This window comes from Alphaproteobacteria bacterium (assembly GCA_017302575.1).
Taxonomy (GTDB): Bacteria; Pseudomonadota; Alphaproteobacteria; order Rickettsiales; family UBA3002; genus JAFLDD01.
Genome location: JAFLDD010000001.1, coordinates 345,392 through 460,734, shown reverse-complemented (window position 1 = coordinate 460,734; position 115,343 = coordinate 345,392). Strand labels below are relative to the sequence as shown.

General features: G+C 49.6%; 115 protein-coding genes, 4 tRNA genes and 1 rRNA gene (2 of these 120 running past the window's edge). 37 read left to right on the top strand and 83 right to left on the bottom strand.

Annotated features, from left to right (window positions below; translation table 11 throughout):
* The 5 genes in view from J0M34_02355 to J0M34_02335 are tightly spaced (at most 10 nt apart) and all read right to left on the bottom strand, a layout consistent with a single transcriptional unit that may run on beyond the window.
* Positions 1-813: the 5' portion of a DNA polymerase III subunit delta' gene (locus J0M34_02355; GenBank protein ID MBN8543086.1), read on the bottom strand. It extends 291 nt beyond the left edge of the window; 813 of the gene's 1,104 nt are visible here — the first part of the coding sequence; the start codon lies at positions 811-813; the stop codon falls past the left edge of the window.
* Positions 810-1,460, bottom strand: coding sequence for a dTMP kinase (locus tag J0M34_02350; GenBank protein ID MBN8543085.1), 651 nt, complete (start codon positions 1,458-1,460; stop codon positions 810-812). Before J0M34_02350 ends, J0M34_02355 begins: the two co-directional genes overlap by 4 nt.
* Entirely contained in the window at positions 1,460-2,632 is a 1,173-nt protein-coding gene (locus J0M34_02345; protein ID MBN8543084.1) for a D-alanyl-D-alanine carboxypeptidase, read from the bottom strand. The genes J0M34_02350 and J0M34_02345 overlap by 1 nt, the downstream gene beginning before the upstream one ends.
* Before the next feature lie 10 nt (positions 2,633-2,642).
* Positions 2,643-3,734 (bottom strand): septal ring lytic transglycosylase RlpA family protein, encoded by a 1,092-nt coding sequence (locus J0M34_02340; GenBank protein MBN8543083.1) that lies wholly within the window; start codon positions 3,732-3,734, stop codon positions 2,643-2,645.
* A gap of 6 nt (positions 3,735-3,740) precedes the next feature.
* The gene (locus tag J0M34_02335; protein ID MBN8543082.1) at positions 3,741-4,715 is read right to left on the bottom strand and encodes a lytic murein transglycosylase; all 975 of its coding nucleotides are present in this window, start codon (positions 4,713-4,715) and stop codon (positions 3,741-3,743) included.
* 111 nt (positions 4,716-4,826) lie between these two features.
* Between J0M34_02335 and J0M34_02330 the strand changes: the two genes are divergently transcribed.
* On the top strand, positions 4,827-5,984 hold the full coding sequence (locus J0M34_02330) for an iron-containing alcohol dehydrogenase (GenBank protein ID MBN8543081.1): 1,158 nt from the start codon (positions 4,827-4,829) through the stop codon (positions 5,982-5,984).
* Here J0M34_02330 and J0M34_02325 read toward each other — a convergent pair.
* The 5 genes from J0M34_02325 to J0M34_02305 form a co-directional block, all read right to left on the bottom strand.
* Positions 5,964-7,199: a hypothetical protein gene (locus J0M34_02325; GenBank protein ID MBN8543080.1), complete on the bottom strand. Its 1,236-nt coding sequence runs from the start codon at positions 7,197-7,199 to the stop codon at positions 5,964-5,966. The two genes, J0M34_02330 and J0M34_02325, sit on opposite strands and share 21 nt — an antisense overlap.
* Before the next feature lie 126 nt (positions 7,200-7,325).
* Complete coding sequence (gene queF, locus J0M34_02320; protein MBN8543079.1) at positions 7,326-7,778, bottom strand: NADPH-dependent 7-cyano-7-deazaguanine reductase QueF; 453 nt, start codon at positions 7,776-7,778, stop codon at positions 7,326-7,328.
* Between the two features lie 16 nt (positions 7,779-7,794).
* On the bottom strand, positions 7,795-9,270 hold the full coding sequence (locus J0M34_02315; protein ID MBN8543078.1) for a hypothetical protein: 1,476 nt from the start codon (positions 9,268-9,270) through the stop codon (positions 7,795-7,797).
* On the bottom strand, positions 9,251-9,943 hold the full coding sequence (gene queC / locus J0M34_02310; GenBank protein MBN8543077.1) for a 7-cyano-7-deazaguanine synthase QueC: 693 nt from the start codon (positions 9,941-9,943) through the stop codon (positions 9,251-9,253). The genes J0M34_02315 and queC overlap by 20 nt, the downstream gene beginning before the upstream one ends.
* A complete protein-coding gene (locus tag J0M34_02305) occupies positions 9,940-10,602 on the bottom strand; it encodes a 7-carboxy-7-deazaguanine synthase QueE (GenBank protein MBN8543076.1) in 663 nt (220 codons plus the stop codon). Before J0M34_02305 ends, queC begins: the two co-directional genes overlap by 4 nt.
* 36 nt (positions 10,603-10,638) lie before the next feature.
* Between J0M34_02305 and metZ the strand changes: the two genes are divergently transcribed.
* The 5 genes from metZ (at position 10,639) to J0M34_02280 (ending at position 13,527) form a co-directional block, all read left to right on the top strand.
* Positions 10,639-11,832, top strand: a complete 1,194-nt coding sequence (gene metZ, locus J0M34_02300) for an O-succinylhomoserine sulfhydrylase (protein ID MBN8543075.1) — start codon at positions 10,639-10,641, stop codon at positions 11,830-11,832.
* Entirely contained in the window at positions 11,829-12,284 is a 456-nt protein-coding gene (locus tag J0M34_02295; protein MBN8543074.1) for a DUF192 domain-containing protein, read from the top strand. Before metZ ends, J0M34_02295 begins: the two co-directional genes overlap by 4 nt.
* 73 nt (positions 12,285-12,357) lie before the next feature.
* Complete coding sequence (locus J0M34_02290) at positions 12,358-12,789, top strand: DUF192 domain-containing protein (protein MBN8543073.1); 432 nt, start codon at positions 12,358-12,360, stop codon at positions 12,787-12,789.
* A gap of 3 nt (positions 12,790-12,792) precedes the next feature.
* Positions 12,793-13,146 (top strand): Hpt domain-containing protein, encoded by a 354-nt coding sequence (locus tag J0M34_02285; GenBank protein MBN8543072.1) that lies wholly within the window; start codon positions 12,793-12,795, stop codon positions 13,144-13,146.
* A 57-nt stretch (positions 13,147-13,203) separates the two neighbouring features.
* Entirely contained in the window at positions 13,204-13,527 is a 324-nt protein-coding gene (locus J0M34_02280; protein MBN8543071.1) for a hypothetical protein, read from the top strand.
* Here J0M34_02280 and J0M34_02275 read toward each other — a convergent pair.
* The 9 genes from J0M34_02275 to J0M34_02235 form a co-directional block, all read right to left on the bottom strand.
* Positions 13,517-13,933, bottom strand: coding sequence for a holo-ACP synthase (locus J0M34_02275; GenBank protein ID MBN8543070.1), 417 nt, complete (start codon positions 13,931-13,933; stop codon positions 13,517-13,519). The genes J0M34_02280 and J0M34_02275 overlap by 11 nt on opposite strands.
* The gene (locus J0M34_02270; protein ID MBN8543069.1) at positions 13,930-14,649 is read right to left on the bottom strand and encodes a pyridoxine 5'-phosphate synthase; all 720 of its coding nucleotides are present in this window, start codon (positions 14,647-14,649) and stop codon (positions 13,930-13,932) included. The genes J0M34_02275 and J0M34_02270 overlap by 4 nt, the downstream gene beginning before the upstream one ends.
* 48 nt (positions 14,650-14,697) lie before the next feature.
* Positions 14,698-16,710, bottom strand: a complete 2,013-nt coding sequence (locus J0M34_02265) for a hypothetical protein (GenBank protein ID MBN8543068.1) — start codon at positions 16,708-16,710, stop codon at positions 14,698-14,700.
* A 422-nt stretch (positions 16,711-17,132) separates the two neighbouring features.
* Positions 17,133-18,609, bottom strand: a 16S ribosomal RNA gene (locus J0M34_02260).
* 369 nt (positions 18,610-18,978) lie between these two features.
* Positions 18,979-19,179: a hypothetical protein gene (locus J0M34_02255; protein ID MBN8543067.1), complete on the bottom strand. Its 201-nt coding sequence runs from the start codon at positions 19,177-19,179 to the stop codon at positions 18,979-18,981.
* On the bottom strand, positions 19,176-20,027 hold the full coding sequence (locus J0M34_02250) for a hypothetical protein (GenBank protein ID MBN8543066.1): 852 nt from the start codon (positions 20,025-20,027) through the stop codon (positions 19,176-19,178). Before J0M34_02250 ends, J0M34_02255 begins: the two co-directional genes overlap by 4 nt.
* 64 nt (positions 20,028-20,091) lie before the next feature.
* On the bottom strand, positions 20,092-21,069 hold the full coding sequence (locus J0M34_02245) for a methyltransferase domain-containing protein (protein MBN8543065.1): 978 nt from the start codon (positions 21,067-21,069) through the stop codon (positions 20,092-20,094).
* Between the two features lie 19 nt (positions 21,070-21,088).
* Positions 21,089-21,637, bottom strand: a complete 549-nt coding sequence (locus tag J0M34_02240; GenBank protein ID MBN8543064.1) for a TIGR00730 family Rossman fold protein — start codon at positions 21,635-21,637, stop codon at positions 21,089-21,091.
* A 63-nt stretch (positions 21,638-21,700) separates the two neighbouring features.
* Positions 21,701-22,774: a pentapeptide repeat-containing protein gene (locus tag J0M34_02235; GenBank protein ID MBN8543063.1), complete on the bottom strand. Its 1,074-nt coding sequence runs from the start codon at positions 22,772-22,774 to the stop codon at positions 21,701-21,703.
* 50 nt (positions 22,775-22,824) lie between these two features.
* On the opposite strand from J0M34_02235, the gene radC reads away from it, so the two are divergent.
* The gene (gene radC / locus J0M34_02230) at positions 22,825-23,505 is read left to right on the top strand and encodes a DNA repair protein RadC (protein ID MBN8543062.1); all 681 of its coding nucleotides are present in this window, start codon (positions 22,825-22,827) and stop codon (positions 23,503-23,505) included.
* On the opposite strand, the gene J0M34_02225 is transcribed toward radC, so the two are convergent.
* The 4 genes from J0M34_02225 to J0M34_02210 form a co-directional block, all read right to left on the bottom strand.
* The gene (locus J0M34_02225) at positions 23,483-24,571 is read right to left on the bottom strand and encodes a patatin-like phospholipase family protein (protein MBN8543061.1); all 1,089 of its coding nucleotides are present in this window, start codon (positions 24,569-24,571) and stop codon (positions 23,483-23,485) included. The genes radC and J0M34_02225 overlap by 23 nt on opposite strands.
* Positions 24,571-25,350, bottom strand: coding sequence for a 3-hydroxybutyrate dehydrogenase (locus tag J0M34_02220; protein MBN8543060.1), 780 nt, complete (start codon positions 25,348-25,350; stop codon positions 24,571-24,573). Before J0M34_02220 ends, J0M34_02225 begins: the two co-directional genes overlap by 1 nt.
* Positions 25,351-25,404: 54 nt before the next feature.
* Positions 25,405-25,479 (bottom strand) — tRNA-Met (locus J0M34_02215).
* Positions 25,480-25,522: 43 nt separating this feature from the next.
* Positions 25,523-25,939 carry an HIT domain-containing protein gene (locus J0M34_02210; GenBank protein ID MBN8543059.1) on the bottom strand — a complete coding sequence of 139 codons (417 nt, stop codon included), beginning with the start codon at positions 25,937-25,939 and terminating at the stop codon, positions 25,523-25,525.
* Between J0M34_02210 and J0M34_02205 the strand changes: the two genes are divergently transcribed.
* Complete coding sequence (locus tag J0M34_02205; protein ID MBN8543058.1) at positions 25,929-26,516, top strand: VUT family protein; 588 nt, start codon at positions 25,929-25,931, stop codon at positions 26,514-26,516. The two genes, J0M34_02210 and J0M34_02205, sit on opposite strands and share 11 nt — an antisense overlap.
* Here J0M34_02205 and J0M34_02200 read toward each other — a convergent pair.
* The 3 genes from J0M34_02200 to J0M34_02190 form a co-directional block, all read right to left on the bottom strand.
* The gene (locus J0M34_02200) at positions 26,464-27,783 is read right to left on the bottom strand and encodes an adenylosuccinate lyase (protein ID MBN8543057.1); all 1,320 of its coding nucleotides are present in this window, start codon (positions 27,781-27,783) and stop codon (positions 26,464-26,466) included. The genes J0M34_02205 and J0M34_02200 overlap by 53 nt on opposite strands.
* A 59-nt stretch (positions 27,784-27,842) precedes the next feature.
* Positions 27,843-29,012, bottom strand: coding sequence for a hypothetical protein (locus J0M34_02195; protein ID MBN8543056.1), 1,170 nt, complete (start codon positions 29,010-29,012; stop codon positions 27,843-27,845).
* Positions 29,013-29,082: 70 nt separating this feature from the next.
* Complete coding sequence (locus J0M34_02190) at positions 29,083-29,700, bottom strand: DNA-3-methyladenine glycosylase 2 family protein (GenBank protein ID MBN8543055.1); 618 nt, start codon at positions 29,698-29,700, stop codon at positions 29,083-29,085.
* A 39-nt stretch (positions 29,701-29,739) separates the two neighbouring features.
* Between J0M34_02190 and fumC the strand changes: the two genes are divergently transcribed.
* Positions 29,740-31,152, top strand: coding sequence for a class II fumarate hydratase (fumC, locus tag J0M34_02185; GenBank protein MBN8543054.1), 1,413 nt, complete (start codon positions 29,740-29,742; stop codon positions 31,150-31,152).
* Position 31,153: 1 nt separating this feature from the next.
* Here fumC and J0M34_02180 read toward each other — a convergent pair whose 3' ends face one another.
* From J0M34_02180 to J0M34_02165, 4 genes are all read right to left on the bottom strand, one after another.
* Entirely contained in the window at positions 31,154-31,789 is a 636-nt protein-coding gene (locus tag J0M34_02180) for a hypothetical protein (protein MBN8543053.1), read from the bottom strand.
* Positions 31,786-32,463, bottom strand: coding sequence for an isoprenoid biosynthesis glyoxalase ElbB (elbB, locus tag J0M34_02175; GenBank protein MBN8543052.1), 678 nt, complete (start codon positions 32,461-32,463; stop codon positions 31,786-31,788). The genes J0M34_02180 and elbB overlap by 4 nt, the downstream gene beginning before the upstream one ends.
* A 52-nt stretch (positions 32,464-32,515) precedes the next feature.
* The gene (locus J0M34_02170; GenBank protein ID MBN8543051.1) at positions 32,516-34,540 is read right to left on the bottom strand and encodes a hypothetical protein; all 2,025 of its coding nucleotides are present in this window, start codon (positions 34,538-34,540) and stop codon (positions 32,516-32,518) included.
* A 79-nt stretch (positions 34,541-34,619) separates the two neighbouring features.
* Positions 34,620-36,092: a hypothetical protein gene (locus J0M34_02165; GenBank protein ID MBN8543050.1), complete on the bottom strand. Its 1,473-nt coding sequence runs from the start codon at positions 36,090-36,092 to the stop codon at positions 34,620-34,622.
* 288 nt (positions 36,093-36,380) lie between these two features.
* Between J0M34_02165 and rpsB the strand changes: the two genes are divergently transcribed.
* Positions 36,381-37,334: a 30S ribosomal protein S2 gene (rpsB, locus tag J0M34_02160; protein ID MBN8543049.1), complete on the top strand. Its 954-nt coding sequence runs from the start codon at positions 36,381-36,383 to the stop codon at positions 37,332-37,334.
* 78 nt (positions 37,335-37,412) lie between these two features.
* Positions 37,413-38,333, top strand: a complete 921-nt coding sequence (locus tag J0M34_02155; GenBank protein ID MBN8543048.1) for an elongation factor Ts — start codon at positions 37,413-37,415, stop codon at positions 38,331-38,333.
* A gap of 66 nt (positions 38,334-38,399) precedes the next feature.
* On the opposite strand, the gene J0M34_02150 is transcribed toward J0M34_02155, so the two are convergent.
* Entirely contained in the window at positions 38,400-38,891 is a 492-nt protein-coding gene (locus J0M34_02150; GenBank protein MBN8543047.1) for a hypothetical protein, read from the bottom strand.
* Between the two features lie 145 nt (positions 38,892-39,036).
* On the opposite strand from J0M34_02150, the gene J0M34_02145 reads away from it, so the two are divergent.
* The 13 genes from J0M34_02145 (at position 39,037) to lpxB (ending at position 51,387) form a co-directional block, all read left to right on the top strand.
* Positions 39,037-39,786, top strand: a complete 750-nt coding sequence (locus J0M34_02145) for a UMP kinase (GenBank protein ID MBN8543046.1) — start codon at positions 39,037-39,039, stop codon at positions 39,784-39,786.
* A gap of 9 nt (positions 39,787-39,795) precedes the next feature.
* Positions 39,796-40,344: a ribosome recycling factor gene (frr, locus tag J0M34_02140; protein MBN8543045.1), complete on the top strand. Its 549-nt coding sequence runs from the start codon at positions 39,796-39,798 to the stop codon at positions 40,342-40,344.
* Between the two features lies 1 nt (position 40,345).
* Positions 40,346-41,089 carry an isoprenyl transferase gene (locus J0M34_02135; protein MBN8543044.1) on the top strand — a complete coding sequence of 248 codons (744 nt, stop codon included), beginning with the start codon at positions 40,346-40,348 and terminating at the stop codon, positions 41,087-41,089.
* The gene (locus J0M34_02130) at positions 41,082-41,795 is read left to right on the top strand and encodes a phosphatidate cytidylyltransferase (protein MBN8543043.1); all 714 of its coding nucleotides are present in this window, start codon (positions 41,082-41,084) and stop codon (positions 41,793-41,795) included. The genes J0M34_02135 and J0M34_02130 overlap by 8 nt, the downstream gene beginning before the upstream one ends.
* 11 nt (positions 41,796-41,806) lie before the next feature.
* Positions 41,807-42,970, top strand: a complete 1,164-nt coding sequence (locus tag J0M34_02125) for a 1-deoxy-D-xylulose-5-phosphate reductoisomerase (GenBank protein MBN8543042.1) — start codon at positions 41,807-41,809, stop codon at positions 42,968-42,970.
* A gap of 6 nt (positions 42,971-42,976) precedes the next feature.
* Complete coding sequence (gene rseP, locus J0M34_02120) at positions 42,977-44,107, top strand: RIP metalloprotease RseP (GenBank protein MBN8543041.1); 1,131 nt, start codon at positions 42,977-42,979, stop codon at positions 44,105-44,107.
* A 33-nt stretch (positions 44,108-44,140) separates the two neighbouring features.
* Positions 44,141-46,390: an outer membrane protein assembly factor BamA gene (gene bamA, locus J0M34_02115; GenBank protein MBN8543040.1), complete on the top strand. Its 2,250-nt coding sequence runs from the start codon at positions 44,141-44,143 to the stop codon at positions 46,388-46,390.
* Positions 46,391-46,482: 92 nt separating this feature from the next.
* The gene (locus J0M34_02110; GenBank protein MBN8543039.1) at positions 46,483-47,013 is read left to right on the top strand and encodes an OmpH family outer membrane protein; all 531 of its coding nucleotides are present in this window, start codon (positions 46,483-46,485) and stop codon (positions 47,011-47,013) included.
* 34 nt (positions 47,014-47,047) lie between these two features.
* Complete coding sequence (gene lpxD / locus J0M34_02105) at positions 47,048-48,085, top strand: UDP-3-O-(3-hydroxymyristoyl)glucosamine N-acyltransferase (GenBank protein ID MBN8543038.1); 1,038 nt, start codon at positions 47,048-47,050, stop codon at positions 48,083-48,085.
* Positions 48,075-48,554, top strand: coding sequence for a 3-hydroxyacyl-ACP dehydratase FabZ (gene fabZ, locus J0M34_02100; protein MBN8543037.1), 480 nt, complete (start codon positions 48,075-48,077; stop codon positions 48,552-48,554). Before lpxD ends, fabZ begins: the two co-directional genes overlap by 11 nt.
* Positions 48,554-49,369: an acyl-ACP--UDP-N-acetylglucosamine O-acyltransferase gene (lpxA, locus tag J0M34_02095; protein ID MBN8543036.1), complete on the top strand. Its 816-nt coding sequence runs from the start codon at positions 48,554-48,556 to the stop codon at positions 49,367-49,369. The genes fabZ and lpxA overlap by 1 nt, the downstream gene beginning before the upstream one ends.
* 1 nt (position 49,370) lies before the next feature.
* A complete protein-coding gene (gene lpxI / locus J0M34_02090; protein ID MBN8543035.1) occupies positions 49,371-50,228 on the top strand; it encodes a UDP-2,3-diacylglucosamine diphosphatase LpxI in 858 nt (285 codons plus the stop codon).
* A gap of 1 nt (position 50,229) precedes the next feature.
* Entirely contained in the window at positions 50,230-51,387 is a 1,158-nt protein-coding gene (lpxB, locus tag J0M34_02085) for a lipid-A-disaccharide synthase (protein ID MBN8543034.1), read from the top strand.
* On the opposite strand, the gene recG is transcribed toward lpxB, so the two are convergent.
* Both recG and J0M34_02075 read right to left on the bottom strand, forming a co-directional pair.
* The gene (gene recG, locus J0M34_02080; protein MBN8543033.1) at positions 51,374-53,503 is read right to left on the bottom strand and encodes an ATP-dependent DNA helicase RecG; all 2,130 of its coding nucleotides are present in this window, start codon (positions 53,501-53,503) and stop codon (positions 51,374-51,376) included. The genes lpxB and recG overlap by 14 nt on opposite strands.
* A gap of 1 nt (position 53,504) precedes the next feature.
* Positions 53,505-54,416, bottom strand: coding sequence for a GGDEF domain-containing protein (locus tag J0M34_02075; GenBank protein MBN8543032.1), 912 nt, complete (start codon positions 54,414-54,416; stop codon positions 53,505-53,507).
* Positions 54,417-54,476: 60 nt separating this feature from the next.
* On the opposite strand from J0M34_02075, the gene J0M34_02070 reads away from it, so the two are divergent.
* From J0M34_02070 to parE, 3 genes are read left to right on the top strand one after another with little or no spacing between them, the layout of a single operon-like run.
* The gene (locus J0M34_02070) at positions 54,477-54,770 is read left to right on the top strand and encodes a succinate dehydrogenase assembly factor 2 (GenBank protein ID MBN8543031.1); all 294 of its coding nucleotides are present in this window, start codon (positions 54,477-54,479) and stop codon (positions 54,768-54,770) included.
* Positions 54,770-58,213, top strand: a complete 3,444-nt coding sequence (gene mfd, locus J0M34_02065) for a transcription-repair coupling factor (protein MBN8543030.1) — start codon at positions 54,770-54,772, stop codon at positions 58,211-58,213. Before J0M34_02070 ends, mfd begins: the two co-directional genes overlap by 1 nt.
* 51 nt (positions 58,214-58,264) lie before the next feature.
* Positions 58,265-60,259, top strand: coding sequence for a DNA topoisomerase IV subunit B (gene parE / locus J0M34_02060; GenBank protein MBN8543029.1), 1,995 nt, complete (start codon positions 58,265-58,267; stop codon positions 60,257-60,259).
* Here parE and J0M34_02055 read toward each other — a convergent pair whose 3' ends face one another.
* The 5 genes from J0M34_02055 to J0M34_02035 are packed head-to-tail and all read right to left on the bottom strand — an operon-like array spanning position 60,260 to position 64,113.
* Positions 60,260-60,823, bottom strand: coding sequence for a hypothetical protein (locus tag J0M34_02055; GenBank protein ID MBN8543028.1), 564 nt, complete (start codon positions 60,821-60,823; stop codon positions 60,260-60,262).
* Positions 60,823-61,269, bottom strand: coding sequence for a PAS domain-containing protein (locus J0M34_02050; protein ID MBN8543027.1), 447 nt, complete (start codon positions 61,267-61,269; stop codon positions 60,823-60,825). The genes J0M34_02055 and J0M34_02050 overlap by 1 nt, the downstream gene beginning before the upstream one ends.
* 27 nt (positions 61,270-61,296) lie before the next feature.
* Entirely contained in the window at positions 61,297-62,499 is a 1,203-nt protein-coding gene (locus tag J0M34_02045; protein MBN8543026.1) for a bifunctional folylpolyglutamate synthase/dihydrofolate synthase, read from the bottom strand.
* The gene (gene folP, locus J0M34_02040) at positions 62,496-63,701 is read right to left on the bottom strand and encodes a dihydropteroate synthase (protein ID MBN8543025.1); all 1,206 of its coding nucleotides are present in this window, start codon (positions 63,699-63,701) and stop codon (positions 62,496-62,498) included. Before folP ends, J0M34_02045 begins: the two co-directional genes overlap by 4 nt.
* A 1-nt stretch (position 63,702) precedes the next feature.
* Positions 63,703-64,113: a dihydroneopterin aldolase gene (locus J0M34_02035; GenBank protein MBN8543024.1), complete on the bottom strand. Its 411-nt coding sequence runs from the start codon at positions 64,111-64,113 to the stop codon at positions 63,703-63,705.
* A gap of 42 nt (positions 64,114-64,155) precedes the next feature.
* On the opposite strand from J0M34_02035, the gene J0M34_02030 reads away from it, so the two are divergent.
* Positions 64,156-65,013: an aminotransferase class IV gene (locus tag J0M34_02030; protein MBN8543023.1), complete on the top strand. Its 858-nt coding sequence runs from the start codon at positions 64,156-64,158 to the stop codon at positions 65,011-65,013.
* On the top strand, positions 65,010-66,251 hold the full coding sequence (locus tag J0M34_02025; protein ID MBN8543022.1) for an anthranilate synthase component I family protein: 1,242 nt from the start codon (positions 65,010-65,012) through the stop codon (positions 66,249-66,251). The genes J0M34_02030 and J0M34_02025 overlap by 4 nt, the downstream gene beginning before the upstream one ends.
* Here the strand turns inward: J0M34_02025 and dnaE are convergent.
* The 7 genes from dnaE to J0M34_01990 all read right to left on the bottom strand — a co-directional run bounded on the left by dnaE (position 66,232) and on the right by J0M34_01990 (position 74,089).
* Positions 66,232-69,699, bottom strand: a complete 3,468-nt coding sequence (gene dnaE / locus J0M34_02020) for a DNA polymerase III subunit alpha (GenBank protein MBN8543021.1) — start codon at positions 69,697-69,699, stop codon at positions 66,232-66,234. The two genes, J0M34_02025 and dnaE, sit on opposite strands and share 20 nt — an antisense overlap.
* Positions 69,696-70,376 (bottom strand): ABC transporter ATP-binding protein, encoded by a 681-nt coding sequence (locus J0M34_02015; GenBank protein MBN8543020.1) that lies wholly within the window; start codon positions 70,374-70,376, stop codon positions 69,696-69,698. Before J0M34_02015 ends, dnaE begins: the two co-directional genes overlap by 4 nt.
* Positions 70,369-71,619: a lipoprotein-releasing ABC transporter permease subunit gene (locus J0M34_02010; protein MBN8543019.1), complete on the bottom strand. Its 1,251-nt coding sequence runs from the start codon at positions 71,617-71,619 to the stop codon at positions 70,369-70,371. The genes J0M34_02015 and J0M34_02010 overlap by 8 nt, the downstream gene beginning before the upstream one ends.
* Positions 71,616-72,926: a proline--tRNA ligase gene (locus J0M34_02005; protein MBN8543018.1), complete on the bottom strand. Its 1,311-nt coding sequence runs from the start codon at positions 72,924-72,926 to the stop codon at positions 71,616-71,618. Before J0M34_02005 ends, J0M34_02010 begins: the two co-directional genes overlap by 4 nt.
* Before the next feature lie 76 nt (positions 72,927-73,002).
* Positions 73,003-73,488, bottom strand: coding sequence for a hypothetical protein (locus J0M34_02000; protein MBN8543017.1), 486 nt, complete (start codon positions 73,486-73,488; stop codon positions 73,003-73,005).
* The gene (locus J0M34_01995; GenBank protein MBN8543016.1) at positions 73,488-73,865 is read right to left on the bottom strand and encodes a hypothetical protein; all 378 of its coding nucleotides are present in this window, start codon (positions 73,863-73,865) and stop codon (positions 73,488-73,490) included. The genes J0M34_02000 and J0M34_01995 overlap by 1 nt, the downstream gene beginning before the upstream one ends.
* The gene (locus tag J0M34_01990; GenBank protein MBN8543015.1) at positions 73,862-74,089 is read right to left on the bottom strand and encodes a DUF1467 family protein; all 228 of its coding nucleotides are present in this window, start codon (positions 74,087-74,089) and stop codon (positions 73,862-73,864) included. The genes J0M34_01995 and J0M34_01990 overlap by 4 nt, the downstream gene beginning before the upstream one ends.
* Before the next feature lie 115 nt (positions 74,090-74,204).
* Here J0M34_01990 and J0M34_01985 point away from each other — a divergent pair, with 115 nt between their 5' ends.
* A complete protein-coding gene (locus J0M34_01985) occupies positions 74,205-75,125 on the top strand; it encodes a hypothetical protein (GenBank protein ID MBN8543014.1) in 921 nt (306 codons plus the stop codon).
* Here J0M34_01985 and J0M34_01980 read toward each other — a convergent pair.
* The 28 genes from J0M34_01980 to map form a co-directional block, all read right to left on the bottom strand.
* Positions 75,122-76,783, bottom strand: coding sequence for a ribonuclease J (locus tag J0M34_01980; GenBank protein MBN8543013.1), 1,662 nt, complete (start codon positions 76,781-76,783; stop codon positions 75,122-75,124). The two genes, J0M34_01985 and J0M34_01980, sit on opposite strands and share 4 nt — an antisense overlap.
* On the bottom strand, positions 76,783-77,559 hold the full coding sequence (locus tag J0M34_01975) for a type III pantothenate kinase (protein MBN8543012.1): 777 nt from the start codon (positions 77,557-77,559) through the stop codon (positions 76,783-76,785). The genes J0M34_01980 and J0M34_01975 overlap by 1 nt, the downstream gene beginning before the upstream one ends.
* A complete protein-coding gene (locus J0M34_01970) occupies positions 77,559-78,332 on the bottom strand; it encodes a biotin--[acetyl-CoA-carboxylase] ligase (protein ID MBN8543011.1) in 774 nt (257 codons plus the stop codon). The genes J0M34_01975 and J0M34_01970 overlap by 1 nt, the downstream gene beginning before the upstream one ends.
* Positions 78,325-79,758, bottom strand: coding sequence for an NADH-quinone oxidoreductase subunit NuoN (gene nuoN, locus J0M34_01965; GenBank protein ID MBN8543010.1), 1,434 nt, complete (start codon positions 79,756-79,758; stop codon positions 78,325-78,327). Before nuoN ends, J0M34_01970 begins: the two co-directional genes overlap by 8 nt.
* 35 nt (positions 79,759-79,793) lie before the next feature.
* A complete protein-coding gene (locus J0M34_01960) occupies positions 79,794-81,335 on the bottom strand; it encodes an NADH-quinone oxidoreductase subunit M (protein MBN8543009.1) in 1,542 nt (513 codons plus the stop codon).
* 3 nt (positions 81,336-81,338) lie between these two features.
* On the bottom strand, positions 81,339-83,285 hold the full coding sequence (nuoL, locus tag J0M34_01955; protein ID MBN8543008.1) for an NADH-quinone oxidoreductase subunit L: 1,947 nt from the start codon (positions 83,283-83,285) through the stop codon (positions 81,339-81,341).
* Positions 83,286-83,301: 16 nt separating this feature from the next.
* The gene (gene nuoK / locus J0M34_01950; protein ID MBN8543007.1) at positions 83,302-83,628 is read right to left on the bottom strand and encodes an NADH-quinone oxidoreductase subunit NuoK; all 327 of its coding nucleotides are present in this window, start codon (positions 83,626-83,628) and stop codon (positions 83,302-83,304) included.
* Positions 83,628-84,248 carry an NADH-quinone oxidoreductase subunit J gene (locus tag J0M34_01945; GenBank protein ID MBN8543006.1) on the bottom strand — a complete coding sequence of 207 codons (621 nt, stop codon included), beginning with the start codon at positions 84,246-84,248 and terminating at the stop codon, positions 83,628-83,630. The genes nuoK and J0M34_01945 overlap by 1 nt, the downstream gene beginning before the upstream one ends.
* Before the next feature lie 3 nt (positions 84,249-84,251).
* Positions 84,252-84,740: an NADH-quinone oxidoreductase subunit NuoI gene (nuoI, locus tag J0M34_01940; protein ID MBN8543005.1), complete on the bottom strand. Its 489-nt coding sequence runs from the start codon at positions 84,738-84,740 to the stop codon at positions 84,252-84,254.
* A 6-nt stretch (positions 84,741-84,746) separates the two neighbouring features.
* Positions 84,747-85,766, bottom strand: a complete 1,020-nt coding sequence (nuoH, locus tag J0M34_01935) for an NADH-quinone oxidoreductase subunit NuoH (GenBank protein MBN8543004.1) — start codon at positions 85,764-85,766, stop codon at positions 84,747-84,749.
* Between the two features lie 29 nt (positions 85,767-85,795).
* Positions 85,796-87,826 (bottom strand): NADH-quinone oxidoreductase subunit G, encoded by a 2,031-nt coding sequence (locus J0M34_01930; GenBank protein ID MBN8543003.1) that lies wholly within the window; start codon positions 87,824-87,826, stop codon positions 85,796-85,798.
* 1 nt (position 87,827) lies between these two features.
* Entirely contained in the window at positions 87,828-88,409 is a 582-nt protein-coding gene (locus J0M34_01925) for a hypothetical protein (protein MBN8543002.1), read from the bottom strand.
* 304 nt (positions 88,410-88,713) lie between these two features.
* Complete coding sequence (gene nuoF / locus J0M34_01920) at positions 88,714-89,991, bottom strand: NADH-quinone oxidoreductase subunit NuoF (GenBank protein MBN8543001.1); 1,278 nt, start codon at positions 89,989-89,991, stop codon at positions 88,714-88,716.
* Complete coding sequence (locus J0M34_01915) at positions 89,978-90,745, bottom strand: DUF3298 and DUF4163 domain-containing protein (GenBank protein ID MBN8543000.1); 768 nt, start codon at positions 90,743-90,745, stop codon at positions 89,978-89,980. Before J0M34_01915 ends, nuoF begins: the two co-directional genes overlap by 14 nt.
* Complete coding sequence (gene nuoE, locus J0M34_01910; GenBank protein ID MBN8542999.1) at positions 90,742-91,365, bottom strand: NADH-quinone oxidoreductase subunit NuoE; 624 nt, start codon at positions 91,363-91,365, stop codon at positions 90,742-90,744. The genes J0M34_01915 and nuoE overlap by 4 nt, the downstream gene beginning before the upstream one ends.
* Positions 91,365-91,733: a hypothetical protein gene (locus tag J0M34_01905; protein ID MBN8542998.1), complete on the bottom strand. Its 369-nt coding sequence runs from the start codon at positions 91,731-91,733 to the stop codon at positions 91,365-91,367. Before J0M34_01905 ends, nuoE begins: the two co-directional genes overlap by 1 nt.
* A complete protein-coding gene (locus J0M34_01900) occupies positions 91,730-92,908 on the bottom strand; it encodes an NADH-quinone oxidoreductase subunit D (GenBank protein ID MBN8542997.1) in 1,179 nt (392 codons plus the stop codon). The genes J0M34_01905 and J0M34_01900 overlap by 4 nt, the downstream gene beginning before the upstream one ends.
* A 1-nt stretch (position 92,909) precedes the next feature.
* Positions 92,910-93,473 carry a hypothetical protein gene (locus J0M34_01895; GenBank protein ID MBN8542996.1) on the bottom strand — a complete coding sequence of 188 codons (564 nt, stop codon included), beginning with the start codon at positions 93,471-93,473 and terminating at the stop codon, positions 92,910-92,912.
* 3 nt (positions 93,474-93,476) lie between these two features.
* A complete protein-coding gene (locus J0M34_01890; GenBank protein ID MBN8542995.1) occupies positions 93,477-94,016 on the bottom strand; it encodes a GNAT family N-acetyltransferase in 540 nt (179 codons plus the stop codon).
* Positions 93,997-94,596, bottom strand: a complete 600-nt coding sequence (locus tag J0M34_01885; GenBank protein MBN8542994.1) for an NADH-quinone oxidoreductase subunit C — start codon at positions 94,594-94,596, stop codon at positions 93,997-93,999. Before J0M34_01885 ends, J0M34_01890 begins: the two co-directional genes overlap by 20 nt.
* Complete coding sequence (locus J0M34_01880) at positions 94,593-95,141, bottom strand: NADH-quinone oxidoreductase subunit B (GenBank protein MBN8542993.1); 549 nt, start codon at positions 95,139-95,141, stop codon at positions 94,593-94,595. Before J0M34_01880 ends, J0M34_01885 begins: the two co-directional genes overlap by 4 nt.
* Positions 95,132-95,497 (bottom strand): NADH-quinone oxidoreductase subunit A, encoded by a 366-nt coding sequence (locus J0M34_01875; protein MBN8542992.1) that lies wholly within the window; start codon positions 95,495-95,497, stop codon positions 95,132-95,134. Before J0M34_01875 ends, J0M34_01880 begins: the two co-directional genes overlap by 10 nt.
* Before the next feature lie 170 nt (positions 95,498-95,667).
* A complete protein-coding gene (locus tag J0M34_01870; protein MBN8542991.1) occupies positions 95,668-96,141 on the bottom strand; it encodes a hypothetical protein in 474 nt (157 codons plus the stop codon).
* A 242-nt stretch (positions 96,142-96,383) separates the two neighbouring features.
* Positions 96,384-96,460: transfer RNA gene (locus J0M34_01865), tRNA-Asp, on the bottom strand.
* A 50-nt stretch (positions 96,461-96,510) separates the two neighbouring features.
* Positions 96,511-96,587, bottom strand: a tRNA-Val gene (locus J0M34_01860).
* 133 nt (positions 96,588-96,720) lie between these two features.
* Positions 96,721-97,008: an HU family DNA-binding protein gene (locus J0M34_01855; GenBank protein MBN8542990.1), complete on the bottom strand. Its 288-nt coding sequence runs from the start codon at positions 97,006-97,008 to the stop codon at positions 96,721-96,723.
* Between the two features lie 277 nt (positions 97,009-97,285).
* Entirely contained in the window at positions 97,286-98,056 is a 771-nt protein-coding gene (locus J0M34_01850) for an SDR family NAD(P)-dependent oxidoreductase (protein MBN8542989.1), read from the bottom strand.
* A complete protein-coding gene (gene map, locus J0M34_01845) occupies positions 98,035-98,832 on the bottom strand; it encodes a type I methionyl aminopeptidase (GenBank protein MBN8542988.1) in 798 nt (265 codons plus the stop codon). The genes J0M34_01850 and map overlap by 22 nt, the downstream gene beginning before the upstream one ends.
* An 85-nt stretch (positions 98,833-98,917) precedes the next feature.
* On the opposite strand from map, the gene J0M34_01840 reads away from it, so the two are divergent.
* Complete coding sequence (locus tag J0M34_01840) at positions 98,918-99,664, top strand: competence/damage-inducible protein A (GenBank protein MBN8542987.1); 747 nt, start codon at positions 98,918-98,920, stop codon at positions 99,662-99,664.
* Positions 99,665-99,749: 85 nt separating this feature from the next.
* On the opposite strand, the gene J0M34_01835 is transcribed toward J0M34_01840, so the two are convergent.
* From J0M34_01835 to J0M34_01810, 6 genes are all read right to left on the bottom strand, one after another.
* Positions 99,750-101,306: an FAD-dependent oxidoreductase gene (locus J0M34_01835; GenBank protein MBN8542986.1), complete on the bottom strand. Its 1,557-nt coding sequence runs from the start codon at positions 101,304-101,306 to the stop codon at positions 99,750-99,752.
* Positions 101,307-101,536: 230 nt separating this feature from the next.
* Positions 101,537-101,623: transfer RNA gene (locus J0M34_01830), tRNA-Leu, on the bottom strand.
* A gap of 52 nt (positions 101,624-101,675) precedes the next feature.
* The gene (locus J0M34_01825; protein MBN8542985.1) at positions 101,676-102,473 is read right to left on the bottom strand and encodes a hypothetical protein; all 798 of its coding nucleotides are present in this window, start codon (positions 102,471-102,473) and stop codon (positions 101,676-101,678) included.
* A 1-nt stretch (position 102,474) separates the two neighbouring features.
* Positions 102,475-102,981 carry a hypothetical protein gene (locus J0M34_01820; protein MBN8542984.1) on the bottom strand — a complete coding sequence of 169 codons (507 nt, stop codon included), beginning with the start codon at positions 102,979-102,981 and terminating at the stop codon, positions 102,475-102,477.
* On the bottom strand, positions 102,981-104,099 hold the full coding sequence (fliM, locus tag J0M34_01815) for a flagellar motor switch protein FliM (GenBank protein MBN8542983.1): 1,119 nt from the start codon (positions 104,097-104,099) through the stop codon (positions 102,981-102,983). Before fliM ends, J0M34_01820 begins: the two co-directional genes overlap by 1 nt.
* 72 nt (positions 104,100-104,171) lie before the next feature.
* Complete coding sequence (locus J0M34_01810) at positions 104,172-104,708, bottom strand: flagellar basal body-associated FliL family protein (GenBank protein MBN8542982.1); 537 nt, start codon at positions 104,706-104,708, stop codon at positions 104,172-104,174.
* Between the two features lie 164 nt (positions 104,709-104,872).
* Here J0M34_01810 and flgF point away from each other — a divergent pair, with 164 nt between their 5' ends.
* The 4 genes from flgF to J0M34_01790 are packed head-to-tail and all read left to right on the top strand — an operon-like array spanning position 104,873 to position 107,953.
* Positions 104,873-105,604 (top strand): flagellar basal-body rod protein FlgF, encoded by a 732-nt coding sequence (gene flgF / locus J0M34_01805; GenBank protein MBN8542981.1) that lies wholly within the window; start codon positions 104,873-104,875, stop codon positions 105,602-105,604.
* A gap of 19 nt (positions 105,605-105,623) precedes the next feature.
* A complete protein-coding gene (gene flgG, locus J0M34_01800) occupies positions 105,624-106,409 on the top strand; it encodes a flagellar basal-body rod protein FlgG (GenBank protein ID MBN8542980.1) in 786 nt (261 codons plus the stop codon).
* A gap of 10 nt (positions 106,410-106,419) precedes the next feature.
* Positions 106,420-107,214, top strand: coding sequence for a flagellar basal body P-ring formation protein FlgA (gene flgA / locus J0M34_01795; GenBank protein ID MBN8542979.1), 795 nt, complete (start codon positions 106,420-106,422; stop codon positions 107,212-107,214).
* A 10-nt stretch (positions 107,215-107,224) separates the two neighbouring features.
* Positions 107,225-107,953: a flagellar basal body L-ring protein FlgH gene (locus tag J0M34_01790; GenBank protein ID MBN8542978.1), complete on the top strand. Its 729-nt coding sequence runs from the start codon at positions 107,225-107,227 to the stop codon at positions 107,951-107,953.
* A gap of 9 nt (positions 107,954-107,962) precedes the next feature.
* Here J0M34_01790 and J0M34_01785 read toward each other — a convergent pair whose 3' ends face one another.
* The 3 genes from J0M34_01785 to J0M34_01775 all read right to left on the bottom strand — a co-directional run bounded on the left by J0M34_01785 (position 107,963) and on the right by J0M34_01775 (position 110,410).
* Complete coding sequence (locus J0M34_01785; GenBank protein ID MBN8542977.1) at positions 107,963-108,382, bottom strand: hypothetical protein; 420 nt, start codon at positions 108,380-108,382, stop codon at positions 107,963-107,965.
* A 129-nt stretch (positions 108,383-108,511) separates the two neighbouring features.
* Entirely contained in the window at positions 108,512-109,852 is a 1,341-nt protein-coding gene (locus J0M34_01780) for a D-alanyl-D-alanine carboxypeptidase (GenBank protein MBN8542976.1), read from the bottom strand.
* A 90-nt stretch (positions 109,853-109,942) separates the two neighbouring features.
* A complete protein-coding gene (locus J0M34_01775; GenBank protein MBN8542975.1) occupies positions 109,943-110,410 on the bottom strand; it encodes a GNAT family N-acetyltransferase in 468 nt (155 codons plus the stop codon).
* 85 nt (positions 110,411-110,495) lie between these two features.
* Between J0M34_01775 and J0M34_01770 the strand changes: the two genes are divergently transcribed.
* Positions 110,496-112,685, top strand: coding sequence for a UvrD-helicase domain-containing protein (locus tag J0M34_01770; GenBank protein MBN8542974.1), 2,190 nt, complete (start codon positions 110,496-110,498; stop codon positions 112,683-112,685).
* The gene (locus tag J0M34_01765) at positions 112,682-114,283 is read left to right on the top strand and encodes a Na+/H+ antiporter (GenBank protein ID MBN8542973.1); all 1,602 of its coding nucleotides are present in this window, start codon (positions 112,682-112,684) and stop codon (positions 114,281-114,283) included. The genes J0M34_01770 and J0M34_01765 overlap by 4 nt, the downstream gene beginning before the upstream one ends.
* Positions 114,284-114,407: 124 nt before the next feature.
* On the opposite strand, the gene J0M34_01760 is transcribed toward J0M34_01765, so the two are convergent.
* Positions 114,408-115,343: the 3' portion of an aminopeptidase P family protein gene (locus J0M34_01760; GenBank protein ID MBN8542972.1), read on the bottom strand. Its footprint extends 825 nt past the window's final position; 936 of the gene's 1,761 nt are visible here — the last part of the coding sequence; its start codon lies off the right edge, out of view — the gene reads right to left on this strand; the stop codon is at positions 114,408-114,410.

The window sequence follows — 115,343 nt, the reverse complement described above, 5'->3', positions numbered from 1 at the left end:
CTTACTAGCGAATTGTGCCTTCTCGGCTGGTGTAACATCGGGCTGCATGTGTGACAGCAACCCGCGATAGATTTCGGTGGCATTCTTGTCATTTAACTGGATCGCCAAGCCAGGCGAACCTTGCGACATTGCATATAACCCCTCATGTGCTTCACTCGTAACATCGGGAGCGATCTGATTAAGAATTTTGCTGAAATGTTTGAGGTCAGGCGCACTCATACGCATCACACGACAGCGCGATTTGATGGTGGGCAAAATATCACCCAACGTATGGCAAACGAGCAATAAAATGCTTCGTGCAGGCGGCTCTTCGAGAATTTTTAGCAGTGCATTCGCCGCTGTGGTATTGAGTTGGTCCACCGCATCAACAATCACTACACGCCATTCGGATTCAGCAGGCGTGAGTGACAAAAACTGCGGCACTTCCTTCGCCTGATCCGCATTGATTTCGGCTTTTTCAACTTTCTTCTTTTCATCATAAAGTGGCGCGATAGCCAATAAATCAGAATGCGAACCTGCAATTACCCGCCTGAAAATCGGGTTATCCTCGGCCATCTCCAAGCCCGTAAGTGGCGCTGCCGCCTCCTTTGGTGCATCACCGAATAGAGAAAACGTATCGTCAGCAGGTTTATTGATAGCGCCATGGCTCAATAAAAAGCGCGCCAAACGGTAAGCAAATGTCGCCTTGCCAATCCCCTTGGGTCCGCACAGCAGATAGGCATGATGCATTTTGCCGCGCGCAAACTCGTCCAAAAACGATTGTTCAATCGCCTCGTGGCCTATCAAATTTGGATTCTCGCGTGGTAGCTTCATGCTGCCTGTTTTACAGGCTTCAATCCCAATTGGAAACGCTTGTTTACTGCGCTGAGGATAGACTGGTGGATAGCTTCAATCGAAACCGCAGCATCGACGACATGGATGCGCGCAGGCTCCTCTTTGGCGAGTCGTAAGAATCCGTCGCGCAGTTTCTGATGGAAACTAAAATCCATATTCTCAAAACGCGTTTCAGCGCCACTATTGCGAGCACTGGCGCGCTTTAACCCATCTTTGGGGTCAATATCCAGAAGCAAGGTCAACTCAGGCGCGGCATTGCCATAAAGTAATGTATAAAGCTGCTTAAGCCAATGCGTATCAACCCCTTTAGCAATGCCTTGATAGATATAAGTGGAATCAAAAAAACGATCGCACACCACCCACTCGCCACGCCCAAGCGCAGGCTTAATAAGTGTTTCGAGATGGTCATAACGTGCCGTCATAAACAGCAACGATTCGGTGACGGGATCCCACCTGTCGGCAGCACCCTCAACTACTAACTTGCGTATAGCTTCAGCCCCTTTTGAACCACCTGGCTCGCGGGTTACTAATGTCTTGTGTCCCGCTTGTTCAAATGCTTGCGCGAGGAGTTTTATCTGGGTGGATTTCCCAGCCCCTTCTCCGCCCTCAAGCGTAATGAATGGCATTAGAACCAGCTCCCAATCACGTCGGGGATGCGGGCAAATATACCCTTCTTCTCAACGGCTGCGGCGGCCACCAATGGCACTTCTTGTTTGCTACCATTAGGTAAGCTAATCACCAATGTACCAACTTCAGCACCTGCGGTAATCGGTGCTTGTAGTGGGCCTTGATAGGTCGCCTTAATACTTACCTTTTCACGCTCGGTTTTAGGCAAGGTTACCAATACATCCTCGCGCACAGTTAGCGCGACTTTGTCGGCCTTACCCAAGAATATGTTAGCCTCAATGATGGGCTGATCCTTCTTGGCGAGCGTAATGTTTTCGAAATTACGGAAACCCCACGTCAGCAGATACTCACCCACCTGCTCACGCTCTTTCATGGATTTTAAGCCATTCACTACCAGCACCAAGCGGCGCTCTGTAACGGGTTCTTTGGCGGTGAGCACAATACCGTAGCCCGCAATTTCAGTGTGACCTGTTTTCAAACCATCAACACCCAAGCGTCCCAGCAACGGGTTGCGATTATACTGACGAATGCCATTATAGGTAAATTCACGCTCCGAGAAATAGTGATAAAACTCAGGAAAATCGCGAATCAGTGCCTTGCCAAGAATCGCCAAATCTGCGGCGGTGGTATAGTGATTCTCGTCTGGCCAACCACTAGCATTCACGAAGTTTGAATCCGTCATGCCCAGCTCTTTTGCCTTAGCGTTCATACGATCGGCAAACGCTGCTTCGCTGCCAGCCAAACCTTCCGCGACCACTACACAAGCATCATTACCTGATTGAATCGAGATGCCGCGAATCAAATCCTCCACACCCACTTGCTCACCAATCGGTACAAACATTTTAGAGCCCTGAATACGCCACGCATTCTCGCTCACGGTGAAAGTGTCGGTAAGCTGGAGAGTGCCCTTTTTCAGCTCATCAAACACCATGTATTCGGTCATGAGCTTGCTCATCGACGAGGGGAACATCTTCTCACCACTGTTTTTCTCTTTCAAGATGGTGCCTGTCGTCGCATCCAGCAAAATCATGTGACTTGGCAAATCCGAGACATCGGCTGGTGCTGCCCCGTCCGCTACCGGAACGTCGGGCGGTGTCTGCGCATGCAGCGTGCTCCATGCAAAAAGTGCAACAAACAACGTAGCAAATTTTAACACCATCAAACGTTTCATAGACTAGTCCTTACAGTTTCACAATTTTGGTATCCAGCACACCCATCGTTCTAGCGCGCTGCTGAATATCGCGCGCCGCCATTTCATCGCGGTAAGGCCCTGCCCTCACACGGTGCAAGGTACGCCCACCCAGCTGAATCGTGGTAATTTCTACGTCACTTATTCCGTCAAATTTCCGCTTGAGATTAAGCGCGTTTGCCTCATTGCCAAACACACCTAACTGTAACATGTACCCACCTTGAACCACGGGTTTGTCGGGTATTTTGGGGTCCTCTATTTTCTGCGTCTGCGGCACTAAATCAAAGGGTGAGCGCTGCACTTCTGCCACGGGAGCCGATTGCTGGGTAGGCGGCAATTTGGCAGGTGGCGCACCATCGAGTGGTGGCAAATCTTGCGTCGTTTTAGTCTCAACGGGAATCACCTCGCCCTTAGTTGAGGCTTTGGGCTCTTCGGCTTGCGCGGCACTGATAGGGTTGAGCAAATCAAACCATGAACGCTCTTTTTTCTGCTGAGGTGTATCGAATGCTTCTGATGCGGAAGCAAACGAGGTTTCGCCAATCAAAACATCACGCTCCACATTGATATTCGAAGGTGACCTGCCCTGCTCAAGCAGCGCGATGTAACGGCGTGATTCTTGCGGCATATACTCAACTTTTACCTTAGCAACGCCTGAGCGAATCATATCCAAGCGCTCTGCAGCAAGCTTTGAAAGGTCGATAATACGCCCATGCGCGAATGGGCCGCGATCATTGATGCGCACGATAGCAGTTTTGCCATTCTTCACGTTCGTCACCTTTACGATTGAAGGAATCGGTAGGGTGCGATGCGCAGCCGTCATTTCATATTTGTTGAAGGTCTCGCCATTGGCGGTACTTTTGCCATGGAAGCCTGGCCCATACCACGAAGCCATACCCGTTTCTTTATATTCTGGGTCATATTCTGGGTAATAGGTCGTGCCATTGATTTCATAAGGCTTGCCTATTTTCACCAAGGGGTGCGTGGCCTTACCGTTACGGAAACCAGGCGCATCACCATAGTCTTTTGTGCCGCTACAAGCGGTGACTAAAATGGAAAGGGCAAATAGTGTAATGAAACGTTTCATAGGGACCTATTGTGCGATTTTGTCAGATAAGAGGCCCACGCTGGTAGCAAAGTAGCGCGAGCGGTTCCAGTGCAAGAGTACGTGATAGTTCTGCGTAACGGCATATGCGGCCTCACTGTTGCTGCCAGGGTACATGACATAAATGGGCGTTTCATCTGCAGGCCAAGCGGCATTACCAACAGGCACTACACCAAGGGATTTCCATTCACTTACTGGCCGCGCTTTATACAAATCGGCCCATTCTGGGTTGAAGCCTTGAGGTAGCTCGACTCTGAATCCCCATGGCAATGCGCCATTCCAACCTTCGGTCTTGAGGTAATTGGCAATCGAGGCGAATACGTCCTCTTGTGTGTGCCAAATATCGGGGTGGTCGTTGCCATTCCAATCCACCGCATATTTGAGATAGCTCGACGGCATGAATTGAGTTTGCCCCATAGCACCCGCCCATGAACCAATCATTTCATTGGGGTCAGCCTTGCCATCTGCGGCAATTTTAAGCGCTGCCTTCAACTCCTTACGGAATAAATCCGCACGACGCCCATCATAAGCAAGCGTGGCCAGTGATTCGAAGACAGAATAATTGCCCGTATAGCTGCCATAGTTGGTTTCCGTGCCCCATAAGGCCACAATGATTTGCGGCTGCACGCCATACATTTCGCTGACCTGCTTCAAAAGCGCCTGATGCTCACGAAACTTGGCTTGCCCTTGGCCGATACGCGGCTGCGCAACAATGCGCGACTCATACTGCAACCATGTCAATTTACCTTCGGGCTGCTTACGGTCGAGCGTCACTAATTGAGGATTCGGTGCGATATTAAATAGCGCAACATCGAGCGTTTCTTGGGGGATTCCCTCACTCAACGCTTCGGCATTGAAGGCTTCCAGCCACGCTGCAAAAGGCACCGAATTCGCATAGGCGATCGATACTGAGAACGTCAGTAGAATCAGTGCAAGCCCAGTGATGAATGAGAAACGTTGCATAAGGGGAAGAAGTTATGACCTGTTGCAACAGTGCTTACAAGTCTCGCCATGATTCATACACAATGTGAAGTTTTTTAGTTTTTTCTGAGGGCGTTAGCGTTATGTGAATGTGTGGATAACATCATCGACAGTCAAATAATAGCGCGTCTGAGTTCGCTAATTGCACCCTTACAATTAGGTAAGCAGCTACTCGTGGTATGCGACAGCAACACGTGGAAAGCAGCAGGTGAGCGTGTGTTCCATGCACTTGGTGATGACTATCAGCTCATGCGCGTACAGCTTGAAGAGGCGGTTATCCCATCCATCACCACTGCTCAGCGTATTATCGCCTTAGCAGGTGATATGGACGCGTTAGTAGCCGTTGGTAGCGGCACGATTAACGATCTCACTAAATATGCGGCACATAAAGTAGGTAAACCCTACATCACGATTGCTACTGCTGCCTCGATGAACGGTTATGCCGCCGCCAATGCAAGCTTGTGGGACGGAGCGCATAAAACCTCGCAACCCGCAACCGCGCCCAAAATGATTATTGCGGACACAGAAATACTGGCCGAGTCGCCTACCCGCCTAACTTCCGCAGGGTTTGCCGACATGCTCTGTCGCAGTACCGTACAGGCGGATATGTTCTTATCGCATCACATACTCGGCACACCCTATCATAGCGAGGCATTCGCGGCACTTGAGCCAATCGAGCAAGCCCTTTTGCCAAAATCAAAGAAACTAACCGTGGGTGATGAAAAATCCCTCAATACCCTCATGCAGGGGCTCATTATCGGTGGTCAGTGGATGAGCAAAACAGGCTCCAGTGCGACAGCAAGCCAAGGCGAACACATGATCGCCCATGCCATTGAAATGCTTTACCCCAAAATCGCTGCTCGCGCCTATCATGGTGAATTAGTGGCCGTAGCAACCGTAAGCATGGCAAAAATTCAGCAGCGCTTATTAAGCACAAAGCCGCAACTGCGCAAACCCGCCACCCTCGAAAATATCCAAGCGGTGTTTGGTAAGGAGCTGGCAGCTTCTTTGTTTGAAAATTACCAGCACAAAGCCGCAGTTATACAAGAGACGCTGGATATGAAATGGCCAGAAATATCCGCCGGCATCTTTGGCTTCATGATTCCCGCAGAAATTCTAACCAGCGCACTTGATCATGCAGGCGCACCTACCAAGCCAGAACATATCGGCCTCACGGAAGACCAATATAGCTATGCACTCGAATACGCGCATTGGACGCGTGATAGATTTTCATTCCTTGACCTTGTGTAACGCTTTTGCCGCGTCATCCCATTTCGTGCGGAATCTATCTGGCGCTGAAGTGCTTTCCGCTATCCGTTTTTCAGACTGTAATTGCGCGATCCACTCTTCGCCATTGATGCCATGCGACTCACCAATTTCTGCAAGAGAATTTAATACTCCCACTTTCATTGCTTCAAGACCACACATATAGAGCTTGCCGCCATCTTCATGCAGCGCCTTCCAGATGACGTCACCGTTGGTTTCCAGCATGTCCTGAACATAGCCGCCTTCGCGAGAGGCGATATATTGGTAATTCGCTGCGCTATCACCCATTAGGCTGCGAATCTCCTCGCCACACAGCTCGTCTTCAGCGTTACGCCCGCCGTTTAGGAAAAGACGCACATCAGGCGTAAGCCCTTTCTGCTCTGCTTCGCGCAGCATAGCTAGATGAGGCGCAACACCAACACCTGTTGAAAGCAGAACCATAGGCTTTTCATAATCGTAAGGAAGCTTATGCTTACGCAAATCCAAAAAGCCTTTTACGCTCACTTGCTCATCAGATGCCGCTACGTCAGCAAGATAGCCACTACTAGTGCCACGACATATCAGTGACTGCTCATTTAAAAATGCTTCTGCATGTACCTCTGAAAGCAAAATTGATATCCTGCCTTTCTCAGTATCCACCCGTGAGGGCGTATATTTTCGATTGGCCAAAGGTGGCTGATTGGCAAGCAATTTATCGAAGCTGATTCGACCTTTGATGCCAGGTAAATTCAAAAATTCTTCAACAGGAATATAATCATATTCCTTACTTGCGATGCCCGCGAGCTTCAGAAGCTCTTTGGTCGGCCTCGTTAAATCAACGGTGTGCGCAATCACTTGCTCTGCAGTGAGCTTTTGATCTGGCGTGGCCACCCCATCGCGCTTGGGTAGCTTTGCCATTATAGCACCAGAAGGAATGGATTTCTGGTCCAACCCCTCCAAAACGCGCGCTGTCCGCTTGGAGCTGTTTACTGGCAATAGCGCAATTTGCATCCCCGCAGCAATGGTGCCGCCCTGCAATTCTTCTTTGCTGAATTGTAGGCCAGAAGGCACATTGAAGGTCAATTCCCATGCGGGGGTGCTGCCGTCACTAGCGCTACGCACTTGATGCGCGCTAATAAGTTGAAAATCCTGAATGCGATTTATGGCAGATGGATTGGTAGTGTCTGTATAATCAGGCGCAGTAATTGTGTAGGCGGGCATGCTAGCTCCATGAGGGTTATTATGTTTTGGATTCTGTGTCCCTCCAGAAGCATGGCGTGTATATAGCGCAGCCATAGGCTTGCACAATAGCTAGGCGATAAATGTCATGGAATTATCACAAATGGGTTAGCCACGGCCTTTGTATGAAGGCACGCCTTGATCGGGAACCCAAACACCCTTGGGCGCTTCGCCACTTTGGAAAAAGATATCAATCGGCATACCGCCGCGTGGATACCAATAGCCACCAATACGCAACCACGTTGGCTCAATCGCTTCGATGATGCGCTTGGCAATCATTACGGTGCAATCTTCGTGAAAACCGCCGTGATTGCGGAAGCTATGTAAAAATAATTTGAGCGATTTGCTCTCCACAATCCATTTATGCGGCACATAATCAATCATGAGATGGGCGAAATCAGGCTGGCCTGTTTTTGGACAAAGTGATGTAAATTCTGGCGCCGTAAAGCGAATCAGATAGTTCACATTCGTGTGTGGGTTGGGCACGCGCTCAAGTACCGCTTCGTCTGGCGAAGCGGGAAGCACGGTCTTTTCACCAAGCTGTGTAAGATGTTCGGTCATGCCACATAGCTAACGCTTATTTACCGCGTCCGCCACCAAAATTTGGAGCAATGACATTACCTGAACCACCACCTACGGGAGAGCCACCACCAACCTGCTCCTGAAGCGCTTTTTTCAATTCACCGAGCTTTTCTTCAAGCGCTAGTGATTGCTGGAAGATGCGTGAATATAACTCGTTCGCACAGAATTGAGCACCATTAAGTGAGTGTGGTAATAGCTGTGAGTCCGAAACCTCTGAATGTGGGTTCGAATGCTTTCGAATAAAGTTATGTGCATTGGCATAGGCTGTTTTTGCATCATAAGCCAATATCTCTGCTGCATTCTGCGCACGCGCAAACATGCTGTTATCATCAACGTATGATGATTTTCCCAGATCACTGCTGGAGGAAATGGCACCAGCGCTGGTTACAGGCTTGCCTTGAATACGTGGCATGAGATTGACAATCCTGCCAAGCGGTTCATCTAAATTATCATATCCATTATAACGGCCTGTTGCACCGTCCTCTGCTGGTAATAAATCATCATAGCCGCGTTGATGAGGGGCAGCATCAATGGGCGCAGGTGGCGGCTCTTGACCTGCAGGGTGCAGCTTGGTTCTGTTCCATTCCTCGTTAGCCGTATCCACTTCTCTGGCGTATTCAGAAGGGCGATATATGACGCTTCTGGCAAATTTAGTAAGCCCCACAAGCCGATTCGTCATAACTTCAATTTCATGACGCATTTTAGCGATAGGAGTAATCGCCCGATCATTGTGTACCGCTCTATCACTCGGCACATCCCAGCCAGTGGTAATAAGCCAGTCATATGTATCTGGGTATTGCTCTTGAAATACTTCTGATAACTGCACCAAAGATTGATGTGGAAGCTCGGGAAAATCCTCTAGTGGCGTAACTTCTTTTGCAGCATCCGAACCTGTGAATCTATGTTTCACAGTGGACGCTAAATAATCATCAATAACGGCATATCCTCTGCCTAGATACTCAAGCATCGCTTTATCGGGATCGTTATGGCCGAACATGTCTTCGCCTATCATCCCACTAATGCGCTCTCGAACATCCTTCAGTGTCGATTTCGTTTCCTCAATGGCTTCATCAACTGCTTGATAATAGTGGATATCATCAATACCCTCAGAAACAGCTTTCGTCTCATCCTCGATTGCCGCGGATAATTTATTCGTAGCAAGGCGGAACTTGCGAAACACCTCTTTATGCCCAGTATTCTTAATGGCATTGGCATCATTATCCTGAGCAGTCCAAAATTTACCTTGCTCATCTGCAAGCACATCAAAATAAAATGCCAATTTCTGTATAGCCTTCGCACAATAAAGGCCGCTTGATGGAACGCCCCCCAAAAGTGCGTGAGTGAGATATTCACGATGCAGTTCAGAAGCCTTCGGCTTCAGCGTGGTAAAATAATGCTTGAATGCATCCGGAGCGACTTCCTGAAAGCTATCATAGGGCGGAATCGTGTTATCATCTAATTCGAATGTCACGCGCTGGATCCTCTATGCCATTTTCAGCAAACCCCTTGGCGCGCAATAAACAGGAATCGCACTGGCCGCAGGCTTTACCATCTACAGGATCATAGCAGCTAATTGTGACAGAATAATGAACCCCTAAGCTATTGCCTTTACGTATAATTTCGGCCTTATTCATCCCAATGATAGGCGTATGAATTTTCATGGGATTTTCGCCCGAAACCCCAGCAGCAGTCGCCAAATTCGCCATTTTCTCATAGGCCTCAATAAATTCAGGGCGGCAATCGGGGTAACCACTATAATCCAACGCATTCACGCCGATAAAGATATCATTCGCCCCTAATACTTCTGCCCACGCCAAGGCAAACGATAGAAAAATGGTGTTACGCGCTGGAACATACGTAATCGGAATACCGTGGCCAATATCATGCGCGCTGCGAGATTTCGGCACAGCAATATCATCCGTCAGCGCTGAACCACCAAACAATCGTAGGTCAATATCGGCAATCTTATGCTCCTTGACGCCATGAAGCGCGGCCACTTTTTTTGCGGCCTCAAGTTCAATCGCATGGCGCTGACCATAGCGAAAACTGAGCGCATAAACATCAAAGCCCTCACTCTGGGCGATCGCTAATGTGGTAGCGGAATCAAGCCCGCCGCTTAATAAAAGAACTGCTTTTTTACTCATGGAATCCCCAGAATTTTATGCATTTGAAGCGACAAGCGATAGCCTTGCGTTTGCGCTAGCATTGCCGCCCGCGCCATGTTCTTTTTGTTTTTCTCAACATCCTGCTGGTCCATTGGCTGCACGTAGACAGGCGTACCGAGTTTGGACTGCCCAACCTCCGCAACGTCGCGGTAAGGCGAATCATCATCCGCGATAATAAATTTAAATGCGCTTACACGCGACAGCACGTCCTCACGCACGGCATGGTAGTTGCCGCTTGTTACTTTTGGCGAGCAAATAATATCAACCGCTTCTGGTAATTCTCTATGCAGCGTTCCGTTCGTTTCAATTTGCACGTGAAAGCCCATCGACACTAACATTATACACAGGGGCTCGATATTCTGACGAAATGGCTCACCACCTGTAATTACAACTAAATTTCGCAGACCATTGGCTTTACGTTCAATATTCTCAATGAGAGCATCAAGGGCGATGGATTGGTATGTTTCAAACTCCGTATCGCAAAATTCGCAGGCGAGATTACAGCCGCCTAAGCGCACGAATACGGAAGGCCAGCCAACATAAGGCCCTTCGCCTTGTAGGGTAGCGAACACCTCCTGCACATCAAGCGTCAAGCCGTCGCTCTGGATGGGGGGCCGTTTAGGGTTTTTACCGAACATAGTTGCACCTTTTGAAGGGGTTGTTATAGCTATCACATGAGCACCAAGCAAGACCTGAGCGACTGTAGCGACGAGACAAAACTCGTGCATTCTGGCACATTACGTAGCCAGTTTGGCGAAGTGGGCGAAGCTATTTTTATGAATTCTGGCTTTTGCTACGACACCGCCGAAACCGCAGAGTCTCGCTTTAATGGCGTGGCGCCTGGCTTTGTTTACAGCCGCTATCGCAACCCCAATTTAGCAATGCTTGAGGACAGACTCGCTGCACTCGAAGGTGCACAGGCGTGTATTTCCACGGGTTCAGGCATGGCAGCAGTGCATGCCAGCCTTATGTGTTTTTTGAAAACAGGCGACCACGTGGTGGCAAACCGCGTGCTATTTGGTTCATGCCATTACATCATCACGCAGATTTTACCGCGCTTTGGCATCACCTATGAATTAGTCGATGGGCGCGATAATGCAGCATGGGAGAAGGCGCTCAGTAAAAACGTAGCGGCGGTGTTTATCGAATCACCCGCCAACCCTAATCTGGAATTGGTGGACATCAAGCATGTCTGCAGCATTGCCAAAAAATCGGGTGCCAAAGTGATCATCGACAACGTATTTGCGGGCCCATTATCGCAGCGCCCGCTCGAGATGGGCGCAGATGTTGTGGTGTACTCGACAACGAAATATATGGATGGCCAAGGCCGCACATTGGGTGGCGCAGTGCTTGGCAACAAGCAGTATATCGAAGAGCTGCTGATGCCCTATTTCCGTCATACAGGCCCTGCCCTTAGCCCATTCAACGCGTGGGTGATTTTGAAAGGTCTTGAGACGCTTTCTATCCGCACCGAACGTCACGTTGCGAACGCTCAAAAAGTGGCAGAATTCTTGGAAACCCACAGCAAGGTTACAAAAATTGCTTATCCTGGGCTAAAAAGCTTCCCGCAAGCTTCACTGGCGCAATCGCAAATGAAGCATTTTGGCGCCATCATCGCGCTCGAAGTGAAGGGCGGCAAAGCGGCAGCGTTTACGTTCATGAATGCTCTTAAGCTTGTGCTAATTTCCAATAACCTTGGGGATGCGAAAAGCCTCATCACACATCCCGCATCCACGACACACAGCAATCTCGCGCCTGAAGATCGCGCGAAAATCGGCATATCAGACGGTCTCATGCGCCTGTCCGTAGGGCTTGAAGGCGTTGATGATTTAATCAATGATCTTGATAAAGCGCTGAGCACGATATGATGCGTTTGCTATCAGCACTCATCATCATAACATTTACTAACTCAGTTTATGCAGCAGATACCTTGCCGCTAGGCAGTGTTATTATTGAGCATAAAGATAAGCCAATTTCCTTCACTGTTGAAGTGGCGCACAACGACCAGCAGCGTAGACAAGGCCTGATGAATCGCGAGTCAATTGGCCAATTTAACGGTATGCTGTTTTTATTCCCTCGCGCCGATGTCTATGAATTTTGGATGGCGAATACCTATATTCCGCTTGATATGATTTTCGTGAATGCGGACGAAATCGTTCATATTGCGCATAGCGTTGAACCTATGTCGCGCAGACCGCAAGGCGCAAACCAGTTAGTAACTTCCGTAATTGAGTTGCCTGGTGGCACCGCACGTGATGAGAATATACGCGTAGGTGACAAAGTATCGTACATATTCTCGCGCGATCTTGAGATACGTTAGTATCCTGATACTAGCGCTTTCAGCTACGCCCGCTTTTGCGCAGTCCAACCCCATTATTTTTGAACGTCAGGATATGACGATCATCCCGCGCGCTGAGCCTGAAACCACGCCCGAAGGCATTCCCAATGTCGATAAGCGTGCACCATTGACCTTCTCTGTCGAGATTCGCCCTGAAGACGCAATGAAGCTGGAATATATCCACACACTCAACACGCTGGCTGATGATTCGGGCATCATCATTGCCTTTACACTACCCACCATGACATCCCTACCCTTCATGCGTGTCTATACGCCCGTGGATGTATTGTTTGTGAATGAACAGGGAATTATTTTACAAATGTTGCCTAACACCATCTTAGGTGAAATTTTTCAAGACATTATGGCTAAAGAGCCCATAAAAGCTTTTGTGTTTCTGAAGGCAGGAACTATCGAGAGAAAGAGTATCAAACCACGAGACCGAATTGATAATCCAATTTTTATACCCCCACCTGCCATTATTGAGTAGCTTATGAGTGACGATCTGCCTACACGCATTGATATCCCACAACTCATTCGCAATATGGGCGGCAACGAAAAAATAATCCCTAAGCTGCTCGAAACATTTTGGCATAGCTGCAACGATTGTTGGCAACGTATGGATGCTGCACGCAAAGCAAATGACCTAAATACGTGGCAGCGCACCGCGCATGAACTTAAGGGCGCATCACTAAGCATCACCGCAAACCGTATCGCGGCACTTTGCGCAAAAGCCGAGAAGCTTGAACAGCTAGATACAGCAGAAAGCCAAGAGATTCTCTCACTTTTAGTCAAGAAATTTGAGTTTTTGCGTGAAGATTTAGAGCGATCCAAAGCAAGCGCTTAGCCATTTTTGTAACAAAACCTTCATAAAACGCGCCGCTATTTTAGGTAGAATGACGTTATGGCTGAGAAGTCTAAAACATCACTAGAGATGCGCGTGACGTTGGGCATTATTGTCGCAACTTTCACGGGGTTAAGCGCTATGTTTTTGAAGGCTAGCGGCCAAGGCCTGATGAATCGCTTCATGAAAACTAAAAACCCCTTACTCACTAGCAATGAAGGGGGCATGGCCTTAGCGCTGGCCGTTACTTCAGGTGCAGTGGCGGGTAGTTTCGCCGAAAATATTTTACGCCCAAAATCAGAAGGAACTCCAGAGCCTAAAGTCAGCGAAATCAGCTCGCACGAGAACCTTGAGATAGCGACCGAGAAGCAAATTACGCGATAGCTTGTATCACCACAAACGCTTGCGCCATCGGATATTCATCCACCAAAGTAACTAAAATTTCTGCCCGCATACCTTTAGGTGTTAGATAATCCAGCGCACGCTTTGCATTGCCGGTTAGATGAATCGTTGGCTTACCGCTTGGTAAATTAATGACTTCAATATCTTTCCAAAAAATACCGCCACCCGCGCCAACGCCAGTACCAAGCGCTTTACCACAGGCCTCTTTTGCCGCGAAACGCTTCGCATAGGTACTTGCCGAACTATTGCGCCCTGCCCCCTTACGACTGCGCGCCTTTGCCTGCTCCTGCGCGGTGAACACGCGCTGCTCGAACCGCGCACCATGGCGCGCCAACGCCTTCTCGATGCGTCGAATATCACACATATCTGAGCCAATACCAAGAATCACGGGCGCACCTCATTCATGAGTTTGCGCATTTTCTTCACTGCCGCGTCGAGCCCCATAAACACTGCTTCACCAATCAGAAAGTGACCAATATTGAGTTCAACAATCTCAGGAATTGCAGCAATTGCTTTCACATTATCAAACGTCAACCCATGCCCCGCATGCACTTCTAACCCCAGCGAACTGGCATAGGCCGCCGCGTCTATAATTTTTTTCAGTTCGCCTTCGCGTTCATGCGCATAATGGCCTGTGTGAAGCTCAATCACTGGTGCGCCTGTGCGTTTGGCGGCATCAATCTGCTTGGGATCTGGCGGCACGAATAGTGACACACGTATTTTGGAACGAGTCAGCTCTGCCGTTGCATTACGAATTTCTGCTTCAGCGCGCCAAACATCAAGCCCGCCTTCTGTCGTAAGCTCCGCACGGCGCTCTGGCACGATGCACACCGCATGTGGCCTGATATCACGCGCAAGCGCCAACATTTCGCCCGTTGCAGCCATTTCAAAATTCAGTGGCGCCGAAAGCTCGTTACGCAGGCGTTGAATATCGGCGTCCTTAATGTGCCGCCTGTCTTCGCGCAAGTGGGCGGTAATACCGTCCGCACCCGCTTTGATGGCCAGCTTCGCCGCCATCACAGGGCACGGGTGTTCACCCCCACGCGCATTACGCAACGTGGCTACGTGATCAACATTCACACCCAAACGGAGCTTTTTAGCCATATAAGGGATGGTTTAATGGATTAGTGAGAAGCGAGCAAGTGGGGAGAGTTAACCGCGCTGCGGTAACACATTTCGTGCAAAATCAGCCGTAGAGTTGATTTGGTTAGCACTTGTAATGCCGCGCATCACAAGTGAATTTGCAACTTCATAATTGTCAACACGATCATTATTGTCGGTATCTAGTATGGAAAGCGAAATACCTTGCTGACGTAAAGCTGCAAGCTGCTGCTGAATTTTTTGTTCCATGCCTGGCTGCTCAAGAAGATTCGCAATGGAGCGCACTCTAGTCATTTCAGCAGAATCTAGACCGTCATGTTCATTATCTACATAACGTACCAAATCAAGACCACGGCGAATTTCTGCTGTGCTTAGGCCCGTGCCCCCCGTTTCCATATACGCAGCAAGTGCTGCCTGACCACCAGCGGAGTTCATAACATTACGTAAATTTACAAGATCCAAGGTCTCTTGCAGACCTAACTGAGCAACTCTTTGTCCTCGATTGTTCGTAATATCATTGCTTGTATCAGTATTGAATCGAGCAATAGCATTATCACCGAGCGCCGCCCTTACATCTTGATTGGTTTCACCAAAGGTTCTAACTGGACCTGAAATAAGGCCAAATCGAGATAAATCATTCATAAGAGACTGTGTATTAGCCTCATTCCTGTCATTACCTAACCATCCCCCGATTTCGCCGCGTATTGTTGAATCAGCATAAGCGTTAGATAGTATTTCCATTTCAAAACGGTTGACACCCATCCAACGCATCTGACCTTCTAATTCGCGACTAACACCATCAGCTCTTGTAGCACGAATCGCTTGACCACGCTCTTGACGAGCATAAGCACTAGTAGCAAAATTATTTCTCGTTGCTTCAGCTGCAGCAGCCATCATAGCTGTTTCAGTAGGATTGACAGCTAATTCAGGTCTTGCAATTGCTTGCAGCATTCCCATCTCAACAGCACCGTGAAGTCTTCTACGAACGTTATCGCCAACATCAGCAGAGCGGCCGAATACATCAGGATTTTGTCTAATGATTTCATTAGTTAATTGCTCTGCGTTAATAGGAGCGCGCCCACGTGCTCTTATGCGCTCAAGAGTACGCTCCACGGCAAGATAACTGGCCACGTTCGATACATAGTCCATATAAGCGCGATCCGTGGGATTTTCGCGTGCTGACCGAACTTCATCATCACTCCCCCTCATGATGTCCAACCCCTGCTGGAGAGATGCACGAAGTCCTCTTGCATCAATGATGCGAGCAGCATCAGGTGATAGTCTGCCGCGTGATAATCTAAGAATCGAATCGGAGGCTTGTACCATGTCGACAGTGGAAGATCCTAATCGATCAGCAACTCGTGCATCACCAGCAGCAGCTTGCACCTCGGGATTATTAGGTTGCGCCTGCAAATCGGCCTCTGCACGTGCACGAGCTGCACGTAATCGTTGCTGCATAAGGCTATCTTCTGCAGCAACGGCTGCAGCCGCTTGGGGATCGGCTGCAATCACATCCCCCATACCTTGATCACGCATGATGTTTATCATCGTGTCTCGGTTAAGCGCGCTACCACTAATTTGATCGGCCAACAAGCCTAACGTGCGATCACTATGCGGATCTCGAGCGGCACTCTCAATAAATTCGATAAACAGTCTTTGACGTTGTGCATCAAGAGCACGATACGCCTCAATCGCTTCAGAATACTCACCCACTGCAATCAATGCACGAGCGTCTTCGAGCGCTTCTATATCCGCTTGAGTTTTGGATTGCTGTATCAAATAACTGATACGAGATAGTACAGCCGAAAAGGATACATGCGAACCTGCTGGGTTACGTATACCTTGCAATGCTTGAATAAGTTCTTGCTCAACAACTGAATCCAAACCCATTGAGCGAATGTTATTGATAGCTTCTTCAATCATTTGCGAAACACGAAGCTGCTCTGCCGCAACTTCTATACCTAAAACAGACGCGTAAGATTCAATTGCCGCCAGCTCATCGGATATAATTATTGCCTCACCACTTTCATTCGCACTCTCGAACGAAACACTTTCATCATGCATTTGCGCGACAACTCGCGACGCAATATCACGCCTAGCCTCATGACCAATTCCAAATTCTGTAATCAAATCACTCAGAGCTTCATCTCCTTTTGCGGCGGATACACTCCTACGTATTTTGAGGGTACCATCGAATTGTTAAGATTGTATTAAAGCCTAAAATTGCAGTAAATTTTATCCTATTGATAAACATCAATAAAATAACTTCCCGAAAAAATCCATGCACAGAAAAATGCTTAAAAAGACGATTTTTGGGGTCAAGCATCAAAAAATGCTGATTTAAAATACAAAAAACCCGCCAGATTGCTCTAGCGGGGTTTTTGTATTTCAGTATTCGTGAAAGCTTCTAAGCGCAGATGATGAAAATGAGCTGTAAGGTATGATGATACGGAAACTCCGAAGAGTTAATCTATATCTATCCTTAGAAAGGAGGTAATCCAGCCGCACCTTCCGATACGGCTACCTTGTTACGACTTCACCCCAGTCACCACCCCTGCCGTGGACGGCTGCCAGATTGGCTCACCGGCTTAAGGCAGAAGCGACTCCCATGGTGTGACGGGCGGTGTGTACAAGACCCGGGAACGTATTCACCGCGGCATGCTGATCCGCGATTACTAGCGATTCCAACTTCATGTACTCGAGTTGCAGAGTACAATCTGAACTGAGACGGTTTTTTGAGATTCGCGCCCCCTTGCGGGATTGCTGCCCATTGTCACCGCCATTGTAGCACGTGTGTAGCCCAGGCCGTAAGGGCCATGATGACTTGACGTCGTCCCCACCTTCCTCCAGCTTATCACCGGCAGTTTCCTTAGAGTTCTCAACTAAATGTTAGCAACTAAGGACGAGGGTTGCGCTCGTTGCGGGACTTAACCCAACATCTCACGACACGAGCTGACGACAGCCATGCAGCACCTGTGTTCCAGCCACCCGAAGTGAAGGAGTCCATCTCTGGTCTCCAAACTGGACATGTCAAGGCCTGGTAAGGTTCTTCGCGTTGCCTCGAATTAAACCACATGCTCCACCGCTTGTGCGGGTCCCCGTCAATTTCTTTGAGTTTTAATCTTGCGACCGTACTCCCCAGGCGGAATGCTTAATGCGTTAGCTTCGTCACTGAAACTGAAAGTTCCAACAACTAGCATTCATCGTTTACAGCGTGGACTACCAGGGTATCTAATCCTGTTTGATCCCCACGCTTTCGTACCTCAGTGTCAATACTCATCCAGGTGGCTGCCTTCGCCATCGGTGTTCCTGCTAATATCTACGGATTTCACCCCTACATTAGCAATTCCGCCACCCCCTCTGAGATTCAAGCCGAGCAGTTTCAATGGCAGTTCCAGAGTTAAGCTCTGGGATTTCACCACTGACTTGCACGACCACCTACGTACGCTTTACGCCCAGTAAATCCGAACAACGCTAGCCCCCTTCGTATTACCGCGGCTGCTGGCACGAAGTTAGCCGGGGCTTTTTCTCCGACTACCGTCATTATCTTCATCGGTAAAAGAACTTTACAACCCTAAGGCCTTCATCATTCACGCGGCATGGCTGGATCAGGGTTGCCCCCATTGTCCAATATTCCCCACTGCTGCCTCCCGTAGGAGTCTGGACCGTGTCTCAGTTCCAGTGTGGCTGATCATCCTCTCAGACCAGCTAGAGATCGTAGGCTTGGTAGGCCATTACCCCACCAACTACCTAATCTCACGCGGGCTGATCGTTTAGCGATAAATCTTTCCCCCGAAGGGCGTATACGGTATTAATTCCAGTTTCCCGGAGCTATTCCGTACTAAACGGTACATTCCCACGCGTTACTCACCCGTGCGCCACTCACCTTGCGGTGCGTTCGACTTGCATGTGTTAAGCCTGCCGCCAGCGTTCGTTCTGAGCCAGAATCAAACTCTCATGTTTTGATTCGTCAAGATTCTACCGAAGTAGAATCTAGAAATTGAATAGACTCACACAAACCGTACCAAACTAAACTTGCCGTTAAGGACTTACTGTCTAGCCGATACATACTTGCGTTCGAATTAATAAATTAATTCATTTGCGTATATGCAGGTAACGGTTGTGTGTAAAAATACTCACATCCACCACCTGCGCTTAAAAGCTATTCACGATTCATTCAGCAGAAGATTTCAGAGCCGCGCGACTCGCTGCGGTGAAACCTACGTTCCATCGAAATGGGATGGGCGGTATATGCAATACAAAGCCCCCCGTCAACAAGAAAAAACAACTTTTTTCAGTTTTTTTTCAAATGGCCAGAAACTGTGGATAAATCTAACGGTTCGCAAGGCGATTTCTCACCAAAGTCATCTCCGTGCCAGTCAAGCCCAGCGCGGCTTGTATAACATCATCCTGCATGCCAGCATGACGAAAGAACAATACACGCTCCACAAGCCTCGTGACTGCGGCGTTATCAAGTTTCTGATCTTTTTCGTTTGCCCAGTTATCTAGGGATTGCTCAAAACCATTCATCATCCCGCCCCCATTCCTCGGCTCTGCTCGCGCCCCGCGCAATAATCCTGAAACTTTTTATACCCAGGACTATCGTCGTTTAGTGAAAGCACGCCGTCCCATTTATGGCCATGAAGCAGGATTTTTCCGACTGTCATTACGTGGCCTCTATACGTCCCAACTACTCGATTGAGGGAACAAACTTTATCAAAATTTTCTTCAAGCTGCTCAAACGGCAAAGCCAACCACGCGTCAATCGCCTGCTTATCGCCTTCAGTAATTTTAAAGCTAAGCGGCGCTTCATCTTCAATATATTCCTTATAAAACGAAATGCGATTCTCTTCAGGATGATAACGTTTTCCAACCGATCGCTTTAGCGATTCCCATTCACGTTCACTGTAAGGTGAAAACCCATACCGCGCCCAGGCATAGCCACCCACTTCTTGGGTATTGATTTTGATTCGCTCAATGCCCAACTCTTTTAGGAAGGCAATAGATTCACGCGCATACGGCACGCCTATGCCTTTATCTTGCATATCCAGGGCTACATCAGCCCTGCGAAATTCTACGGAATTTGTCTTACTACGCACAAAGTTAAATTTGAGCTGCGGAGAAACAGCATCCAGATTTTCACCGACATTAGGAGGATAGACTTTGATGGTTATTCCAAAACTGTTATTCAAATCCAAATCTATCACGACACGGCCATTATCTCCCGCGATGCGCGCAAAACGCTGATAGAATTGAGTGGGAGAAATATCTTTTAACACGCCGCGCCAATGTTCTGCGCTGGGCGGCTTACCCGTAGGCGTTTTAATATTTAATCGCCCACGCAACGCATCTATTTCGCTGTGCAATTGCGCATCATCCATCCCCTAGTTTTAAGGGATAAATGCTTAATTTACCATGAAGATTCAGTGACGATTCTCTATCAATCTAGCCGCTAATCGGCTTGCGGCAAAAAGCCTCAACGCCATTGCCAGCAAGGGTTATCGCCACTTCTTCGGCCCCCATGCCTCGCAGAGTCTGCTCGATCTGCGGGCCCGTGCGCAGATGCTTATAATAATCCGTTAGAGCATCATGGGTATCAAGTAATGCCCAGTCATAATACTCCTGCTGATTACGCAAATTGAGCATATGGTAATAAAAGGCAGTGGGTGAAAAGCGCGGCAAAATACTGCGCATGATGCGCGAATCTTTAAATTTCCAGTGAATCGGAAACCAGAAATCAACGATCTTTTTGACCGCATCAAAACGCTTAGCTCTCGGCAATGCGAGAACATATTTACGATAAACTCTCACTGCATAGCCAATTGGTGGTGGCACTATCCATCGCCAATTCGCGATGTAATGATCAATCACTAAATAGCCGCCAGGCTTCACCATTTCATACAGGCTCTTGATGGTCGCTTCAGGATCAGGCGTATGTTGAACCACGCCAATACAAATCACGTAATCGAAACTCGCACGTTCGAAGGGGATTTTCATGATGTCGCCCTGCGCTAATACAAAGCGATCAGACGGCGGATTGTTTTTAGCATTCGCCTCAACAGCATTACTTAAATCGAAAGAGCAAAGCTGCGCGCCCGCCTCAATCAATATCTCTGAAAAGCGCCCTGCCCCTGAGCCTGCCTCAAGCACACGCTTGCCCTGAAGCTTATCCAAGTGCCCGCATAAATGGCGTGTTAAGCGATCACGGCTAATGCTGAGGCCCGTATAAGAATCAAGCTGCGTTTGACGAAATTTATTCCACTGCCAACCAAAATCATCTGCGTAGTTTTCGGCATCTACGAAGCGCGGAATACCATTTTTAATGGGATAAGAAGTTCCATCTGGAGCTATCAGCGCTTCACCTTCCTCACGCAATACATGCCCTGTTATTGGCTGGCGGAGGACTGAGAATGCTGCTGTCATAATGATGACCCCGTATGGATTATACCTTCATACCCAGCAGATCGTAGAGCTCTGCTTCTGTATTCACCACTTGGAAGAAGTCACGTGTATTAGGCTTAGCAAACTTCTCGTTGATGATGTGCTCCATCAACTCAATCAACTTGGTCCAATAGCCATTATGGTTAAAGATAATGACTGGCTTGGTGTGCAGTTCAATTTGGCGCCATGTGATCACTTCAAACATTTCATCGAGCGTGCCGAAACCGCCTGGCAGAATCACGAACACGTCCGAGTTTTGATACATAATGAATTTGCGCTCGTGCATAGAATCCACGAGGAACATGCGGCTTAAGCCTTTATGCTCCACTTCAATGCGATTCAGGTGACGTGGGAAAACGCCAATCACATAACCCTTGCCATTTAATGCGCCGTTAGCAACTTCACCCATGAGGCCGCAATCGCCGCCACCATAAACAAGCTTACGATTATTCTTTGCGAGATTCGCGCCAAAGCGATTCGCTAATTCCAAATGTTCCGTCGCGACCGCACGCTGCGCACCGCAAAACACACATACAGAGTCAAAATGCATAATTGTTCCTTAGTTGTTTTTTAATATTGCTGGGAAATATAAGGGAATAAAGCCGATTTGCAACTATTCAGCCTCAGACGCTTCGTCAGAGTCTAACAAAGCACGCAAACGCTCGGAAGCCTGATAAGAAGTAATGGCCGCTTTAATATGCAAACCAAGCACCACCGCCGAAAGGCCAAGCACCAAGCCTATCTCGACCATGTTAAGGCTACCCCAACCCAAGCGGCTCACCTGATAAGCAACCAATGTCGCAAGGCCTGCAGTTACCATGAACCAACCCGCCGAAATCGCACGCAGGCGTGCCGCATATTTGGTAATATCCGTACCCGTATTGCCCCATTGCGCTTTTTCAGTATTCAGGCTTTGCCATACTGCATCCAGATTTTTGCGCTCTGCGCGCAATTCAGTGCGAAGCGCATCAAGGCGCACTGCCTCGCGTTGCAGCTCTTTCTTTTGTTCGTCCAGTTGCGACTTAACGGTCTTCTCAGTGTGCCCAAGCGCGCTTGGTGCCAAATCCTCGGCAGCAGTCAAATCGCTGTTTTCGAGCAGCACGCCATCAAACTTGGCGTTCTTACAGCTAGCACCCTGCCACACAACGCTGTGAAATGTGCTGCCGTTAAAGTCTGCTTCACGGCAATCCGCATTCTCAAGCGACGTTTCTTTTACGCGCGCTTGGTGCATTGCCACCGCTCGCAAGGCCACTTCCTGCATCTGTGAACGTGCTATTTCAGCACCATTCAGCACAGCTTCACGGAAATTCGCCGCCATCATATGGCAGTCATGGAAACGAATGGTTGGTGCTTTTGCTTGAAGAAAATTTACCTTCTCCAAATGGCAGGCCAGAAAACGCGTGCCAACCAAGTCGGCGCGCGAAAACAACGCACGCAACATAATGCAGCTTTCAAATACCGTGTCATGGCATCGCGCTTCAGAGAAATCCGCGTCCTCAAGCAAGGTGCCGTTGAAGCATGCACCATCCAGTATCGCGTTGCGGAATGACGCTTGCGACAATTGAACTGCAGGGAATTCTTCACCCGACAAGTCAACGCCACGGAAATTGGCACGCTTGCCTTCCACGCCGTCTGACTCGAGCCATAATAAATGCTGCTCGACAATTACCTGTAGTTGCATTCCCATGCGTTTCTTTTTATCGTGCCTCAAAACAGATTGCGGAACAAACTCCTCGTATGACAGAAGAGCAACATTATCTTGGCCATCGCCAGAGGCTGCGTGAACGGTTTCTATTAGCATCGGGCGATGATCTCCCAGACTATGAATTATTAGAACTAATTTTGTTCGCTGCCAAGCCGCGAGGTGACGTTAAACCCCTCGCCAAGCGCCTGTTAAAGATTTTCGGCACCTTTGATAAGTTAATCTACGCCTCAGAAGCCGAGCTACGCAAGGTTGATGAGGTGGGCGACGCGGTCATTAGCTCGCTTAAAACCATACGTGTGGCATCTGCGCGACTACTTAAGTCCAGTATCGAGGATAAACCCATCATCCAAAGCTGGACCGCGCTGATGGATTATTGCCGCCTCAGCATGGGCAAAGAGAAGATCGAACAGTTCCGCGTCTTGTTCCTAAACAACCGCCACGCACTCATTGCGGATGAGGTTATGCAGGAAGGCACCGTGAATCATACGCCCGTTTATCCGCGCGAAATTATCAAACGCGCTTTGGAATTACATGCTTCTGCTATTATCCTGCTGCATAATCACCCAAGCGGCGACCCAAGCCCCTCCAAAGCCGATATCGATATGACCAAAAAGATTGTTGAGGCTGCAAAAACTGTAGGTATCGAGGTGCATGACCATGTCATCATCACCGAAAACGGCCACTATTCGTTTAAGAGCTTTGGGCTGATTTAGCGCGCTCACGCGACGTTTTAGGGTGGTGTTTTTTGGCAAGGAACACCTTATCAATATCCAGCGTCGCCTTTTTCCCAATTGCAGCTTTGTTTTCTTTCAACCATTGATCCGCCAACTCATAGCCCACACCATGCAGGAATTGGAAAAACTCCCAATTCGCCGTCAGCTTGGTGCTAGCCGTCATACCATGCATGGCATCTGGCGAGAAAATCATGTGCATGCGGATGTTTTTATATTCCCTGTCATCCAGCTTGCCCTTGTCGATGAGCTTTTTCACGAAATTGATCGCGCGCATTTCAGAAACAAGGCTCGAATTAAAGCTGATTTCATTCAGCCTATCGATGATTTCCATCGAGCGCATCGGCGTTCCAGCCCGCTCGAGCGGATTGATTTGCACAAGCAAAATATCATCGCAATGCGTTTTATAAATGAGCGGCCAAATGGATGGATTGCCCATATAGCCACCATCCCAATAAGGCTCACCCTCAATTTCCACCGCCTGAAACAGGAACGGAATACACGCAGACGCCAACAATACATCCAGCGTTATTTCTTCGCACGAGAACACTCGCGGTTGGCCAAGCTGCACATTGGTTGCCGTAACAAAAAGGTGGATGCCGCCATCGCGATGTAATCTGTCCCAATCCACCATGCGCTCTAAAATATCGCGCAGAGGGTTCACATTCATCGGGTTTAACTCATAAGGCGAGAAGGTCCGTGAAACCGCATCCAGCCAACTTGCCGCGAAATTCCAGCCGAAGTTAAATTGCTTGGCTTGCTCAGTGTCAAACTTTTGAATGGGACTGAATACACCGCTACAATGGCTCACTTCTTGCCAAAAATCACGAAGCTGCTCTTTGGCTTTTTTGCGGCCACCTTTAGAATAACCATCCGCCAATATCACCGCATTCATTGCGCCCGCCGACGTGCCACTGATACCCTCAAACACAATGTCCTTTTCATCGAGCAGCCTATCAAGCACGCCCCATGTATAAGCGCCATGAGCGCCACCACCTTGCAGTGCGAGGTTTATTTTTTTGGGTTTAGATTTTGGCTTAGCGACCATTATTGCGCCGTCCAACCACCATCGTGGCTAAGTGAAGTTCCCGTCATATTCGCCGCGCCTTCCGAGCAAAGGAATACTGCAAGCGCACCCAATTGTTCAGGTGTTGAGAACTTCATGCTTGGCTCTTTTGCTTCCAGAAGCTCTTCTGTTGCTTTCTCAATCGTGCAGTTATTAGCTTTCGCTTTATCTTCGATTTGCTTTTGCACGAGTGGCGTGAGCACCCAACCAGGGCAAATCGCGTTGCAAGTAATGCCGATCTGTGCGTTCTCAAGCGCCACGACTTTGGTGAGGCCAACAATCCCGTGCTTTGCCGCGACATACGCCGCTTTATTCGCTGAAGCCACCAATCCATGCGCCGAGGCGATGTTGATGATTCGACCCCATTTGCGCGCCTTCATGCCCGGCAGCGCCGCCTTGGTTGCATGAAATGCTGCACTCAAATTAATGGCGATAATGGCATCCCACTTCTCGGTGGGGAATTCCTCAACAGGCGCGGTATGCTGAATGCCCGCATTATTGACCAGCACATCCACTGAACCGAATTTCTTTTCAGCGTCCGTTACCATAGCCGCAATCTCTGCAGGCTTACTCATATCTGCGGCAGAATAATCGGTCTTCACGCCATACTTCGTTGCGGTGTCCTGCACCAACTTGGTGATTTCTGCTTTATCGCCGAAACCATTGAACACGATATTATAGCCAGCACCTGCAAGCGCATGGGCAATGCCCAAACCAATGCCAGACGTGGAACCCGTAACGATAGCTGTTTTGTTTGTCATGAAGCCTCTCCTGTGCTGGAGGCAATATAGATAAAATCGGGGAGGATGCAATGTTGGTGGCTCGAGGGTGATTTGAACACCCGACCAAGGGATTATGATTCCCCTGCTCTACCACTGAGCTACCGAGCCACACTCACGTGAGGGCGCGACACTAACCATTTCTTTTCGGCTGTCAAGCCGCCTGAACACTGTCGATAGCGGTTTTTAGATCATAGATAAAACGGCGCGATTCTTCCTCGCTGTAAGGCTCACTAGCTGCCCCCCACACAGGGTTTGGCCATGCTTTGTCGCCCTTATAGCGGGCAATAAGGTGCACATGAAGCTGCGGAACTTGGTTACCAAGCGCCGCAATATTAAGCTTATCGGGCGTCACCAAAGCCTGAAATAGGTGCGAGACAATGGCGATCTCATCGGAAAGCTGGTGCTGGTCCTCGCGGCTTAAATCAATCCATTCACTTACATTTTCCCGTTTAGGGATGAGTAAAAGCCACGGAAACATTTTGTTGTTCATCAAACGCACCTCACAAAGCGAAAGTTGCGTGACACGTAATGAATCTGATTCTAGCCTGCGGTCCAATATGAACGTCATTTTACGCACCCTCAAAAAAATACTGCGCTCGCCTTGGGCCTATGTGTACGTGGCGATTATCCCTATCGTCAACTGGTCGTTTGCGCATGTCCCAACCATCCCCATGCCTGATGGCGGGCAATGGGCGCCATTCGCGGTAGTGACGGGCTTGGTATTAGTATTCCGCGACTTCGTGCAACGCGATATCGGCAATTTGGTATTCATACCACTCATCATCGGCGTGATTATCTCTTACAAAATGGCAGGCCCTGAAATCGCCATTTATAGCGGCCTCGCCTTCGCTATCAGTGAGTTTGTTGACTGGTGCGTGTATAATTTCACCAAGCGTAAATTTTCCACACGCGTACTGATTTCCAGCGCGGTTTCCGCACCCGTTGATACGGCTGTATTCCTAATGGGCGCAAATATGGTGGTGCCCGGCATCTTCAGCTACAGCACTATGCTGACATCCATCGCCAGCAAAATGTTTGGTGCCTACATCGTGTATCGAATCGTTCGCTATAACGAAAAGAAAGAAGCCGTGATCAACGCTTCGCTCGGCCAAACACCCGTGAAAAAATTTCGTCCACGTGTTTAGTGTGATATTTAATATCGAATAGCGATTCGAGATCTTTAGCAGAAAGCGCCTTGCGCACGTCCTTATCGGCATTGAGCTCGGTCAGAAAATCCTTCCCATGCTCCCATACCTTCATGGCATTACGCTGAACAAGCGTATAGGAATTTTCGCGACTAACACCCTTTTGGGTAAGCGCAAGTAGAACGCGTTGAGAGAAAACCAATCCGCCCATTTGATTAAGATTCTTGGATAGACGTTCAGAATAAACCACTAAGTTTTCCACAAGACCTGCAAGGCGATGTAACGCAAAATCCAACGTCACGGTCGCATCGGGCCCGATCATACGCTCCACCGACGAATGCGAAATATCACGCTCATGCCACAGCGCGACATTCTCCATCGCGGGAATGACGGACATACGCACGATGCGCGCGAGACCGCAGAGGTTTTCCGAGAGCACAGGGTTGCGTTTGTGCGGCATGGCCGACGAACCCTTTTGGCCTTTGCTGAAGAACTCTTCAGCCTCCAGCACCTCAGTGCGCTGCAAGTGGCGCACTTCAGTGGCAATATTCTCAATCGAGGACGCAATAACGCCAAGCGTAGCAAAGTAAGCAGCATAGCGATCACGCGGAATCACCTGCGTTGAAATTGGCTCCACCTTCAATCCAAGCTTTTTCGCCACATGCGCTTCCACCTTAGGGTTGATGTTAGCGAAAGTGCCCACCGCGCCAGAAATTGCACACACAGCGACTTCATCACGCGCCGCAAGAAGGCGCTTTTTATTACGCTCAAACTCTGCATAGAAGCGTGCAAATTTTAGCCCCATGGTCACAGGCTCGGCATGAATGCCGTGGCTACGCCCCATTGCGGGAAGGTTCTTGGTTTCATACGCACGCTTTTTAAGTGCGGCCAACACTCTATCCAATCCCGCAAGCAGCACATCACTCGCGCGTGTCAGTTGAACAGAGAAGCAGGTATCAAGCACATCGGAGCTCGTCATACCTTGGTGCAGGAAACGCGCCTCCTCGCCCACTTGTTCGGAAACATAGGTGAGGAATGCAATCACGTCGTGCTTGGTGACGGCTTCAATCGCATCAATACGCGCAATTGCTTTCGCATCATATTTCTTGGGTGCTTTCGCCCAGATTTTTTTAGCAGCCGCTTTGGGAATCACACCCAGCTCGGCCATTGCATCCGCCGCATGGGCTTCAATATCGAACCAGATTTGAAATTTCGTAGAAGGGTCCCAAATAGCGACCATCTCAGGGCGTGAATAGCGTGGTATCATGGCGTTTCCTTTATGAAGGCCAATACCATAGCGCAAAAATCGTTGGGAACAAGGGGGGATTAGCCCAAAGCAGAGATAGGACTCAAAGTTCTAACCAAGCTTGCAGCAGCAGCTGTCAAAGAAGAAAGATTAGGGCCACCAATATCGTCAATGCCATCTACCTGAGCAAATGCCATACGGCTAGTTGCTGGTTCAAGATTGCGCGCATTTAGCACTTCTAAACTTTGAGGACGTTGATTTTCTGGTAGAGACATCATCATTTGATAGAAATGGCGTGCTGCCGCATCATCAGAAAATTCAAGGCATCCAGCAGTTCCAGCACCGCCTGTGCCTTGAGGATGAATTCTGAAGTAATTCCTGCCAGCGCCGCCAATAGCGGCAATATTTGAAGAATTTTCAAGCGTAAACGAATATCCAAGGGTTCCGTCACTATAGCGCATTGCGCGCTCACGGCGATTGATGCGAACATCATTCCAGTTGATTCTGTATTCAGCGGTCACCGGACTGTCCGCGCGAGACGCATCAACATCGTCTAATCCAGGCAATGATCCTCTACCAGCACCACCGCTACGCATATCATAACGTGCAGCAACACTTCCATCTGGCGCAACAAGCACCATCTCGGCCGATAATATGCCTGCCCCAGAATTGCGAGCAACAGTCATGAGGCGATAGTGACCATCAACACCTCCGCGAGGAATGCTATTTTGCTCTCCTAAAATGGCCGTCGCGTCAAATCTTGGGGCTGGAGTAAATGGCGCAGATTCTGGTGCTGGTTCAGCAACATCAAACAAGCCTCTTGCTTTATCTTCCAATCCAAAAAGCCGCGCAAAAAACAAGATAAATTCTTGTATAAAATTGCCAACAGGGTCGCCATCAAAGTCTTCATTGTACTCAGTCAATGCGCGGCGCAATTGTTCATCACGAACGGCTTGTTCAGCACTTAAATCCTCTACGTACTCGAGATACTCAAGAAAGCGCTCTAACGCTGCACGTTGTGTGGCCGATAACTGGCCAATATTCTCTGGACGAAGGCGCTGCGCAATTACGCTGCGATGCTCACTTGCATAACTTAGGACAGCAGCAATGTTAGGTAAATCGCCACCTTCTGGCACAAGACGATCAGCCGTAGCTGATGGGTCATCTCCTACCAATGCAGCAAGCGTCTCTACCCAAATCCTTGCTTCGGTCGAAGACACACTCGTTGTTTCTACTTCTTCATCTTCCATATCCCAAAACTACCATTTCCATATGACAGTTTGATGACAGCCTTGGAAAAATATAGAAGAATACTAGGGCTTAATAGGCCACTGGCACGGGGTCGAGGGAGCGCCAGAGATACCATGTCGCCACCGTGCGATAAGGCTTCCACGCTTCAGCAACTTGCTCATAATGCGCCTTTTTACGCGGGCGTTTGGTGGGGTAATGCAGGTCAATGGCCTTCAGCAACCCCAAGTCGCCTAAGGGCAGCACATCAGGCCTAACTGTATGAAACATAAGGAACATTTCTGCCGTCCACCGACCAATCCCCTTGATTTCAGTAAGCTGCTTTATGATGGCATCGTCCTCATGCTCACTCCAGCCATCCGCATGGCGTGGGTGCTTGAGATAAAACGCCGCAACATTCTTTGCATAATGGGCTTTTTGCTCCGACAGACCAATCGAATGCAACGTCGATATACGCGTTTTTGCAAGCTTTTCTGGGCTTAGGGGCTTCACTTTTGCCTCAAGGCGCTTCCAGATGGAATCCGCCGCCTTGACTGAAATTTGCTGCCCAACAATCGCACGTAACAACGTATAGAAGCCATCAGGCCGCGCGGTGAGCTTCCCTTCGGGATGATTGTCGATAATCCGCCGCATCGTCGGACAAACTGTGCGTAAATGCGCTTTTGCCTTATTCCAATCTTGAGCTTTCATGATTTCCGTTTATGTATGCGTAAAACAAGGGAGAGCATAATGTCCGCAGCAGAAAAACTCAATACCGCAACCCGCATGGAAACGGATAGTTTTGGCGAAATCGCCGTTCCTAACAACAAATATTGGGGTGCGCAGACTGCGCGCTCGCTGATGAATTTCAAAATCGGCGGCGAAACGATGCCAAAGCCACTCATCCGCGCACTAGGCGTTTTGAAATACGCCGCCGCAAAAGTGAATATGCAAATCGCTGGGCTTGATAAGAAAATCGGTGAAGCGATGATCACCGCCGCTAGCGAAGTGATGGAAGGCAAACTCAACGACCATTTCCCCCTCGTAGTATGGCAAACGGGCTCGGGCACGCAAACCAACATGAATATCAATGAAGTGGTGAGCAATCGCGCTATTGAGATTCTAGGTGGTGTAATGGGCTCGAAAAAACCAGTTCACCCAAACGACCACGTGAATATGGGGCAAAGCTCGAACGACTCCTTCCCAACCGCGATGCATATCGCCGCCGTCGAGCAAGTGCACCACGCACTGATTCCCGCGCTGACGCATTTGCATCAAGCGCTTGCCAAGAAATCGAAAGCCTTCGAGAAAATTGTAAAGATCGGCCGCACGCACATGATGGACGCAACGCCTTTGACCTTAGGTCAAGAATTCTCAGGCTACGCCACACAGCTCGAATACAGCATTGAACGTGTAAAAAACACTCTACCACGCTTGTATCAATTAGCGCAGGGCGGCACTGCCGTTGGCACTGGCCTGAATGCAAAAATAGGTTTTGATACAGCGTTTGCCAAAGAAGTTGCCGCAATCACCAAGCTGCCATTCGTCACTGCACCAAATAAATTTGAAGCACTTGCTGCACATGATGCTTTGGTTGAGCTATCTGGCGCATTGAACACTATCGCCGTATCACTCATGAAAATCGCCAATGATATCCGCCTGCTTGGCTCAGGCCCACGTTGCGGTATCAGCGAGATTTCGTTACCTGAAAACGAACCCGGCAGCTCGATTATGCCTGGCAAAGTGAACCCTACCCAATCTGAAGCAATGACCATGGTTTGCGCGCAAGTGATGGGTAATCATACCACCGTCACCATCGCGGGCTCGAATGGCCACTTTGAACTCAACGTATTCAAACCCGTCATCATCTACAACGTGCTGCAATCCATTAAATTGATTGCGGATGCGTGCAATAGCTTTGCGGATAATTGCGTCGTGGGCATCGAAGCAAACGAAGCACGTATTCAACAGTTACTCAACGAATCGCTGATGTTGGTGACATCGCTCAACCCACATATCGGTTACGACAACGCCGCCAAAGCCGCTAAAAAGGCGCATAAAGAAGGCAAAACCCTGAAACAAGCCGCAATGGAACTGGGATTACTCAGTGAAGCAGACTTCGATAAATGGGTGCGGCCTGAAGATATGATCGCGCCAAAATAGATTAATAGCTTACGTACTTCGCTTTTTCAGGCAGCACGATATCAATCGTTCCGATGTAGCCATTGACGCCACTAAGCGGGCGCATGGAAATGGTTACGGTACGCGCAGCATCACCCTTCAGCTTTGCATACACAGGATCCGTTGTATTGCGCCCATCATTGGCAAAGAAAATCTGCGTGGTGAATGGCTTCATATCATGTGCCTTTACCCTTACACCAATGAAGGGTGCGCGCTTTTCAACGCCTGAGGGAAACAGCGTGGTAAAAATAAATTCACCCATATTGCTGGTATAGCCCCGCCCCGCCCCTGCAAATGTTGGCGCTGGCGTCATAAGGTCTGCACGCGTTGCAAGCACATAGCGGCCAAAAGGATTTGCCTGCCATATTTCTATCGTCGCATCCTTGATAGGCATACAATGATTATCAAGCACGCGCCCCGTCAAAATCAATTTTTGCCCCTCCGCTTCGATCGACTTACCAGCAGGCATGACTAAATTATTACCTGGCGGAATCGCCTCTGCGCCTGGGTAATTTGCTGGTGGCAGAAGATGGGTCGGAACGCAGACAGGTTTATAGGCCTGCGCAAAAGCACTACTGCTCATCAACAAGGCGGCACATGTAATAGAAAAAAATCTCATGCAGCGACTTTACGTTGGTTTTTTGCCATTGTCACTGCTGTACGAATACATGCATCAATTCCCTTGGCAATCGCACTTAATGTGTCCTCGCGCATATAAGCGCTGCACGTCACGATATGGTTAGCATCATCCACCACACAGGAATCGCTCGCACAGTTCTGGTGATTATTGCCGCTTGATTGAATCACTTCGGCAGTGCCCGCATCTTCACCAATCGTTACGGTAATGCCTTTATTTTTAAGCGCCAACGACAACACTGCGGGAGCGATACAAATCGCTGCAATTGGCTTTTTCTGTGCGTATGCTGAATCAATCACGCGCTGGAAATCAGGCAAAATAGCAGCTTGCGCACCTTTAATCGCCAAGTCCGAAAGGTTTTTGGCAACACCAAATCCGCCTGGGATCACCAGCAGATCGAAACCCTTCATATCTAAAAGTGAGAGTGCTTTTACATCGCTGCGCGCAATACGAGCAGCCTCTTGCAGCACATTACGCGTACCATCAACGGGAGATCTGGCTACATGATCAACCACATGCATCTGCGCGATATCAGGTGCAAAAATATGCACTTCTGCACCTTGCTGGTCTAACGCCAATAGCGCCAGCACAGACTCACGAATTTCTGCACCATCGAGATAACCACACCCTGAAAGAATCACCGCAGCCTTTACCATAACACCCCTCTTGAGAGGCTAAGTTTAGTCTTAGAGGTGTAAAATGCAATGGCTACTGCACAGTGGGGTGATCAGGCAATATCTGCGCTGCTTCTCGCTTGTCTGCGATAAAGCCTTTCCAGTCTTTCTCTTCGGTCTTGCCGCTCAGTGTCTGCTTGTGCTGCTCAACAATACTGGATTTTTCAACACGTGTTTTAGGCTGTTTATTACGTGCAGGCGTAAACGAACCATCACCAACTGCGTGAGTAGTCGTGGGATCCGCTTCGCGCATTTGCGCGTCTTTGTTTGGCACATCCATCACCAAGTCAGCAACACGGCGTAAATATTTTCCTGAATCTTTGAATTTGAATGTACCAACGCTATCAATCAGACCATAAATCGCTTTATCCATTTCACCCAAGCCGCCGCCTGCTGGCCTGTCATCTACACGCAAGCCCAGCTCCGCTTTAGCCGCAAAATAAGGTGTGTATGCAAACGAAGCGTCCACGAAACTACGCAAGGTCATCGCACGGTCTTTTGAATTCACACCAACAAATTTCGACAAGCCCGTAGCCCATTTGCCACCAGCACCCGCCGAATAATCCATGCCTTTGAAAATAGGCTGCTCCACAGCTTTAATAAGCGCAGAACCTGTTTTATACGATATCCAACCAAATGGATTCAGCATCAATGAGAACAAATTCTTCTGGTTCTTCATTGCAAATGGATCGTAATCAGCCGCTTTCAGCTTGTTCTCACCCAGGAATACATCCGTACCTTCCTTAATGACATTGCCCGCCCAATCTTTCTGGAGAAACTTATTCTTGGTACGGTCGAAATTGCTCTGGTAACTTTCTAGAGTACCTTTATTAGCATTCACGTTCGGTTCAGTTTCTGGAACACCAAATCCTGACGGGTGGTCTGGGCATACGGGTGAAGCTTTCCACTTGCTTTGGGGTGTGCGGAACATCCAGAAGAATGGCACCGCAGGCTGCATATAAAGGTTCGCCTTGATAAAGCTCTTCATGGTGTAGCGTAAAGTTTGGCCAACCGAACCAATAAACTCTTCTACAGGACGATCAGACGACTGGAAATCAACCTTATAGCCATCTTTCGACCATTGCGTGAAATTGCGGTGAATCGCATCATAGGCATCACGATACATCAAGGTGAACCAGTTATAGGTCGAGAAGCGTCCCTGTAAATCCAAAGCACCCGCTAATTGATAATCACCCATCACAGCACCGCTATGATTAATCATCAGCGATCCACCATTCCAGTTATTATCAAGCATCACTTTCGAACCAGGGAACATACGCGCAATCGCTTGGCGCTGCCATTTCATAAAGTAAACGTATGGTAATGCGACTGCCCAGTCCTCGCCCGCGTTCTTACTAACAGAACGCCACGTTGCACGGCCTACCGCTTTCGCCCACTCACCCGCATTGAATTTTCCATCTTTAATCCATGGTTTCTCAATATTCGGGTCCAATACCTGAATCACGTTACGCGCAAGCGCGTCTCCCAACGACATACAGGAGAAGTCGAAACTTACCGATGTAATCTCCGTACCAAGGCTGCGTCCCATGCGATGTGTTGGATCATCTTTATAAAAATAAGCTTTTGTGCGGAAGCGCGTCGCCGAATATTCCCACGCGTCAGCATTACCACCCAATAGCTTTGCCGCACCACGCACACCGAATTTGATTGGTTCACCAAAAACGGTATCAAATCCCTTAGCCACCCAATGAAGTGGTTTTGATTTATCCCATTGATGAGCTTCGTATCCTTGCAAATTCATGTTTGCGTAGCGGCTACCAATTGCAAATGCTGCTGCGCCGAATAATCCGCGCGAGACAATACGAATCGCAATACGACCATTGGTCGTATCGCTCCACGCAAGATTCTTTGCACCTTGCTTTAGTGCACCGCCACCGAAAAGGTATTCTTCATATGCACTTGTAGATTCCGATCGCGGCGCGGATGTTTTTCCGTCAGACGATGTGGTTTCTTCTACGCGTACATCATTACCTTGTTCATCCTCAGGTTTTTCAACCTGCGGGGTCACGGTAGGCGGAACTGTAGGTTCGTCACTCAAATAGAGTTCTCCTCACCATACAGAATAGCAAAAATCGGGCTTTAGTTTTATGAAGGTTTGATGACGATTAGGGAGAGAATTAGCGCGAAGCCACCTTATTTTCAGGTACTTGCTGGGTTGCGCCAATTTCGTGATGAGCAACAGGGCCGCGAATTTTACCTGCTGGCTTGGGGGCCTGCGACTCATTTAGTAACTGCAATTCCGCTACATCAATATGGTGGTAACGCTTCAAGTCACGTACGAGTGATGTGTAAATGGTGCTGTAATCAAGCTCTGGCATGTCCTTGAAATGGGTTTTAATGTCTGCCGCCGTCTCAGCCACCAATTGCGGTATTTTCTCGACGGGGGTCTTGGCTAATGTATCGCTGACATGCGCATATAGCTCATTCATATCGACGTTACGCTTGCCATAATCCGCCCATGAACGCACGATATACCCCGTGACAAACATAGATGCGCCAATACCGCCAAGCCAATCGCGAGAAATAGTGCCTTGCACATTATTCACGCCAATCTTCTTACAGAATTTTGACCAGTCCACACCAACATGCTTCCAGTCAATTCCAGAAGTCTGCATTTTCTTCGATGAATTAAAGAAATTATCATAAGCCAATGCAGAGAAAGCACCCGCCTCAATAAGGCCGCCACCTAAGAACGTGTATTTCTCGCGCACTTCATCCCACCACGTTTTGGGTTGAGGATTGTATGGATCCGCAATCGTGGAGTTAAGCGCAACAGTTTTACCCAAGATGCTGCTGAGACCCGAATATTTCCGGAATGGATTTGTAGAAAGAAGCGGCAACTTACCTTTCAGAATATTGGCTGTAGTATTGGGTTGGAAGGCAATCCCGTATGCGCCAATATACCGTAACCCCAACTCACCGACATTCACCGAATTCGCACGCATGAAGCTATCAACGCTTTGCGCTCTATTGGGATCTTTATAATCCTCGCGCAACGTTTTACGCTTATCATCAATGCTTGGTGCAACTTCACCATCCATTAAGTGCGGCGAAAGTTTGCGATTGGTGCTGTCCTTCAGGAAACGTAATTGATGAGGATCATCTTTATCTTGCGCCTTGTAGACCAAGTTGATGACGTTTGCCGTCATGTTCGCCGCAGCAAATATAAAAATGTTTTTATCGATTCGCGCCCAAAGGCCCTTGCCTTTATTGATCTCCGTAATCGGACGCATGAAGGATGAAGCGAGCTGCAAGCTCTGTCCGCCAAACCCTAGGATGCTTCGAATAATCCACGGGTCGATACCTTTTTGTTTGTGCGATAATTCAAATTGGCCGCCTTGGCGATTAAGCCAATCGAGCGCCTGTAATTTTGAATCTTGCAAATCGACAATCAGAACAGGTGAGCCTGCAATCGTCGCTTCTGCTTCAATTTTGTAGTTTAATTTGGAATCGCGTAAGTGCTTCTTGAAAGCATCCAAATCATGTGCGCTGCGTAAATGGAAAAACGCCTTCTGCTGTCCATCGTCGGTTTTACTAAATTCAACCGCCGTGACTGCAGCATAACCCTTACTATTCTTATAGACGGCCATTTATTCCTGCATACGTTGACGAGGGCGTGTACAGCACACCTCTCCACCTTTTATTCTACCAGCTTCAGGATATTGAAAAACCTTAGATTTATGAAGTTTTCGTGACGCTGCACCGCACAAAGCCCAAAGAATGCTTGATTCCTGCATAAAATAGGGTATCAAGCGCCACCCCACGTAAGTGGGTAATTCACATACAGGTTTGGGCGATTGGGGTGTTCCTAGTTTCCCGCCGGTCTCACGAAGTGGGAACAACCTGTAGACGTACAACCGGTCAAAGGAGACTTTATTATGGCACTTCCTGCCTTTTCAATGCGCGATCTTATCGACGCTGGCGTACATTTCGGTCACAAAACCAAGCGTTGGAACCCTCGTATGGCACCGTATATCTACGGTACCCGTAACGATGTTCACATCATCGACCTACAGCAAACGGTTCCCCTGTTGCACCGCGCCCTTGGCGTTGTGCGCTCAACCGTTTTGAAAAACGGTCGTATCCTTTTCGTTGGCACCAAGCGCCAAGCTTCGGACAGCATCGTAGAAGCTGCACAGCGTTGCGGCCAATACTACGTAAATAACCGTTGGTTGGGCGGCATGCTCACCAACTGGCAAACCATTCAAGGCTCCATCCGCCAATTGCGCAAATACGAAGAACTGCTTGCGCAAGAAAATAGCGGTCTGACCAAGAAAGAACGCCTCACCATGCAGCGTGACCGCGATAAGCTCGAGCGTTCGCTCGGCGGTATCCGTGATATGGGCGGCAAGCCAGATTTGCTCGTTGTTATCGATACGAACCGTGAAGAACTCGCTATCAAAGAAGCGCAAAAGTTGGGGATTCCAATCGTTGCGATCATTGATACGAACTGCACCGCAGATGGCATTGATTACCCAATTCCAGGTAACGACGATGCAACCCGCGCAATTAAGCTTTACTGCAAGCTGATTTCAGATGCAGCGCTTGATGGTCTACAAGAATCACTCGGTGGCCGCACCGCTCCTGCTAAGAAGCAATCTTCTGAAATGGAAGAAGCTATGAACGCAGAAGTGCCTGTTGAAGCGAAGGAAGAAAAGCCTGAAGCGAAACCAGCACGCGGCGGCAAAGGCAAGCAACAGCCTGCTAAAGCACCTGTGAAATCAAGCAGCAAAAAAGAAGCGTTTGCAGCAGAAGCTAAAAAAGCAGCGTCGAAAAAAGACGATGCTGAAGTAAGCGAAAAGCCTGCTAAAAAAGCGAAAAAATCAGCGTAATCACAGTGAATACCAAATGGCGAGTATGGATGGATACATCCATCTCGCCCTTTGCTCACGCGACTAAAGGAGAAAGAAATGTCTGCACAATTAGTAAAAGAACTTCGCGAGCGCTCGGGCGCTGGCATGATGGATTGCAAAAAAGCCCTCGATGAAAACAAGGGTGATGTTGAAGCAGCGATTGACTGGCTTCGTAAAAAAGGCCTTGCATCGGCTGCTAAAAAAGCAGGCCGCATTGCATCAGAAGGCTTGATTGCTGCCGCATCGGCTGGCACTTCGGCTGCGCTGATCGAGCTGAACTCAGAAACCGACTTCGTAGCACGCAACGACCAGTTCCAAGCGCTTGCTGAAGAAGTTGCGAAACTCGCTCTCAATGCTGATAGCGATGTTGAGAAACTCAAAACCCTCAAAACCGCTTCTGGCAAACCTGCAGGTGATGCAATCACCGATGCTGTTGCAACGATCGGCGAGAACATGAACCTACGCCGCACGAAGTTGCTCTCAGTAAAAGATGGTGTGGTTGCTACCTACATTCACTCTGCTGTGAAGCCTGGCCTTGGTAAAATCGGCGTGCTCGTTGCGCTGGAATCAACTGGCGATAAGGCAAAGCTCGAAGCTTTAGGTAAGCAAATCGCGATGCATGTTGCTGCTGCCAAGCCAGAAGCACTCACCCGCGAAACCGTTGATGCCAGCCGTCTTGAGCGCGAACGCACTGTTCTCATCGAACAGGCAATTGCATCTGGTAAGCCAAAGGAAGTTGCCGAGAAAATGGTCGAAGGTCGCGTACGCAAGTTCTACGAAGAAATCGTATTGCTTGAGCAAATCTTCGTCGTGGATGGCAAATCCAAAGTTTCTGAAGTGGTAGCTGCTGCCGAGAAAGAAGTTGGCGCACCTATTAAAGTAACGGGTTACGAGCGTTTTGCATTGGGTGAAGGCATCGAGAAAAAAGAAGATGATTTCGCAGCCGAAGTAGCAAAAGCCGCAGGCACTGCTGCCTAAGGTAACGCTTTAGTACACACGAAAAAGGGCGCCTCTCGCGCCCTTTTTTATTACTATGCGTTTACGTTATCCGCGTGTTGCATATTGAGAATATTCCAATACTTTCATTTCGCTGTGAATGATTTTCTGGGCAATATCCCGCATACCAAGCTTATCCACGAGCGCATTCACAGCATCACATAAGCGCTGAGAATTATCGCTATATTTACAGATCAGTGCTTCAGGTTGGCTCACTTTCCATTTAAAAGGTGCAAATAATGGTTCATTCACACCAAGTGGGGTTAACTCCTGTAAATCATGAGCAAGTCTCAGGGCATTCTGATTGTCTGGCTCACCCAAAGAAATCATACCTGGTGATCTTTTGATATTTTGTATCTCCGTCTGGGAGAATCCGTAATGTTCACTACCTGCGATGTTCTGCAAAATGCGCTTAAGCATGCGGTCTAAAGCAACACCGTCTTGCGGAACCTTGAATGTTTTAACTCCACCAGGCTCTGTAGCGCAGATATCCATCACTCTATCAGGTGCTAATTGCCAATCCTCAACTGCTTCTGTCATGATAACCCTCTATACATTCTTCAATATAACAAAGACTAAACGGCTCAAATGTGAAGATTAGATGAATATGAGGCAGATAAAATTTGAAATTTAACTTGTTATTTCAATGCAGTGCGCTAGTTCTATCCTCGTTCAGGAGCCAGCCATGACCGCATCACTCGCCACAGCCAAAAACCCTAAAGCAAAATTCAAACGCGTACTTATCAAAGTATCGGGCGAAGCACTGATGGGCGACAAGCAATATGGCCAAGACCTCGACACCATCCAACGCATTGCTAACGACATTAAATCCGTCGTCGCGCTTGGCGTGGAAGTCTGCGTCGTCGTTGGCGGCGGTAACATCTTCCGTGGTATTTCTGGAGCTGCAAAAGGCATGGAACGCTCAAGCGCCGATTACATGGGCATGCTAGCGACCATCCTGAACGGCCTTGCGATTCAAAATATTCTGGAACGTTCGGGTGTTGAAACCCGCGTACTCTCCGCAATCGAAATGCAACAAGTGGCCGAGCCTTACATTCGCCGTCGCGCCCTGCGCCATATGGAAAAAGGCCGCGTGGTCATTTTTGCTGGCGGTATCGGCAACCCCTATTTCACGACCGACACTACCGCCGCGCTACGTGCTTCTGAAATGCAGTGCGACGCGCTGATGAAAGGCACGCAGGTCGATGGTGTGTATGATAGCGATCCGAAAAAGAATCCCACCGCGAAACGCTTTGAGCAGCTCAGCTATCATGATGTACTCAGCAAGGATTTGAAAGTGATGGACGCCGCCGCAATTTCGCTGGCAAGAGAAAACCAGATTCCTATTCTGGTATTCTCCATTCACGAAGAAGGAAATTTTGCCAAAGTCGTAAAAGGCGAAGGCCAGTACACTGTAATTTCAGACAAAAAATAAGAGGAACCTATGTCACACCCAGAACTCCAAAAACGTATGGATGGCGCGCTTGCATCGCTCCAACATGAATTCGCGGGCCTACGCACGGGCCGCGCTTCTGCTAACTTGCTCGATCACATTCAGGTCGAAGCGTATGGCGCGATGATGCCAATGAACCAAGTCGGCACCGTGAACGCACCAGAGCCGCGCATGCTCACCGTTCAAGTGTGGGACAAGTCGATGGTGAAAGCCGTTGAAAAAGCTATTGCCAATGCGAACCTCGGCGTTAACCCCGTGGCGGACGGTCAATTGGTGCGCGTGCCAATCCCTGCGCTTTCGGAAGAACGTCGTAAGGAACTTGCTAAGCTTGCAGGTAAATATGCTGAAGCTGCGAAAGTTGCAGTACGCAACGTCCGTCGCGACGGCATGGATGATTTGAAAGCGAAAGAAAAAGCGAAGCAAATTTCTGAAGACCAAATGCATGGCGAGTCAGAAAAAATCCAGAAGCTGACCGACGATTACATCAAGAAAATCGACGACGCCTTGGCCGCAAAAGAAAAAGATATCATGAGCGTGTAATATGGCGAAAGCCGCCCCGCAGATTCAGTCTGAAGTGGCGGCACTCCCCGCCCATATCGCCATCATTATGGACGGCAATGGCCGTTGGGCAAAGCAGCAAGGCATCGCACGCGTTCGTGGCCACAAACAAGGCGCTGAAGCCATTCGCACACTACTCGAAGCCTGCAAAACCCGCCCGCATATTAAATACATCACGCTTTATGCCTTCTCGACCGAGAATTGGAATCGCCCGAAAGATGAAGTCAGTGATTTGATGGAGCTATTGCGCCATTATATTCGTCACGAAGCGAAAACGATGCACAAGGAAGGCGTGCGCCTACGCTTTATTGGTGATCGCGAAGCACTTTCGAAAGACATTCAAAAAGAATTGGCAGATGTGGAGGCGATGACCGCTGGTAACACTGCCCTCACCCTCGTGATTGCACTCAGCTACGGCAGCCGCCAAGAGCTTGCGAATGCAATGAAACGCATCGGCCAAAAAATTGCGGATGGTTCGCTTAAGCCAGATGCGGTTACCGAGCAAATGATTAGCGAGCATCTCGACACGAGCGATATCCCCGACCCTGATTTGCTGATTCGCACGGGTGGCGACGAGCGCCTGAGCAACTTCTTGCTCTGGCAATCGGCTTACACAGAACTCTATTTCACCGAAGTGTTATGGCCAGATTTTTCCGGCGCGCACCTCGATAAAGCCATCGAATGTTTCAGCCAGCGCGAGCGCAGATTTGGAGCACGTAATGAGTAAATGGGCAGACCTTAAAGTGCGCACCATCAGCGCAGCAGTGCTGATTGCTGGATTTATTGCAATTGTTGAGGCTGGCATAACCGCGTTCTCAATTGCTATGGTGGCAGTATGGTTAATATTAATTTGGGAATGGTGGGGCTTTTCACATTACAGAACCTCAACATTTAAACGTCTGCTGTCTTTATTTTTAGGAACGATTTACATTACACTTGGCGTGCTCGGATTTTGGTTTTTGTATCGCATGGGTTTTGACTATAAAAGCGAACCAGAAGAGATTAATTCCGTTTATTTTCTCGTTATCCAAGTCGCCGTGATTGATATTGGCGGATACGTGTTTGGAAAATTATTCGGCAAGCACAAACTAGCCCCCCAAATAAGTCCAGGTAAAACATGGGAAGGCTTAGCTGGTTCTATTCTATGTAGCATTATTAGTGCTTACGTACTTGTGATTGTTTATTATGGCGAGAGTGATTTAAATTTCTCGCTTGTAGCCGGAGTTGCATTAGCAATTGTTGCACTATTAGGCGATTTGTTGGAATCACGTATGAAGCGGAAAGCTGGCCTCAAAGATAGCAGCAAAATTATACCTGGGCATGGCGGACTATTCGACAGAGTCGATGGGTTACTGCCCTGCGCAATACTAGCTACTTCACCAAATTTATTTTTATACATCATTCTTGTGTTAGTGCTTGGTGCAGGTCTTTAGTGGAAGCAATTATGCACATCATTGATCAGCAAGATATTACAGCTCAATCACGCAAATCCATCACCATCCTTGGTGCGACGGGTTCGATTGGCGATAGCACGCTCGATATTATTCGCTGCAACCCTGAGCAATTTGAAGTTGTCGCCCTCACTGCCAATGGCAATGTGGAAAAACTCATCGTCCTCGCCAAAGAATTTCGCCCAAAGGCTATTGCGCTGGCAAACGAAAACAAATTGCCACAACTCAAGGCAGCGAAACTTGATTGCGATATTGTAAGCCTCAACGAAGCAGCAAGCATGGGGGCGGATATCACCGTTGCCGCGATTGTTGGTGCAGCAGGTCTACCTGCGGTCATGGAATCCATTAAGCATGGCAAAACGGTTGCACTCGCCAATAAAGAAAGCCTTGTATGTGCAGGTTCACTCGTGCTGCAAGCCTGCCAGAAATACGACACCAAGTTGCTGCCTATAGACTCCGAACATAACGCCGTGTTTCAGGTGCTCGCCACGGAGCATCGCGCTGCGCTGGAGAAAGTCACCCTCACCGCTTCGGGTGGCCCATTCCTGAATCGCCCACTGGATACGTTCAAAGACATTACGCCTGCCGAGGCTGTTGCCCACCCGAAATGGAGCATGGGCGCAAAGATATCCGTCGACTCCGCCACCATGTTCAACAAAGGGCTGGAGCTGATTGAAGCGCATTTCCTGTTCGGACTACCACCAGAGCAACTTGATGTGCTGATTCACCCTGAATCCATCGTGCACGCGCTGGTACATTATGCCGACGGCTCGGTGCTTGCTCAACTCGGCATGCCGGATATGCGCATTCCCATCAGCTACACGCTCGCATGGCCGAACCGCATTGCGATTCCCACTGAGCGCCTCGATTTAGCAAAAATCAGCACGCTCAACTTCCGCCCGATGGATGATGCGCGCTTCCCCGCCCTTACGCTGGCGAAGCAGGCGATGGTCGCAGGCCAATGGGCAATGATTACCCTCAACGCTGCCAACGAGATTGCGGTTGCCGCTTTCCTCGAAAAACGCCTTAGTTTTGAGGCAATTACCCACATCGTTGAGAGAGCACTTGCAGATTCCACCCCACAGGCTATGAACGCTCTTCAAGATGTCATCGCACTCGATAACGAGGTGCGCCAAAGAACATCCCAATACCTATAGGGACACATGTTAGAAAACCTCGCCGAGCTGCCGCATTATCTTCTCTCATTCGTTATCGTTTTGAGCGTCATCGTATTCGTGCACGAGTTTGGCCATTACCTTGCCGCACGTTTATGCGGCGTGAAGGTTGAGACCTTCTCGATCGGCTTTGGTCGTGAAATTTTTGGATTCACGGATCGCGCCAAAACGCGTTGGAAAGTTTCTGTTTTGCCATTAGGCGGTTACGTTAAAATGTTTGGTGACGCAGGCGCCGCCAGCACACCAGACATTGAAAAAATCGAGCATATGAGCGACGCAGATAAGCGCATCAGCTTTCACCACCAGCCCTTGCGCAACAAAGCAATCATCGTTGCGGCGGGGCCTATTGCCAACTTCATTCTGACCATCGCGGTATTTACGTTTTTCATTTTCACGACAGGCCTCATGTCCACTGAGCCTGTGGTTGGCGGCGTTTTGAAAAATTCGCCTGCGGCAGAGGCTGGTCTTAAAAAAGGCGACCGCATTATTCAGGTCGATGATAAGGAAATCAGCCGATTCAACGATATTGCCGATTATATGATGACCAATCTGGGCGACGATGTGCAGGTTATTTTATTACGTAATGGCACTCGTATCGAAAAGACCATTACCCCGCGCACCTTCGAGGAAAAAGATGCCGTGGGCAATACGATTAAGCGCCCGCTCATTGGCATTCGCAGTCAAAAAATTACCTACCAGAATGTCGGAATTGGCACCGCCGTGTGGGAAGCCACCAAGCGCACCTACGGTTTGTGCGCATCATCTCTCAAAGTGATGGGGCAAATGATTTCAGGTGACCGTAGCGCCGACGAACTGAAAGGCCCTGTCGGTATCGCCAAGCTTTCAGGCGATATTACCCAACAAGGCGAGACTTTGTCCGAGACGGTTCGTATGACCCTATGGTTTATTGCGCTGCTTTCTGCGAATTTAGGTCTGGTGAATCTTTTCCCCATTCCTATGCTCGATGGTGGGCACCTTGCTTTCTATGCGCTTGAGGCCGTGCGTGGCCGCCCAATCGCTGAGCGTTTCCAAGAGTATGGCTATCGTTTTGGTGTGGCAGTTATCGCAACGCTGATGGCATTCACCTTATTCAATGATATCAAACAATTATTCTTCTAGACGTTACTGATTTTACAAAGTATTTTGCCGCCAATGTTCAAAAAATGCCTCCTCATTAGTCTTCTTATTTTCCCTGTCAGCGCCATGGCCGAAGCGGTGCGCGAGATACGCATTGAAGGCAACCAGCGCATTGAGAACTCCACCATCGAGACCTACATTGGCATTGAGCGTGGTGATGACGTCTCGCAGTACGATGTCGATCTTGCCCTTAAGCGCCTCTATGACACTGGCCTTTTCTCCGACATTCAAATGGAACAGCAAGGAAATGTCTTGCTCACCAAGGTAACGGAAAACCCCAGCGTCAACCGCGTTGCATTCGAGGGTAACGACCAAATCAGTAAAGAAGATTTAGCAAAAGAAGTAACGCTTCGTGCACGCTCGATCTATACGCGCACCCGCGTTCAGCAAGATTTGAAGCGCCTGCTAGACGTTTACCGCCGTGCGGGCCGCTACTCTGCCGTCATTACTCCCAAAATCATCGCGCTAGAGCAGAACCGTGTGGATTTGGTGTATGAAATCGAAGAAGGCCCAAGTGCTTCGATCGAAAAAATCACCTTCATTGGCAACGAGTATTTCTCGTCTTCCGCACTACAGCAGGTCATTAACTCCGAGATTGGACGTTGGTACAAATTCCTAAGCGATGCCGACAAATACGACCCAGATCGCCTGCAATATGACCAAGAATTGCTGCGTAAATTCTATTTCGAAAACGGCTTTGCCGACTTCAAAGTGAAGTCAGCGATTGCTGAACTTTCGCCGCAGCGTGACGCATTTTACCTGACCTACACAATCGAAGAAGGCCCCATCTACACACTTGGTGATGTCGATGTAAAAACCACGCTGAACAAAAAGCGTGTTGGTAACCTTAACTCCAAGCTTACCACCAAAAAAGGTGACACCTATAACGCGACCGAAGTTGAAAACAGCGTTGACGCAATGGTCGAAGCGCTGGGTGATAAAGGCTTCGCATTCGTGGATATCGACCCCGTGACTACGCGCCGTCCCGGTAAAGATAGAATCATTGATCTTACCTATACGGTTAGTGAAGGCCCGCGTGTGTATGTGGACAGAATCAATATTTTCGGCAACTCACGCACCTTGGACGAAGTTATCCGCCGTGAATTCCGCTTGAATGAGGGCGATCCTTACAGCACCAGCAAAATCAAACGTACTGAGCAACGCCTCAATAACCTTGGTTACTTTGAGACTGTGAGCATTCAAAACGTTGCGGGTAGCGCGCCAGATAAGACAGATATCGACGTAGAAGTGCAGGAAAAATCGACAGGTGAGATCACATTCGGTGCGGGCTTCTCGACTACCGACGGTGCCTTGGCCGACGTGGGCATCACCGAGCGCAACTTCCTTGGCCGTGGTCAAACCGTTCGCGCCCGCACACTCTTTGCCGCGCGCCGCCAACAATATGACTTCGGCTTTACAGAGCCTTACTTCCTTGGCCGCGAACTGGAAGCAGGGTTTGACCTTTACCAAACCACCCAAGAATTGCAGGACGAAGCATCCTTCGACCGCGATGCAAAAGGTATCATATTGCGCACGGGTTATAATCTCAGCGAAAAATGGAAGCATCAGGTTCGCTATGGTTACGAGCAGAGTGAGATCAGCAATATTTCACCGTTTGCTTCGCAATTCATTCAGCGCCAGTCAGGCAAAAGCACAACCTCGTATGTTGGCCATTCCTTCATTTATGATGGTCGTGACAATGTTCAAAATCCAACACGCGGTAGTTACCTGAAGCTGAACCAAGATATCGCGGGCTTAGGTGGCGATGACCGCTTTGCTCGCCATGAAATTCAGAGCGAATATTACTACCCAATCGCCAAGCAGTGGACGTATGCCGGCGCAACCATGGTTGGAAATATTACTGGTATTGGTAGAGATGTTCCAATTAACCAGCGCTTCTTTATCGGCAGCCAACAATTCCGTGGCTTTACAAATGCAGGGATTGGCCCACGCGATAGCGCCACCACTGACGCCCTCGGCGGTAACACTTACTACGTTGTTTCTAACGAAGTGCGTTTCCCACTCGGCCTGCCCGACGATTTAGGGGTAAGTGGCGCATTATTCGTGGACGCAGGTAGCCTTTATGGCTTGGATGATTCAGGTGCTGGCATCAATGACGATAAGACCCTAAGAGCCTCAGCAGGCTTTGGTGTGGCTTGGAATTCGCCATTTGGCCCCGTACGCGTTGATTTTGCACAAGCTTTCCTCAAAGAAGACTATGACGATGAGGAAATCGTCCGCTTCGGATTCGGTACGCGTTTTTAACCGTATATAACACGAATCTTACTGGATTTTATCATTCAAATGGTGCAGATTCCCGACTCTTATTTTGTGTATTCCAACTAAAGGTGTGTCTTATGAAACATGTGTTCTTTTCTATCGCTTCGTTACTCGCTGTTACCCTGCTCGCTGTTCCTGCGCATGCAGAAACCAGCATTGGTGTTGTCAACATCCAGAAAATTATGGCGGAAGCGTCTTCTGCAAAGTCAGTACGCGATCAACTGCAAAGCAAACAAAAAGCATTCCAAGCTGAACTCGATAGCAAAGAAAAAGCATTGCTGACCGAAGATCAGGCGCTTTCCAAACAACAAGCTAACATGGAAAAAGCGGCGTTTGAGCAAAAAGTAAAAGATTTCCGCGCTAAAGCAGCGGCTGCACAACGTGAGATTCAAGGCAAAAAAGCATCGCTCGATAAAGCGTTCGCTGGCGCTTTGGAGCAAATCCAAACCAACGTAGTGAACATCACTGCTGAAGTTGCACGCGAGAAGAAGTTAAACCTCGTTGTGTCATCTGCACAAGTACTCTACGGCGATACGTCACTGGATATCACCAGCGATGTGTTGGCTCGCCTCAACAAGAAGCTACCTTCCGTAACCTTGAAATTCTAACCCTGATTTTCAGGTCTTAATTAGGTAGTCTATTATGGTTGATGCGCGCTTTTTCGTGAATCACGGGCCGTTTACCGTTGCTGATCTAGCATCGGCAACGGGTGCTGAGTTGCTTACTAAAGATAAAGCGTCTGGCCGCCTGAGTGATGTTGCACCGCTTGATCGCGCTTCATCAACAGACATCAGCTTTTTTGATAACACAAAATATATTGAGCAGTTTTTGCATAGTGAGGCAGGTGCCTGTTTTGTCCGCCCTAAATTCTCGGAGCAAGCACCAAGCACGATGGCGTTATTGATTACAGATGATCCCTATCGCTGCTATGCGCTGGCTGCACAAAAATTTTACCCTTCCGAAGCGAAAGTAGCCGCAACGATTGCACCCTCTGCTGTCATTGACCCTACGGCAAAAATTGGCAAGGGCGTATCCATCATGGCAGGCGCAGTGATTGGCGCAAATGTCGTGATTGGCGACCACACACGCATTGGTGCAAACGCAGTCATTTATGATGGCGTACAAATTGGTAAAGATTGCCAAATCGGCGCACTCTCCAGCTTCAGTCACTGCATTATAGGTGACCGTGTGTTGATTCACCGTGGCGTTCACATTGGGCAAGATGGTTTCGGATTCGCCTTGGGGCGCGATGGCCACATCAAGGTTCCGCAGCTTGGCCGTGTTGTCATTGAGAATGACGTTGAAATCGGCGCAGGCACAACCATCGATCGCGGCACAGGTCCCGATACAGTGATTGGTGAAGGCACCAAGATCGACAACCTTGTACAGATTGGTCATAACGTACAAATCGGTAAGCGTGCTGTCGTTGTTGCACAGTGCGGTATCTCTGGCTCAACACGCATCGGCGATGGCGTGGTCTTGGGCGGTCAGGTTGGCTTATCTGGTCACATCAAAATCGGTCACGGCGCGAAAATCGCTGCAAAATCAGGCATTATTGCCGATATCCCCGCCGGTGCATCTTATGGTGGATACCCCGCAGTTCCTGTGCAAGAATGGCACCGCCAAACCATCGCTCTATCCCGCTTAGTTAAATCCAAACGAGGTTCGCATGACGGCTGATTTCACCATCAACACATCCTTACCCCAGTACGATACTGAGGGCATCAAATCGCTCATCCCTCACCGCGACCCTATGTTGATGATTGATAGCATCGCCAACATTGTTGAAGGGCAATCCATCGTCGGAATCAAGAATGTTACTGGGAAAGAAGACTTCTTCCGTGGCCACTTCCCCAACCACCCTGTCATGCCAGGCGTGCTGATTGTTGAAGCAATGGCGCAATCTGCGGCCGCACTTGTAGTGCATACGATGGGCCAGGAAGCGCGCGGCAAAGTGGTGTATTTTATGTCCGTTGAAGAAGCAAAATTCCGCAAGCCCGTTGTACCTGGTGATATGCTCTACATGCATTGCCAAGTAGAGCGCAGTCGCGGCGCGGTTTGGAAATTTTCAGGTATCGCAACCGTCAATGGCCAGAAAGTTGCAGAATCGACCTTCTCTGCAATGATTATGGACAAGCAAGGAAGCTAATGAGCATTCACCCAACAGCAATGATTCATCCTAAAGCCGTTATCGGTAAAAATGTGCAAATCGGCGCTTATTGCGTTGTCGGCGAGCACGTGAAATTGGATGATGAAGTGATTCTCCACTCCCATGTGGTAGTGGAAGGCGACACACATATTGGCCGCGCAACGGAGATTTTCCCGTTCGCCGTGATTGGCCATTGCCCACAAGATAAAAAGTTTTCAGGCGAACTTACCAAACTCGAAATTGGCACAGACAACAAAATTCGCGAGCATGTGACCATGCACCCAGGTACACAAGGCGGTGGCGGCATTACCAAGATAGGTAGTCATTGCTTATTCATGGTCGGCGCACATGTGGCGCATGACTGTTACGTGGGCGACCATGTGATTTTAGCGAATAACGCAACGCTTGCAGGCCATGTGCTAGTTGGCAATGGTGTTATCGTTGGCGGCCTTTCTGCTATTCACCAATTCGTTCGCATTGGCGATTTTGCCTTTATTGGCGGCATGTCTGGTGTTGAAAAAGACGTCATTCCATACGGCACGGTAAAGGGTGAGCGCGCCTCACTCGACGGGCTGAATCTTGTTGGACTCAAGCGTCGCAATATTGACCGCGAGCATATTCATGCACTGCGACATGCATTTAAAGAGATTTTTGCAGGTAGTAGCGGCACTCTTGTTGAGCGCGCCAATAATCTCAAAGCAAAATACACACAGCCAGAAGCACGCGCCCTGATTGAATTTATTTTGGCAGACACTTCACGTTCTATTTGCACCCCAAATGAACGCGACACACTCACAGAAAGCGACGCGGCATAGCATGCAAGCTACCGCAACAGCACCTACCTCGCTCCCTAAGCTTGGCATCATTGCGGGCATGGGCGAATTGCCCCGCGCAATTATTGAAGCCTGCGAAACCACAGGACGTGAGTTTTATGTGCTCGCTATCGAAGAAGCGGCAGAAGAAGAAACGGTAATCCGCTCACACGGTCAATATACATGGATTCGCCTTGGCGCGATTGGTAAAGCCCTCGATCTTTTGCGCAAACAAGGCGTTGAAGAATTAGTGATGGCAGGGCGTGTAAATCGCCCAAAACTCAGCGCTATTCGCCCTGACTTAAAAGCAACCAAACTCCTTGCTAAGCTTGGCTCCAACCTGTTTACGGGCGATAATAAAGTGCTCAGCAGCATTGTAGAATTCTTGGAAGAAGAAGGCTTCAAAATCATCGGAGCCGAGCAAATCGTTCAAGATATCATCACGCCAGAAGGTCTGATTGGTTCGATTTACCCCGACAAACGTTCACAAGTCGATATAGAAATTGGCGCACGCATCGCAACCAGCATAGGCAAGCTGGACGTCGGCCAAGCCGTGGTTATCCAGAATCAGCAAGTGCTGGGTGTTGAAGCGGTCGAGGGTACGGATGCGCTCATTAAACGCTGCGCGCTACTTAAAAACGAAGAAAAAGGCGGCGTACTCGTAAAAGTGAAAAAGCCACAACAGGAAGGTCGTGTAGATTTACCAACCATTGGTATCCCTACGGTAGAAAACGTGGCTGAAGCAGGCTTCAACGGTATTGCACTGCAGGCTGGCGCTTCGTTGATTCTCAATCGCCGTGAAGTGGCACGCCGCGCTGATCAGCTTGGCATCTTCATCATTGGTTTTTCAATCCTAGAATAGCATGAACACCACACCGCACATTTATATCATCGCGGGCGAAGCTTCCGGCGACCAATTAGGCGCATGGCTCATGCAGTCTATTCTGGCTAAGCAAACTGCCATACGCATCACGGGTATTGGCGGTCATGCGATGGAAGTAGCGGGACTGCGTTCACTTTTCCCTATTAGTGAAATCTCGCTGATGGGATTTGTAGAAATCCTGCCGCATATTTTTAATCTCAAGCGCCGCATTCGCCAAACCATCGAAGATATTGAACAAAAAAAGCCCGATATCGTTGTCACGATTGATTCACCAGGTTTCTGCTTCCGTGTTGTTGAGGCACTTAAAAAACGTGGCAATCATTCACCGCGCTTCATCCATTACGTTGCGCCAACAGTGTGGGCATATAAACCTGAGCGCGCTAAGCATATCGCACCCTTTTTCAACCACCTCATGGTGCTTTACCCCTTCGAACCACCCTATTTTGAGAAAGAAGGTTTGCCCACTAGTTTTGTCGGTCATCCTTATGCGTGGTATTGGAAAACAAAGGGCGATGCCGCAGCCTTCAAGCAACGCCACCACATCAAAGAGAATGCCACCGTTCTCGCCATGTTTGCAGGCAGCCGCAAAAATGAACTGAAGCGACACTTACCAATTTACAAGGAAGCCGTAGAGCAGCTTGCAACGAAAATCCCTAACCTTGTGATAACTACGCTTGCGCGCCCCGAGCACAAAGCATGGGTAAAGTCTGCTGTAAAAGACTGGCCAGTTCCTGTCGTCCTTGCAGAGAACGAGGAAAAGAAGGCGCTGTTTGCCGCAAGTCACGCTGCCTTGGCTAAATCTGGCACAATTAGTTTGGAGTGCACACTTGCAGGGGTTCCTTACATCACAGCGTATCGCGCCCACCCAATTTCGATTTGGTATATTCGCCGTAAAGTGAAAATCCCTTACGTGAATATGAGCAATATTATTCTGGGTCGCTTTGTCATACCTGAACTGATTCAGGAAGATTTGACGGCAGATGCCATCGTTAGAGAAATGTTACCTCTGCTACAAAATAGCGCCACACGCAGCGTACAGCTAGAAACTCTCAAAGACATTTCGCGCCAACTTGGTTCTGAAGATGCTGAATCGCCAAGCGATAAAGCCGCCGAAATCGTGCTCGCTACGCTGCTTTAAGCAACGCAGCCGTATGCTCATAATCAAAGAGGCTTAACAAAATTCGCAGCGCTTGGCCACGCGGCGCAGATAAATCTGGGTCCTTGGACAAATAATGCCTTACATCATCGCGCGCCATCACCATCAGATCCGTGTCCCGACCAATGGCGGCAAATCTAAAATCAGGCAACCCTGTTTGGCGCGTACCCAACACATCGCCCGCACCGCGCAGGCGGAAATCCTCTTCGGCGATGACGAAACCATCATTGGTTTCGCGCAGCACCTGCAAACGCGCCTTGGCATTCTCTGAGACTGGCGAGTGATAAAGCAAAATGCAGCTCGAGGCTTCTTTGCCTCTGCCCACACGACCGCGCAATTGGTGGAGTTGCGCTAATCCAAAACGTTCCGCTTGCTCAATCACCATAATGGTCGCCTCTGGCACATCCACACCCACCTCAATCACGGTGGTAGCCACTAACAACTGCATCTCACCATAGGCAAAGCGCTTCATTACCTCTTCGCGCTCCGCCAATTTCATTCGCCCATGCACCATACCGACTTTATCGCCAAAATGGGTTTGAAGCAGGCGCAGCCTGTCTTCCACAGCAGCTAATTCTTCATCCTCTTTTTCAGTATCCAACTCGATAAGCGGGCATACCCAATATGCCTTGGTGCCCTGCTGTAGCGCCCGCTTGAGGCCCGTAATGACTTCATCTAACCGCGAAAATGGCACAGTACGTGTGTCGATAGGCAGGCGGCCAGGCGGTTTTTCACTGAGCACACTGACTTCCATATCACCATAATAAGTCATCGCTAAACTACGTGGGATAGGCGTGGCCGTCATTTGCAGGATATGCGGCGTTAGCCCCTTCTCTGCTAGCTGCAAGCGTTGCTCAACACCAAAGCGGTGCTGCTCATCCACTACGACCAGCGCAAGCTTTTTGAATCCAACCAACTCCTGAAACACCGCATGCGTCCCAACCAGCATATGTGCTTCACCGCTAGCAATAAGCGCACGCGCTTCCGTTTGCTGTTTCTTACTCATTTTACCACTGAGCAGAATAAGTTTGTAACCCAGCTTCTCGGCAAGAGGCGCTAGATTCTTTTCATGCTGGCGCGCCAACAAATCGGTCGGCGCCATAAACACCGATTGGAACCCAGATGCCGCAACCTGCGCCATCAAACTAAACGCGATGATGGTTTTGCCACTCCCCACATCACCTTGCAGTAAGCGAATCATACGCTCACCGCTTGTCAAATCCTGCTCTGCTTCGGCTAATACGTTTTGCTGACCTGTCGTGAGTGTGAATGGCAAAGCATCAAGCAGTGCTTGCTTATTCTTAACGGGAATCTTGTAAGATTGCGTGCGCTGACGTGCCTGACGCGAGAACGCCAAGGCCAGTTGGTTCGCCAGCAACTCATCATAAGCGAGACGCCTGCGCGGCAATAATTCTGTTTCAAGCTCGATGGTTTGCGGATTATGCAACTGCTTGAGTGATTCACGAAATCCCTGCCATGACTGACGTTTCAGCACATCTTCGCCGATCCACTCTGGCAAAGCTGTAATCAAGTCCAACGCCTGACTCATCAATTTCACCATCACACGGTTACTGATGCCAAGCGTAAGCGGGTAAACTGGCATAATACGTAGAATCTCATGCGAGCGATGAAGTGGCACCACCATATCTGGGTGCGGCATGGTTTTCATCCCATCATACATTTCAATGCTACCTGAAATCAGGCGCTTTTCACCAACAGGTAATTGTTTGAAGAGATAATCACCCTTCACATGGAAATAGGTAAGCGTTAGAGCACCCGTCATATCCCTAACGATAATACGATAAGGCAAACGGGCACGCTTTGCAGGTGGTGGGCGGTGCTCTACCACCTCCACCTCAATACTTGCGACATCCCCCACGTTTGCAGTCGCGATGCTACTTACCAAACGCCTGTCAACTGCACTAGTTGGTACATGCATGACCATATCCCTGAGCACAGGCTCATACGGCATGTTATCGATAAGTGGGCGTGGGGGCGTAAGCAAACGCGTTAAGGCCTTGCGAGTAACAGGACCAACACCCTTCAAGATCGTCGCTGCACGAAAATAGGGATACAATATGGATGGCCGAACGGCCATATTACGCGCCTAGCTCGATAAGATGGTTACGTTCGTCCTGATCCAGCTTCGCAACGGATGCTTCGCACATATCAAGCACCGTATCATTCGTGAGCATGTCAAAGGCGATACTGACAGTAACGGAGAAGTCAGATTTGCCGCCGAAATCTATGCGATGCGAACGAATCAGCCAACGCAAACGATTCAACACTACACGCGAAGACTCGCGCGGTAAATCCAGCAGAAATAAGCCAAGCGTATGATCATCTAGCATGCAAATCACATCATCAGCGCGAAAGGCGCTGCGGCAGCAATTCGCTGCGTGCTTCAGTAATGTCACGCAACCATCTTTACCATAACGCTCTAAACTCTTTTTATGACGGTCGAGCCTCAGCACAGCGAACGCCGCTTCGGACTTGTTACTGCTGAGGTAATTCGTCAACAAATCATGAAATGTCTTAGCGGTAGCGCGATCAGGCAGGCCTGTGTCCTTGTCGATAACAAGTCGACCCTCAAGATTCAATTTGAGAAAATCACGCATTTGCTGTTGGGCACGCTGATCACGCTCATTAGGCAAGACCAATTGGAACCACGCATTCGTGTCACGTGCATGCATGCGGCTTAAGCGCACGGGCGATACGAACTCATCCCCCAGGCGATGCTTCAAGCGGAATTCGCGCAATTTTGCGCTGACATCTTGTAAATCTGGCGCGTCAGGCACGAATTCGACCATGTCACGTAGCGCATCGGCTGTGCGACGCCCCAGCACCGTATCAAGCGGCATATTCTTGAGCTCATCCACCGTATAACCAAGCGTTTCAGCAGCCTGCTCGTTCAATTCGCGAATATACCATTGTTTGCGTTCGTCTTCTTGTGTCAGGATTAAAATCCCATCGCCATCGCGATTCGCTGTCGTTGCTGCTGCCTGATTCATGCGCTACTGCCCTTGTCAAATCGGTTAAATACGCTATGTTACCGACCGAGGACAAAATACATGGAAAACGCGACCACCGCAACGCCCGAGAGCACTCTAAGCCACGAAGCACGCCTAAAACGCCTGCGCTATCGTAGCTGGCATCGCGGCTGCAAGGAAACTGACCTGATTTTAGGTGGTTATTGCGACCAGCATTTGGAGGGTATGAAAGCCGAAGAACTGTCGCTCTGCGAGGCATTACTTGAAGAAGACGATGCCGACATCTGGAGCTGGCTGACCGAAAAGTCACAATCCCCAAAATCTGAATATGAGCCCCTGCTCGCTAAAATGCGGCAGTTCCAGCATCGTCCCTAATGCATGCACTACGAAAACAGCTCCCCGCTGTCATTCAGCGCGGTGAGGCGTGGCAGTTCGAGCGCGCACTGCTTTCAAGCTATGCGGAGATATTAGCTAGCCTTATCTTGAATTACTCAAAGCCGGTTATCGCCGTATTACCCAACGACAAAGAGTTGGAAATTGTTGCATCTCTATGTCGCTTCATCGCGCCAAATCTAGAGGTTTTGCGCCTCCCCGCATGGGATACATTACCCTATGACCGCGTATCACCCAGCGCACACATTTTATCGCAGCGTGTCGCAACCCTCAGCAGCTTAAGCTCGAAAAAGCGGCCACTCATAGTGCTGACCACCGTAAATGCAGCGAGCCAATACCTGCCCCCGCCGACCACATTCAGAGACAACCATTTTGTCATCACGCCCAATAGCAACCTTCCTCGTGAGGCACTGCTAGCATTCCTTAGTGCGCAAGGTTATCAGCGCGTTGGTAAAGTGATGGAGGCAGGCGAATATGCCATTCGCGGCAGCATTATCGATATCTTCCCTTCAGGTTCCGAAAATGCCGTACGCATCGATTTATTTGGCGATGATGTTGAAAGCCTCAAATACTTCGACCCGCTCACCCAAATCAGTGACGCCATCTGCACGAAACTAGAATTACTTCCCTTAGGTGAAGTACAATTAAACGAAGCGACGATTGAACGCTTCCGTAGTGGCTACCGCGAATGTTTTGGCGCCGTCACGCGCGAGGACCCGCTTTATGAGTCCATCTCCCAAGGTCGCATGACAGCAGGTATGGAGCACTGGTTGCCGTTATTTTATGAGCGCCTAGTACCTTTGAGCGATTACGTGCCAGATGCAATCTGGTGCCTGCATTATGACACACCTGCTATCATCGAAGAACGTGGCGAAGCAGTCCGCGATTATTATGCGGCGCGCCAGCTTCACGCTAAATCAAAAGACGAAACGCCCTATCACCCTATCCCGCCTGAGCGCTTATTTATCATGGCGGAATCGTGGAATAGCATGTTGGCTGCTAACGCCACCATTACCCTCACGCCATTTGCGGCATCGAGCGGGAACACACTAAGCCTGCCCTACGGCGCAACGCCCCTTTTAGGCAAACGCCTCTTTAACGAAGCCTGTGATTATGTGAAGGGGCTGGTGCTACCCGCAGTCATTGCCTGCAACTCGCAAGGCAGCCTCGAGCGTATTGATAAAATACTTGGCGAACATGGCATTGCTACTAAACGCATCGAGCACTTTAGTGAGGTCGAATCAGGCACGCATCTCGCCATTATTCCAATCGAACATGGCTACAGCACGCCGCACTATCACCTACTAAGCGAAGAAGATTTATTGGGCGAGCGCATCATCCGCACCCAGAAGAAGCGCAAGAAGAGTGACGCTTTCTTGATGGAAGCTGCCGCCTTTGAAGTCGGCGAGTTGATTGTTCACAAAGAGCATGGCATTGGCCGATTTGAAGGCCTCATCACCGTTGAGGTAAACAGCAAGAAGCAAGACTGCCTCAAACTTACTTATGATGGCGGCGACAGGCTTTTCTTGCCCGTTGAGAATATCGACCTCGTCAGCCGATTTGGTGATGGTGAAGGTGTCGCGCTCGACAAGTTGGGTGGCGTAGCATGGCAAAAACGTAAATCCGGCCTCAAGAAACGCCTGCGCATGGCGGCAGAGGCGCTGCTTAAAATCGCTGCTGCACGTGCGACTAAGACCGCTCCAGCATTCGAGCCTGATATCGGCGCTTATGACGAATTCTGTGCACGCTTCCCTTACACCGAAACCGAAGACCAGCTCCAATCCATCGACGAAGTGCGTGAAGATTTGCGTAAAGGCTCACCCATGGACAGGCTCATTTGTGGTGACGTAGGTTTTGGTAAAACCGAAGTTGCCTTGCGCGCTGCATTTATTGCCGCGAGCAACAAACAACAAGTGGCACTCATTGCTCCCACAACCTTACTCGCCCGCCAGCATTTCAAAACCTTCACAGAGCGTTTCCGTGATTTACCATTCACCATTCGTCAGCTTTCACGCATGGTATCAGCAAAGGAGATGGCCGAAACCAAAGCACTGCTGAAAGAGGGTAAGGTTGATATCGTGATTGGCACACACGCATTACTTGGCAGCGAAATCGGCTTCAAAGAACTAGGATTGATGATTGTCGACGAAGAACAGCATTTCGGTGTGAAGCAGAAAGAGCGTCTCAAAGAATTCCGTAGCGACGTGCATGTGCTGACACTTTCCGCAACACCAATCCCTCGCACGTTACAAATGTCACTCGCTGGTGTGCGCGAATTAAGCCTGATCACCACACCACCTGTCGATAGGCTCGCCGTGCGCACCTATGTGATGCCATTTGACCCCGTCGTCACGCGTGAAGCATTGCTGCGTGAATATCACCGTGGCGGTAAAAGCTTTGTGGTAACACCGCGCGTGAAATACATGGCGGAACTTAAGCAGAAATTGGAAGAGCTGGTTCCCGAAATTAAATTCGCCGCCGCGCATGGTCAAATGACACCCGCACAGCTTGATACCGTTATGAATGAATTTTACGACGGCAAATACGATGTGCTGCTTTCAACGGCCATTATCGAATCAGGCATCGACATCCCTACCGCCAACACCATGATTATCGACCGCGCTGAGATGTTCGGCCTTGCCCAACTTTATCAACTTCGCGGCCGTGTTGGTCGCAGCAAAACCCGCGCTTATGCCTATTTCACGCTGCCACATCAAAAAACCTTGACCCGTGACGCTACGCGCCGACTCGAGGTGATGCAGCAGCTGGATAGTTTGGGCGCTGGCTTCCAACTCGCCAGCCACGATATGGATATTCGTGGTTACGGAAATCTCTTGGGCGAGGAACAATCCGGCCATATTCGCGAAGTGGGTATCGAGCTGTACCAAGCCATGCTGGAGGAAGCGATTAGCGACCTCAAAGCGCGCCGCAAAATTGGTGACATCGAAGAACGTGATTGGTCGCCGCAGATCAATCTAGGCATGTCGGTGCTGATTCCAGAAAATTATGTCGAGGACTTATCCCTGCGCCTGAGCCTATATCGCCGCGTCAGCAGCCTCAAAACCCATGAGGAAATTGAAGGCTTCGCCGCCGAAATGATTGACCGCTTTGGCCCATTACCTGTCGAGGTAGAGCACCTCTTTGGCGTGCTTCGCATTAAGCAATTCTGCGTAATGGCCAATATCGACCGCATCGACGCTGGGCCAAAGGGCGCCATCATTACCTTCCACAAGAACCAGTTCCCTGCCCCAGAGAAGCTTTTACTCCATATTAATAAGCACCCGACCCGCTATAAACTGCGCCCAGACCAGAAAATCGCCTTTATTGCAGATTTCAGCAAGGAAGGCAGCGCCATGGCAGGCATTACCGAAGCCGTGAAAGAAATTGCCGCTTTGGGCCAAACATCCACAGAAAAAGCGGCTTAAACCCGCAGAAACACTTGCAGTGAAGGTGTTTATGGCTATATTCGCCCCCCTATGAACGACATGTTTAGTGCTAAATCGACCGCCAAACTTAAGACTCAGAGCTACTCCGCCCAAGACATTGAAGTACTTGAGGGGCTAGAGCCTGTACGTCGCCGCCCCGGTATGTATATCGGCGGCAACGACGAAACGGCGATGCACCACCTCATCAACGAAGTCTTCGACAACTCGATGGACGAAGCCGTAGCAGGGTTTGCCACATGGATCGAAGTGGAATTGAAAGAGGGCAACACCGTTGTAATCCGTGACAATGGTCGCGGTATTCCGATTGACCCACACCCTAAATTCCCCAAAGTCTCAGCGCTGGAAGTCATTCTTACAACGCTGCATGCAGGCGGAAAATTCAATGATAAGGTTTATCACACCGCAGGTGGTCTGCATGGTGTAGGTATCTCGGTTGTTAACGCACTTTCTGATCATCTGGAAGTCGAAGTGGCACGTGAAGGCCAGCTATATCGACAGAGCTATAGCCGTGGCACTCCACAAGGTAAGATTAAAAACATCGGCCAGATTAAAAATCGTCGCGGCACCACTGTGACCTTCCACCCCGACGCAGAAATTTTCGGCACTAAAGCAAAATATCGCCCAGAAAAAATCTACAAGCTGATTCGCTCGAAAGCCTATCTCTTCCGTGGTGTTGAAATTCGCTGGAAATGTGACCCAAGCTTACTGAGCGAAGTCGCAACCACCCCCGCAGAAGACGTGATTCACTTCCCAGGCGGCTTGCGTGACTTCTTACAACAAGAACTGCATGGCCAACCTATTGTGGGCGAAATGTTCACGGGTGATGCTGAACTCGCCGATGGTAAAGGCCGCGTAGAATGGGCAATCGCTTGGCCTGTTCTCGAGGACGACGGTCACGCCTCGCTATTTTGTAACACCATTCCTACGCCAGATGGCGGCACACATGAACAAGGCCTTCGCGCCGCACTCAACAAAGGCATCAAATCCTTTGGTGAAATGACCAAGAATAAACGCGCGGGCCAAATCACCGCCGACGACATCATGCAAGGCACGATGGTGATTTTGTCGCTGTTCATTAAAGATCCGCAATTCCAAGGCCAAACCAAAGACCGTCTGATGAGCCCTGAGGCAGTGCGTTTAGTTGAGAACGCTATTCGCGACCCGTTCGATCACTGGCTTTCAGGCAATCTGGAAAATGGTAATGCGCTGATCAATCACATCATCAGCAAGGCCGAAGATCGCCTGCGCCGCAAACAAGAAAAGAATATCAAGCGCCAGAACGTGACATCACGCCTGCGTTTGCCTGGCAAACTTGCTGATTGTACACGTAGCATCCCACAAGGTACCGAGATTTTCTTGGTAGAGGGTGACTCGGCAGGTGGCTCAGCGAAGCAAGCACGTATCCGCGAAACTCAGGCAGTTTTGCCGCTACGTGGCAAAATTCTGAACGTCGCCAGCGCTACCAGCGAGAAGATTTACGCTAACCAAGAAATCAGCGACTTGCAGCAAGCGCTGGGCGTCAGCACAGGCAGCACATTCAATATTAAAGACCTGCGTTATGAAAAAGTCGTGATCATGACCGACGCAGACGTTGATGGTGCGCATATCGCGTCGCTGCTCATGACATTCTTCTATCAACAGATGCCAGACCTAATTCGCATGGGTCACCTGTACCTTGCGCAACCACCGCTTTACCGTATCACCGCAGGCGGCACGACTTACTACGCACAAGACGACGCTGAAAAAGCCAAGCTGATCGAGAAGCTGCAAGGCAAACACAAAAGCCGCATTGAAGTCGGCCGCTTTAAGGGCTTGGGCGAGATGACCGCCCCGCAACTTAAAGAAACGACGATGGACCCAACCAAGCGCACCTTGCTCAAAGTCATGATTGCCGAAGATAATGTGGATGCGACTGCTGAGCGCGTGAACCAACTCATGGGTAAAAAACCTGAATTGCGCTTCCAGTTCATTCGCGAGCAAACAGAGCTTTACGGCGACAAATTCAAAGAAGCGCTGGACGTTTAATTACGCATCACCCAGTAATTTCGAAATTTCTTCGGGGCTGAGCGGTCTATCACCCGTATCCTCAACCGCAGCCATGGGCGCGGGTTCTTCTATAACAGGCGCTGGCTTCACAGGCTCCGGTGCTTTGACCAGTGTTGGCGCGGCCTCTGGCATGTCGCGCAAACTTTTCATGCCATCGTGGCGCGAAATAACACCTTCGTTGGATATTTTTTTGTGATGCAGATCCGCAAGCGCTAAGGTGATAAAATCTTCTGCTGCCTTTGCCGCCACTTCATTCACAAATGCCTTGATGTCAGGCTTAACGGTTGGCATCGGCACACGTTCAGATGTTTCTTCGATCTGAACCATCCCGTTTTCGATAGAAGAATAGGCATTCGGTACGTCTCGTACCACTTTGAATGGGTCTTTCACTCCAGAAATGCGTATCGCCATAAGCGCACTTTCAGCAATCACCGCAATATATTCGCTCGATGATTGATACACACGGTAGCGCACGCGATCAGGGTCAGCAAAGCGATTCTGCTTCAGCGTTAGCACCTCAAGATGTTCGGGGCGTGGCTTCATTATTCTGCCTTCCAGCGCATACCACCCAATAGGAAAGCAACTCCCTGCTCTCCCGCTTTAGCGAGCGGCAACACACATGAACGGTATTTGATGAGCATGCCATTTTTATTGGTAAACGCATCGTCTACATAAACGGGTTGTGCAGAAACTGCTACTTGCTGAAACGTGCGGAATAGTGGCTCAGGATGCGGATAAACAAGCGATTCACAAATCTCGCGGCTAGTAAGGTTTTCACCATACGCCTCGACCAGCGCATCACCGAGATAATCATAAGCAAAGCTGCCGTCACCCACACGCACGAGGAAGCAATTCTGCCAAATTCCCAACAAATCATCGGGGTTGATGTCAGATTCAAGCGGCATAGCACGGCCATCTGCCACGCGCTGCCAATAATCCATGAGCTGCTCATGCAGACGATGTAATTTGGGTAGTTCCAACGTATTCATACTGGCAATATAGCACGAAACCACGGCTTATCCATGGGTTTTGAGGATTTCCCCCGCCAAATAGAGCGAGCCCGCCACCAACACATGCGCCGATGTCACAGGGCGCGCCTTCATGTAATCACATAGCGCGTTCATATCCGCCACAGCGCATACCTGCTTTACTCCAGCAATTCTGGCTTCTTCTGCTAATTCTTCTGGGCTAAATGCCCCAGTATCCTGAATCGGCATACAAATGACTTCCTGCACGTGCGGCGCCAGAGTACCCATCCATTCTCTGGCACTTTTGCGTCGCATCATGCCGCAGACCAATACCACTTGCTTATGGCGCGCCCAGTCCGCCAAGACTTCTGCCGCCTGTGTGTTATGCCCGCCATCCAACATCACATCACCACGACCGCCCCACATCTCGACCAGTGGGCCATGGGTGAGTTTTTGTAATCGTGCGGGCCAATATGCCTGCCCCACCCCTTGCTGAATGGCTGATTCGGGAAGGTTGAGATAACGCGCCGCCGCCACCGCAACTGAAGCATTCACATATTGATGCGCGCCAGAAAGATTGGGCCTTAGGTTTTTATCTACCACCGCAAAACTAAGCGGTGCTCCAATATTTCCCGCATACTCCTTAAATAATATTTCAACGTCGGAAGACTGGGGCGCACTGATGCACGGAACATTCGGACGCATAATCGCAGCCTTTTCCGACGCAATTTTGGTGATGCTATTACCAAGATACTCCATATGGTCCATGGCGATCGGCGTTAGCAACGTCAAAATTTTTGGCGTGACATTCGTTGCATCTAATCTACCGCCCATACCTGTTTCCAGCAGCAAATAGTCTGCCTTCGATTGCGCAAAACATAAAAATGCTGCTGCTGTAATACGCTCAAACACGGTAATGGCGTGGTGCGCTTCAGCATGCGCTACTTTTTCCAATGCTTCACAAAATATATCATCTTCCACTTCACGACCCGCCAATAGAACACGCTCATGACTGCGCACCAAATGCGGTGAGGTATACACATGAACGCGCTTACCAGCGGCCTCTAGCATCGCGCGCAGAAACGCAATGGTTGAGCCCTTGCCATTCGTTCCCGCCACATGAATCGTTGGCGGCAAATGCAACTCAGGGTTACCCAGCGTATCAAGCAGCGCTTGAAATCGCGTCAGGGTCAAATCAATCCCCGCAATGGCGACTGGCTTATCGATCAATAACTGGGCGCGATTACTCATAATCCGTAATGCCCCGCCACATCGTGAATACGAACCATATCGACACCTTGCGCCGCCAGTCGCTTGGAAATAGCGAGTGTTGCAGCATCTCGCTGCTCCATAGGCACTTCTAGAAATGATTTGCGTGAATGCCCCATCAACCAACGGCCGCCACTGGCTTTAAGTTCTAAAAATCGTTGAATCAACACACGTGACTGCTCCGCCGTTTTGCCAAACCCAATACCACAATCAAAAACCAAGCGCTGCTCGGGTATACCAAGCGCTAATATTTGCGCTTTCCAGCGCAATACTTCAGCAACTGGATCTGCATTATCTGGAAGAGTTATATTTTTATCAGCTGGAATGGTTAGCGAATGCATCACCGCTATATCGCATAACGAGTCCTTGAGCAGCGCAATCATCGAAGCGTCACTAAGCCCCGAAACGTCATTAATAACGTCAACACCCAGCTCAAGCGCACGCTTAGCAGTTTTCCAGTGGCGCGTGTCGACACTAATCGCAACACGCTGCCGTAGTGGATGGCACATAATAGCGTGTAATGGCGAGTTAATCCGCGCCCATTCTTCTTCATGTTCAAGCGGCACTGCGTTCGGGCGCGTGGATTCGCCGCCAATATCAATGATATCCGCGCCCGCATCGACCACTGCTTCAAAACGCGAAGCCACTGCTTCAGTTTCAAGTGTTCCACCATCCGAAAAAGAGTCAGGAGTTACATTGAGAATACCCATTAACTGAGTGCGCTTGCGCCATATGCGCGCGCGAATCTCAGGTAAATCCGCAATCAAGGCATGGATATTGGGCCAGCTTGGCGCAATCTCACGCAGAGGCAGCAATACAAAATCACGCGAAGAAATTCCCGCATGCGGCAATTGTAATGACGCAGTATCAAGGCGCGTGTTTCCGAACGCTAAAATATCAATATCCAATTCGCGTGGCGACCAGCGCCCACGATCTTTGCGCCCCGCCAATGCTTCAACACGCTTTACGTCTAACAAGAGAGCTTCTGGTGATAAGTCACTCTCAATCTCCAGCACTTGATTCAAAAACGGCTTGTTCCAAGTGACGGGCGCATCCTCGGGCAATAATGCGGGTGACTCATAAATCGAAGATTCGGCAATAACCTTGAAATGTTTTTTCACAAGCGCGAGGTAAGCGGCGCGGTCGCCAATATTACTGCCAATGCCTAGGTAGATACCGCGCATGTCACATAGCCGCTACGATACGCGCGTCGGCAGGCAAATCGCTATAAGTAAACGCCGCACCACCATGCAGGTTAGCAATCGGCGCCGATATCTTATGCATCTGTACCCAAATTTTAACATCAGGGCCAGAAAGCTCGTCTACCACTCGACGCAGGGCATCATAACATTGCATCGCCATATACTCTATCAAGCGGAACTCTTGGCTATCGACCAATTCTCTAAGCACACGAGTGGTAATCTCATAATCTATGAAGCGGCTCGTATCATCCCGCGCACAATCGGGCGTTTGCGGATAATAAAAGCGGCACGAAACCTCAATTTTTTGGGGAGAAAGCCGTTCCGTACTCGTAACACCAAGGCGCGCGACAAGCTCTAAACGATTTACACTAAGTACATGCGGATAATAGGTCATAAAGTGGCTGCACTATGGATAAAAACCCTCTATACCGCAAGCATGAATCCATCTCGTTTTATCTATCTTAATGGCCAATATCTGCCTGAGTCAGAGGCGCTGATACCCGTGGCAGATCGCGGCTTCAGGTTCGGTGACGGGCTGTTTGAGACAATCCGCATCCATCACGCAGTTCCCTATCAATGGGAATTCCACATGCAGCGCCTAAGTGAGGGATTAGCCGCCCTGCATATCACATGCAACGAGGATTGGGCTGCCGCCACCAAAGGGCTGCTTCAAAAGAACATGCAAACAGATGGTTTTATACGCATCAGCATTAGCCGTGGCGTTGGCAGTCGTGGCTATCGCCCTCACCCCCAAACACTCACACCAACCATTGTGATGGAATCCCTACGCGACATGTCGGGCCCTAAAGATGAGTATAATCTATGGGTAAGTAATTATACCAAGCCTTCGCTAAGCGCCTTGCCAGTTAATCACAAAATCGCCCAAGGCCTTAATTCCACCCTCGCGCTGCTAGAAGCTGAGGAACATCACTGTGAAGAAGCAATCCTGCTATCGCAAGACGGCAAGGTGTGTGAGGCAGCAAGCGCCAACATCCTTTGGCTCAAAGACGGCACGTTATACACGCCAGATCTAAAAACAGGTTGCCTGCGCGGAAGCACGCGCGAAACAATCATGCGGTTGGCAGACGTAAAAACCGCCCTCGAACCACTAGACAGCCTGAAAAGCGCCGAAGCATTATGGATAATCAATGGCAGGATTGGCATTCACCCCGTTCAGGGCATTAAGCCGCTCAACATCCATTTTGCTGATCACGCAATGACCGAAACGCTTAAGAAATTATGGCGCAGTGATATTGAGAATTACACACATGCGCATCGTGAGGCATGGCAATGAGCATTGCATGGCACGAACCACTAGCGCTAGCCAACCATTTTCGTGATGAGCCTCATGTATTTTTGCTCTATTCAGGTAGAAAAGAGGCGCATACAGGCCGTTATAGTTATTTAGGTATCGGCGCACTTCAAACAAAAGAGTTCGACGCATTTAGCGAAATGCCCGAGCACGGCAACTGGTTCGGCTATTTAAGCTACGCGATGCGACATGCTGTCGAACATTACAATCCAAGTTCCCCAACCATTATCGATTTACCCGCCGCACGCTTCACAAAGCCCGAACATCTTTTTATTTTCGATCACGACAGCAAGACCCTCACTTACCACGGGACCAACATTCCAAATTTACCAAAAACCCTTGGTTTGGCCGAGGTCGCGCCTTGCCCAACCATTAATGGTTTATGCAGTAATTTTACTGACCACGCCTATATAAGCGCAATTGAAGCAACGATTAAGCGCATAGAAGCTGGTGATTTTTATCAGGCGAATTTGACGCGCAAATATTGGGGCGACATTAGTGGCGCTCATCACTTCGACGTTTTCTTGCGACTCTGCGAGGTAAGTCCAGCACCCTATAGCGCATTTCTGAAATGGAATGGCACATCGATTATATCATCAAGTCCTGAGTGCTTTCTAAGTATTGACGGTAATAACACGATTACTGCCCGCCCCATCAAGGGCAGTGCAGGACGAAGTGATAATGCCGACGACGATGCGCGCATCGTCAAAGCACTGCTTGAAAGCCCCAAAGACCACGCAGAGAATCTCATGATTGTTGATTTACTACGCAATGATTTGGCGCGCGTAAGTGAGGCAGGCAGCGTGCGCGTCACCGAGCAGTCGGGGCTTTACAGCTACGCAACGATTCACCATTTAATTTCGACCATTGAATCCAAATTACAAGATTCATTCACACGCACGGACGCCCTCAAAGCCTGTTTTCCCCCAGGGTCAATGACGGGCGCACCCAAAATCGCCGCTATTGAGTGGTGTAACACACATGAAAAACGAGAACGCGGAATTTATAGTGGAGCGATTGGCTGGCTTGGTGAAAATAACCAATGCGATTTCTCCGTGGTGATTCGCACCATCATCATCAAGGACAATCAATTTGAGTTTCAAGTAGGTGGTGGAATCGTTGCTGATTCAAGTCCAGCAAAAGAACTTGAAGAAACACGCATTAAAGCGCGTGGCATTTGCAAAGCCCTAGGTATCGAGCTTACGCAGCTTCAGCAGTAATATTGGGCAACGCATAAATCGCTTGAAGTACCGTCGTTGGGATATCGTATTGTTCCGCAAGCTCAATATGAACGTCGCCTTCAACAAGCGGCACGATTACTTTCACTTTAGCACCCTTTGGCGCGACATTGAGCAGGGTCTTTAATTTACTTATCTCATTTACATCACCAATCGTCACAATCAGCGACTGCGCCTTCACATCCTGCGCGACTGCATCCAATTTTTCGAGTTTCTGGGCAATGAGACGAGCACCATTCTCATCCGCCTTACCATCCGCATGAATAAGCACCGCCGTGCCTGATGTCAGTAATTCGTGGCTACTATTGAGCAATTCTGCATCAAAAATTGAAACTTCAAAATTCCCCTCTGCGTCAGATAACTGAACAAAAGCAAATCGACCACGCGGTGACACCTTGATTTTACTACCCGTTACAATACCCGCCAATTTTACAGGCCTATATTGGCTCGTTAGCTGCTTGATAAAGGACGCAGAAGAAACAACACCCATTCGCTTAAACGCTGGCGCATAGCCCTCAAGTGGGTGAGACGAAAGATAGAAACCAAGCGCCGCGCATTCGTGATTGAGTTTTTCCAGCATTGGCCATTCATCCGTCGCGGGGAGCACATGGTTTTGCTGTGGTGAAGCATCACCACCAAAGAGACTGATTTGCGAGCTCTCGCGTTCTTGCGTCGCGTGGTTGGCCGTCGCAATAAGCTTATCAATCGACTCAAACAATGGGCGCCGATGCGTATGCAAACCATCAAAACAGCCCGCCATCACCAAGGATTCAAGCTGCCTGCGATTCAAGACGGCACCATCCACGCGCGAGGCAAAATCAAAAATATCCTTGAACATATCTTGCGAGCGCTCATCCACCAACGCACCCATGGCTGCAGCACCCACATTCTTAAGCGCTGCCAACGCATAACGAATGGCAAGTTTTTCACCCTCTTGCTTCTCAACCGAGAATTCCACTTCCGATTTATTGATATCTGGCGGCAATAAATCGATACCGAATTTTTGTGCCTCTTGGCGGAATTGGCCAAGTTTGTCAGTAGAGCCCATCTCATACGTCATCGAGGCCGCGATAAATTCAACAGGGTAATTCGCTTTCAAATACGCCGTTTGGTAAGAAACAACGGCATAAGCAGCCGCGTGCGATTTGTTGAATCCATAGCCCGCGAACTTATCAACGAGATTAAAGATATTAGTGGCCTGCTCTTGGCTCACGCCATTCTTTTTCGCACCTTCAACGAAGGTAGCACGCTGCGCGTCCATCTCCGCCTTAATTTTCTTACCCATCGCGCGACGAAGCAAATCTGCGGCACCCAGCGTGTATCCCGCCAAGACTTGTGCAATTTTCTGCACCTGCTCTTGGTAAATGATTACCCCATAGGTTTCTTTCAACACTTCCGTCAGCAGGGGATGCAGATAATCTGGCTTCTCCTTACCGTGCTTACGCGCGATATACATGGGGATGTTATCCATCGGACCTGGGCGATAAAGCGCGCCCAACGCAATCAAATCTTCCAGACAGTCTGGCTTCAGTTTACGCAGCGCGTCCTGCATCCCTGCGGATTCAAACTGGAAAACACCGAGCGTATCAGCTTTCGTTAGCAGTTTGAATGTTGCCTTATCATCCAGTGGTATTTTGGAGATATCGATATCAATGCCGCGCTTTTTGATGAGCGCCACGGCTTTTTGAATAATCGTCAGCGTGCGAAGGCCGAGGAAGTCGAACTTCACCAGACCAGCCTCTTCGGCATATTTCATGGAATATTGCACCACGAGCATTTCCGATTTAGCGTCACGATAAAGCGGCACAAGCTCTTTAAGGGGTCTATCGGCAATCACCACACCCGCCGCGTGGGTAGAAGCATGGCGATACAGCCCCTCAAGCTTCAACGATAAATTCACCAGTTTTTCAACCGATTCGTCTTCGCGAATGGCCTGTTTTAACAATGGCTCCAGCTTCACTGCCTCTTCAAGCGTGACAGGCGCTGCAGGGTTATTGGGGACCAGTTTACAAATGCGATCCACTTGGCTGTAGGGCATTTGCAGTACGCGACCAACATCACGCAGCACAGCGCGCGCCTGCAGTTTTCCGAAGGTAATAATTTGCGCAACACGGTCATTGCCATATTTCTGCTGCACATAACGAATTACTTCGTCGCGCCTATCCTGACAGAAGTCGATATCAAAGTCGGGCATCGAGATACGTTCTGGATTCAAGAATCGCTCAAAGATGAGCCCGAAACGAAGCGGGTCAAGATCCGTAATCAGGAGCACCCATGCCACCACAGAGCCAGCGCCAGAGCCACGGCCAGGACCTACGGGAATTCCGTTTTCTTTCGCCCATGTAATAAAGTCAGAGACGATGAGGAAGTAGCCTGGAAATTTCATCGTGATGATAACGTCCAATTCAAATTCCAGACGATCGCGATACGGCTTCGCCGCAGCTTCGCGCTCAGCCTCGCTCATCCCTTCTTTATAGACATGTGCTTTTAACCGCTCCTCAAGCCCTGCTCGCGCCTTTTCACGCAGTGCGTCCGACTCGCTGAGCACTTCGCCCGCGCTATTTGTCATATGGAAGCCAGGAAGAATCGGCGCGCGTGACGGTGAGAAAATATGACAGCGCTGCGCAATATTCAGGGTATTCTCAATTGCCTCAGGAATATCACGGAATAATAAACGCATTTCCTGCGCCGACTTGAAGCGATGCTCAGGGTTCAAACGCGGCCTGTCAGACTCCATCACAAAGCGCCCATCGGAAACGCACATGAGGGCATCATGCGCTTCGAACATATCCGCGTCCGAGAAATAGACGTTATTTGTAGCAACAAGCGGGATATTATTCTCAATCGCCATATCGATTTGGCCGCGCTCAATCATTTTCTCTTCGGGAATGCGGTGGCGCGTCAGCTCGATATAAAGCCTGTCACCAAACATTTCGCGTAACTGCGCAATAAATTTATCAGCCACCGCCTTGCGGCTTGAGAGCAGCATCTTTCCTAGGCCGCCATGAATACTGCCTGTGAGCGCAATCAAACCTTCAGAATGCGCAGCGAGCTGTTCGTAGGAAAGCAATGGTGATTGCGCAAGTGCAGGGTCGAGATACGCATCACTCGTTAATGAAAGTAGGTTATGATAGCCTTTATCATCCTTAGCATAGACCAGCAATTGGTCTGGTGCTTGGCGCAGTGAAGCATTATTCGATTGATCCACCCCATAAGGCACTAAGGAAAGTGTGCAACCAATAATAGGCTGGATGCCCTCTTTCACCGCCGCCATCGAGAACTCAAGCGAACCAAAAAGATTATCATGGTCCGTCAGCGCCACTGCAGGCATGGCATACTGCTTACTTAAGGCAATTAACTTAGGAATTTTCAGCGCACCCTTAAGCAACGAGTAGGCGCTATGTGTGCGCAAATGGACAAAGCCACTCATGCCGCTACCACAGTACCATCACGCAACGTCACGCTGCGATGCATTTGCCCAGCAAGCTGCGTGTTATGCGTAACAAGCAGAACGGCGGTGTTTTGGGCACGAGCCACTTCAAAAAACAGCGCGCACACATTCGCAGAAGTTGTAGGGTCGAGATTACCTGTCGGCTCGTCAGCCAATACGAGGGCTGGGTTATGCACCAATGCCCGTGCAATTGCGACACGCTGCTGCTCACCCCCCGAAAGGCGGGAAGGCAAATGGCCCAAACGCTCACCTAGCCCAAGTCTTTGTAGTAATTCTTTTGCTTTGCCTTGAGCATCGCTACGACTAATGCCCGCAATCAAAAGCGGCATCATCACATTTTCAAGCGCATCACACTCTGGCAACAAATGGTGGAATTGATAAATGAAGCCCAAATGCTTATTGCGCGCGGCGGTGCGAACCGCGTCATCCGCCTCGGTCATGGAAACACCGTTAAGCATGATTTCGCCTGAATCTTGTTTATCAAGCAGACCAGCAATTTGTAACAACGTCGTTTTGCCCGAACCGCTTGGCCCAACCAACGCCACTAATTCCCCCTGCTTGAGAGCCAAGTTCGCCCCCTTGAGAATCGGCAACGCGCCGTTCGGCTGCGCATAGGAACGGTGAATATTCTTAAGCTCTAAAACAATATTAGACATCGCGCAGCACCTCCGCCGGATCGAGGCGTGCTGCCTGACGTGCTGGATACAGCGCCGCCAACAACGCAATCACCAATGAAATTGCTACAATCACCAAAACTTCGATTGGGTCAGTTTTGGTTGGCAGCGTGGAGAGGAAATAAATATCCGCCACCAGTATTTCTTGACCGATAATTGCTTCCACCAATTGCTTGATACGTTCAATATTAGCAGCCAACACCAAACCAAGCACTAAACCCGCCAGCGTACCAACCACACCAATCCATACCCCAGATAAAACGAACACACGCATTACCATGCTACGCGTTGCGCCTATGGTGCGTAAAATAGCAATGTCGCGGCGCTTTTCTTTAACGAGCATAACAAGGCTGGAAATAATATTGAATGCCGCCACCAAAATAATGAGCGCCAAAATAATCACCATCACATTACGCTGCACAAGCAACGCCTGAAAGATGCCCGCATTACTCTGCTGCCAGTCCGTCACGTAATAAGCGCCACCAAGCTGCGCGCTAATCTGCTGCGCGACGCGGTTAGCGCCATCAACATCACGCACCATGACTTCCAGATTCGAAACTGCACTGCTCTCTTCGCGTTCTAGCTTGAAATAGGTCTGCGCTTGGTCAAACGGCATGAGAATCAATGCACCGTCGTATAGATGCATACCAAAATCCAACAAACCAACGACGGGATACGCCTTCATGCGCGGAATAAACCCCGCAATGGTGGCTTGGCCTTGCGGTGAAATGAGCGTGACTGCATCACCCACATGCAAACCTAGGTTGCGCGCCAAACGATGGCCGATCATCACCCCTTCGCCCTTGGCGTAGGCGTTCCAAGCGCCAGACTTGAGTGCATCCATAAATAATAAGCGTTTGGAAATAGCGCCCCACGGCATTGCTAGCACCTGCGCACCATAAGCACGCCCTTGATGGGTTGCCATCACCTGCCCTTCAACCTTGGCGGTCACGGTGGTGACACCATCAACACCCGCAATTGCCTCGGCAGTTTGCGCATAATCATCAAAGAATAGGCTGGGTTTATAAACACTCACATGCCCTTCAATGCCGATAAATCGCTGCGTCATATCCTCGCGGATGCCGTTCATCAGCGAGGTTACGAGAATGAGTGTCGCCACTCCAAGTGCAATACCAATGATCGCAAACCATGTCGTAATCGAGATAAACCCTCGGCGCGCCTTGAGATAGCGTCGCGCCAATAATCTCTCTACGGTAAAGCTCATGCGCGTGCTGCCTTTAGTTTCTGAGCAATCATGGCAACAGCTTCGGCAGTTGGTAATTCCGATTTTTCGCCCGTACGACGGTACTTAATTTCCACCTTACCCTCTGCGGCACTACGCGGGCCAATCACGATTTGCCATGGCACGCCAATCAAATCCATACCTGCAAATTTTTCACCACCGCGCTTGTCAGTATCGTCAAACAATACCTTGATGCCTTGCGCTTGCAATTGCGCATAGATTTCTTCGCATGCGCGGTCACAGCCTTCATCGCCGAAGCGAATGTTGATCAGACCCACATCAAACGGTGCGACTGACTCTGGCCAAATGATACCATTCGCGTCATGGCTTGCTTCGATAATCGCACCAACGAGGCGTGATACACCAATACCATAGGTTCCCATCTGGACACGAACATCTGTTCCCGAATCACCCATCACATTGACGTTCATTGCATCCGTATATTTACTGCCAAGCAAGAAAATATGTCCGACCTCAATCCCGCGCGCTGTCCTCAGCTTATCAGCAGGAACTGGGCATTGATCAGGTTTATGCAATTCATCTGCGGCGGCGTAATAATTGCGCATTTCCTCACCCGTTTTTTTGACTTTGCCTTCACGCACATCATCAAAAATAGGGTCATAATAAATTTGGCTCTCGCCTGTTTCTGCTAGCACTTGGAATTCGTGGCTCAAATTACCACCAATCGCCCCAGAATCTGCGGCAACAGCAATCGCCGTCAAGCCAAGACGCCTGAAAATCGCATGATACGCGTCATACATCGCGCTATATTCACGTTTTGCATCATCCAGTGACGCGTGAAAAGAATACCCGTCCTTCATCAGGAATTCGCGGCCGCGCATCACGCCAAAACGCGGGCGAACTTCGTCACGGAATTTCCACTGAATTTGATAGAGATTCAGCGGCAGATGCTTGTAGCTCTTCACATAGCTACGGAAAATATCGACAATCATCTCTTCACAGGTTGGGCTGTAAAGCAATTCACGCTCAGCGCGGTCATTGAAACGCAGCATCTCTTTACCAAGCGCATCATAACGGCCTGATTCCTTCCATAATTCGGTACTTTGCAGCGTTGGCATCAACAAGCGCACACACCCGACTTTATCTAACTCTTCCGCAACGATGCGCTCAACATGTTCAAGCACCGTCATGCCCAATGGCAGCCATGAATATATACCCGCTACTTGTTGGCGAATCATACCCGCGCGCAACATGAGTTGATGCGAGACAATTTGCGCCTCTTTAGGATTTTCTTTGAGCAGTGGTAAAAAATAACGGCTAAGGCGCATGGAACATGACTTTCAATAGTGAATGCGCACTATGGCAGCCACCACGAAAAAGGCAATAATTAGCAGAGGGTGTGGATTACTTTAACCACGGTAATTTGCTGCTTTGCTGAGGCGCTGGCATTGGCATTTTCTTAGCCCCACGCGGCAAACGTCCCGCCTGCCATGTCTCGCCGCTTTTCCAGCCTTTTGATTCCATGCATGGCTGAATAATGCGCATGCGCAGGCGATCCACTTCGCGGTTTTTATAATAATCTGGCTCAACATATACGCTGGTTCCAAACCCACCACCAAAGGCCGGCCCATACGGTCCGTAGCCTAACCCACCATGAACGCGTTCCCATCTGCCTTCGTCATAAAGCGTAGGGGGATAGGTTTTGTCAGCCTCGAATTCGCACCCTTGCCTGTCAGCATTAAACGCTGCTTCTTGCTGAAAATAATAGGTCATGCATTTTTGATGCTCAGGCTCACCCTGCCTTAGCCCAAATCCATCGCAATAGGTCTGCTCAGGAGGCGTACATGCGGCAACCACCACTAAGCACGATGCTGCGAGTAATTTTTTCATTATTTACACTCCGTTGAATAGACGTTCTGCTGCTTGATTGGCACGCCATTGAGTGATGTCGTACCATCTTTCTGCACATCCATTTCACCCAAATTAATGCGCGATTCGCTTAGATCCGCATTATATTTATTTTCATTCACATAATTAGTGACAGGTATATCCAAGCTGATCTTCGGATTTTCAAACTGCTGAGAGAGCGTATTAGGTTCCATATCGGCAGATTTTATCGGGTTTCCATGCTGATCAAATCCATCCCGCGCCTCTATGTCTGCAGAGGGCTGGTGCTTGATATACGGGTCGCAATCACGAACCCCTGCGTGGTACTGGGCATAGGCTGGAGCCGCAAAGAGGCAAAGCACGATAAATCCATACCTCATAAGCCAATGACCCCCGCTTCATAAAGACACTTGAACGCCAATACAGGAATAATCGCCAATATGCTGGTTATCTTGGCTTTTTTCTTGAAATCAAAGCGCGCCGGAGCAGAGGCGGCATGGCCTTTTTCGGGTGTTTCGGAGGCGTTAGAGCCAAATGGCAGCACCATAAATAGCACCACCCACCAAGCCACCGCATAGGCAAGAAACATCTGAAAAATGGTCATATAAACCTCAATGCAACCCTAGTGCCAAGCACACCAAAATACCAGATGATTGTCATCAAATGTTCACAATTCTACCTCTCGTTTTTTGTTATGATTCAAAGCATGGAGAAGTGTATTGGCTAACGAAATTCCACAGTCTCACGTCAAACTCGCGACGACCGCAACAGGCGGCGCCGGCGGCGAACATTCGCCCTATGCACGACGTGTACTTTCTGCTGGCTATAAAGGCCTCATCCAAGGTTCAATTGGCGGAGCAGCCCTGTATGGCACATTCGGTGCAGTCATCGGCACGGTTGTAGCCATCGGATTATCATTAACACCCGTAGGCGCGGCGGCGTGGTTAGCTATACCACTCATTGGCGGCGCAGGCGTCCTCAAAGGCGCTGATACATTTGGCACTATTTCTGCCCAAGCTTCCATGCATGCAGAAACCGCAGAAATGAACGAACGTCGCCGCGCTATCGGTGACAGATTACAAGAAACAACCAGCCAAAAAGAAGCGGATGAATTGGTGAAACTGCTTCACGAAGAAAGCAAAGAAACACCGCCTCACGAATTCTTCCACTGGAAACCCGTATTGATTGGCATAGCCATTGGTGTTGCCTTAGGCCTACTGATGAGCATGCCGCCAATGAGTGGTGTATTGCATTTCGTTATTGGTGATCTTGCCAAACATATCGTAGGCACAGCAGGCGCTGCAATGCTAGCAGGTACTGGCGCAGCTATCGGCGGCCTAGCAGGTGCTACGATTGGTATTGATCGCTACTACATCCGCCAATGGTTCGACACAACCGAATCCGTCGTCCACGATACCGACAAGGCTCGTGATAGAACCTTTGAGCGCCAGCTAGAAGCAGCGCGTCTTGCGGAAATTGAACGCACAGAGACTGGCAAAGGTCGCCCCACACCAACACCACAACGCCATGTCATGAATTTCCGTGATGAAACGCCACCGCCTCGCGTACGCGTAGAGAAACAGTCCATTGAAGCTGAGCGTCTCATGACACCCGAAGAAGCACTTCGTATCGGCCTCTAAAGCTGGTGCAAATGCACATCAAGCACGGGTTTCTTACCCAACTCTTCACTAATCATTCGCCGTAATACATTACGAATCGACTCTTCCAGTTGGTGCAACTTCACTTTGCCGCCACGCTTATCGAGTATGGCTTCGATTTCTTCGGTCATTGCTTCAAACATAGCGCGATCTTCTTGAGAATCCAGGCATCCTGGCGCTGAAAATTTAGGACGACCGACCAAAGCACCTTTTTTATCCAACACTAACGAAACACCACAAAATCCATCATCGCGAATTTTACGACGCGTACGAATCACAGGCGAATTCGTATCAATCAGCGACGAACCATCCATCGCCAAATAACCAGATTCTATAGTGCCCACTATACGCGCCTCGCCCTCTTTAAGGCGAATCACTGCGCCATTATATGGTTCGACCTGTTCCGGTACCTGAAGTGATTCCGCAAGCTTTGCGTGCTCATGAATATGGCGCGCTTCACCATGTACGGGCACTGCAATCTTTGGGCGCACCAGCTGATACATGCGCTCAAGCTCCATTCGCGCAGGGTGGCCTGAAACATGGGTAAATCCCACATGGTCATTAATGACTTCCAAACCCATTTTAATGAACTTGTTATGCATCCAGCCGATTTTTTGCTCATTCCCCGGAATGGTACGCGACGAGAAAATAATCGTGTCTTTCGGTGTCAGACGAATATAGGGGTGTTCACCGCGCGCGATTTTCGCCATGGCAGCCCTGCCCTCACCTTGGCAGCCCGTACAAATAAACACTACTTTGTTTTTGGGCATTTGGATTGCCGCTTCATCATCCAAGAAAGGCGGCACATCTTGCAAATAACCCGCCTCTTTTGCCGCAGCCGTCACGCGCCACAGCGATTTACCCGAAAGCGCTACACTGCGCCCAGCATCAAGCGCTGCGTAGATAATACTTTCCAAACGCGCGACATTCGATGCAAACGTCGTCACGATAACGCGATTATCACAGTCATTGATAATATCGCGCAAGCTAGCGCGCACATCCCCCTCGGAACCAGACTCACCTTCCACAAACACGTTGGTGGAATCACAGACCATCGCCAACACACCTTCGTCACCGTATTTAGCAAGCGTTGCTTCGTCCGTGGTTGGGCCAACCATTGGGTTAGCATCCAGTTTCCAATCCCCCGTATGCATGACAGTGCCCGCATCCGTGCGTAGTGCCACCGCGTGCATTTCAGGAATAGAATGGGTAATGGGCACCATCTCGAAGGTAAATGGCGCGAGGTCGTATAATTTACCTGCCTCGACCTCAATAATTTTAGCGCGGTTCTTAAGACCTTCTTCCGCCATTTTCACGCGCAGCAAGTTTGCTGTAAATGGCGTTGCATAAATAGGGCATTCCAATTCATGCCACAAATACGGCACTGCGCCCAAATGATCTTCATGTGCGTGAGTCAACACCAACGCCACGAGATCCTTTTTGAAAGGCAAGAAAGCGTCCATGTTCGGAACAACAATATCGATGCCCGGTAGATACGCATCGGCAAAGCCAATGCCCAAATCAATCATGATCCATTTACCTTTATAGCGATAAAGATTCAGGTTCATGCCGATTTCATTCGAGCCACCTAGCGGCACAAACAGTAAATCATCGTCGTGATTTTTGAAGTCAAATGGCATTAGTGATTTCGTTTCTGCCGTTGATAGATGAGGCGTAGACCGCGAATGGTCAAATCTTGATCGACCACATCAATAGCCGATGTAGCATCCGCATATAAGGCGGCAAGCCCACCAGTTGCAATCACTTTCATGGCTTCACCACGTTCTTCCTTGATGCGCGCCACAATCCCCTCGATCAATCCCGCATAACCATGGAAAATACCTGATTGCATGGCCGCAGTCGTGTTCGTACCAATTACCTGCTTGGGGTGGGTAATGGCAATGCCATGTAGTTTGGCAGCCGCATGCTGAAGTGCCTCAAGTGACAAATTAATGCCAGGCGCAATTACACCGCCCATATATTCACCTTTACCAGAAACCACGTCAAACGTCGTTGCTGTGCCAAAATCCACCACAATCAGCGCCTGATTATGCGTTGACCATGCCGCAAACGCGTTGATGATTCTGTCCGCGCCTAATTCTTTGGGGTTATCAATTTTAACAGGCATGCCACAATCAATCTGCCCTGTGGCTAGCACCAACGGCTCTTGATTAAGGTATTTACGTGCAAACGTTTTAAGTTCAAAATTTGCTTCTGGCACTACAGAAGAAATGATGACTCCGCGAACGGATTGGCGTGCATGATTATCGGCCTCCATTAGCGTAAATAGCCATACAGCATATTCGTCTGCCGTGCGGTGAGCGTCAGTGCGAATACGCCACTCAGCAACCGTGCGGTGCTCGTCACACAAAGCAAACACAACATTGGTGTTTCCAATATCAACGACGAGCAGCATTAGGCAGATTCCTTAAAAAACACGTCGCCAGCAGAAATGCCCGTCACCGCGCCACTTTCTTGGCGCAGCAGTAAGCGACCTGCTGCATCAATACCGTCGAACACGCCTTTTAGTTGTTTATCGCCCACCATCACTTCTGTTGGGTACCCCAGACGATAGGCGCGGTTAATCCATTCTTTCTGGATGTCCTTGAACCCTTTTTTCGTCCAATAATCGTAGCGATGAATAAAATTATAAATGAAGCGTGAAAGCACAATCTTCGCGCTGATGATTTCAACCCCAGCGTCACGCAGACATGTTGCTGGGAACATAACATGCTCAGGGAAATGATCGATGTTTATGCCAACGCCGACAACGACCCACTGTTTATCTTTGCCACGCTCATCAGGCGTGGTGAACGACTCTAGCAAAATGCCGCCCAGTTTTTTGCCATCATACAAAATATCATTCGGCCATTTGCAGCTAATTTCAGCACTCTCGCTGACAATCACTTCCAATGTCTCAGCCGCCGCAACTGCCGCAACAAACGATAATTGGCTGCATGTCGCTAAGTCTTTATTTGGGCTAAGCAACACGGAAACATAAAGATTGCCTTCAGGCGAAATCCACTCGCGCCCCATGCGACCACGGCCCGATGTTTGCTTTTTGGCCCAAATGACCGCACCGTGCGACGCACCGCCGCCCGCCAAGCGCTTCGCCTCTTCGTTGGTGCTGTCGAGCACATCATACGAAAGCAAATGATAATCGTCGATTAAGTTGCCAGATTTAGACACCACCTACCAATGACCCTGCTGCTAGTGTTGCTGCGTTTAAAACAGGGGTAGGATAGAGGAAGAAAAGCGCTGTCACAAGTGCGCAAATCATCAAAACGACGGCCGCTACAAATGGAATATAACGATCCAACGGTTCCTTAGGCTCATCAAAATACATGATTTTCACAACTTTGAGGTAATAGAATGCAGCAACCACGCTCGTCAGCACGCCGATAATTGCCAAGGTATATAGCCCTGCTTCAATTGCGCTGAGGAAGATAAACATCTTCCCGAAGAATCCAGAAAACGGCGGAATACCCGCCATCGAGAACATCATCACCAACAGAAACAACGCTGGGCGTTGGCGTGTCTTAGCAAGACCTGCCAAATCAGAAAGCTGCTCTACCTGTTCGCCATTGCGACGCATCAATAAGATAAAACCAAATGTTCCAATCGCCATGAATAAATAAAGCGTGAGATAGATAAGCACCGCCTGAATGCCTTCTTGCGTGCCTGCAGCTACGCCAACCAGTGCATAACCAATATGGCCAATAGAACCATACGCCAGCAGTCGCTTAATGCTGGTTTGCATCATTGCACCAAATGCACCTACCGCCATCGACAACACGGCCGTGATTTGCAGAATCATCTGCCAATCTGGCAGCATTTCAGCGAATGGCTCATTGAGCACGCGAATAAATACTGCCAATGCCGCAATTTTTGGAGCGGTGGCAAAAAGCATCGTCACTGCAGTGGGTGAGCCTTGGTAAACATCAGGCGTCCACATGTGGAATGGCACGGCTGAGATCTTGAAACACAAACCAACCGTAATCAACACCATGCCAACGATAGCGCCATGAGCAATCGCTGTTTGCGACTCACCATTAGCGGTGAATAACTCAGCAATTGCCGAGAAGTTCGTACTGCCAGTGTAGCCATACACCAAGGATGCACCAAACAACATCATGCCCGAAGCAAGCGCACCGAGCACAAAATATTTCAGACCAGCCTCGGAGCTGCGCGCATTATCGCGATCAAACGCCGCCAGCACATAAAGCGCCAAGGAAGAAAGTTCCAAACCCATATAAAGTGTCAGCAAATCATTCGCTGATACCATGACCATCGAACCAACGGCTGCGAATAAAACCAGCACAGGAAATTCGAATTTCTGCACATGGTCGTGCCTTAGCCACGCCTTAGCGATAATCAGCACAAGGGCTGAGGCGACCAAAATCATAACCTTCACATATTGTGAAAACACATCGCGCACAAATAGGTTATCAAAGGCAAAAATGCGCTCCTGCGATAGGCTTGGCGCAAGAATATTAAGCGCCATCACGAATGCGGCAACCGTTAGAAGCGTGATGCTAAGAGCGCTATTCTTTTTCATGAACGCGCCAACCATCAACAGGAACATGCCGCTAATAATCAGAAATACTTCTGGCATGAAAATCGTGGCTTCAAGTAGGGGTAATGGCAACATTATTCCTGCTCTCCTTCGGGCAGCGCGGAAGGCAACGTATCTTTATCCGCCTCGATAGCACTATCCGCGCGAGGGTTTATCTTTACCTGTTCCACCAGCTTCTCAATCGATGGCGTCAGTGAATGGCTGATTGTTGATGGATAAATCCCCAACCACAGCACCAGCACAATGATAGGAACAAAATAAAGATGCTCGCGCACGTTTAAGTCCGTCATGGATTTAACATCTGGGTTCGTGATAGCGCCAAACACAACACGGCGATAGAGCCAAAGCATATAGGCAGCGCCTAACACAAGCCCCGTTGCCGCACCAATTGTTGCCCATGCCGCCGCCTGATACGAGCCGACAATAACCAAAATTTCCCCAACAAAGCCTGAAGTGCCTGGCAGACCAGCCGATGCCATCGTAAACACCATGAAGGTCGCTGCATAATACGGCATGACATTCACCACGCCGCCATACTTCGCAATATCGCGTGTATGCAGGCGGTCATAGATCACACCAACACATAGGAACAACGCACCCGAAACCAGACCGTGACTCACCATCTGAATCATCGCGCCTTCAAGGCCTTGCTGATTAAACGAGAATGCACCCAGCGTTACAAAGCCCATATGCGCCACGGAACTGTAGGCAATGAGCTTTTTCATATCCTCCTGCACCAAGGCAATCAGAGAGGTATAAACCACCGCAATGATAGAGAGGATAAACACATAATCCGCAAACGCGTGCGATGCCTCAGGCAGCATGGGCAGTGAGAATCTCAAGAAACCATAGCCACCCAGCTTAAGCAAGACACCCGCAAGAATAACGGAACCCGCCGTCGGCGCTTGCACGTGCGCGTCAGGCAACCACGTGTGGAATGGCCACATAGGAACTTTGACCGCAAAAGAAACAAACATCGCCAGCCACAGATATTTCTGAATCTCAAGGCTCAGGCTTGGCGCTTGCTCAGTAAGCGTTGGGATATCTGTCGTACCAAACGTGAAATAGAGATAGAGCAGCGCGAGCAAGAATAATACTGAACCCGCCAGCGTATAGAGGAAGAATTTATAGGCCGCATAAATGCGATTAGCACCCCCCCAGATACCGATAATGAGATACATCGGAATCAGCACCGCCTCGAAGAAGATGTAAAACACCAACAGATCAAGTGCACAGAATACGCCGATAACCAAGGCTTCCAGTAGCAAGAATAGCGACATAAACTCGCGCACGCGGCTGCTAATGGATGCCCACGAACATAGAATACAAATTGGCATCAAGAAGGTGGTAAGCAGCACCATCCATAGAGAAATGCCATCCAGACCTACGTGGTAGAAAATTTCGTAGCCTTTAAACCAATTCACTTTCTCAACGAATTGATATTCAGCGCTTGAGCTATCAAATCCCGACGCGATCACTAACGACAGCGCAAATGTTACAAGCGTTGTAAGCAGCGCCGAATAACGCGCAAAACTGTCATTACCACGGCCCAGCACATAGGTAACCACCGCACCTAGAACGGGCAAAGCAATCAGTGCTGTTAAACTATTTTCCATACATTAACCCAACATAACATACGCCAACCACGAAATGAGGATGAGCAGGCCCACCAACATCGCGAAAGCGTAGTGATACACATATCCTGTTTGAATCGCGCCCGTGCGCTTAGCAATCACGCGGCTAATAAACGCCACACCATTGGGCCCAAGCCCATCAACGATTTTTACATCACCCGTCTTCCAAAGCATCGCACCAATGCGATTAGCGTTCTTCACAAAAACAGCATTATAAAGTTCGTCAAAATACCATTTATTGAGCAAGAAGCGGTAGACTGCGCCAAAGCGCGCAGCCAATTTTTGCGGCAATGCTGGGCATTTGATGTAGAACAGATACGCCAGCGCAATGCCTGTAAGAACAACAATAAGCGGCAGGACAGGCACCCATGAAGGCACATGATGCGCCGCCTTCAATGTGTTATTCTCTGGCAATACATAAAGCGCATTACCCCAGAAGGCCTTTGTGCCCGCCACAATATCCCACGCATAGTAGCCTAGCGCACCCGCGATCAACGCACCAAGCACGAGCGGCAGCAGTGGCAGCAACATAATGGGTGGTGATTCATGGATATGCTCCATCGTGTGATGGTCAGCGCGTGGCGTGCCATGGAATGTCATAAACAATAGTCGCCAGCTATAGAACGCTGTCATGAACGCCGCCGTTACGCCCAAGCCATAGGCAACGTATCCTTGCGTGGTTCCAGCCGCATAGGCCGCCTCTAAAATCATATCTTTTGAGAAGTAGCCCGCAAACCATGGAATACCCGCAAGCGCGAGTGAGCCGATCCACATAAATGCGTAAGTGTATGGTATGTGCTTCCAGATACCGCCCATTTTGCGCATATCTTGCTCGCCACTCATCGCGTGAATCACCGAGCCAGCACCAAGGAACAATAGCGCCTTGAAGAAGCCGTGGGTGAAGAGGTGGAATACCGCACCACCATATGCCGAAACACCGCATGCAAAGAACATGTAACCCAGTTGCGAACAGGTAGAGTACGCTATCACGCGCTTAATATCATTTTGCACGAGGCCAACCGACGCGGCAAATATCGCCGTAATCGCCCCTACATACGTAACGACCATCAATGCGGTTGGCGCATATTCAAAAAGCGGCGAGCAGCGCGCCACCATGAATACACCAGCCGTCACCATGGTTGCAGCGTGAATCAATGCCGAAACGGGGGTTGGGCCTTCCATCGCGTCCGGTAGCCACGTATGTAACAGGAATTGCGCCGACTTACCCATCGCGCCCATAAAGAGTAACAGACAAATTGTATCCATCACCGGTACGCTGTAACCAAATACCACCCAAGCAGCGTTCGGAGTTTCCGACGCGAAATCTTTCGCTGCAGCGAATGTCTCTGTAAAGCCAACCGTGCCAAAAGTGAAAAACAGCGCTGCAATACCCAGCGCAAAACCAAAATCACCCACACGATTCACCAAAAACGCCTTAATGGCTGCAGCATTAGCCTCGGGCTTGGTGAACCAGAAACCAATCAATAGGTAAGAGCATAGACCAACACCTTCCCAACCAAAGAAAAGCTGGATGAAGTTGTCCGCCGTCACCAACATCAACATGCAGAAGGTAAAGAGCGATAAATAGCACATAAAGCGCTGCTTATGGTCGTCGTGGCTCATGTAGCCGACCGAATAGATATGCACGACTGCCGAAACTGTGGTGACAAGCGTGAGCATGATTGCTGTAAGCGAATCCAGCTTCAGTGCCCAGTTAACTTCAAAGCTGCCAGAATGTATCCACGGCAAGACCGTGATGGTGGTGCTGATGCCATGAGATGTGACATCCCCAAAAATAAACCATGCACAGATCGCACTTATAACCAGTGGTGTGCAGGTGATGATTTGTGCTGTCTTGTCAGCGATATTGCGCACGAACAAGCCCGACACCAGCGCGCCAGCAAGCGGCAGGAAAATACAGGCAATCATCAGTTCATTCAGCGACATGCTATCCCTTTAATGTATTGATATCGTCCACATCGATCGTGGCACGGTTACGGAAGAATACGACCAGAATCGCAAGGCCAATCGCAGCCTCAGCAGCAGCGACCGTCAAAATAAGCATGGTAAAAATCTGCCCCGTCAAGTCACCCAGATGCACTGAGAAGGCAACCATATTAATATTCACCGCTAGCAAGATAAGCTCGATGGACATCAAAATCGTGATGATATTTTTGCGGTTGAGGAAAATGCCGCAAATACCGATGACAAAAATCAACGTCGCCAGCATCACATAATGGCTAATCGTAATAGAGCCAAAGAGCGCGTGTTCCATTATGCCCCCTGCCCTGGTTGGCGTTTCACAATTTCTATCGAGTCTGCTTTTTTGCGAGTATTCTGCGTGTAAATGCGCTGCTTGCGCACGCCTTCACGCTGGCGCAGCGTCAATACGATTGCCCCAATCATCGCCACTAAGAGGATAACGCCTGCAAGTTGGAATAATGCGGCATAATGCGTGTAAAGCGACAGACCAACGGCTTCTGCATTCGTGGTTTGCGCGACATTCGGAATAGGCATCGCAGCGAGCGCAACAGGTGCTTGCGTGAATAATGACTGATAAAGTAGCGCGCCAATTTGAATGAACAACAATGCCGCTACGCCAAAACCAAGCGGCAGATGCTTGATGAAGCCAGCACGAAATTTCTCAAAATTGATATTGAGCATCATCACCACGAAAAGGAATAGCACCGCGACCGCGCCAACATACACAATCACTAATGTCATGGCGATGTATTCAGCACCCAGCAATACGAATAACCCAGCCGCATTAAAGAACGCCACAATCAGAAAGAAGACCGAGTGCACCGGGTTGCGCGCCGTAATCACCGCAAGTGCTGCGGCAACCAACACGAATGAAAACGCGTAAAACACAATATCTGTAATCGGAAATTCCATCACTTACCTGTATTCCGCATCGGCCGCTAAGTTGGCAGCAATTGCTGCCTCCCAACGGTCACCATTGGCCAATAATTTTTCTTTGTTGTAAAAAAGTTCCTCACGCGTTTCGGCGGCATATTCAAAATTCGGCCCCTCCACAATCGCATCCACAGGGCAAGCTTCCTGACACAGACCGCAATAAATGCACTTGGTCATATCAATATCGTAACGCGTAGTACGGCGCGAACCATCCTCACGCTCTTCCGCCTCAATGCTGATGGCTTGCGCTGGGCAAATCGCCTCACACAATTTACAGGCGATACAACGCTCCTCACCATTCGGGTAGCGGCGCAACGCATGCTCGCCACGGAAACGCGGGCTGAGTGGGCCTTTTTCAAATGGGTAATTGATGGTCACGGACGCTCTAAAGAACATGTATTTGAGCGTTAGCATCATTCCACGCAGAAGCTCGAAGAGCGTAAATGATTTAATTAATGAGAAAAGTTTCATGAGCATCTACCTCGGCAACGTATCGGTGTAAACGAGGTAGCCAGCCGTGCCGACAACCCACAAAAGTGAAAGTGGTAAAAAGATTTTCCAACCCAAACGCATAAGCTGGTCATAGCGGTAGCGTGGGAAGGTTGCGCGCACCCAAAGGAATACGAACAGACATGCGCAGATCTTGAGTACGAACCAGATAGGCCCCGGAATAAACTCGAGCCACGCACACGGAGCATACCAGCCGCCCATGAATAGAATGACCGTCATCGCCGACATGAGAATCATGTTCATGTATTCACCAAGGAAGAACAGCGCGAACGCCATCGACGAATACTCGACGTTATAACCTGCAACCAATTCACCCTCTGCCTCAGGCAGGTCGAATGGCAAGCGGTTGGTTTCCGCAAGACCAGAGATAAAGAACACCACGAACATCGGCAGCAAGCCCGAAGCGATATACCAATTACCCGCGCCACCTGCCTGCGCTTTCACGATTTCCGTTAAGTTCAAGGAACCAGCACAAAGCAATACGGTGATAATCACCAGACCAATCGATACTTCATACGAAACCATCTGCGCGCTGGAGCGAATCGCACCAAGGAACGCATATTTGGAGTTCGACGCCCAACCAGAAATGATAATGCCGTAAACCCCAAGCGACGAAATGGCGAAGAGATAGAGAATACCTACGTTAATATCCGCAATCACGAAATCTTCTGAGAATGGCACCACCGCCCAACCAAGCAACGCCAGCGCGAACGTAATCATCGGCGCGAGCATGAACATTACCTTGTTTGCCTGCGTCGGAATGATTGTTTCTTTAAAAATGAGCTTCAATCCGTCCGCAAATGGCTGAAGCAAACCAAATGGCCCCACTACGTTCGGGCCACGACGCAACTGCATCGCCGCAATCACTTTACGCTCGGCATAAGTCAGCATCGCCATACAAATAATGAGCGGCACGGTAACGGTTAGAATTCTACCAACGACTTCGAGCGTTGGCAGGATTATCTCCAACCAGAGCGGCTCGCTCATAAATTCATTCAACTCTTCGATCAGCTCGTTCATGCGGCCTTCTTATCTTTTTTGAGCACCAATTCCGTACATTGCGCCATCGTCTTCGACGCGCGGCTGATGGGACAAGTGCGATAGAAATTTTCAATTGGATAGTCAAAGGCAGGCTTTGCGATATCGCCTTTGGCTTTGCTTTCTTTGAATAGTGCAGCAGTCAGCCCACCAATATTTGCGAATGTTGGATGTGCTTTCACCAACGCCGCACGCAAAGCATCAAGCGAATTAAATGCGAGTGATTTACCCAAAATCGACGCTAATCGTGCAACGATCTGCCAATCTTCTTTTGCTTCACCTACAGGGAACACCGCACGGAAAGCTTCCTGCACGCGTCCTTCAGTATTTACATAAAGGCCATCTTTCTCGGTATAAGCCGCACCTGGCAAAATCACGTCCGCACGGTGAGCGCCAATGTCTCCATGGTGGCCTTGGTACACTACGAATGCATCGCCAAAATATTGCGTATCAATTTCATCAACCCCCAGCAGATAGAGCAGCTTGATTTCCTTTTTCTCAATCGCGCGGATAATGCCGTTCATGTCTTTGCCATTCAGGAATCCAACATCCAACGCACCAACACGCGCTGCCGCATGATGCAGCATGTTATAGCCATTATGATTTTCACGCTGGCACAATGCACCAATCGCCTTAGCTGCGGCTAAAATTGCTTCACCATCTTCGCGCGCGGTTGCCGAATAGCCTAAAATCACCACTGGCTTCTTAGCATTTTTCAATGCCTCCGCTACAGGGTGCTTACCCGAAGCAATTTCGGCGAGAATTTGAGGATTCACGCCCAACTGCTCTACAGGATACGTCAAATCATATGCCGCGCCGACATTGTAAGCCTTCATGCCACCACGCAGGTATGCTTTACGTAAACGTGTATTTACCAATGGCGCTTCCGCACGCGGATTCGTTCCGATGAACAATACCACATCCGCCGTTTCGAGTTCTGCAATCGGCGTATTCATGATGTAGGCGCCGCGATCCGAAGCATCCACCTTCGCACCGTCTTGGCGGCACTCAAGATGCGCGCCCGCCATGAGTTGCTTCAGCGCAAACATGCTTTCCACGTCCGCAAGGTTACCTGCAATCGCGGCTGTCTGCTCTGGCTTCAGTGTTTTCAATTTTTCGGCAACCACGCTCAATGCCTCGTCCCACGACGCAGGCTGCAATTTACCATTTTTGCGAACGTATGGCTTGTCAAGGCGCTGGGTCTTGAGCGCATCACACGCATAGCGCGTTTTGTCTGAAATCCAATCCTCGTTCACTTCCTCATTCAGGCGCGGCAAAATACGCAGCACTGCCTCACCACGTGCGTCGATGCGGATATTACTACCCACCGCATCCATCACGTCGATTGATTCAGTTTTTTTCACTTCCCACGGGCGAGCATGGAACGCGTAGGGCTTGCTGGTCAACGCACCAACGGGGCAAAGGTCAATCACATTCGCCGACACTTCCGAGGTCAGCGCTTTTTCGAGATAGCTGGTGATTTCCATATGCTCACCACGGCCAATCGCGCCAAGCTCTGGCACGCCCGCCACGTCTTCCACGAAGCGAATACAGCGCGTACAATGAATACAGCGCGTCATATGTGGCTTAATGAGCGGCCCCATATATTTGTCTTCCACGGCGCGCTTATGCTCGTGATAGCGGCTTTTGCCCGTACCATAGGCCATGGCTTGGTCTTGCAAGTCACACTCACCACCTTGGTCACATATTGGGCAATCGAGCGGGTGGTTGATGAGCAAAAACTCCATCACCCCTTCCCGCGCCTTCTTCACCATGGGTGACTTGGTGTTCACTTCCATATTTTCGGCACATGGCAAGGCGCATGATGCTTGTGGCTTTGGCGGCCCAGGCTTCACTTCAACAAGGCACATACGGCAGTTGCCCGCAATATGCAGCTTCTCGTGATAACAAAAACGCGGAATCTCGACACCAATACGATCACAGACCTGAATCACCGACTCGCCTGCGGTGAATTCCACTTCCTGACCATCTATTCTCATCATCGGCATATTAATCAACCACTTTCACATCAATCAGTTTCACATCAACATGCCTTGCAAGCGGATGCTTTATGGCAGAATCTTTTTCTTTCACAGAACGCCACCATTGCAATACTCCCGCTCCCCCAGCCGCAACACCCAATGGTGGATCAATATACATCGTAAGCGTATTAGTATCGACCATTTCGTTTTTTTCGTTTAGGTAAGTTACTTGAAATTGAATGGAAATAACAGTTTTAGGCGAGTGATTTTCAAACTGTGCCAGATAGCGTTCTTGATAGTCATCTGTTGGGCTGACTCGGCGCGCGTTCGTTATGGAGAAACTCCTAAGGAACCCTTGCTTTTCTTTTAACTTAATTGCAAATTCTTGGTTACGTTGTTTAATTTCTTTTTCATGTTTTTCCTGTGAGGCAATCGCGGCTTTTTCTAAGGATTCAATTACTTGTGTTTGCGATTCTTCCATTTTAGCGAGCATGGCTTCTATATCATTCTCGCTAATCGATTGCGCCCAGAGGTAAACGCCCCCATAGACGATTGCTGTCACAAAGAGCAGCGCTGCCACAATTGCGCTGAATAACCTCATGAAGCTCATGCTGCCCTCCGCGAGAACTCAACTTCCTGACTATTTATTTTCATTAAGGGCATAATTTACTCACAATGCGAACTAATATCTGAAACACCGCTTTCAATTGCATCTTGCGCGTATTTCACTTTTCGAAATTCATAGCTGCAGTCATCCCTACCTTGGCTTGAGCTTAGACAATTTGTGTAACGTTTCAAAGCATAGGATACGTCATTAATAGCGGTATTATAAGAATCTATGGAACTCTCGCAATCGTATCCATAAGCACTCGCCTGTAAGGGCAGAATAGCCAGCAAAACAATAAGTAACTTTCTCACGCAGCCCTCCGTGAGAATTCGTCGATACGGCGTTCGATTTCGCCACGGAAATGGCGCACGAGGCCCTGAACAGGCCATGCCGCCGCGTCACCCAATGCGCAAATCGTGTGACCTTCGATACGACCCGCCACATCCAGCATATGGTCGATATCTTCGCGCTTGGCTTCACCTGTTACCATGCGCTCCATCATCCGCCACAGCCAGCCTGTGCCTTCGCGGCACGGCGTGCATTGGCCGCATGACTCATGCGTATAAAACTTCGAAAGGCGCGCGATGGCTTTCACAATATCGGTCGATTTATCCATCACAATCACGGCCGCCGTACCCAAACCCGAACGCTGCTCGCGCAACGAATCAAAATCCATCAACACTGTTTCGCAAATTTCTTTCGGCAAGAGCGGAACCGAAGAACCACCGGGGATAATCGCCAGCAGATTGTCCCACCCGCCACGCACACCGCCTGCATGTTTTTCGATGAGTTCTTTGAGCGGAATGCTCATCGCCTCTTCGACGTTGCAAGGGTTGTTCACGTGGCCAGAGATACAAAATACTTTTGTGCCCGTATTATTCGGGCGGCCAATACCCGCGAACCAGCTTGCACCACGACGCAAAATAGTCGGCACTACGGCAATCGACTCCACGTTGTTCACCGTCGTTGGGCAGCCCCACACACCCATAGCGGCTGGGAATGGCGGTTTCAGTCGGGGTTGGCCCTTTTTACCTTCGAGTGACTCGATAAGCGCGGTCTCTTCACCGCAAATATACGCGCCCGAACCACGATGCACATAGACTTGGAAATCATAACCCGAACCACAAGCATTCTTACCCAAGAAGCCCGCTTCATTCGCTTCACGAATCGCATGTTCCAGCCTGTCGCCCTCTTCGCGGAATTCACCACGAATATAAATATAGGCCGCCACAGCACCAATCGCGAAACCACCAATTAGGCAGCCTTCGATAAGCTTGTGTGGGTCATGGCGCATCATGTCACGGTCTTTGCAAGTACCTGGCTCGCCCTCATCCGCATTCACGACCAAATACGCTGGACGACCGTCCGAAACTTTCGGCATAAACGACCATTTCATACCCGTCGAGAAGCCCGCACCACCACGGCCACGGAGGCCAGAGGCTTTCACTTCCTCAATAATCTTATCACGACCCCACGAGAGGATTTCTTTCGTGTTGCTCCAATCGCCACGCGCTTTAGCACCCTTCAATGTCCAATCATGAAGGCCGTAGAGGTTAGTAAATATGCGATCCTTATCGCTGAGCATCACGTTGCTCCTTCTCGTCCATACGCTTGAGGATGTGCGGGTGCGCAATAAATTCGCGCGGAATGAGATAATCAATTTCACCTGAGCTGTAAGGCCCAATCTGATAAACACCAAATTGCGCGTAGAGCCCGTCTTCCTTCAGCATCAAGGTGAATTCACGGTTCTTGTCCGAAATAAAGGGCGAGTATTCTTTTGCACGTGTTTCACGAATATCATCGAACACGCGTTCATCTTTCTCCATTTGGTCGAGCAGATATTCGTTTAACTCATTCGCTTTGCTCATATCCAGCAAATCACCCGTGCCAAGCTCTTTGCCCATTTTAGCGTCGATGATCACGCCCTCGCTGCCACCAATGCCATGTGCAGCGCCCGTGCCATAGGTGTAGGTATTCTCGGCGAAACTAAGCAGCACACCGTCATTCACCAATACATCATAGTTGCTTTTATAAACATTCGGCATGCGATCTGCCGTTAGGCCAACGGCAACTTTTCTGCCAGCACAACGCTGCTGTTCACCTTTTTGTTCCCATTTTTTATTAAGTGCCTTTTGGTTAGGCATATGCTCAATCCCATCAACCACAGGGTAGCTAATGTCACAATCACTCAAGCAGGCATCAGGGAAATCATCGTCCGTCTCACATTCGGGATCCTCGAAGATACCTTTTTGTAAATGCAGCATGCTTACATGCGGCTTCTCAGCCATCGCCAAGGCTGGCAATAATGCAATCACACCCACTGCTAGCACGCGCTTCATGCCGACACCTCTTTGAGAGACGTTAAGCCAGCCTTTGGCTCCGAAGACGCACGACCAACCTGCGAGCCTGCTTTAGGCTTTTTACCCTGCATAAGCTGCAGCAGAATTTCTTTGGTGGTTTCATAATTCAGGTCTTCGAAATAATCGTCATCCTTCGAGCTGGTCACCTGAATCATTGGCGCATTCACGCAAGCGCCCAAACACTCAACTTCTGTCAGGGTGAATTTACCGTCTGCCGTACTTTCGCCAAACCCAATACCCAGCGTATCTTTGCAGGCCTTCACCACGTCGTCGCTACCGCGCAGCCAGCATGGCGTCGTCGTGCAGCATTGAATGTGATACTTACCCATGGGCGCAAGATTATACATCGTGTAGAAGCTCGCCACCTCATAGGCGCGGATGTAAGGCATACCGAGCATCTTCGCGACATATTCAATCGCCACAACTGGCAGCCAGTTATCGTGTTGGCGCTGCGCGAGCATAAGCAACGGCATCACCGCCGATTGCTGGCGACCAGCAGGATAGCGCGCAATAATCACTTCCGCTTCCTTCAGGTTCTCCGCCGTGAATGCGAATTCCTTAGGTTGTTCAAATTTTTTAACTGCAACCGCGCCAGCCATTAGAGCGCACCCCATTTTTTATAAAGACCATCAATAATCGCTGCATTCTTGGTGCGATCCTCAGGCGAAACCATGCCCTTCAGCGAACCATCTGCGCCAACATCATATTGGAACTTACTCTGCAGCTCATATGGCAAATCCGCGCACATGCCATTATCAATATGGCAACTATTGATAGGAGCCGCTTTGGTAGTTTTACATACCGAACTCATATCCTGACGCAGATTATTAATCTGTTGCTGATCTTTTGCTAGTTCAGCACGTTTTTCTGCGCTCAAGGCTGTACGCGGCTGTAGCTGCACATACTTACATGCAAACGCAGGGCTTGCCGCCAACAGAACACACGTAGCGAGCACTAATTTTTTCATCGATCAATCTCCCCAAATACAACGTCGAGCGTGCCGATAATCGCCGAAACGTCGGCCAACATGTGGCCTTTACTCATGAAATCAAGCGCTGCCAAATGCGCAAAACCCGGTGCACGCACTTTGCAACGATAGGGTTTATTGGTGCCGTCACTCACCAGAAATACACCAAACTCACCCTTCGGCGCCTCAACGGCCGTGTAGGTCTCACCCGCAGGCACGTGATAGCCCTCGGTGTAAAGTTTGAAGTGATGAATCAATGCTTCCATTGATTGTTTCATATTCGCACGGCGCGGCGGCGCGATTTTCGGGTCACTCGTCACCACTTCACCTGGCTTCAACAATTCCAACGCCTGCTCGATAATGCGCACCGACTGTCGCATTTCTTCCATGCGCACCAAATAGCGATCATAGCAGTCACCGTTCTTACCAATCGCGATATCGAAATCGAGTTGGTCATAAATCTCGTAAGGCTGCGCTTTGCGAATATCCCACGCCACGCCAGAGCCACGCAACATCGGCCCACTAAAGCCCCACGCCAACGCGTCTTCACGCGAAACAACACCCACATCCACCGTACGCTGTTTCCAGATACGGTTTTCAGTGACAAGCGAATCAATATCCTCAAGGAGCTTTTTGTAGCCTTTGCAGAACTTAGCGATGTCGTCTTCCATGCCGCGCGGAATATCTTGGTGCAACCCACCCGGGCGAATATAGGCCGAGTGAAAACGCGCGCCCGAAGCACGCTCATAAAACTCCAAAATCTTGTCGCGCTCTTCGAACATCCAGAGCACGGGCGTCGTCGCACCCACGTCCATAATCCATGTACTGACATTCAGCGCATGGTTCAAAATGCGTGACAGTTCGAGGAAAATAACGCGCAACACTTTCGCACGGTACGGAATTTCGCAGCCGAGCAGCTTCTCGACCGCCAAGGCAAAGCCATGCTCTTGCGACATGGGCGACACGTAATCAAGGCGGTCAAAATACGGCAGCGCCTGCAGATAGGTTTTATGCTCAATCAGCTTTTCCGTACCACGATGCAGCAAGCCAATATGCGGGTCAGCGCGTTCGACAATCTCACCGTCCATCTCCAGCACGAGGCGCAATACACCATGCGCCGCAGGGTGCTGCGGGCCGAAATTGAGCGTCATGTTCTTGATGTCAACTTGGGTCATATTACTGATTCTCTGCCCTTCTCACACAGTCATTCAACCAACCAATATTTTGGGCAACATACGCTTGAGGGTCTACGTTGTTGCTCAACGCATGCGCCTCCATCTTTTCTTTACATTTTGTATAAGAAACACTTGGTTCAGCAGATGTATCTTGGCTTTGCGCCGCCATCGAAGGAGCGGTTGGCTGAACATCTACTGATTTACTTTGTTCTGGAACAGCATACCCAGAAACAGGTCTTTGCAATTCTAGGTTCACACCCTTCCAAATTCCAACCCCCATCAAGACGATTTGGAGGACGATATAAACTCGAACGAGATAACCCCAAATTTTCCAATTAACATTGAAAGCGCAACGCCAAACTGCAAAAACAACCCAAAGAAAATAAACTAAAATGATGAGAGAAATAAGGATTCTTGCAACAGAACCAAGCGATATCATCTCAGTCAGTATCATTAGAAGAACGGTGACAACACCAACCGCAAATAGACCAATAAAACCCCACAGCCAGAAAACTTTCCAAAGCTTTTCTTGTCCAGAAGATGCCTGTTTAAAAGACTCAATCATATCTCAAGCCTCCGCCAAAAAACGATGCATGATGTAAATATCCACGGGGCCGTGAACGGAGTGTCGGAACGATTTCGGTGCGCAGCCAATGATTTTGAAACCCATGCGCTGCCACAACTCCACCGCCAACGTATTGGTGGAAACGACGTAGTTAAACTGCATCGAGGTAAAGCCCAACCCCTTCGCGCGCTCCATAGAGTCATTGCACATTGCCTTAGCGATGCCACGACCGCGATAATCCGCACGCACCATATAGCCCGCATTGGCAACATGACTGCCCAAACCATAATGGTTCGCGCGCAGCGAATAAGTGCCGACAATTTCGCTACCGTCACGCACCACGAAGGTATGCGCAACTGTGCCATGCGCCGCACGACCCATCCAAATTTCTTTGGCGTCTTTTTCCGTAGTGTCGGGCGCGTACGCATAGGTGTCGCCCGTGCTAATCACGTCTTTGAAGATAGCCCAAATACCCGCCCAGTATTTGTCGCTGGCGGGCTCAATCAGCCACTGAGCTTGCGGCTCAGCCTGCTTTTTTGTCATCGCCAGTGCCATAATCAGGCCCTTCCCACGGTGAGAGGAAATCAAAGGAACGGAACGCCTGCTGCAATTTCACAGGCTCATACACAACACGCTTCTCGTCTTCGTCGTAACGCATTTCGACATAGCCCGTGAGCGGGAAGTCTTTGCGTTGCGGGTGACCATCAAAGCCATAATCGGTAAGAATGCGGCGCAAGTCTGGATGATTGGTGAAGAACACGCCATACATGTCCCACACTTCACGCTCGAACCAGTTCGCCGAAGGATACACGCCATTCACCGAAGCAACAGGCGTCGCCTCGTCGGTCGCGATTTTCACGCGAATGCGGTGATTCTTCGTCACCGACAACAGATTATACACCACCTCAAAACGCTCAACGCGGTTTGGGTAATCCACCGCCGTTACGTCCATCAATTGTTCGCACTTGGTGCGCGCATCGTCACGCAGAAAGGTCAGGAAATCGACAATCTTATCGCGCGGCGTGATGAAGCACAGCTCACCATTCGCAACCTGCACATCGCTCACGAAGCCAGCCTGCTCCGCCGCGATTGCATCCCCCAACTGTTTCAATACTTCACTCATGAGCGCGCAATCGTTGACGTTCTACGAATTTTCTTTTGAAGCTGCAAAATGCCATACATCAGCGCTTCGGCGGTTGGCGGGCAACCCGGCACATATACATCCACCGGCACAATACGGTCACAACCACGCACCACACTATACGAATAGTGATAGTAACCGCCGCCATTCGCGCAGCTACCCATCGAAATCACCCAACGCGGCTCGGCCATTTGGTCGTAAACTTTGCGAAGCGCAGGCGCCATTTTGTTACAGAGCGTGCCCGCAACAATCATCACGTCCGACTGGCGTGGCGATGGGCGGAACACCAAGCCCAAACGGTCAAGGTCATAGCGCGGGGCGGCGGCGTGCATCATCTCCACCGCGCAGCAGGCCAGGCCAAACGTCATCGGCCACAAGCTGCCCGTACGCGCCCAATTCACCAGCTTATCGAGATTCGCGACCACAAAGCCCTTATCGCCAAATTCGTCGAACACACGGGTCAGAATCGCGTCTTGGTCAGCACCCGGAGCAATCGGCTCATTAGAATGCACGAGGTCTACTCCCATTCGAGCGCTCCCTTTTTCCATTCATAGATAAAGCCAATGGTAAGAATGCCGAGGAAAATCATCATAGACCAGAAACCGAACAGGCCGATATCACCCAGCACAATCGCCCATGGGAAGAGGAAGGCGACCTCAAGGTCGAAAATGATGAACAGAATCGCAACGAGATAAAACCGCACGTCGAACTGCCCGCGCGCGTCACCGAAAGGTTCGAAGCCGCACTCATAGGCCGAGAGTTTTTCTTTATCAGGGCGCTGCTTGGCAGCAATAAATGGCAACAGAATCATCACGCAAGAGAGCGCGACGGCGATTCCTAAAAAAACCAGAATCGGAAAATATGATTCAAGCAGTGACGTCATTGTTTTTATTCAACCCTGTGCTGCCCCGCTTATAGCACCTAACGCGCCGCCGAAAAGGATTTTTTCGTAGTTTTTGGGGGTTGTGGAGAAATGGTTATTTTTAGTGCAAATTGGTCACGGGGGTTTTGCTTCAGAACTACAAAATATGTATGCGAAGGTGAAGGTTTAGCCTATCGCGGCCGCCAACTAGGAAACCCCTTCACAATTATTTTGAGGCCAAAATACAATAGACCGAAACCAAACAAAGCCAGCATAAATAGCTCCGCTCGCAATTCAGCCCCCATACCAGCATTATGAAAGTTTATGATTCTGGGCACGATGACGATAGAAGCAGTCACACCCATCGCTGCGATAAAGAAGCCAACCAATAAACGCATCGCCCATTTAAAAACAGAAAGCACGATAGATGATTCAGGATTTTTTGGAACAGCTAGGCGATGGTTGTCTTTAGGGTGCAATAAGCGCCAACGAGATGCCGTTCCCGGAATACTTATCCAAAAACATGACGCCGAACAGACTACGATTAAGCCGCCATAACCCGCCGGCCCAGTTATGCTCATGAGCCCTATACCATATACCAGCACCACAAGCGCTAGCAGCGTCATGGCTATATAGCCTATAAATTGTATTTTCACTTTATTCATGCACTGCTTTCATACACGCGATATTTCCAGCGTACCAAAAATAGAGTGAAAATGAAACAAGCATCACCTGTACGATGCTTTTGAATAATTGGCGAGAGTGACGGGACATGCTCGGCGCTAAAGCGCCTCCTCGTCAACGCTAAGCTCGTTCCTCGCTAAGCTTATGATCGAACCTGCAGATTCGAGGCTACGGCACGGCCGCCATTTAAAAAGCCGCCCACGTTAGTGGACGGCTTTTTAAATGGCGGGAGTGACGGGACTCGAACCCGCGGCCTCCTGCGTGACAGGCAGGCGCTCTAACCAGCTGAGCTACACCCCCGCACGGGGTATTATTTTAATCTACATCCCTTTTCTGTCACAGAAGAGGAATGGTGGGCGATCACGGACTCGAACCGCGGACCCTCTCGGTGTAAACGAGATGCTCTAACCAACTGAGCTAATCGCCCCAATCTTATTGATATTATCGCCAAGAGAGGTGTGGCTATAAACACAAAAGGCGCAGCTTGCAAGTGCAAACTACGCCTTCGTGTTTCAGCCCTAGAATTGGCCTAAGCCGCTTCTAAAGTGAACAAGGTAAAACTACGCAGCTTTACGCTTGTTTACTTGCTCTTTCAGAGCCTTGCCTGGCTTGAATTTTGGCTGGATCGAAGCAGCAATCTTGATTACTGCGCCGGTGCGTGGGTTGCGGCCTTCGGTCGCTTTACGCTTTACCGAGGTAAAGGTACCGAAACCAACGAGGCGAACTTCTTTGCCTTTAGCGAGCGACTTCGAAATTACTTCGATGAACGCATCAACGGTTTCAGCTGCTTTAGCTTTGGTGAGTTCGCAGGTTTCTGCGATTTCTGCAATCAGTTCATTCTTATTCATAAAGACTCCTAAGTTAGGAAGGTTACACTATGGAATGCCGAGTGATTAAGTCTCCTATTTTTCTAACGCGACGTGCGTTTTTTCTAGGATATTCCTCGTCACTAGCGAGGCGGAGATAAGCACTATTCCCAGATAGTGTAAACAACAAAAATCAAAAAAGTGGCAGGAATCTGCCACTTTTTTTACTTGCAATTTTTATTCACGGTCTCGCAAACGCGCCAAATCATACGAAAAAACAAAAATTAAAATATCAAAAAACACCGTGTTTTGCAGGGTTTTAGCGCTTCTCATCAAAAAGTAGATTCGTGAGGGCATTTGGAAATAAATCCAGCAACCGCATCAAAAAATAAAGGCGTTTCGGGAAGACAATCCTACGTTTTCCACAGGAAAGTGCGCGTATAATGCGCTGCACTGCACGCTCAGACGACATGATAAACGGCATTGGGAACGTATTTTTGTCAGTAAGTGGCGTGTGAATCCACCCTGGGCAAATCACGCTTACCTGCACATTGTAATGTTTCAAAAGCCCCGCCAATGCCTCGCCGTAAAACCGCACACCTGCCTTTGCAGCACTATAGGGTGGCGCGCTCGGTAGTGGGCGGAACGACGCAAGCGACGACATCATCGCAATCTGCCCTGCCCTGCGCTTCATCATGCGCGGAATAAGCGGATGAATCGTATTCAACACGCCCTGCAAATTAATATCGAATACGATTTGTGCCTGCGCGATATCATCTGCAACACCGCTTGTGGTGGCGGAAACACCCGCATTCGCAATCACCAGATCAACGGGATATTTCTCATCGAACTGTTCAATAAAGTTCTTGAGCGACATCGCATCACGCACATCAATTGTGGTAGTCATCACATGCGCACCACGCGCTCGGCACGACTTAGCTACTTCTTCCAAACGCTCCGCATTACGCCCTGTAAGCGCCAGCACCACGTCGTCATGCGCATAGGCAATCGCCAAATCAGCGCCAATACCAGAAGACGCACCAGTGATGAAAATATGTTTAGGGTGTTTCACGCCGCAAACGGCGGGCAATGGAAGCCCTTAGGCGAGGCCGTGAAAATCTCGAAACCATCTTTGGTAACGGCAATGGAGTGCTCGAATTGCGCGCTGAGCGACTTATCGCGCGTCGTCACCGTCCACCCGTCATGCTTATTCAAAATGGTTGGCGCTTTGCCGACATTAATCATCGGCTCGACGGTGAAGAACATGCCTTCTTCCAGCACCGTACCCGTACCCGCTTTACCAAAATGCATAATATTCGGCGCGGTGTGGAAAATCTTCCCTAAGCCGTGCCCGCAATATTCGCGCACGATGCCAAAACCAAACGGCTCTACATAACTTTGAATTGCGTGGCCAATATCGCCCGTCGTCGCACCAGGGCGCACCACTTCAATACCCTTCATCATCGCGTCATAGGTCACTTGCGTCAGGCGTTTTGCTTTAATCGGCACGTCGCCCACCCAAAAGGTGCGGCTCGTGTCGCCATGCCACCCATCGACAATGGTCGTCACGTCGATATTCACGATATCACCGTCCTTGAGTTTCAAATCCGACGGAATACCATGGCACACCACATGATTCACCGAAGTGCAGACTGACTTCGGAAAGCCGCGATAGCCAAGCGGCGCTGGAATTGCGCCCGCCGCAAGTATCATTTCATGACACTTCGTATTGATATCGTCCGTCGTGATACCAGGGCGCACGAACTCCACCATCGCGTCGAGGATCGTCGCCGCAAGCTGCCCAGATTTGCGCATGCCTTCATAGTCAGCGGCACTATGCGTGGTCACTGGACGGCTATCATACATATCATCTGCCTCATCATTCATACGATATTTAGAGCATAGAGCATGTCTGCTTGCAAGCCGCATAAAGCCGTATTATCTAGGGCGCATGAGCACACTCGTCACCGCATCGCTTTGCATTATCGGCAATGAAATCCTCTCGGGCCGCACGCAAGACAAGAATCTCGCCTATCTCGCGACCGAGCTTAACCGTATCGGCATTCAACTGCGCGAGGTACGCGTTGTGCCTGATATTGAGAGCGAAATTATCGAAGCCGTAAATGCCCTGCGCAGCAAATATGATTATCTGTTTACCACAGGCGGCATCGGGCCGACGCATGACGATATTACGACAGCGTCGATTGCAAAAGCCTTCGGTGTAAAGGTCATTCGCCACCCTGAAGCAGAGCGACTCCTGCGCGCCCATTACACGCCCGAGCAAATCAACGAGGCCCGCCTCAAAATGGCCGACGTGGCCGAGGGCAGCGAGCTGATTCCCAACGTGGTCAGCGCCGCACCAGGCTTCCGTATTGGTAATGTGTTCGTCATGGCGGGTGTGCCAAAAATCATGCAAGCCATGTTAATTGCGGCGATTCCGCACCTCAAAGGCGGCGCGGTGGTGCAGTCGGTGAATATCACCACCAACTTGCCCGAAGGCACGATTGCCGCAGGCCTGACCGACATTCAGAGCCGCTACACGGATATCGATATCGGCAGCTACCCTTTATACCAAGAGGGAAAACCTTCTACAACTTTGGTGTTTCGCGGCATTGAACTTTCCCGTGCCAAATCAGCCGCAGAAGAGACAAAGACACTCATTGCTGGATTAGGCGGGCATCTGGTGGAGAATACTTAGATAAATTATACGCAACTGCGTAGATACTTCGAATCTAGCACTGCAGTTTATTGCAGCCTTGAGAAAATGGACACTTTTTGAAAAGTTATTCACTTGCAGATTTAGCCCATCCTTCGCGCGGTGCAATTCCAGTCTGTTGTGGTGACTTTGCAAACTCTGGCGAAAAGGGGTTGACCAAGCGCTCAGGCAAGCCATGTTTGCGTACATAATGCAACGCATCTTCAATCTGCATTTTGATATCTTTAAAATGCAACGTGCCGGTTATGCTTTCCACATCAATATTGGTAGGGCCAAATCCTCTACTACTATCTTTCGATAACTCTTTTCCTTCTAACACCTGCATTGCGTGGTCGGTGGCCATAAGTGCTACTAACTCAGCATTTGTCCATTTTGGACTACGGTAGGCAACAACACGGTTATCATCCGTAAGAACATCCGCACCGATAATATTTCGAACACGCCTATCGAGGCCCTTATCACTTTCTTGCGTCGCAGCATTAAATACAGTTCGACAAATAGTTTTATCTACCACTGCATAATCTTTGAGGAAGGGGTATAAATGCTCTGCTTGTTGCATGATTGCCTGAACACGCGGCTCATTATTTGGTAGCCCGTTCTTGATATAATCATCCCATTCTTTGGGTAGCGGTGTGTGGCTGCTTTTATCGAAAATGTGCCGCGCAAATTGGCTTCCTTTTTCAGAAGGATAATATACCACCGCCAACCCTTCTTCCGTTTCTGTGGGAGGTACAACACAAGCAAACATGCAGCCGCCATCTTGTTGCAGAGTAAAATTAATATGTGAGACTTGATTGATTTTTTCTTTATCTGTAGTGGCAGGAAGTTTCAAAAACGTCATAGTATTGAGATAATATGTACCTTCTGCAGAAATCTTAGCATCTGCAAGTTTATTTGATATTTCAGGAATGCAATGCCCCGCCGCCAAAATAATGTAATCGGACTCTATCTGCTCACCTGTGCTGGTTGTAATAGTGTAACTATCACCATTTTTTTCAATGCTATCAATTTTTTGTCGAAACTTAGGTTTCACATGGCTAGCTCGCAACGCGGCTTTCAAGAAGGCATAGTAATGCGCCATGTTAATTCCAGTGCTTGAACCAGCGTACCCACCAGCAATATGAGCACATTCAGCATATTCTTCTGGTTGCAGGGCTCTAGCAAATGTTTCTGGTGTTCGCATCAACAGCCTTTTTGCTGCATCAGCCCCTCGCACTTCACTGATTGCATCAAAACGTTTCTGAAAATGTGAACGCATATGCTCGGCATTAGCAACAAAGCTATCAAGCGTAAGTCCGTCTTTTCCTAGCGAATCTTCAGAAATCATGAATCGTATTGGATTACCTGGGCCGCAAACACCACTTTGAAATGCACTTGCGGGATAAAGTAATTGTTTGGCAATAGCACCGTCAATACAGTATTCGCCCGTTTTTTGATGTCCTGCTTTGTGGTATTCAAAACCATCGCCATGGGTAATGAATGTTGCTTGCGGCGCGCCCTCCAAAATATCATCAGTAGATTCTAAAAGCGTTACATCAAACCCCTGTTTATCCAAAAATAATGCAGTGTTTGTCCCAACACTTCCAGCACCGATGATGGTTATTTTCTTTTTTGTATTCATCATTATGACTGCCTATTGTAAAAGCGTTATTGATATTAACCATTTAAATATGGTTAATATCAATATACGATTGTTAGAAGCATGCATCTTGTTAAACTCTAAAGATTCCAACCCCGACAAGCCAAGGTTAAGTGCAAACCACTTTTGCATCACCACTTCTAAAGTAGTACTTTCATCTTAAAATTTCTTCTGCGTCTTGCTCATCTAGCATAAGGGAACTTCCCTTATGCTATTGGTGCTCTCGGCCGGAATCGAACCGGCACTCGATTACTCGAAACAGATTTTAAGTCTGGCGTGTCTACCAGTTCCACCACGAGAGCACTGGCCGCAAACTAGCAGCGAATCCACGAATTGCAATAAGGGTAATGCATTTTACTGCTGCTGGCCTAATCCAGCCGCCGCGTCACGCGTTTGAGCGCGGATTTTGCGCAACTCCGCAAGCTCCTGCGTTACGTCGCGGGCGCGCTTTGTGTCCATCCCCGCGAGAATCGGCGCCACTTTACGCTCCGACATTTTATCAATCACATCCAGCAGAATGGGCATTTCAAGCTCATTGAAAATCGCCGCCGCGTCGCCAGGCTTCATCGCCTCATAAATCTTCACGAGGCCCTTAATTTCGCCTTCCTGCTTCTCGTTATACAACTTGAGAACGCTATCCAGATCGTCTTGCAGCTTTTTCATTTCGCGCACTTTATCGTTAATACGCTCTTCCGTTGCTGCCAGCACCGTTTGCTTCAGCATCAATTCTTCCTCACGCGCGTCTAACTCCTCGCGGCGCTTGGAAAGGTTTTGCAAAATATCCAATTCCACGTCGGTGAATTTGGTTTCGTCTTCTCTTGCTTTGAGAGCTTCAATCTCTTTAATCGTTGATTTGCCTGCGCCTTGGGCTTTTTCTTCCTCTTCATCTTTTTTCGCCTCACCGCCGCCATGACCGCCTTCTTCTTTTTTTGCCTCAGCATCTTCTTTTGGCTTTGCTTCAGCTTTCTCGGCAGGCTTTTTCTCTTCCTCGGCATAGGCAGAGCTCACCGTCAGCGTGCGTCGCAATTCCATGCTGCCAATGAATATATCATTCAGTTTAATCACCAGCATAAGGCTGAGCATCATCACCGTAAGCGGCATGAGGCGTAAGCGCGGGGTTTGTGGTTTCTTCTTTTTCTTCTGCGTTGCCATGTTATTCACCTTTGTTTTTGAGCGCGTCGAGCACTTCTTGTTCCGCGCGTGAGCGCTGGCGAACACGGCGGCTACCCTCGCCTTCATCGGAAATATTCATCGCCGAACCACCCGCAGATGCGGGCGTATTCACAGCAATCGACTCCACCCCGCGACGCGCCGATTTAGGCGGCGTGACAGGCGCAGGATTGCTTGAACGCATCGCACCCTCCGCAATACCAGCGACGCGGTTGCCCTTATCAATCATCGTTTGCAAATCACCGACCAGAAAATTCGCCTTGTCGATTTTATGCTGCATATTCTCGCTCAGACGGTGGGTCGCCTCATGAATCTCGGCAATGCTTTTGGTCGCGCGCTCAGTGGATTCATCAAACTCACGGATAATTTGCGCCAATTCTGAGCGGCTGTCTTGCAGCACCTGAATACGCTGATTCACGCGGCGGCAATAGAAGATGGTCACAATCAGCAACAGCGCCATCATGATGTTGATGAGGAGCGACAGCACCATTATTCGTACCCCTGCTCTTCAAGCTGCTTACGGAATTTTTTGATGTCGTCATTGATTGCAATCGCCATTTTATCGCCCACACGACCTACCTGCGCGGTGGTAAGCGGCACGCCGCCACACTTCACTTTTACAGGGTCATTCGGCGACGTATTCAGCAAAATGGTCGAACCAATTTTGAGATTCACAATCTCACCGAGCGAGATTTTACGCTCGTCCAATATCGCCTCAACATCGATATGGGTTTGGCCAACTTCTTTACCTAAATGGCGCTCCCACACGGAGTCTTGGCCGAATTTTTCGCCCATGAACATTTGCAGCAGCAAATCACGAATTGGCTCAAGCGTTGCGTGCGGCAACACAATTTCAATCATCCCGCCACGTTCTTCCATCTCCACACGCAGGCGCACGAGAAGCGCCGCGCTGTTGGGGCGCGCAATCGCCGCGAAACGCGGATTGCTCTCCAGTCGGTCATATTGGAAGGTAATGGGGGAAATCGGGTCGAAGGCGAGACTCATATCGTTCAAAATAATCTCGACCATCTTTTTCACGATGTCTTGCTCAATCGTCGTGTAAGGGCGGCCCTCAACACGGATAGGCTTTTGCGTACGACGCCCACCGAGCAGCAAGTCAACGGTTGAATAAATCTGCGCACTGTCGATCGTCAGAATGCCGAAATTCTCCCACTCTACCGCACGGTAGACCACCAACATCGCAGGCAGAGGAATGGAGTTAAGGTAATCATCGAATCTGAGCGACGCCATCGAATCGATGCTCACATCGACGTTGTCGGAGGTGAAGTTACGCAAGCTGGCTGAAAGCGACCGCACCAAGCGATCAAACACGACCTCCAGCATTGGCAGCTTCTCATACGCCATCATCGACTTGTCGAGAATCGCGTAAATACCGCTTGAGCGGTCAGGGCCCGAGGCGCCGCCATCAAAGCCTAACAGCAAATCAATTTCGTCTTGGTTGAGAACGCGCGCAGGCTCTTCACCGCCGCCCGCACCCTCAGCCGCAGGCGTGTCTGTGCCGCCCGCTTGCTCGGCTGCAAGCATCTTTTCCCAATCGCCTAGTGCGGCGTCGTTGGCATCTGCTGCTGTAGGATTCTCGTCGGCCATGGTACTTTATCTGGTTGCAAAACTAATGCCACCTGCCTCGCGAATTATCGTTTCTTGTTATTTTTTATACGCTTACTGTACGATAATTTCACTAAAAAGTATATCCTTAACCAAGCCTTCTTCTATCGTTTTGTTGATACGTGTCATCAATTCATCACGCAAACGGTGAATTCCAGCCGATCCGTTAAGGTCTGTTGGGCGCATTTCGCGCAGATAGGTGTTAAACGTATCGATGATGCGCGGCTTGTTCGCTTCTACCAACGCCACAGCCTCTTGGTCACGCAATTCAAGGGTCACCGACATCTTGAGGAAGCTAACACGCGCCGTTGAGCTGCTGAGGTTCACCAAGAATTCAGGCAATTCATAATAGACAGGCTTTGCAACGCCCTTGCCACCTTTAGCGTGAGCAGATTCTTCGGTTGCCGCTTCTTCTTCCTTCTTATCACCGCCACCGAGCACGCCCGATGCCATAAGCCCACCGCCAATCGCCAGCAGCAAGACAACAGCACCCGCAATCAGGATCAATTTACTTTTGCCTTTTTTCGCACCCTCTTCAGGCTCTTCGCCTTCTGAGTCTTCCGCTTCGGCTTCAGTTTTTTTGGTGGCCATAATTGATACTCCTGAATTCGTTCTAGCGTGCCGCACTAAGTTTGCAACTAGATAACATCAAATCATCCACAAACTTCTGAAAAATCATCATAGTTGGCAATTTGGCACGAGGCTTGCTTATTCCTTAGGCAAGGCGACACGTGAGACGCCTAGGGAGCACAAGAATGGACAATAGTATATATATCGCACTGTCACGTCAAATGACGATGTTTCGCGATATGGAGGTGACCTCCAACAACATCGCCAACGTCAATACGACAGGCTATCAGGCCGAAAAACTGCTCTTTCAGGATTTCCTAGTTCCCGACGGTCAGAAATTTAACAGCAAAATGGCATTTGCCCGCGACCCCATCAGTTACCGCGATGACAGCGAGGGCCGCATGAAAACAACGGGTAACACGTTTGATTTAGCAATCTCAGGTTCAGGCTACTTCAAAGTCGAAACCCCACTAGGCGAGCGCTACACCCGCGCAGGCAATTTCACACTGGACGCAGAGGGTACACTCGTTACGATGGAAGGCTACCCTGTACTTAGCCCCGATGGCGGCACAATCACGCTTCCAGACGCGGTAAATGATATTACCATAAATGGCGCAGGCGAAATCACTGGCGGCGGCGATGAGTTGGGCACGATTGGTATCGTAGAATTCGAGAACCCACAGGAATTAGAGCGCGTCGGTAGCGCCATGTTCAAAAGCAACCAAGAACCAGACCCTGCCGTTGCATCCAACGTGATGCAAGGTGCGCTTGAGATGTCAAACGTCAATGGCGTGGGCGAACTGGTGCGCGTCACGCAGCTCAGCCGCTCGGTTGGCAACACCGCTAAATTTGTCGAGGTCATGTATGACCTACAACGTAAAACATCAACGACCTATGGGCGACCAGCTCAAGGCTAAGTAACACAGGGAGTGTAACATGCGTTCATTAAACATAGCAGCAACCGGCCTTACGGCACAACAAACCAACGTCGATGCCATTTCGCAGAACTTGGCGAACATGACCACCACGGGCTATAAGGCGCAACGCCCAGAATTTCAGGATCTAATCTACCAAGATCTCAAACGCGTTGGCACCAACTCAACCGACCAAGGTACGATTCTGCCTGTGGGCGTTCAAATCGGTTTGGGTGTGAAAACAGGCGCCATCTCCCGCAACACGGGCCAAGGAACTGTTCAAGCCACCGAGAACCCACTTGATATCGCGGTTCAAGGTAAGGGCTATTTCCAAATCGAATTGCCAGACGGTACCACCGCCTACACGCGCGATGGTGCATTCAAACTTTCGCAAGACGGTATCATCGTCACCCGCGAAGGTTACACGGTACAGCCCGCCATCACTGTTCCTGATGACGCCGTGAATATCAGCATCAACACTTCTGGTCAGGTGGAAGTGCTGCTCGAAGGTCAGGTTGACCCTCAGCAATTAGGCCAAATGGAAATGGCGAGCTTCATCAACCCAGCAGGTCTGCAAGCGATTGGTGACAACATGTTCCTTGAAACTGCCGCTTCGGGCGACCCTATTTTGGGCAACGCGGGCGAAGATAGCTTCGGCACCTTGCTACAAGGCTATTTAGAAAATTCGAACGTTAACCCTGTCAGCGAAATCACGGACCTGATCGTCGCGCAGCGTGCCTATGAAATGAACACCAAGGTACTGACCGCATCCGACGAGATGCTACAGTCACTCAACCAGTCGGTCTAAGGAGCGATAGATGAATTCTCGTATATGCATCGCCTTGTTGACTAGCTTCTTCGCAGCGCCCTCTCTCGCTGGTGACTGGCTACCCGCAGCGCAATACGGCGCTAGCAAACAGCAAGTCGCGGCACTTGCACCTCTGCCTAACCAACCCACCTATTTCAACATCACCATGAAAGACGTAGAGAAAAAAGTGGCCGAAGCAATGGTTGGTGAAGGTGTCGCGGAATATGTTGAAACCAATGTACTACCTTCAGGCACACCTATTTTGTTCAAAGCGAATCACCCGATCGAGCTAGTGGTGCATGCGCTGCAAATCGACCCAGACGCAAAGCGCTGGCAGGCTGAAGCCTACATTATTGCCGATGGTAAGACTGAAGCCGTAAAACCGATTGCAGGACGTTACGACGAATTGATGCGTGTACCCATGCTCACCCGCCAAATGGGTATGAAAGACGTTATCACGTTGGATGATATGGAAATGCGCCTCGTCGCCAGTCGAAAATTGCGCAAAGACACCGTAACCGACGTTGATCAGATGATTGGCAAATCCGCACGCCGTCTGATTTCTGCTGGCCGTATGATTCGCCAAAGCGAACTCACCACTGCAATTGCTGTTGAGAGGGACCGCTCCGTCGAGATGGTATACCGCACGCCTACCATGTCGATCCGCACCATGGGCAAAGCATTAGAGAACGGCGCAGCAGGTGACCTGATTCGCGTCATGAACCAAGACACGCAACGCACCATCAGCGCAAAGGTGATTGATAGCTCGCGCGTGGAAGTCGCACCAATGAGCGCGATCAATTAGGGAGTAAGTTATGAAACAGCACACCCTCTTATTACTGACTGGCATGCTCAGCCTTACGGCATGCGCCAGCACCATTGAAAAACTGGAACGTACCGGCAAACAGCCGCCGCTCACGAAAGTTGAAAATCCGCAAACACGTCCAGACTACCAACCTGTAAGCTGGCCGTTACCAGATCCCGAGGCTTCCTCGGTGCGTACGGCAAACTCTCTGTGGCAGCCTGGCAGCCGCGCCTTCTTCCGTGATCAACGCGCTGCGCGTGTGGGCGACATTTTACGTGTGAACGTCTCGATTAACGACCAAGCACAGCTTGATAATAAGACCAATCGCAACCGCAACTCGACTGAAAACGTTGCCGCACCAATCGCTTTTGGTTTCGAGAAAAAGCTACCTGGCAACCCAGCAGCACTTGCGGATATTACCAGCGATACCCAAACCACCAGCGATGGTAAAATCGACCGTAAAGAAAAAATCACCACGCAAATCGCTGCACTCGTGACGCAAGTATTACCAAATGGCAATTTGGTGATTGAAGGTACGCAAGAAATTCTGGTGAATTACGAAATCCGCGAAGTAGCGATTAATGGCGTCATCCGCCCGCAGGATATTAATTCCGACAATACGATCGATTCAACCCAAGTAGCACAGGCGCGCATTACCTATAGTGGTCGCGGCCAAATCAGCGACGTGCAACAGCCACGCTGGGGCCAGCAGGTGTTCGAAGCAATTATGCCATTTTAGGGAATTAAGTTAGGCAGCGCGGAACCAACCGTCAATTTGCTCCATGCCACTTGCACGAGCAACGGTGTAGCCATCTGGCTCATGATCCAAGCCAACTGTATGCGTTGCATTCTGAGATTGCGCCGCGCATGCAAATTGCGAAACATCACTCACACCGCTATTAGCTAGAGCAGCAGCAAACGGGTTTGAATCCGTATTACTAACAGCCCATTCCAAACCATCATTTACACGTCCCAGAACATCACCAGCGCTTGGCAAAGCATTGCCAGCATAACTAACGCCTTCACTTGCGTAGTGGGTCAAACCACCTACAGTAGCTCCCAGCGCTTGTACAAAAAGTATGCCGCTTCTTTGGGTAAAATCCTCAATTGCATTGCCAGCTTCTCTAGCAGTAACAGCAACCAGACTTGTTATGAGGCCTACTAACATACTCCCTTTATACCACTACATTCCCTAATAAATAGTTAAGAATTGTCACGCAATTGTCATGAATTTATAAGTCATTGATTTATATAGATAATATCTATTCTCAGCCCTGCAAAACTGAAATGATAAGGCCTAAAGTGCCCCTGCACGGTAAATAAAGCATGGCGAGTTATTTGAGATAAGAACCTGACAGGCACGCTTAGCCTGATCTTCGGAAATATTCTCAAGCCGCGCACGATGAATGACGACCTGTGCAGGCGAGCCCGCACCCACCACCATGATACGTGAGCCTTGTAAACTTTGTTGGGCGAGCACCATCGCATTGGCAGCAGCGCGTTCTGCCTGCGCGCGGTCCGAAAACGCACCGACTTGAATCCCCCACTCTGCACCCAAATTCGCCACAGGTTGCCGTTCACGTAACTGCGCTTGCAATGTTTGTGGACGCACCGAGCTTGCAACTTGTACCTGCACATTTTGCTGTTCCGCGCGCACAATCCCTCTGTCTTTTGGAACGGCAGCGTACTGTGTCGCCGTCACGCGTTGATTAGCTGGCGCAATTGCAGGTGGGCGTAAATCATTTGGTAAGTTGCTAGCATTCAACACGCCGCGCGATACACCACCACGCTGTGCCAACACACGGTAGCTTTGCCCCAGCAGCGCAATCATACGGTCATCGCGCCAGCGACCTGTGCTGCCACCAAGCACCACGCCAACCAGTCTTCGCCCGCCACGCTCAACAGATGTTACAAGGTTAAAGCCCGCCGCATTAATGAAACCTGTTTTAATACCATCTGCACCAGTGAAGCGGCCAATCACTCGGTTGTGCGTATAATACGTCGCGCCTTTCCAGCTAAACTGCTTATCGTCGAAATACGTATAGTATTTCGGAAAATCACGCTTCAATGCAATACCGAGTTTTGCCATGTCGCGTGCTGTCGTCACTTGCTGTGCATTCGGCAGGCCATGTGGGTTTTTGAATATGGTATTATTCATACCCAGTGCCCGCGCCTTCGCCGTTGCCATCTGTGCGAATTTGTCTACCGAACCACCCAAATGTTCTGCCACCACTACCGCCACATCATTCGCCGAACGAATTACCAGCGCACGAATCGCCGTTTCAACTGGCACGGCATCACGCGTGCTGAGGCTGATATTGGTTTGTGGCTGAATCGCCGCCTGCGCTGAAACTTTCATGCGCGTATTCATGGTGACTTTGCCTTTTTCAAGCGCGTCGAATAGCAGATACAGAGTCATCATCTTGGTGAGTGACGCGGGGTAACGCCGCGCATCTGCGTTCTGTTGGTGCAATACTTCACCCGTTACCGAATCAACAATATAGGCTGCATAGCGGGGGTCGCTCGTACCCGTGCGCGGCGCTGAACGTGCCTGTGGGCGCGCCGCAGACGCATAAGGAGCCATCGTGGTTGATGTCGCAAAAAACGCTATCAACAGCAGGCACAGCCAACGCTTCATCAAAGCCCCTTGGGTTTTTTATTATTAGCTACAGATTGTTTTTAGTCGTCGCATAGCACTGCGCAACTGTTTGTTTTAGCCTGTGGATGATTAAGAAGCCTCGAGCAACTTGCGCATTGCTTCCCGACCAATCGCATAAAAATCCACCGCGATTTCTTCAAAGCCCAAGCTCTTATAGAAGCCTTGCGCTTCCACATTTTTACGCATCACGGTGAGCGATATCCAATGATAATTCAGCTCACTGACCTGCGCCATCAGCATCTTCAGTAACGTCTCACCCATCCCCTGTCTGCGATGTGAACCAGCAACCACCATATCCATTAAATGGCAGCCATAGGTGTTAGTGAGCGTGTCATAGCCATCATAGAACATGATAAGACCACACACCTGCCCTGCAGATTCCGCCACAAATGCATAGACACGCACAGGCGCATCTTCCGCGAACACTTTGCGCAAGGCATCCGCATCCATTTTTTGTGCGTAGCCTTCACGCTCGTTGAGTTCCGTAATGAGTTCCGCCATACGCGGAATATCATTCGGGTGATAGGGACGAACCATGAGTAATGTGGACAAATGCAGCCTCGACCTTGTAGGTTTCCACCCGCAGCTTTACCACGTTATCTCACCTATGCAAAGCGCAGCCATGCAATCCACTTCCGAACATTTTCCGCATCTTTCGGGTTTGAACCCCGAACAGCTCCAAGCGGCGACCACGACCGAAGGGCCATTGCTGGTGCTCGCAGGTGCGGGCACGGGTAAGACACGTGTGCTGACCACACGCATTGCGCATTTGTTGGTTACGAAACGCGCCTTCTCTGGCCAGATACTCTCTGTCACCTTCACCAACAAAGCCGCTAATGAAATGCGCGAGCGTGTCACCCACCTACTCGTCGGTAATGGCTTCGAACCTCAAGCCGCCGCCAGCGTTTGGCTTGGCACGTTTCACTCGATTGGCGCGAAGATTCTGCGCCGCCACGCCGAGTTGGTAGGCCTCACGCCTCAATTCACGATTCTGGATGATGACGATCAGCAACGTCTCATCAAACAACTTTTGATTCTTAATAATATCGACCATCAAAAGTTTCCGCCGCGCGCAGTGCTAACCGTCATCCAAAGCTGGAAAGATCGCGGACTGGCGTACGATAAAATCAATGCGGAATCGAATAACTACACGCTCGAAGGTGTAGGCGCGAAGATTTACCCGATATATCAAAACCGCCTGAAAGCCCTTAATTGCTGCGACTTCGGCGATTTACTTTTACACAACCTCACCATTTTCTCCGAGCACCCTAATGTGCTGCAGGAATACGCCAATCGCTTCAAATATATTCTGGTGGATGAGTATCAAGACGCCAACACCGCGCAGTATTTATGGCTGCGGCTACTCGCGCTCGGCCACCAAAACCTCTGCTGTGTGGGCGACGACGACCAATCGATTTACGGTTGGCGCGGCGCAGAGGTCGGCAATATTCTGAAGTTCGAAAAAGACTACCCCACCGCTCAAGTCATCAAACTCGAACGCAATTACCGCTCCACCGCGCCGATTCTCAAAGCAGCTTCTGCACTCATCGCTAATAATGAGTCACGCCTAGGCAAAACACTGTGGACGGAAGCCTCAGGCGGCTCACCCGTACGCATCAAATCCGTATGGGACGACGCCGAGGAAGCGCGATTCGTCGGTGAAGAAATCGAGTCCTTCCAGCGCGATAAAATTCCATTGTCGCAAATGGCAGTGCTGGTGCGCGCTGGTTACCAGACCCGCGCATTCGAGGAACGCTTCATGACCTTGGCAGTGCCCTACCGCGTGATTGGTGGCCTGAGGTTCTATGAACGTATGGAGATTCGCGATGCGGTGGCATACCTGCGCATCATTCACCAACCGCATGACGATTTAGCGTTTGAACGTATCGTGAATACACCCAAGCGCGGTATTGGCAAAGCCACTCTGGAACAGCTTCATATCAGCGCGCGTGAGCGCAATTCCAGCATTTATGCGGCGTTGGAATTCCTCATCAGCCACGGCGAACTCAAAGGCAAAACCGCAGGCACGTTACAAAACCTGCTCTCGCAATTTGCAGCGTGGCGTAAGCTCGCCACCGAAAAGCCACTCAACGAATTGGCCGACGCTGTATTGGAAGAATCTGGCTATCGCGCCATGTGGCAAGCCGACAAATCGCCCGAGGCATCAGGCCGTATCGAAAACTTACGCGAATTAGTGCGCGCCTTGGCAGACTTCAAAAACCTTGAAGAATTTTTGGAACATGTGGGTCTGGTGACCGACGGCAACCAACAAGCCGCCGACGATATGGTGAGCATCATGAGCCTGCACGCCGCTAAAGGTTTGGAATTTGACTGCGTATTCCTCACAGGTTGGGAGGAAGGTTTATTCCCCAGTCAACGCACGCTTGATGAGTTGGGCACGAAGGGCTTAGAAGAAGAACGCCGCCTTGCTTACGTGGGCATTACACGTGCTAAAAAATTCGCAACCATCAGCCACGCCGCCAATCGCCGCATCTACAATCAATGGCAATCATCTGTCCCCTCACGGTTCATTGAGGAATTACCACCCGATTGTATCGAGGCGATGGATGGTGGCCCTTACACCAAGCGCGCAGCAGGCCCTGCCCTGTTCCAACGCGGTATGGAAGAAATTCTGGCAACACGCGTGGAAACCAAACCCGAAGCCCTGCCTGCACTACGCAAAGGTGCACGTGTGAAGCACGAGCAATTCGGCTATGGCATCATCTTGAATGTCGAGGGCGACCATTTACAAATTGCCTTCAAGCATGCAGGTGTTAAAAAAATGCTGGCTGATTATGTTGAGGTCGCATGAGTGAACCACTCGCACTACTGAGCATTCTAGTCGCGCTATGTATTTGCGCGTTGGTAGCACAGCGCAGCCAACTAGCGCCGCCTGCGGCCTTCTTGTTCGGCGGCTTGGGACTAGCCATGGTACCAGGCATCGACATTAAGATTGAGCCCGAATACATGCTCATAATCTTTCTACCGCCCATCCTGATGGAGGCAGCATTTTTCACGTCCATTCGTGATTTTAGGCGCAACTTGCGCGCTATTATATTAATGGCCGTCGGCCTTGTTTTAGTCACAGCAGTCGCTGTTGGTGGTATGATGATGTGGCTAATCCCAGGAACAACATGGGCTATGGGCATGTTGTTAGGCGCTATCGTTTCTCCGCCCGACGCGGCCGCCGCAACCGCCGCACTCAAGAACGTGCATATCCCTAGACGCGTCATGACAATTCTCGAAGGCGAAAGCCTCGTGAACGATGCGAGTGGCCTGATTCTATACAAATTTGCGCTCGTTGCCGTAATGACTGCCAGCTTCTCGTGGTATGACGCCTCCATCCAATTCGTACTGAGCATTCTGGGTGACAGCGCTATTGGTTTTGTGTTGGGGTATGGCTTCGTAAAACTTTTCCCCTATTTGCGCGATCAATCGGTTGGCATCCTCACCACATTCGTACCACCTTATGGCGCATATCTGATTGCCGAATCACTGCACCTATCGGGAGTTCTCGCCGTGGTTGTCGCAGGGCTAGTGGTAGGCTGGCACGCACCGAGCATCTTCCATTCTAAATTTCGTATTCCCGCAGAAGCCGTCTGGAAAATGGTCGTGTTTTTCATGAACGCGCTCGTCTTTTTACTTATCGGCATTCAACTACCTGATTTGATGACGCGATTAGACGAATATCCACTACATATGTTGTTGATCATGTCCTTCACTATTTGCATGGTCACGATTTTGATTCGCTTCATCTACGTATATGGCATGACCTTTGGTGCCCGCCGAATTTTTCCGCGCCTCAATAGGCGCGGGCCATTACCTGCATGGCAGAATCTCTTTATTATTAGTTGGACAGGTCTACGTGGTGTCGTCACACTGGCGACTGCGCTGGCGCTTCCGTATCATCTACCCAATGGTGAACCTTTCCCATATCGAGACATCATCATCTTCCTCGCCGTATCGGTGATTATTTTCACGCTGGTTGTTCAGGGCATCAGCCTTCCTTGGCTTCTCAAAAGACTTAATTTACGCTTCGATCCAGGCTTGATGTACGAAGAATGGCTCGCACGCTCACATGCCACCAAGCAGGCATTATCGGTGTTAGCTGAGCTGGAAAAGGACTCGACCGTGCATAAACCTGCGCTCGACCGTATTCGCGCACATTACCACGAGCGCTTGGAATCGCTGGGCGACGGCCCCAACACGCCACTGGAACCAACCGAACGCGGTGAGATGACCAATCACCCCGTAATTCAGGCAGAAAATCGTATTTGGCAGGAAGTGCTGAAACAAGAACGTGATATTGTCGTAAACTTACGCCGTCAATTCTTCATCAGCGACGATGTGATGCACGACATCCTCCGCGAGATGGATTTATTGGCGAGTCGTTTTCACCACACGGCTTAAAATGCGTAGCGCCGAAGCTGCGCGGTCGATCTAGAAAAATTGGTACTCAATGTACCAATTTTTCGCGCATCGACCTTGCGGCGGAGGGAGTCACGAGGGAACAAAGGGTTCCCTCGCACCAAAACTACATCGGCGCGGTTGCTTCACGCAGCCATGTGCGCTCTGCCTCAGTCAGCGCAGCTTGGTGCGATTGATAGACACGCTCATGATAGGCATTTAGCCATACACGCTCATCTGCACGCAGTAATTCAACAGCAACCAACCGCCTATCGATCGGCGCAAGAGTGAGCGTTTCAAAACCCAGCAGCTTTTTACCCATTGCTGTTTGGCCAACCTGCACAACCGCAATCAGATTCTCAATACGAATGCCGTATTCACCGTTTTTATAATAGCCAGGCTCGTTAGAAATAATCATCCCCTCACGCAAGGCGACGTCTGAACCGCGCTTGCTGATACGCTGCGGCCCTTCATGCACACACAAATGCGCGCCAACACCATGACCTGTGCCATGGTCGTAATCCAGCCCTGCCGCCCAAAGATATTGCCGCGCGAGACTATCCAATTGCCCACCACTCGTACCTTCAGGGAAAACCGCCATCGCGAGCGCAATATGCCCCTTCAGCACCAAGGTGAAATGACGTTTCATCTCATCGCTTGGCGCACCGACCGCCATGGTACGCGTTACATCAGTAGTGCCATCATCATACTGCCCGCCTGAGTCGAGCAAGAATAGTTCGCCGCTTTGCGCGGTGCGGTTAGATGCCTCCGTTGCGCGGTAATGCACAATCGCGCCATTTGGTCCAGATCCTGCAATCGTCGCGAAACTAGGTTCGCGGTAGCTTTTGTCTGCCGCACGGAATTTTTCTAACTCAGCAACAACCTTAAGCTCGTCCAATCCATTTTGCTGGTCGAACCAATGCAGGAATTTCGATAGCGCCAATCCATCGCGCATGTGGGCGAGCCGCATACCATCCAACTCTGCTTCGTTCTTACACGCTTTAGCGAGTTGGGTTGGGTCGGATTTTTCAATCAATTCGATACCGAATTTTTCAGCCATTAG

What these genes read in the sequence shown, in the direction of transcription:
- J0M34_02350 (MBN8543085.1), bottom strand. Translation starts at nt 1,460, where the DNA reads ATGCCATTCATTACGCTTGAGGGCGGAGAAGGGGCTGGGAAATCCACC.
- J0M34_02345 (MBN8543084.1), bottom strand. Translation starts at nt 2,632, where the DNA reads ATGAAACGTTTGATGGTGTTAAAATTTGCTACGTTGTTTGTTGCACTT.
- J0M34_02340 (MBN8543083.1), bottom strand. Translation starts at nt 3,734, where the DNA reads ATGAAACGTTTCATTACACTATTTGCCCTTTCCATTTTAGTCACCGCT.
- J0M34_02335 (MBN8543082.1), bottom strand. Translation starts at nt 4,715, where the DNA reads ATGCAACGTTTCTCATTCATCACTGGGCTTGCACTGATTCTACTGACG.
- J0M34_02325 (MBN8543080.1), bottom strand. Translation starts at nt 7,199, where the DNA reads ATGCCCGCCTACACAATTACTGCGCCTGATTATACAGACACTACCAAT.
- queF (MBN8543079.1), bottom strand. Translation starts at nt 7,778, where the DNA reads ATGACCGAACATCTTACACAGCTTGGTGAAAAGACCGTGCTTCCCGCT.
- queC (MBN8543077.1), bottom strand. Translation starts at nt 9,943, where the DNA reads ATGAGTAAAAAAGCAGTTCTTTTATTAAGCGGCGGGCTTGATTCCGCT.
- J0M34_02305 (MBN8543076.1), bottom strand. Translation starts at nt 10,602, where the DNA reads ATGTTCGGTAAAAACCCTAAACGGCCCCCCATCCAGAGCGACGGCTTG.
- metZ (MBN8543075.1), top strand. Translation starts at nt 10,639, where the DNA reads ATGAGCACCAAGCAAGACCTGAGCGACTGTAGCGACGAGACAAAACTC.
- J0M34_02295 (MBN8543074.1), top strand. Translation starts at nt 11,829, where the DNA reads ATGATGCGTTTGCTATCAGCACTCATCATCATAACATTTACTAACTCA.
- J0M34_02290 (MBN8543073.1), top strand. Translation starts at nt 12,358, where the DNA reads ATGACGATCATCCCGCGCGCTGAGCCTGAAACCACGCCCGAAGGCATT.
- J0M34_02285 (MBN8543072.1), top strand. Translation starts at nt 12,793, where the DNA reads ATGAGTGACGATCTGCCTACACGCATTGATATCCCACAACTCATTCGC.
- J0M34_02280 (MBN8543071.1), top strand. Translation starts at nt 13,204, where the DNA reads ATGGCTGAGAAGTCTAAAACATCACTAGAGATGCGCGTGACGTTGGGC.
- J0M34_02270 (MBN8543069.1), bottom strand. Translation starts at nt 14,649, where the DNA reads ATGGCTAAAAAGCTCCGTTTGGGTGTGAATGTTGATCACGTAGCCACG.
- J0M34_02265 (MBN8543068.1), bottom strand. Translation starts at nt 16,710, where the DNA reads ATGCATGATGAAAGTGTTTCGTTCGAGAGTGCGAATGAAAGTGGTGAG.
- J0M34_02255 (MBN8543067.1), bottom strand. Translation starts at nt 19,179, where the DNA reads ATGATGAATGGTTTTGAGCAATCCCTAGATAACTGGGCAAACGAAAAA.
- J0M34_02250 (MBN8543066.1), bottom strand. Translation starts at nt 20,027, where the DNA reads ATGGATGATGCGCAATTGCACAGCGAAATAGATGCGTTGCGTGGGCGA.
- J0M34_02245 (MBN8543065.1), bottom strand. Translation starts at nt 21,069, where the DNA reads ATGACAGCAGCATTCTCAGTCCTCCGCCAGCCAATAACAGGGCATGTA.
- J0M34_02240 (MBN8543064.1), bottom strand. Translation starts at nt 21,637, where the DNA reads ATGCATTTTGACTCTGTATGTGTGTTTTGCGGTGCGCAGCGTGCGGTC.
- J0M34_02235 (MBN8543063.1), bottom strand. Translation starts at nt 22,774, where the DNA reads ATGGGAATGCAACTACAGGTAATTGTCGAGCAGCATTTATTATGGCTC.
- radC (MBN8543062.1), top strand. Translation starts at nt 22,825, where the DNA reads ATGACAGAAGAGCAACATTATCTTGGCCATCGCCAGAGGCTGCGTGAA.
- J0M34_02225 (MBN8543061.1), bottom strand. Translation starts at nt 24,571, where the DNA reads ATGGTCGCTAAGCCAAAATCTAAACCCAAAAAAATAAACCTCGCACTG.
- J0M34_02220 (MBN8543060.1), bottom strand. Translation starts at nt 25,350, where the DNA reads ATGACAAACAAAACAGCTATCGTTACGGGTTCCACGTCTGGCATTGGT.
- J0M34_02205 (MBN8543058.1), top strand. Translation starts at nt 25,929, where the DNA reads ATGAACGTCATTTTACGCACCCTCAAAAAAATACTGCGCTCGCCTTGG.
- J0M34_02210 (MBN8543059.1), bottom strand. Translation starts at nt 25,939, where the DNA reads ATGACGTTCATATTGGACCGCAGGCTAGAATCAGATTCATTACGTGTC.
- J0M34_02200 (MBN8543057.1), bottom strand. Translation starts at nt 27,783, where the DNA reads ATGATACCACGCTATTCACGCCCTGAGATGGTCGCTATTTGGGACCCT.
- J0M34_02195 (MBN8543056.1), bottom strand. Translation starts at nt 29,012, where the DNA reads ATGGAAGATGAAGAAGTAGAAACAACGAGTGTGTCTTCGACCGAAGCA.
- J0M34_02190 (MBN8543055.1), bottom strand. Translation starts at nt 29,700, where the DNA reads ATGAAAGCTCAAGATTGGAATAAGGCAAAAGCGCATTTACGCACAGTT.
- fumC (MBN8543054.1), top strand. Translation starts at nt 29,740, where the DNA reads ATGTCCGCAGCAGAAAAACTCAATACCGCAACCCGCATGGAAACGGAT.
- J0M34_02180 (MBN8543053.1), bottom strand. Translation starts at nt 31,789, where the DNA reads ATGAGATTTTTTTCTATTACATGTGCCGCCTTGTTGATGAGCAGTAGT.
- elbB (MBN8543052.1), bottom strand. Translation starts at nt 32,463, where the DNA reads ATGGTAAAGGCTGCGGTGATTCTTTCAGGGTGTGGTTATCTCGATGGT.
- J0M34_02165 (MBN8543050.1), bottom strand. Translation starts at nt 36,092, where the DNA reads ATGGCCGTCTATAAGAATAGTAAGGGTTATGCTGCAGTCACGGCGGTT.
- rpsB (MBN8543049.1), top strand. Translation starts at nt 36,381, where the DNA reads ATGGCACTTCCTGCCTTTTCAATGCGCGATCTTATCGACGCTGGCGTA.
- J0M34_02155 (MBN8543048.1), top strand. Translation starts at nt 37,413, where the DNA reads ATGTCTGCACAATTAGTAAAAGAACTTCGCGAGCGCTCGGGCGCTGGC.
- J0M34_02150 (MBN8543047.1), bottom strand. Translation starts at nt 38,891, where the DNA reads ATGACAGAAGCAGTTGAGGATTGGCAATTAGCACCTGATAGAGTGATG.
- J0M34_02145 (MBN8543046.1), top strand. Translation starts at nt 39,037, where the DNA reads ATGACCGCATCACTCGCCACAGCCAAAAACCCTAAAGCAAAATTCAAA.
- frr (MBN8543045.1), top strand. Translation starts at nt 39,796, where the DNA reads ATGTCACACCCAGAACTCCAAAAACGTATGGATGGCGCGCTTGCATCG.
- J0M34_02135 (MBN8543044.1), top strand. Translation starts at nt 40,346, where the DNA reads ATGGCGAAAGCCGCCCCGCAGATTCAGTCTGAAGTGGCGGCACTCCCC.
- J0M34_02130 (MBN8543043.1), top strand. Translation starts at nt 41,082, where the DNA reads ATGAGTAAATGGGCAGACCTTAAAGTGCGCACCATCAGCGCAGCAGTG.
- J0M34_02125 (MBN8543042.1), top strand. Translation starts at nt 41,807, where the DNA reads ATGCACATCATTGATCAGCAAGATATTACAGCTCAATCACGCAAATCC.
- rseP (MBN8543041.1), top strand. Translation starts at nt 42,977, where the DNA reads ATGTTAGAAAACCTCGCCGAGCTGCCGCATTATCTTCTCTCATTCGTT.
- bamA (MBN8543040.1), top strand. Translation starts at nt 44,141, where the DNA reads ATGTTCAAAAAATGCCTCCTCATTAGTCTTCTTATTTTCCCTGTCAGC.
- J0M34_02110 (MBN8543039.1), top strand. Translation starts at nt 46,483, where the DNA reads ATGAAACATGTGTTCTTTTCTATCGCTTCGTTACTCGCTGTTACCCTG.
- lpxD (MBN8543038.1), top strand. Translation starts at nt 47,048, where the DNA reads ATGGTTGATGCGCGCTTTTTCGTGAATCACGGGCCGTTTACCGTTGCT.
- fabZ (MBN8543037.1), top strand. Translation starts at nt 48,075, where the DNA reads ATGACGGCTGATTTCACCATCAACACATCCTTACCCCAGTACGATACT.
- lpxA (MBN8543036.1), top strand. Translation starts at nt 48,554, where the DNA reads ATGAGCATTCACCCAACAGCAATGATTCATCCTAAAGCCGTTATCGGT.
- lpxI (MBN8543035.1), top strand. Translation starts at nt 49,371, where the DNA reads ATGCAAGCTACCGCAACAGCACCTACCTCGCTCCCTAAGCTTGGCATC.
- lpxB (MBN8543034.1), top strand. Translation starts at nt 50,230, where the DNA reads ATGAACACCACACCGCACATTTATATCATCGCGGGCGAAGCTTCCGGC.
- recG (MBN8543033.1), bottom strand. Translation starts at nt 53,503, where the DNA reads ATGGCCGTTCGGCCATCCATATTGTATCCCTATTTTCGTGCAGCGACG.
- J0M34_02075 (MBN8543032.1), bottom strand. Translation starts at nt 54,416, where the DNA reads ATGAATCAGGCAGCAGCAACGACAGCGAATCGCGATGGCGATGGGATT.
- J0M34_02070 (MBN8543031.1), top strand. Translation starts at nt 54,477, where the DNA reads ATGGAAAACGCGACCACCGCAACGCCCGAGAGCACTCTAAGCCACGAA.
- mfd (MBN8543030.1), top strand. Translation starts at nt 54,770, where the DNA reads ATGCATGCACTACGAAAACAGCTCCCCGCTGTCATTCAGCGCGGTGAG.
- parE (MBN8543029.1), top strand. Translation starts at nt 58,265, where the DNA reads ATGAACGACATGTTTAGTGCTAAATCGACCGCCAAACTTAAGACTCAG.
- J0M34_02055 (MBN8543028.1), bottom strand. Translation starts at nt 60,823, where the DNA reads ATGAAGCCACGCCCCGAACATCTTGAGGTGCTAACGCTGAAGCAGAAT.
- J0M34_02050 (MBN8543027.1), bottom strand. Translation starts at nt 61,269, where the DNA reads ATGAATACGTTGGAACTACCCAAATTACATCGTCTGCATGAGCAGCTC.
- J0M34_02045 (MBN8543026.1), bottom strand. Translation starts at nt 62,499, where the DNA reads ATGAGTAATCGCGCCCAGTTATTGATCGATAAGCCAGTCGCCATTGCG.
- folP (MBN8543025.1), bottom strand. Translation starts at nt 63,701, where the DNA reads ATGCGCGGTATCTACCTAGGCATTGGCAGTAATATTGGCGACCGCGCC.
- J0M34_02035 (MBN8543024.1), bottom strand. Translation starts at nt 64,113, where the DNA reads ATGACCTATTATCCGCATGTACTTAGTGTAAATCGTTTAGAGCTTGTC.
- J0M34_02030 (MBN8543023.1), top strand. Translation starts at nt 64,156, where the DNA reads ATGAATCCATCTCGTTTTATCTATCTTAATGGCCAATATCTGCCTGAG.
- J0M34_02025 (MBN8543022.1), top strand. Translation starts at nt 65,010, where the DNA reads ATGAGCATTGCATGGCACGAACCACTAGCGCTAGCCAACCATTTTCGT.
- dnaE (MBN8543021.1), bottom strand. Translation starts at nt 69,699, where the DNA reads ATGAGTGGCTTTGTCCATTTGCGCACACATAGCGCCTACTCGTTGCTT.
- J0M34_02015 (MBN8543020.1), bottom strand. Translation starts at nt 70,376, where the DNA reads ATGTCTAATATTGTTTTAGAGCTTAAGAATATTCACCGTTCCTATGCG.
- J0M34_02010 (MBN8543019.1), bottom strand. Translation starts at nt 71,619, where the DNA reads ATGAGCTTTACCGTAGAGAGATTATTGGCGCGACGCTATCTCAAGGCG.
- J0M34_02005 (MBN8543018.1), bottom strand. Translation starts at nt 72,926, where the DNA reads ATGCGCCTTAGCCGTTATTTTTTACCACTGCTCAAAGAAAATCCTAAA.
- J0M34_02000 (MBN8543017.1), bottom strand. Translation starts at nt 73,488, where the DNA reads ATGAAAAAATTACTCGCAGCATCGTGCTTAGTGGTGGTTGCCGCATGT.
- J0M34_01995 (MBN8543016.1), bottom strand. Translation starts at nt 73,865, where the DNA reads ATGAGGTATGGATTTATCGTGCTTTGCCTCTTTGCGGCTCCAGCCTAT.
- J0M34_01990 (MBN8543015.1), bottom strand. Translation starts at nt 74,089, where the DNA reads ATGACCATTTTTCAGATGTTTCTTGCCTATGCGGTGGCTTGGTGGGTG.
- J0M34_01980 (MBN8543013.1), bottom strand. Translation starts at nt 76,783, where the DNA reads ATGCCATTTGACTTCAAAAATCACGACGATGATTTACTGTTTGTGCCG.
- J0M34_01975 (MBN8543012.1), bottom strand. Translation starts at nt 77,559, where the DNA reads ATGCTGCTCGTCGTTGATATTGGAAACACCAATGTTGTGTTTGCTTTG.
- nuoN (MBN8543010.1), bottom strand. Translation starts at nt 79,758, where the DNA reads ATGCCAGAAGTATTTCTGATTATTAGCGGCATGTTCCTGTTGATGGTT.
- J0M34_01960 (MBN8543009.1), bottom strand. Translation starts at nt 81,335, where the DNA reads ATGGAAAATAGTTTAACAGCACTGATTGCTTTGCCCGTTCTAGGTGCG.
- nuoK (MBN8543007.1), bottom strand. Translation starts at nt 83,628, where the DNA reads ATGGAACACGCGCTCTTTGGCTCTATTACGATTAGCCATTATGTGATG.
- J0M34_01945 (MBN8543006.1), bottom strand. Translation starts at nt 84,248, where the DNA reads ATGGAATTTCCGATTACAGATATTGTGTTTTACGCGTTTTCATTCGTG.
- nuoI (MBN8543005.1), bottom strand. Translation starts at nt 84,740, where the DNA reads ATGAAACTTTTCTCATTAATTAAATCATTTACGCTCTTCGAGCTTCTG.
- nuoH (MBN8543004.1), bottom strand. Translation starts at nt 85,766, where the DNA reads ATGAGCGAGCCGCTCTGGTTGGAGATAATCCTGCCAACGCTCGAAGTC.
- J0M34_01930 (MBN8543003.1), bottom strand. Translation starts at nt 87,826, where the DNA reads ATGCCGATGATGAGAATAGATGGTCAGGAAGTGGAATTCACCGCAGGC.
- J0M34_01925 (MBN8543002.1), bottom strand. Translation starts at nt 88,409, where the DNA reads ATGAGCTTCATGAGGTTATTCAGCGCAATTGTGGCAGCGCTGCTCTTT.
- nuoF (MBN8543001.1), bottom strand. Translation starts at nt 89,991, where the DNA reads ATGCTCAGCGATAAGGATCGCATATTTACTAACCTCTACGGCCTTCAT.
- J0M34_01915 (MBN8543000.1), bottom strand. Translation starts at nt 90,745, where the DNA reads ATGAAGCGCGTGCTAGCAGTGGGTGTGATTGCATTATTGCCAGCCTTG.
- nuoE (MBN8542999.1), bottom strand. Translation starts at nt 91,365, where the DNA reads ATGGCTGGCGCGGTTGCAGTTAAAAAATTTGAACAACCTAAGGAATTC.
- J0M34_01905 (MBN8542998.1), bottom strand. Translation starts at nt 91,733, where the DNA reads ATGAAAAAATTAGTGCTCGCTACGTGTGTTCTGTTGGCGGCAAGCCCT.
- J0M34_01900 (MBN8542997.1), bottom strand. Translation starts at nt 92,908, where the DNA reads ATGACCCAAGTTGACATCAAGAACATGACGCTCAATTTCGGCCCGCAG.
- J0M34_01895 (MBN8542996.1), bottom strand. Translation starts at nt 93,473, where the DNA reads ATGATTGAGTCTTTTAAACAGGCATCTTCTGGACAAGAAAAGCTTTGG.
- J0M34_01890 (MBN8542995.1), bottom strand. Translation starts at nt 94,016, where the DNA reads ATGACAAAAAAGCAGGCTGAGCCGCAAGCTCAGTGGCTGATTGAGCCC.
- J0M34_01885 (MBN8542994.1), bottom strand. Translation starts at nt 94,596, where the DNA reads ATGAGTGAAGTATTGAAACAGTTGGGGGATGCAATCGCGGCGGAGCAG.
- J0M34_01880 (MBN8542993.1), bottom strand. Translation starts at nt 95,141, where the DNA reads ATGGGAGTAGACCTCGTGCATTCTAATGAGCCGATTGCTCCGGGTGCT.
- J0M34_01875 (MBN8542992.1), bottom strand. Translation starts at nt 95,497, where the DNA reads ATGACGTCACTGCTTGAATCATATTTTCCGATTCTGGTTTTTTTAGGA.
- J0M34_01870 (MBN8542991.1), bottom strand. Translation starts at nt 96,141, where the DNA reads ATGAATAAAGTGAAAATACAATTTATAGGCTATATAGCCATGACGCTG.
- J0M34_01855 (MBN8542990.1), bottom strand. Translation starts at nt 97,008, where the DNA reads ATGAATAAGAATGAACTGATTGCAGAAATCGCAGAAACCTGCGAACTC.
- map (MBN8542988.1), bottom strand. Translation starts at nt 98,832, where the DNA reads ATGTATGATAGCCGTCCAGTGACCACGCATAGTGCCGCTGACTATGAA.
- J0M34_01840 (MBN8542987.1), top strand. Translation starts at nt 98,918, where the DNA reads ATGAGCACACTCGTCACCGCATCGCTTTGCATTATCGGCAATGAAATC.
- J0M34_01835 (MBN8542986.1), bottom strand. Translation starts at nt 101,306, where the DNA reads ATGATGAATACAAAAAAGAAAATAACCATCATCGGTGCTGGAAGTGTT.
- J0M34_01825 (MBN8542985.1), bottom strand. Translation starts at nt 102,473, where the DNA reads ATGGCAACGCAGAAGAAAAAGAAGAAACCACAAACCCCGCGCTTACGC.
- J0M34_01820 (MBN8542984.1), bottom strand. Translation starts at nt 102,981, where the DNA reads ATGGTGCTGTCGCTCCTCATCAACATCATGATGGCGCTGTTGCTGATT.
- fliM (MBN8542983.1), bottom strand. Translation starts at nt 104,099, where the DNA reads ATGGCCGACGAGAATCCTACAGCAGCAGATGCCAACGACGCCGCACTA.
- J0M34_01810 (MBN8542982.1), bottom strand. Translation starts at nt 104,708, where the DNA reads ATGGCCACCAAAAAAACTGAAGCCGAAGCGGAAGACTCAGAAGGCGAA.
- flgF (MBN8542981.1), top strand. Translation starts at nt 104,873, where the DNA reads ATGGACAATAGTATATATATCGCACTGTCACGTCAAATGACGATGTTT.
- flgG (MBN8542980.1), top strand. Translation starts at nt 105,624, where the DNA reads ATGCGTTCATTAAACATAGCAGCAACCGGCCTTACGGCACAACAAACC.
- flgA (MBN8542979.1), top strand. Translation starts at nt 106,420, where the DNA reads ATGAATTCTCGTATATGCATCGCCTTGTTGACTAGCTTCTTCGCAGCG.
- J0M34_01790 (MBN8542978.1), top strand. Translation starts at nt 107,225, where the DNA reads ATGAAACAGCACACCCTCTTATTACTGACTGGCATGCTCAGCCTTACG.
- J0M34_01785 (MBN8542977.1), bottom strand. Translation starts at nt 108,382, where the DNA reads ATGTTAGTAGGCCTCATAACAAGTCTGGTTGCTGTTACTGCTAGAGAA.
- J0M34_01780 (MBN8542976.1), bottom strand. Translation starts at nt 109,852, where the DNA reads ATGAAGCGTTGGCTGTGCCTGCTGTTGATAGCGTTTTTTGCGACATCA.
- J0M34_01775 (MBN8542975.1), bottom strand. Translation starts at nt 110,410, where the DNA reads ATGGTTCGTCCCTATCACCCGAATGATATTCCGCGTATGGCGGAACTC.
- J0M34_01770 (MBN8542974.1), top strand. Translation starts at nt 110,496, where the DNA reads ATGCAATCCACTTCCGAACATTTTCCGCATCTTTCGGGTTTGAACCCC.
- J0M34_01765 (MBN8542973.1), top strand. Translation starts at nt 112,682, where the DNA reads ATGAGTGAACCACTCGCACTACTGAGCATTCTAGTCGCGCTATGTATT.